The sequence below is a fragment of the Streptomyces sp. NBC_00377 genome (assembly GCF_036075115.1).
Taxonomy (GTDB): domain Bacteria; phylum Actinomycetota; class Actinomycetes; order Streptomycetales; family Streptomycetaceae; genus Streptomyces.
In genome coordinates, this window is sequence record NZ_CP107958.1 from 6,869,589 (window position 1) to 6,984,931 (window position 115,343).

General features: G+C 70.9%; 95 protein-coding genes, 1 tRNA gene and 4 pseudogenes (1 of these 100 only partly in view). 53 read left to right on the forward strand and 47 right to left on the reverse strand.

Annotation, left to right across the window (positions count from 1 at the left end; genetic code table 11):
- Positions 1–211: 211 nt before the first annotated feature.
- Together OHS71_RS30475 and OHS71_RS30480 are read left to right on the forward strand one after the other, a co-directional pair.
- Complete coding sequence (locus OHS71_RS30475; RefSeq protein WP_328482536.1) at positions 212–1,570, forward strand: pyridoxal phosphate-dependent decarboxylase family protein; 1,359 nt, start codon at positions 212–214, stop codon at positions 1,568–1,570.
- On the forward strand, positions 1,567–2,988 hold the full coding sequence (locus OHS71_RS30480; RefSeq protein WP_328482537.1) for a lysine N(6)-hydroxylase/L-ornithine N(5)-oxygenase family protein: 1,422 nt from the start codon (positions 1,567–1,569) through the stop codon (positions 2,986–2,988). The genes OHS71_RS30475 and OHS71_RS30480 overlap by 4 nt, the downstream gene beginning before the upstream one ends.
- 119 nt (positions 2,989–3,107) lie before the next feature.
- Here OHS71_RS30480 and OHS71_RS30485 read toward each other — a convergent pair whose 3' ends face one another.
- A complete protein-coding gene (locus OHS71_RS30485) occupies positions 3,108–4,919 on the reverse strand; it encodes a bifunctional metallophosphatase/5'-nucleotidase (protein ID WP_328482538.1) in 1,812 nt (603 codons plus the stop codon).
- Between the two features lie 149 nt (positions 4,920–5,068).
- Here OHS71_RS30485 and OHS71_RS30490 point away from each other — a divergent pair, with 149 nt between their 5' ends.
- Complete coding sequence (locus OHS71_RS30490) at positions 5,069–5,767, forward strand: SIMPL domain-containing protein (RefSeq protein ID WP_328482539.1); 699 nt, start codon at positions 5,069–5,071, stop codon at positions 5,765–5,767.
- Positions 5,768–5,957: 190 nt separating this feature from the next.
- Positions 5,958–7,394, forward strand: a complete 1,437-nt coding sequence (pyk, locus tag OHS71_RS30495) for a pyruvate kinase (protein WP_328482540.1) — start codon at positions 5,958–5,960, stop codon at positions 7,392–7,394.
- A gap of 10 nt (positions 7,395–7,404) precedes the next feature.
- On the opposite strand, the gene OHS71_RS30500 is transcribed toward pyk, so the two are convergent.
- A complete protein-coding gene (locus tag OHS71_RS30500; RefSeq protein WP_328482541.1) occupies positions 7,405–8,178 on the reverse strand; it encodes a transcriptional regulator in 774 nt (257 codons plus the stop codon).
- 106 nt (positions 8,179–8,284) lie between these two features.
- A tRNA-Leu gene (locus tag OHS71_RS30505) sits at positions 8,285–8,359 on the reverse strand.
- A gap of 100 nt (positions 8,360–8,459) precedes the next feature.
- On the opposite strand from OHS71_RS30505, the gene OHS71_RS30510 reads away from it, so the two are divergent.
- Positions 8,460–9,116, forward strand: coding sequence for an ANTAR domain-containing response regulator (locus tag OHS71_RS30510; RefSeq protein WP_020131824.1), 657 nt, complete (start codon positions 8,460–8,462; stop codon positions 9,114–9,116).
- 89 nt (positions 9,117–9,205) lie between these two features.
- Here OHS71_RS30510 and OHS71_RS30515 read toward each other — a convergent pair whose 3' ends face one another.
- The 9 genes from OHS71_RS30515 to OHS71_RS30555 form a co-directional block, all read right to left on the reverse strand.
- A complete protein-coding gene (locus OHS71_RS30515; RefSeq protein WP_081547254.1) occupies positions 9,206–9,922 on the reverse strand; it encodes an ABC transporter ATP-binding protein in 717 nt (238 codons plus the stop codon).
- Entirely contained in the window at positions 9,919–10,824 is a 906-nt protein-coding gene (locus tag OHS71_RS30520; protein WP_328482542.1) for an ABC transporter ATP-binding protein, read from the reverse strand. The genes OHS71_RS30515 and OHS71_RS30520 overlap by 4 nt, the downstream gene beginning before the upstream one ends.
- Positions 10,825–10,829: 5 nt before the next feature.
- The gene (locus OHS71_RS30525; RefSeq protein ID WP_328482543.1) at positions 10,830–12,656 is read right to left on the reverse strand and encodes a branched-chain amino acid ABC transporter permease; all 1,827 of its coding nucleotides are present in this window, start codon (positions 12,654–12,656) and stop codon (positions 10,830–10,832) included.
- 5 nt (positions 12,657–12,661) lie between these two features.
- Positions 12,662–13,594: a branched-chain amino acid ABC transporter permease gene (locus OHS71_RS30530; RefSeq protein ID WP_328482544.1), complete on the reverse strand. Its 933-nt coding sequence runs from the start codon at positions 13,592–13,594 to the stop codon at positions 12,662–12,664.
- Positions 13,595–13,703: 109 nt separating this feature from the next.
- Positions 13,704–14,933, reverse strand: coding sequence for a branched-chain amino acid ABC transporter substrate-binding protein (locus tag OHS71_RS30535; RefSeq protein WP_328482545.1), 1,230 nt, complete (start codon positions 14,931–14,933; stop codon positions 13,704–13,706).
- A 271-nt stretch (positions 14,934–15,204) separates the two neighbouring features.
- Positions 15,205–16,050 (reverse strand): Tat pathway signal sequence domain protein, encoded by an 846-nt coding sequence (locus tag OHS71_RS30540; protein ID WP_328482546.1) that lies wholly within the window; start codon positions 16,048–16,050, stop codon positions 15,205–15,207.
- Positions 16,047–16,502, reverse strand: a complete 456-nt coding sequence (locus OHS71_RS30545; protein WP_328482547.1) for a hypothetical protein — start codon at positions 16,500–16,502, stop codon at positions 16,047–16,049. Before OHS71_RS30545 ends, OHS71_RS30540 begins: the two co-directional genes overlap by 4 nt.
- Before the next feature lie 82 nt (positions 16,503–16,584).
- Entirely contained in the window at positions 16,585–17,073 is a 489-nt protein-coding gene (locus OHS71_RS30550; protein ID WP_328482548.1) for a hotdog fold thioesterase, read from the reverse strand.
- A gap of 83 nt (positions 17,074–17,156) precedes the next feature.
- Positions 17,157–19,436, reverse strand: a complete 2,280-nt coding sequence (locus tag OHS71_RS30555; protein WP_328482549.1) for an FdhF/YdeP family oxidoreductase — start codon at positions 19,434–19,436, stop codon at positions 17,157–17,159.
- Between the two features lie 426 nt (positions 19,437–19,862).
- Between OHS71_RS30555 and polA the strand changes: the two genes are divergently transcribed.
- On the forward strand, positions 19,863–22,589 hold the full coding sequence (gene polA, locus OHS71_RS30560; RefSeq protein WP_328482550.1) for a DNA polymerase I: 2,727 nt from the start codon (positions 19,863–19,865) through the stop codon (positions 22,587–22,589).
- 192 nt (positions 22,590–22,781) lie between these two features.
- Here the strand turns inward: polA and OHS71_RS30565 are convergent, their stop codons facing one another.
- Entirely contained in the window at positions 22,782–23,663 is an 882-nt protein-coding gene (locus tag OHS71_RS30565) for a DUF4184 family protein (protein WP_328482551.1), read from the reverse strand.
- Between the two features lie 351 nt (positions 23,664–24,014).
- Here OHS71_RS30565 and OHS71_RS30570 point away from each other — a divergent pair, with 351 nt between their 5' ends.
- The 3 genes from OHS71_RS30570 to OHS71_RS30580 all read left to right on the forward strand — a co-directional run bounded on the left by OHS71_RS30570 (position 24,015) and on the right by OHS71_RS30580 (position 27,075).
- A complete protein-coding gene (locus tag OHS71_RS30570) occupies positions 24,015–25,748 on the forward strand; it encodes a lytic transglycosylase domain-containing protein (protein ID WP_328482552.1) in 1,734 nt (577 codons plus the stop codon).
- Between the two features lie 160 nt (positions 25,749–25,908).
- Positions 25,909–26,043, forward strand: a complete 135-nt coding sequence (locus tag OHS71_RS30575) for an SPW_0924 family protein (protein WP_328482553.1) — start codon at positions 25,909–25,911, stop codon at positions 26,041–26,043.
- Positions 26,044–26,082: 39 nt separating this feature from the next.
- Positions 26,083–27,075, forward strand: a complete 993-nt coding sequence (locus OHS71_RS30580) for a DUF3068 domain-containing protein (RefSeq protein WP_328482554.1) — start codon at positions 26,083–26,085, stop codon at positions 27,073–27,075.
- Here the strand turns inward: OHS71_RS30580 and OHS71_RS30585 are convergent.
- Both OHS71_RS30585 and OHS71_RS30590 read right to left on the reverse strand, forming a co-directional pair.
- Positions 27,065–29,785, reverse strand: a complete 2,721-nt coding sequence (locus tag OHS71_RS30585; protein ID WP_328484692.1) for an ATP-dependent RNA helicase — start codon at positions 29,783–29,785, stop codon at positions 27,065–27,067. The genes OHS71_RS30580 and OHS71_RS30585 overlap by 11 nt on opposite strands.
- A 95-nt stretch (positions 29,786–29,880) precedes the next feature.
- A complete protein-coding gene (locus OHS71_RS30590) occupies positions 29,881–30,855 on the reverse strand; it encodes a class I SAM-dependent methyltransferase (protein WP_443047099.1) in 975 nt (324 codons plus the stop codon).
- A gap of 226 nt (positions 30,856–31,081) precedes the next feature.
- Here OHS71_RS30590 and rpsA point away from each other — a divergent pair, with 226 nt between their 5' ends.
- From rpsA to OHS71_RS30610, 4 genes are all read left to right on the forward strand, one after another.
- Positions 31,082–32,590, forward strand: coding sequence for a 30S ribosomal protein S1 (gene rpsA / locus OHS71_RS30595; RefSeq protein WP_328482555.1), 1,509 nt, complete (start codon positions 31,082–31,084; stop codon positions 32,588–32,590).
- A 283-nt stretch (positions 32,591–32,873) separates the two neighbouring features.
- Complete coding sequence (locus tag OHS71_RS30600; protein ID WP_328482556.1) at positions 32,874–33,812, forward strand: PAC2 family protein; 939 nt, start codon at positions 32,874–32,876, stop codon at positions 33,810–33,812.
- A gap of 105 nt (positions 33,813–33,917) precedes the next feature.
- Positions 33,918–34,538: a dephospho-CoA kinase gene (coaE, locus tag OHS71_RS30605; RefSeq protein ID WP_328482557.1), complete on the forward strand. Its 621-nt coding sequence runs from the start codon at positions 33,918–33,920 to the stop codon at positions 34,536–34,538.
- A gap of 50 nt (positions 34,539–34,588) precedes the next feature.
- Positions 34,589–34,969 carry a tetratricopeptide repeat protein gene (locus OHS71_RS30610; RefSeq protein ID WP_328482558.1) on the forward strand — a complete coding sequence of 127 codons (381 nt, stop codon included), beginning with the start codon at positions 34,589–34,591 and terminating at the stop codon, positions 34,967–34,969.
- A gap of 235 nt (positions 34,970–35,204) precedes the next feature.
- On the opposite strand, the gene OHS71_RS30615 is transcribed toward OHS71_RS30610, so the two are convergent.
- Positions 35,205–35,471 (reverse strand): DUF6343 family protein, encoded by a 267-nt coding sequence (locus OHS71_RS30615; protein ID WP_328482559.1) that lies wholly within the window; start codon positions 35,469–35,471, stop codon positions 35,205–35,207.
- 182 nt (positions 35,472–35,653) lie between these two features.
- Between OHS71_RS30615 and OHS71_RS30620 the strand changes: the two genes are divergently transcribed.
- The 3 genes and pseudogenes from OHS71_RS30620 to OHS71_RS30630 all read left to right on the forward strand — a co-directional run bounded on the left by OHS71_RS30620 (position 35,654) and on the right by OHS71_RS30630 (position 37,959).
- Complete coding sequence (locus OHS71_RS30620) at positions 35,654–36,349, forward strand: class I SAM-dependent methyltransferase (RefSeq protein WP_328482560.1); 696 nt, start codon at positions 35,654–35,656, stop codon at positions 36,347–36,349.
- 114 nt (positions 36,350–36,463) lie between these two features.
- Positions 36,464–36,916 (forward strand): DoxX family protein, encoded by a 453-nt coding sequence (locus OHS71_RS30625; RefSeq protein ID WP_328482561.1) that lies wholly within the window; start codon positions 36,464–36,466, stop codon positions 36,914–36,916.
- 384 nt (positions 36,917–37,300) lie between these two features.
- Positions 37,301–37,959: pseudogene (locus tag OHS71_RS30630) on the forward strand (uracil-DNA glycosylase).
- Positions 37,960–38,320: 361 nt separating this feature from the next.
- Here OHS71_RS30630 and OHS71_RS30635 read toward each other — a convergent pair.
- Positions 38,321–38,995, reverse strand: a complete 675-nt coding sequence (locus OHS71_RS30635) for a GntR family transcriptional regulator (RefSeq protein ID WP_328482562.1) — start codon at positions 38,993–38,995, stop codon at positions 38,321–38,323.
- Between the two features lie 154 nt (positions 38,996–39,149).
- On the opposite strand from OHS71_RS30635, the gene OHS71_RS30640 reads away from it, so the two are divergent.
- Both OHS71_RS30640 and OHS71_RS30645 read left to right on the forward strand, forming a co-directional pair.
- Complete coding sequence (locus tag OHS71_RS30640) at positions 39,150–40,628, forward strand: NCS1 family nucleobase:cation symporter-1 (protein ID WP_328482563.1); 1,479 nt, start codon at positions 39,150–39,152, stop codon at positions 40,626–40,628.
- Positions 40,629–40,642: 14 nt separating this feature from the next.
- Positions 40,643–41,359, forward strand: a complete 717-nt coding sequence (locus OHS71_RS30645; protein ID WP_328484694.1) for an aspartate/glutamate racemase family protein — start codon at positions 40,643–40,645, stop codon at positions 41,357–41,359.
- Positions 41,360–41,393: 34 nt separating this feature from the next.
- Here OHS71_RS30645 and OHS71_RS30650 read toward each other — a convergent pair whose 3' ends face one another.
- Positions 41,394–41,678: a hypothetical protein gene (locus tag OHS71_RS30650; protein WP_328482564.1), complete on the reverse strand. Its 285-nt coding sequence runs from the start codon at positions 41,676–41,678 to the stop codon at positions 41,394–41,396.
- Between the two features lie 230 nt (positions 41,679–41,908).
- Here OHS71_RS30650 and OHS71_RS30655 point away from each other — a divergent pair, with 230 nt between their 5' ends.
- The 4 genes and pseudogenes from OHS71_RS30655 (at position 41,909) to OHS71_RS30670 (ending at position 46,246) form a co-directional block, all read left to right on the forward strand.
- Positions 41,909–42,640 carry a DUF7873 family protein gene (locus OHS71_RS30655; protein ID WP_328482565.1) on the forward strand — a complete coding sequence of 244 codons (732 nt, stop codon included), beginning with the start codon at positions 41,909–41,911 and terminating at the stop codon, positions 42,638–42,640.
- 529 nt (positions 42,641–43,169) lie between these two features.
- Positions 43,170–45,206, forward strand: coding sequence for an FUSC family protein (locus OHS71_RS30660; protein WP_328482566.1), 2,037 nt, complete (start codon positions 43,170–43,172; stop codon positions 45,204–45,206).
- A 57-nt stretch (positions 45,207–45,263) separates the two neighbouring features.
- Positions 45,264–45,910, forward strand: a pseudogene (locus tag OHS71_RS30665) (DUF899 domain-containing protein).
- 159 nt (positions 45,911–46,069) lie between these two features.
- The gene (locus OHS71_RS30670; protein ID WP_328482567.1) at positions 46,070–46,246 is read left to right on the forward strand and encodes a hypothetical protein; all 177 of its coding nucleotides are present in this window, start codon (positions 46,070–46,072) and stop codon (positions 46,244–46,246) included.
- Between the two features lie 4 nt (positions 46,247–46,250).
- Here OHS71_RS30670 and OHS71_RS30675 read toward each other — a convergent pair whose 3' ends face one another.
- The 3 genes and pseudogenes from OHS71_RS30675 to OHS71_RS30685 all read right to left on the reverse strand — a co-directional run.
- Positions 46,251–48,116 carry an ABC transporter ATP-binding protein gene (locus tag OHS71_RS30675; RefSeq protein ID WP_328484695.1) on the reverse strand — a complete coding sequence of 622 codons (1,866 nt, stop codon included), beginning with the start codon at positions 48,114–48,116 and terminating at the stop codon, positions 46,251–46,253.
- A 276-nt stretch (positions 48,117–48,392) separates the two neighbouring features.
- A complete protein-coding gene (locus OHS71_RS30680) occupies positions 48,393–48,839 on the reverse strand; it encodes a hypothetical protein (RefSeq protein ID WP_328482568.1) in 447 nt (148 codons plus the stop codon).
- 251 nt (positions 48,840–49,090) lie between these two features.
- Positions 49,091–49,834 (reverse strand): annotated as a pseudogene (locus OHS71_RS30685) (ATP-binding protein); the annotation flags it as partial.
- Positions 49,835–50,068: 234 nt separating this feature from the next.
- On the opposite strand from OHS71_RS30685, the gene OHS71_RS30690 reads away from it, so the two are divergent.
- From OHS71_RS30690 to OHS71_RS30700, 3 genes and pseudogenes are all read left to right on the forward strand, one after another.
- Positions 50,069–50,929, forward strand: a complete 861-nt coding sequence (locus OHS71_RS30690; protein ID WP_328482570.1) for a helix-turn-helix domain-containing protein — start codon at positions 50,069–50,071, stop codon at positions 50,927–50,929.
- Positions 50,930–51,205, forward strand: coding sequence for a DUF397 domain-containing protein (locus tag OHS71_RS30695; RefSeq protein WP_328482571.1), 276 nt, complete (start codon positions 50,930–50,932; stop codon positions 51,203–51,205). It begins immediately after the preceding gene.
- A gap of 168 nt (positions 51,206–51,373) precedes the next feature.
- A pseudogene (locus OHS71_RS30700) lies at positions 51,374–51,550 on the forward strand (SAM-dependent methyltransferase); the annotation flags it as partial.
- Positions 51,551–51,805: 255 nt separating this feature from the next.
- Here OHS71_RS30700 and pdxR read toward each other — a convergent pair.
- From pdxR to OHS71_RS30720, 4 genes are all read right to left on the reverse strand, one after another.
- A complete protein-coding gene (gene pdxR / locus OHS71_RS30705; RefSeq protein ID WP_328482572.1) occupies positions 51,806–53,293 on the reverse strand; it encodes a MocR-like pyridoxine biosynthesis transcription factor PdxR in 1,488 nt (495 codons plus the stop codon).
- Between the two features lie 292 nt (positions 53,294–53,585).
- Positions 53,586–55,073: a glutamate synthase subunit beta gene (locus OHS71_RS30710; protein ID WP_328484696.1), complete on the reverse strand. Its 1,488-nt coding sequence runs from the start codon at positions 55,071–55,073 to the stop codon at positions 53,586–53,588.
- 224 nt (positions 55,074–55,297) lie between these two features.
- Positions 55,298–55,777 carry an anthrone oxygenase family protein gene (locus OHS71_RS30715; protein WP_328482573.1) on the reverse strand — a complete coding sequence of 160 codons (480 nt, stop codon included), beginning with the start codon at positions 55,775–55,777 and terminating at the stop codon, positions 55,298–55,300.
- A gap of 140 nt (positions 55,778–55,917) precedes the next feature.
- Positions 55,918–56,625, reverse strand: coding sequence for a DUF2293 domain-containing protein (locus OHS71_RS30720; RefSeq protein WP_328482574.1), 708 nt, complete (start codon positions 56,623–56,625; stop codon positions 55,918–55,920).
- Positions 56,626–56,773: 148 nt separating this feature from the next.
- Here OHS71_RS30720 and OHS71_RS30725 point away from each other — a divergent pair, with 148 nt between their 5' ends.
- Entirely contained in the window at positions 56,774–57,415 is a 642-nt protein-coding gene (locus OHS71_RS30725; RefSeq protein ID WP_328482575.1) for a uridine kinase, read from the forward strand.
- Between the two features lie 231 nt (positions 57,416–57,646).
- Here the strand turns inward: OHS71_RS30725 and OHS71_RS30730 are convergent, their stop codons facing one another.
- Positions 57,647–58,774 (reverse strand): magnesium and cobalt transport protein CorA, encoded by a 1,128-nt coding sequence (locus OHS71_RS30730; RefSeq protein ID WP_328482576.1) that lies wholly within the window; start codon positions 58,772–58,774, stop codon positions 57,647–57,649.
- Between the two features lie 279 nt (positions 58,775–59,053).
- Between OHS71_RS30730 and OHS71_RS30735 the strand changes: the two genes are divergently transcribed.
- Positions 59,054–59,848, forward strand: a complete 795-nt coding sequence (locus OHS71_RS30735) for a methyltransferase (protein WP_328482577.1) — start codon at positions 59,054–59,056, stop codon at positions 59,846–59,848.
- Positions 59,849–59,954: 106 nt separating this feature from the next.
- On the opposite strand, the gene OHS71_RS30740 is transcribed toward OHS71_RS30735, so the two are convergent.
- Together OHS71_RS30740 and OHS71_RS30745 are read right to left on the reverse strand one after the other, a co-directional pair.
- Positions 59,955–61,070 carry a carbohydrate kinase family protein gene (locus tag OHS71_RS30740; RefSeq protein ID WP_328484697.1) on the reverse strand — a complete coding sequence of 372 codons (1,116 nt, stop codon included), beginning with the start codon at positions 61,068–61,070 and terminating at the stop codon, positions 59,955–59,957.
- 122 nt (positions 61,071–61,192) lie between these two features.
- The gene (locus tag OHS71_RS30745; RefSeq protein ID WP_328482578.1) at positions 61,193–62,101 is read right to left on the reverse strand and encodes a pseudouridine-5'-phosphate glycosidase; all 909 of its coding nucleotides are present in this window, start codon (positions 62,099–62,101) and stop codon (positions 61,193–61,195) included.
- 98 nt (positions 62,102–62,199) lie between these two features.
- On the opposite strand from OHS71_RS30745, the gene OHS71_RS30750 reads away from it, so the two are divergent.
- The gene (locus OHS71_RS30750; RefSeq protein WP_328482579.1) at positions 62,200–62,628 is read left to right on the forward strand and encodes a VOC family protein; all 429 of its coding nucleotides are present in this window, start codon (positions 62,200–62,202) and stop codon (positions 62,626–62,628) included.
- Here OHS71_RS30750 and OHS71_RS30755 read toward each other — a convergent pair.
- The 3 genes from OHS71_RS30755 to OHS71_RS30765 all read right to left on the reverse strand — a co-directional run bounded on the left by OHS71_RS30755 (position 62,619) and on the right by OHS71_RS30765 (position 65,628).
- A complete protein-coding gene (locus OHS71_RS30755; protein WP_328482580.1) occupies positions 62,619–63,980 on the reverse strand; it encodes an MFS transporter in 1,362 nt (453 codons plus the stop codon). The genes OHS71_RS30750 and OHS71_RS30755 overlap by 10 nt on opposite strands.
- 106 nt (positions 63,981–64,086) lie before the next feature.
- Positions 64,087–64,641, reverse strand: a complete 555-nt coding sequence (locus tag OHS71_RS30760) for a methylated-DNA--[protein]-cysteine S-methyltransferase (protein WP_328482581.1) — start codon at positions 64,639–64,641, stop codon at positions 64,087–64,089.
- A gap of 96 nt (positions 64,642–64,737) precedes the next feature.
- On the reverse strand, positions 64,738–65,628 hold the full coding sequence (locus tag OHS71_RS30765) for a glycerophosphodiester phosphodiesterase (RefSeq protein ID WP_328482582.1): 891 nt from the start codon (positions 65,626–65,628) through the stop codon (positions 64,738–64,740).
- A gap of 273 nt (positions 65,629–65,901) precedes the next feature.
- Here OHS71_RS30765 and OHS71_RS30770 point away from each other — a divergent pair, with 273 nt between their 5' ends.
- From OHS71_RS30770 to OHS71_RS30800, 7 genes are all read left to right on the forward strand, one after another.
- Positions 65,902–66,765 (forward strand): MHYT domain-containing protein, encoded by an 864-nt coding sequence (locus tag OHS71_RS30770; RefSeq protein ID WP_328482583.1) that lies wholly within the window; start codon positions 65,902–65,904, stop codon positions 66,763–66,765.
- A gap of 97 nt (positions 66,766–66,862) precedes the next feature.
- On the forward strand, positions 66,863–69,007 hold the full coding sequence (gene uvrB, locus OHS71_RS30775; RefSeq protein ID WP_328482584.1) for an excinuclease ABC subunit UvrB: 2,145 nt from the start codon (positions 66,863–66,865) through the stop codon (positions 69,005–69,007).
- 159 nt (positions 69,008–69,166) lie between these two features.
- Positions 69,167–69,745, forward strand: a complete 579-nt coding sequence (locus tag OHS71_RS30780) for a TerD family protein (protein ID WP_079663041.1) — start codon at positions 69,167–69,169, stop codon at positions 69,743–69,745.
- A gap of 53 nt (positions 69,746–69,798) precedes the next feature.
- Positions 69,799–71,808, forward strand: a complete 2,010-nt coding sequence (locus OHS71_RS30785; RefSeq protein ID WP_328482585.1) for a TerD family protein — start codon at positions 69,799–69,801, stop codon at positions 71,806–71,808.
- 225 nt (positions 71,809–72,033) lie between these two features.
- Positions 72,034–73,035: a TerC family protein gene (locus tag OHS71_RS30790; protein WP_328482586.1), complete on the forward strand. Its 1,002-nt coding sequence runs from the start codon at positions 72,034–72,036 to the stop codon at positions 73,033–73,035.
- A gap of 126 nt (positions 73,036–73,161) precedes the next feature.
- Entirely contained in the window at positions 73,162–73,476 is a 315-nt protein-coding gene (locus OHS71_RS30795) for a hypothetical protein (RefSeq protein WP_328482587.1), read from the forward strand.
- Between the two features lie 144 nt (positions 73,477–73,620).
- Complete coding sequence (locus OHS71_RS30800; protein WP_328482588.1) at positions 73,621–74,721, forward strand: calcium:proton antiporter; 1,101 nt, start codon at positions 73,621–73,623, stop codon at positions 74,719–74,721.
- Here OHS71_RS30800 and OHS71_RS30805 read toward each other — a convergent pair.
- Complete coding sequence (locus OHS71_RS30805; RefSeq protein ID WP_328482589.1) at positions 74,711–76,015, reverse strand: MFS transporter; 1,305 nt, start codon at positions 76,013–76,015, stop codon at positions 74,711–74,713. The genes OHS71_RS30800 and OHS71_RS30805 overlap by 11 nt on opposite strands.
- 70 nt (positions 76,016–76,085) lie before the next feature.
- Positions 76,086–77,132 carry a S66 family peptidase gene (locus OHS71_RS30810; protein ID WP_328482590.1) on the reverse strand — a complete coding sequence of 349 codons (1,047 nt, stop codon included), beginning with the start codon at positions 77,130–77,132 and terminating at the stop codon, positions 76,086–76,088.
- A 98-nt stretch (positions 77,133–77,230) separates the two neighbouring features.
- Here OHS71_RS30810 and aroQ point away from each other — a divergent pair, with 98 nt between their 5' ends.
- Positions 77,231–77,704 carry a type II 3-dehydroquinate dehydratase gene (gene aroQ, locus OHS71_RS30815; RefSeq protein WP_328482591.1) on the forward strand — a complete coding sequence of 158 codons (474 nt, stop codon included), beginning with the start codon at positions 77,231–77,233 and terminating at the stop codon, positions 77,702–77,704.
- A gap of 38 nt (positions 77,705–77,742) precedes the next feature.
- On the opposite strand, the gene OHS71_RS30820 is transcribed toward aroQ, so the two are convergent.
- From OHS71_RS30820 to OHS71_RS30840, 5 genes are all read right to left on the reverse strand, one after another.
- A complete protein-coding gene (locus tag OHS71_RS30820; RefSeq protein WP_328482592.1) occupies positions 77,743–78,525 on the reverse strand; it encodes an amino acid ABC transporter ATP-binding protein in 783 nt (260 codons plus the stop codon).
- Positions 78,522–79,454: an amino acid ABC transporter permease gene (locus OHS71_RS30825; RefSeq protein WP_328482593.1), complete on the reverse strand. Its 933-nt coding sequence runs from the start codon at positions 79,452–79,454 to the stop codon at positions 78,522–78,524. Before OHS71_RS30825 ends, OHS71_RS30820 begins: the two co-directional genes overlap by 4 nt.
- On the reverse strand, positions 79,451–80,335 hold the full coding sequence (locus tag OHS71_RS30830; RefSeq protein WP_328482594.1) for an ABC transporter substrate-binding protein: 885 nt from the start codon (positions 80,333–80,335) through the stop codon (positions 79,451–79,453). Before OHS71_RS30830 ends, OHS71_RS30825 begins: the two co-directional genes overlap by 4 nt.
- Positions 80,336–80,652: 317 nt before the next feature.
- A complete protein-coding gene (locus OHS71_RS30835; RefSeq protein ID WP_328482595.1) occupies positions 80,653–81,309 on the reverse strand; it encodes an MBL fold metallo-hydrolase in 657 nt (218 codons plus the stop codon).
- Positions 81,310–81,318: 9 nt separating this feature from the next.
- Positions 81,319–82,005, reverse strand: a complete 687-nt coding sequence (locus tag OHS71_RS30840) for a maleylpyruvate isomerase family mycothiol-dependent enzyme (RefSeq protein ID WP_328482596.1) — start codon at positions 82,003–82,005, stop codon at positions 81,319–81,321.
- Between the two features lie 223 nt (positions 82,006–82,228).
- On the opposite strand from OHS71_RS30840, the gene uvrA reads away from it, so the two are divergent.
- Entirely contained in the window at positions 82,229–85,294 is a 3,066-nt protein-coding gene (gene uvrA / locus OHS71_RS30845) for an excinuclease ABC subunit UvrA (protein WP_328482597.1), read from the forward strand.
- 144 nt (positions 85,295–85,438) lie between these two features.
- Here uvrA and OHS71_RS30850 read toward each other — a convergent pair whose 3' ends face one another.
- Both OHS71_RS30850 and OHS71_RS30855 read right to left on the reverse strand, forming a co-directional pair.
- Positions 85,439–86,377, reverse strand: coding sequence for a carbohydrate kinase family protein (locus OHS71_RS30850; RefSeq protein WP_328482598.1), 939 nt, complete (start codon positions 86,375–86,377; stop codon positions 85,439–85,441).
- A gap of 218 nt (positions 86,378–86,595) precedes the next feature.
- The gene (locus OHS71_RS30855) at positions 86,596–87,564 is read right to left on the reverse strand and encodes a hypothetical protein (RefSeq protein ID WP_328482599.1); all 969 of its coding nucleotides are present in this window, start codon (positions 87,562–87,564) and stop codon (positions 86,596–86,598) included.
- 306 nt (positions 87,565–87,870) lie between these two features.
- Here OHS71_RS30855 and uvrC point away from each other — a divergent pair, with 306 nt between their 5' ends.
- From uvrC to OHS71_RS30915, 12 genes are all read left to right on the forward strand, one after another.
- On the forward strand, positions 87,871–89,967 hold the full coding sequence (gene uvrC, locus OHS71_RS30860) for an excinuclease ABC subunit UvrC (RefSeq protein WP_328482600.1): 2,097 nt from the start codon (positions 87,871–87,873) through the stop codon (positions 89,965–89,967).
- Positions 89,964–91,031 (forward strand): RNase adapter RapZ, encoded by a 1,068-nt coding sequence (rapZ, locus tag OHS71_RS30865; RefSeq protein ID WP_328482601.1) that lies wholly within the window; start codon positions 89,964–89,966, stop codon positions 91,029–91,031. The genes uvrC and rapZ overlap by 4 nt, the downstream gene beginning before the upstream one ends.
- Positions 91,028–92,095, forward strand: a complete 1,068-nt coding sequence (locus OHS71_RS30870) for a gluconeogenesis factor YvcK family protein (RefSeq protein WP_328482602.1) — start codon at positions 91,028–91,030, stop codon at positions 92,093–92,095. The genes rapZ and OHS71_RS30870 overlap by 4 nt, the downstream gene beginning before the upstream one ends.
- Entirely contained in the window at positions 92,086–93,075 is a 990-nt protein-coding gene (whiA, locus tag OHS71_RS30875; protein ID WP_328482603.1) for a DNA-binding protein WhiA, read from the forward strand. The genes OHS71_RS30870 and whiA overlap by 10 nt, the downstream gene beginning before the upstream one ends.
- 144 nt (positions 93,076–93,219) lie before the next feature.
- Positions 93,220–96,183, forward strand: a complete 2,964-nt coding sequence (locus OHS71_RS30880) for a M14 family metallopeptidase (protein WP_328482604.1) — start codon at positions 93,220–93,222, stop codon at positions 96,181–96,183.
- Between the two features lie 228 nt (positions 96,184–96,411).
- Positions 96,412–97,422: a type I glyceraldehyde-3-phosphate dehydrogenase gene (gap, locus tag OHS71_RS30885; protein WP_328482605.1), complete on the forward strand. Its 1,011-nt coding sequence runs from the start codon at positions 96,412–96,414 to the stop codon at positions 97,420–97,422.
- 155 nt (positions 97,423–97,577) lie between these two features.
- Entirely contained in the window at positions 97,578–98,789 is a 1,212-nt protein-coding gene (locus OHS71_RS30890) for a phosphoglycerate kinase (RefSeq protein ID WP_328482606.1), read from the forward strand.
- A gap of 6 nt (positions 98,790–98,795) precedes the next feature.
- Positions 98,796–99,572 carry a triose-phosphate isomerase gene (gene tpiA, locus OHS71_RS30895; RefSeq protein ID WP_328482607.1) on the forward strand — a complete coding sequence of 259 codons (777 nt, stop codon included), beginning with the start codon at positions 98,796–98,798 and terminating at the stop codon, positions 99,570–99,572.
- 151 nt (positions 99,573–99,723) lie between these two features.
- On the forward strand, positions 99,724–99,954 hold the full coding sequence (gene secG, locus OHS71_RS30900; protein ID WP_020131907.1) for a preprotein translocase subunit SecG: 231 nt from the start codon (positions 99,724–99,726) through the stop codon (positions 99,952–99,954).
- Positions 99,955–100,165: 211 nt separating this feature from the next.
- Positions 100,166–100,501: an RNA polymerase-binding protein RbpA gene (locus OHS71_RS30905; RefSeq protein WP_006373288.1), complete on the forward strand. Its 336-nt coding sequence runs from the start codon at positions 100,166–100,168 to the stop codon at positions 100,499–100,501.
- 336 nt (positions 100,502–100,837) lie between these two features.
- Positions 100,838–102,487 carry a glucose-6-phosphate isomerase gene (pgi, locus tag OHS71_RS30910; protein ID WP_328482608.1) on the forward strand — a complete coding sequence of 550 codons (1,650 nt, stop codon included), beginning with the start codon at positions 100,838–100,840 and terminating at the stop codon, positions 102,485–102,487.
- 107 nt (positions 102,488–102,594) lie between these two features.
- On the forward strand, positions 102,595–103,425 hold the full coding sequence (locus OHS71_RS30915; protein ID WP_328482609.1) for a hypothetical protein: 831 nt from the start codon (positions 102,595–102,597) through the stop codon (positions 103,423–103,425).
- A gap of 166 nt (positions 103,426–103,591) precedes the next feature.
- Here OHS71_RS30915 and pgl read toward each other — a convergent pair whose 3' ends face one another.
- From pgl to tkt, 5 genes are read right to left on the reverse strand one after another with little or no spacing between them, the layout of a single operon-like run.
- Positions 103,592–104,374 carry a 6-phosphogluconolactonase gene (gene pgl / locus OHS71_RS30920; RefSeq protein WP_328482610.1) on the reverse strand — a complete coding sequence of 261 codons (783 nt, stop codon included), beginning with the start codon at positions 104,372–104,374 and terminating at the stop codon, positions 103,592–103,594.
- Positions 104,371–105,504 carry a glucose-6-phosphate dehydrogenase assembly protein OpcA gene (opcA, locus tag OHS71_RS30925; protein ID WP_328482611.1) on the reverse strand — a complete coding sequence of 378 codons (1,134 nt, stop codon included), beginning with the start codon at positions 105,502–105,504 and terminating at the stop codon, positions 104,371–104,373. Before opcA ends, pgl begins: the two co-directional genes overlap by 4 nt.
- Positions 105,501–107,024 carry a glucose-6-phosphate dehydrogenase gene (gene zwf / locus OHS71_RS30930; RefSeq protein ID WP_328484698.1) on the reverse strand — a complete coding sequence of 508 codons (1,524 nt, stop codon included), beginning with the start codon at positions 107,022–107,024 and terminating at the stop codon, positions 105,501–105,503. Before zwf ends, opcA begins: the two co-directional genes overlap by 4 nt.
- Before the next feature lie 3 nt (positions 107,025–107,027).
- Positions 107,028–108,146 (reverse strand): transaldolase, encoded by a 1,119-nt coding sequence (tal, locus tag OHS71_RS30935; RefSeq protein ID WP_328482612.1) that lies wholly within the window; start codon positions 108,144–108,146, stop codon positions 107,028–107,030.
- 33 nt (positions 108,147–108,179) lie between these two features.
- On the reverse strand, positions 108,180–110,267 hold the full coding sequence (gene tkt / locus OHS71_RS30940; protein WP_328482613.1) for a transketolase: 2,088 nt from the start codon (positions 110,265–110,267) through the stop codon (positions 108,180–108,182).
- Positions 110,268–110,622: 355 nt separating this feature from the next.
- On the opposite strand from tkt, the gene OHS71_RS30945 reads away from it, so the two are divergent.
- The 4 genes from OHS71_RS30945 to OHS71_RS30960 all read left to right on the forward strand — a co-directional run bounded on the left by OHS71_RS30945 (position 110,623) and on the right by OHS71_RS30960 (position 114,082).
- Complete coding sequence (locus tag OHS71_RS30945; protein ID WP_328482614.1) at positions 110,623–111,576, forward strand: heme o synthase; 954 nt, start codon at positions 110,623–110,625, stop codon at positions 111,574–111,576.
- 148 nt (positions 111,577–111,724) lie between these two features.
- Entirely contained in the window at positions 111,725–112,081 is a 357-nt protein-coding gene (locus OHS71_RS30950; RefSeq protein ID WP_328482615.1) for a hypothetical protein, read from the forward strand.
- A 74-nt stretch (positions 112,082–112,155) separates the two neighbouring features.
- On the forward strand, positions 112,156–113,262 hold the full coding sequence (locus OHS71_RS30955) for an amidohydrolase family protein (RefSeq protein ID WP_328482616.1): 1,107 nt from the start codon (positions 112,156–112,158) through the stop codon (positions 113,260–113,262).
- 61 nt (positions 113,263–113,323) lie between these two features.
- On the forward strand, positions 113,324–114,082 hold the full coding sequence (locus OHS71_RS30960) for a nucleotidyltransferase domain-containing protein (RefSeq protein WP_328482617.1): 759 nt from the start codon (positions 113,324–113,326) through the stop codon (positions 114,080–114,082).
- A 48-nt stretch (positions 114,083–114,130) separates the two neighbouring features.
- On the opposite strand, the gene OHS71_RS30965 is transcribed toward OHS71_RS30960, so the two are convergent.
- Together OHS71_RS30965 and OHS71_RS30970 are read right to left on the reverse strand one after the other, a co-directional pair.
- Positions 114,131–115,141 (reverse strand): COX15/CtaA family protein, encoded by a 1,011-nt coding sequence (locus OHS71_RS30965; RefSeq protein ID WP_328482618.1) that lies wholly within the window; start codon positions 115,139–115,141, stop codon positions 114,131–114,133.
- Between the two features lie 65 nt (positions 115,142–115,206).
- Positions 115,207–115,343, reverse strand: the final stretch of a protein-coding gene (locus OHS71_RS30970; protein ID WP_328484699.1) for an ABC transporter permease. 580 nt of this gene lie beyond the right edge of the window; the window shows 137 of its 717 coding nt (coding positions 581–717); its start codon lies beyond the right edge, outside the window; it ends in the stop codon at positions 115,207–115,209.

Below are 115,343 nucleotides of genomic sequence, written 5' to 3' on the forward strand. Positions count from 1 at the left end.
CGAGGCCCGTCCAGGGCCGAAGCGGGGGCCCGGGGGCGCAGCCCCCAGCAGCGCCCACACCAGTCCCGGTGCCATCTCCCGCACCGGGACTGAAAACACACGTCCCCCGTAAGGGTTCCCTCACCGGATGTTCCGGACGTGACCGAGCAATCCCCGACAAGCTGACACTCCCCGCTGCGGACAACCACCCCCGCGCCCCGGAGGAGCCCCCGTGAGCATGCCGCCCCTCGCCTCAGGGCCCCAAGGCCCCCACGCCCTACGGCCCTTGCTCACGACCGTCCTCGACGCCCTCGACACCGGCGCCCGCACCCGCGGAGGACCACTGCCCGCAGGCGGACCGAAAGCGGTCGCCGCCCGCGTACGCCACGCCGTCGGAGACCTGCTCCCCGAAGTCGGCGACCCGCACGCCCTCACCACCGTCGTCCGCGCCCTCGCCGAAGGCGCCGCCGACCCCGCCCACCCCCTCTGCGCCGCCCACCTGCACTGCCCGCCCCTCGCCGTCGCCACCGCCGCCGACCTCGCCGTATCCGCCCTCAACCCCTCCCTCGACTCCTGGGACCAGGCACCGGCCGCATCCGAACTCGAAAAACTCGTGACACAGGCCCTCGCCGCCCAGGCAGGCATGGCCGACGCACTCGTCACCACCGGCGGCACCGAAGCCAACCAACTCGCCCTCCTCCTCGCCCGCGAAACCCACGGCCCCACCCTCACGCTCGTCTGCGGCGCCAACGCCCATCACTCCCTGCCCCGCGCCGCCTGGCTCCTCGGCCTCCCCGAACCCGTGATCATCGCCACCCCCACCGGCACCCTCGACCCCACCGCCCTCACCCACACCCTCAACACCCTGCCCGGCCCCCTCATCGTCGCCGCCACCGCCGGCACCACCGACGCCGGACTCATCGACCCCCTCCCCGCCATCGCCGCCCTCACCACCACCCACGGCGCCCGCCTCCACATCGACGCCGCCTACGGCGGCGGCCTCCTCTTCAGCGACCGCCACCGCCACCGACTCACCGGCCTCGACACCGCCCACACCCTCACCCTCGACCTGCACAAACTCGGCTGGCAACCCATCGCCGCCGGACTCCTCGCCGTCCGCGACCCCCAGGACCTCACCGCCCTCCACCACCACGCCGACTACCTCAACGCCGACGACGACACCGAAGCCGGCCTCCCCGACCTCCTCGGCCGCTCCCTGCGCACCACCCGCCGCCCCGACGCCCTCAAGATCGCCGTCACCCTCAAAACCCTCGGCCGCACCGGCCTCGGCGCCCTCGTCGACCAAGTCTGCGCACACGCCCACGAGTTCGCCGACCTCATCACCGCACATCCCGGCTTCGAACTCCACGCCCCACCGACCATCAGCACCGTCCTCTTCCGCACCGCACACGCCACCGACGACACCGTCGCCACCATCCGCCGCCGCCTCCTCACCCAAGGCCGCGCCGTCCTCGGCCGAGCCCGCCTCGACGGCCGCCTCTGGCTCAAAGCCACCCTCCTCAACCCCCACACCCGCCCCACCGACCTCGCCGCTCTCCTCGCACTGGCAGAAGGACACACCCCCCGATGAACACACCCCCACACCCCGCCACCGACACCCCCCGCGACCTCGTCGGCATCGGCATCGGCCCCAGCAACCTCTCCCTGGCCGCCCTCTCCCACCCCCTCGCCGAACTCGACACCGTCTTCTACGAACAACGCCCCCGATTCGACTGGCACCCCGGCCTCCTCCTCGACGGCGCCCGCATCCAAGTCCCCTTCCTCGCCGACCTCGTCACCCTCGCCGACCCCACCAGCCCCTGGACCTTCCTCAACTACCTCAAAACCCACCAACGCCTCTACCCCTTCTACTTCGCCGAGCGCTTCCACACCCAGCGCGCCGAGTACGACGCCTACTGCCGCTGGACCGCCGACCACCTCCCCGCACTCCACTTCCGCCACCAGGTCGACGCCGTCCGCTGGAACCCCGAACGCGACATCTTCGAAGTCGACCACACCCAACTCGACACCGACGGCGAAGCCGAAGCCCTCGGCCGCACCCACACCCGCAACGTCGTCCTCGGCATCGGCACCGAGCCCTACATCCCCGACGCCCTGCGCCCCCTCACCGACGCCCCCGGCGTACCCGTCATCCACGCCACCGACTACCTCACTCACCGCGACACCCTCCTCGCCGCCGGCCACATCACCGTCGTCGGCTCAGGACAATCCGGCGCCGAAGTCTTCCTCGACCTTCTCCGCCACCGCCCCACCGGCCACGAACAACTCCACTGGATCGGCCGCACCGACGCCTTCGCCCCCATGGAGTACTCCAAACTCGGCCTCGAACACTTCACCCCCGACTACACCCGCTACTTCCACGCCCTCCCCGAAAACACCCGCGACCGCCTCACCACCACCCAATGGCAACTCCACAAAGGCATCGACGCCACCACGCTCGCCGCCATCCACGACGAGCTCTACCGCCGCACCCTCCACGGCGACTGGCCCGACACCGTCCTCACCCCCGGCGTCCGCGTCCGCACCGCAGGCCGCATCGCCACCACCCAGATCGAACTCCACCTCGAACACCTCCAGCAGAACACCCGCACCCGCCTCACCACCGACGCCGTCGTCCTCGCCACCGGACACCGCGAACGCTCCCTCGACCGCATCCTCGCCGGCCTCGACCCCTACATCCGCCGCGACAACAGCGAACGCCCCCGCATCGACGAACACTTCCGCCTCGTCCTCGACCCCTCCATCACCGCCACCGGCTGCAACGTCTACGTCCAGAACGCAGAACGCCACACCCACGGCGTAGGCGCCCCCGACCTCGGCCTCGCCGCCTGGCGCAGCGCCACCATCCTCAACACCCTCACCGGCAAAGAGACCTACCCCCTCCCCACCCGCACCGCCTTCACCACCTTCGGACTCGAACAACCACAACCCCGAGTCCCCCAAGCCCGACAGGCCGCCACCCTCACCCCCCTCGCCGACCGACGCTGAGAGCCAAGGGCACAACCAGACGGACCACGCACGCGAAAAGGCGGTGCTCACCCAGTGGCCGACCAGGCCACCGCATGAAACACCGCCCCGCGCAACGCAACTACAGAACCGCCCAGCCGCTAGAAGACCGGCGTACCGTCACGCGTCAACTTCCAGTCCACCGACGCGAAGTCCTTCGGATCCAGCACACCCTTCGCCGTCACCCACTCCGAGATCCGTGTACGGATCTCCGTCGACTCCGACCACAACTCCGGCGCCGACGCCACATGCGGGAACGCCCCACCACCATTGGCCCGGTAGTTGTTCACCGCCAGCACGAACTGCTGCGCATCGTCCAACGCCACACCACCGAACGTCAGATTCTTGATCCGCGAACCCGCCGCCTGCGCGATATCGATCTCGTACGCCAGACCCGACACATAGTCGTAGTTGTAGTCCGGACGCCCCGCCGCGTTCGTCAGCTTCTCCGTGTCGACCACCGCACCCGCCGCCGTCTGCACGAAATACTGCGCCGAGTACTCCAGATACGCCCGCACCTGCGCACCCGTCAGCAACTTCGCCACCAACGTGTTGTCATACACGTACAGACTCGACAGATCCCGGATCGTCACCTGTCCGGCCGGAATCTCCGACGTACGCGAGAACGGCGACGCCTGCGCGATCACCGGCAACGAGGCATACGACGTACCCGCCAGAGCCGCCTTGACGACGTCCTCCTGCACCTTCGTGATCAGGTCGATGATCGGAGCGTCCTTGTACCGCGCCTCCACCGTCGTCAACGTCTCCGTCGCCGAACCGACCACCTGGTTGACGTACGCCACGACCTTCGCGTGCTCGTCACCCAGCAACTTCGTGATCTTCGGATCATCGGCCACGGAGTTGGAGTTCAGCACCTTCGAAGAAACCGACTCGACCGCCCACCGCCCCTTCTCGAACACCAGCTCCACATCGAACACCGACAACCGCTCCGCATACGCCAACGGCTCCGACAACACGACCGTCTTCCCGGTCTTCGCGTTGACGACCTTCAGCTCCGGGATCTCCACATGCGCGTGACCCACCAGCACCGCGTCGATGTCCGGCACCTGCTGCGCCACCAACGCCGCCGAGTTCTCCACATACGGCAACTGGTCACCGTACGACGACGTACCCGACGAACCCGAATGCGCCGACACGATCACCACATCCGCACCCAGCGACTTCAGCTTCGGCACCCACTTCGCCGCCTGCTCCTCCAGCCCCGGGAACGCCAGCTTGCCCTGCACATACGCCTTGTCCCAGATCGCGATACCCGGGTTCGTCAGCCCCAGCACCGCCACCTTCACCGGCGGCGCACCCTTCACGCAGAACGTCTTGATCACATACGGCTGGAACGCCGGCTTCAGCGTCTTCGCGTCCACCGCGTTCGCCCCGAGCAACGGGAACCGCAACTGCGACTCGAACTTCCGCAGCGTCTCGATGCCGTAGTTGAACTCGTGATTGCCCAGCGCCGCCGCGTCATACCCGATCGCGTTCATCGCCTGCGCCATCGGATGCACCGGACCACCCTTGGCGGTGATCGGATCCACCTTCGCGTAGTAGTACGTCAGCGGAGTGCCCTGGATCGTGTCACCCGCGTCCACCAGCAGCGTGTTCTCGCGCCCCTTCTCCGCACGGATCCGGTTCACCAGCGTCGAGATCCGCGCCAGACCCTGCGCGTTACCGGCCGCGTCCTTGTACTCCGCGTCCTTGAAGTAGTCCCAGTTGAAGACATGACCGTGCAGGTCCGTCGTCCCCAGCACCGTCAGCGCATACCGCTTCGGCTGCTTGACCGGCTTCCCCGGCTTCTTCGCCTCGGCGGCCTGCGCCGGCGCCACCGCGGCACCCGCGATCGCCACCCCCGCCCCGGTCACAGCGGACTTCTTCAGGAACTTCCGGCGATTCAACGGCATGTCTCATGCTCCTCGGGCAAAGGTCAACGACGCGCGTAGATTCTGACCCGGCCACGACCGACGGCAACAGGTCCAGGAGGTTTCGATCTGATGACCACCACGGTCAACTCCCGCCAAGGGCCAGGGAAAGCCATGACAAGGTAGGACGTATGACCTCCCCGCAGAATCCCCCGTACGGCACACCCGAAGCCCCCCTCCTCACCGTCCGCGGCGAGGCCGAACTCGAAGTCGACCCCGAGATCGCCCGCATCGGCATCACCCTCACCGCCCGCGGCCGCGACCGCCGCACCACCCTCGACGACCTCACCCGCCGCAACACCACCACCCTCGACCTGATCAAGTCCTACGGCGACGCCGTCGAAAACCTCTCCACCGGCAGCATCTCCCTCACCCCCGAACTCACCCACCGCGGCCGAGGCGAACGCGTCCGCACCTACCACGGCACCATCCGCCTCACCGCCGAACTCACCGACTTCACCGCCCTCGGCGAACTCACCACCCGCCTCGCCGACCTCGACCTCACCAGAATCGACGGCCCCACCTGGGAACTCCGCCCCACCTCACCCGTCCACCGCCGAGCCCGGCAGCAGGCGGTACGCGAAGCCGTCCAACGGGCCGACGAGTACGCCGAAGCACTCGGCACCACCGTCGCCGCCCTCCTCGAACTCGCCGACACCGGCACGAACGGCCGACCCCGCGCCGCCTTCGACCGCCGCGCCGTCCGCTTCTCCATGGCCGCCACCGACACGGAAGCCGCCGCACCCGAACCCCTCGACCTCGAACCACAACGCATCCAGGTCCACGCCGAGGTCAGCGCCCAGTTCACGATGAATCCAGCGAGCCGCTGAATTCACCCATTCGGGGAAGGCGCAGTAAGAGCCGCAGTAAGAGTCTGGGTAAAACCGAAAAGTGCTCATCAGAGCAGCGGCCCGCACAATTTATTAGTTGACGGCGACGACAACAAGCCTTCACCCAAAGGTTGTTGGACGGCCATACCCTCCGAATTCCCTACCCGCCGGTAAGACATAGGCTCGAAACATGCGCCGAGCAAAAATCGTCTGCACCCTGGGCCCCGCCACCGACACATACGACCAGATCAAAGCCCTGGTCGACGCCGGAATGGACGTAGCCCGCCTCAACCTCAGCCACGGCGGCCACACCGAGCACGAGGAGCGCTACCAGCGCGTCCGCAAGGCCTCCGACGAAACCGGCCGCAGCGTCGGCCTCCTCGCCGACCTTCAAGGCCCGAAGATCCGCCTCGGCACCTTCACCGAAGGCCCCGTACTCCTTGAACGCGACGACACCTTCACCATCACCGTCGAAGAAGGCGTACAAGGCGACCGCCACCGGTGCGGCACGACCCACGCCGGCCTCGCAGACGACGTCACCCCCGGCGAACGCATCCTCGTCGACGACGGCAAGGTCTGCCTGGAGGTCACCGACGTCGACGGACCACACGTCCACACCCGCGTCATCGAAGGCGGCGTGATCTCCGACCACAAAGGCCTCAACCTCCCCGGCGTCGCCGTCTCCGTCCCCGCCCTCTCCAAGAAGGACGAAGACGACCTCCGCTGGGCCCTCCGCACCGGCTTCGACGCCATCGCCCTCTCCTTCGTCCGCAGCGGCCGCGACATCACCGACGTCCACCGCATCATGGACGACGAAGGCCGCCGCCTCCCCGTCATCGCCAAGGTCGAAAAACCCCAGGCCGTCGAGAACATCGACGACATCGTCGCCGCCTTCGACGGCATCATGGTGGCCCGCGGCGACCTCGGCGTCGAGATGCCCCTCGAACAGGTCCCCCTCGTCCAAAAACGCGCCATCAAACTGGCGAAACGCAACGCCAAGCCCGTCATCGTCGCCACCCAAATGCTCGACTCCATGATCGAGAACTCCCGCCCCACCCGCGCCGAAGCCAGCGACGTCGCCAACGCCGTCATCGACGGCACCGACGCCGTGATGCTCTCCGGCGAGACCAGCGTCGGCAAATACGCCATCCAGACCGTCCGCACCATGGCCAAGATCGTCGAAGCAGCCGAAGAGGACATCCTCGCCAAGGGCCTGCCCGACCTCACCACCAACAACAAACCCCGCACCCAGGGCGGCGCCGTCGCCCGAGCCGCCGCAGAGATCGGCGACTTCCTCGACGCCAAGTTCCTCGTCGCCTTCACCCAGACCGGCGACACCGTCCGCCGCCTCTCCCGCTACCGCTCCCCGATCCCCCTCCTCGCCTTCACCCCCGAACCGGCGACCCGCTCCCAGCTCAGCCTGACCTGGGGCGTCGAAACCTTCCTCGGCCCGCACGCGGACTCCACGGACGCGATGGTCGACCAGGTCGACGAACTGCTGCTCCGATACGGGCGCTGCCAGAAGGGTGACGTGGTGGTGATCACGGCGGGTTCGCTCACCGGGGTCTCCGGCTCGACGAACCTGGTCCGCGTCCACCACGTCGGAGAGGACGACAGCCCGAAGTAGCGGGATCGGGTCAGTACTTGGGGCCTACGTGGGTGTCGAGTAGGGCGACGGAGGCTTTGCGGGCGATGGAGATGTTGAACGGGTCGCTGCCACGAGCCAGGGTTGTCCACTCGACGCTGACCTTGTCGAGGGTGTCCGTGAAGAGCTTCCGGATGCCGTCGGACTTGTTGGCGAAGAAGTAGCGGGGGTATTCGTAGCGCTTCCGCTCCCCGCCGACGGTCTTCTCGGTCCAGTTGGTGATGCGGCACCCATCGGAGTGGATGAGGCCTCGGATGAACTCCCAGGGGTGAGCGTCGACGATCGTCTGCTGCCAGGGTTCGAGGACGATCCGGCGGTTGTGCTTCTTGCCAGGGCCGTGCTGGGGGAAGAGGCAGGGCCAATGCTTGCTCGTGCTGGTCACCGCAACGCAGCCCTGCTTCTTGACGCGGCATACGCTGTTTTGGGGACGGACCTTGCGAATTGCCTCCTCGCAAGCGTCGATGACCCCGGGCCATGCGTTGTCGCACACGATCCGCATGGCGTACACGTCTCTTCGGCCGGCGCTGATGCAGCCGTCGCCGAGATAGAAGCCCAACAGGTATGCGTACGCCGCTGGGTCCTCAGGGTGACCTGGCAGGTCTCGGCATCGGGGGCATGGCCGACCGGTACGTCGGCGAGGTTCAATGCGTGCATGCCAGGAGCGGATCGCCGCGCGGGAGATACCGGTTTCCTTGCTGACGGAGTTCAGGCTGCGCCCCTGGGTGACCAGAGAGATTGCTCGCTTGCGTGTGCTGACGTCGTACATGTGCCCACTCTGTGAGAGTGATCGTGACGACACGCAGCAAAAAGCGGATGTTCACGAGAACGGGAACATCCGCTTTGGTTCATAGGCCTTGGATTCGAAGGAAAAGTGCCCCAGGTGGGATTCGAACCCACACTGTCCGCTGTTTGAGAGCGGCCTCTCTGACCGATTGGAGTACTGGGGCCTTAGAAAGGAAGGAGAAGTGCAACCCCTCGCGCACTCACCTTACCGCAGCTAGGTAGGCTCTTGTCAGCAGTACCCCTGCCCCTGAACGAGGAGCCCCCGTGACCGCCCCCGAGTCGCCCCAGCCCGTGGACGCGCCCGACGACGACAAGTCGCACGTACCTCCGCTGACGACCCGTGTCGTCATCGCCGAGGACGAGGCCCTGATCCGCCTCGACCTCAAAGAGATGCTGGAGGAGGAGGGCTACAGCGTCGTGGGCGAGGCCGGCGACGGTGAGCAGGCGATCGAGCTGGCCCGCGAGCACAAGCCGGACCTGGTCATCCTCGATGTGAAGATGCCCAAGATGGACGGCATCTCGGCGGCCGAGAAGATCGCCGAGGAGCGCATCGCGCCGGTGCTGATGCTGACCGCGTTCTCGCAGCGCGACCTCGTCGAGCGGGCGCGTGACGCGGGTGCGATGGCGTACCTGGTGAAGCCGTTCAGCAAGAGTGACGTCGTGCCGGCGATCGAGATGGCCGTCTCGCGGTTCACGGAGCTGCGGGAGCTGGAGAACGAGGTCGCGGACCTCACCCTTCGCCTGGAGACGCGCAAGCTGGTGGACCGGGCGAAGTCGATTCTCCAGACGGAGTACGGGCTGACGGAGCCGGCGGCGTTCCGGTGGATCCAGAAGACGTCGATGGATCGCCGTATGTCGATGCAGCAGGTGGCGGAGGCGGTCATTCAGGACGCGGACGAGAAGAAGTCGTCCAAGGGCTGATCTGCCCAGCCGCATACGAGACGACGAGGCCCGCGCCCGGAGAAGGGGCGCGGGCCTCGTCGTGTGCGAGTGGTGTTGCGGGGTGGTGCTCAGTCCTCGCCGAGGTATGCCTTGCGGACGGACTCGTCGTGGAGGAGGTCCTGGCCGGTGCCGGAGAGGACGATCTTGCCGATCTCCATGACGTGGCCGTGGTCGGCGAGCGAGAGGGCGGCCTGGGCGTTCTGCTCGATGAGCAGGATGGTCATGCCCTGGGCCTTGAGCTCGACGATGGTGGCCATGATCTTCTGCATCATGATGGGGGAGAGGCCCATGGAGGGCTCGTCCAGCATGAGCAGTTTGGGCTGGGACATGAGGGCGCGGCCCATGGCGAGCATCTGCTGTTCGCCGCCGGAGAGGGTGCCGGCGGCCTGCTTGCGGCGCTCTCCCAGGATGGGGAAGAGGTCGTAGGCGCGCTGGATGTCCTTTTCGATGCCGGGTTTGTCGCTGCGGAGGAAGGCGCCGAGGCGGAGGTTGTCCTCGATCGTCATGCGCGGGAAGATGTGCCGCCCCTCGGGGGAGTGGGCGAGTCCGAGCGAGACGATGTCGTGGGCGGGGATCTTCTTGAGCGATTTGCCGTTGAATTTGATCTGGCCGCCGACGGGCTTGAGGAGTCCTGAGAGGGTGCGCAGGGTGGTGGTCTTGCCGGCGCCGTTGGTGCCGATCAGGGTGACGACCTCGCCGGCCTCGACCTTGAACGAGATGCCTTTGACGGCTTCGATCTTGCCGTAGGCGACCCGGAGGTCCTCGACTTCGAGCAGTGCGGTCATCGGTCGTTCTCCTTGCCGGGCACGGCGTCCGTCGGGGTTGCGGCGCTGTCGGCGTTGGCTTCGGCGGCCTCGACTTCGGCTATCTCTTCGTCGCCGGGGGCGTTTTCGAAGGGTTCGCCGAGGTAGGCGGCGACCACTCGTTCGTCGCCCTGGACGGTGGCGCTGTCGCCTTCGACGAGTTTTTCGCCTTGGACGAGGACGGCGACGCGGTCGCAGAGGTTGAAGATGAAGCGCATGTCGTGCTCGATGACGAGGACGGCGATGCCCTTGTCGCGGATGGCGAAGACGAGCTCCTCCGTCGCGCGGGTTTCCTGGGGGTTCATGCCGGCGGTGGGCTCGTCGAGGAGGAGGAGGCCGGGCTCGCTGGCGAGTGCGCGGGCGATTTCGAGCTTGCGCTGTTCGCCGTAGGGCAGGTTGCGTGCGAGGTGGTCGGCTTTTTTCTCCAGGCCGATGAACTCCAGGAGTTCCATGGCGCGTGCGCGGCTGGCGGCTTCGGCGCGGTGGAAGCCGGGGAGGCGCAGGACGGCTGACCAGAAGCCTTCTTTGGTGCGGGTGTGGCGGCCGACGAGGACGTTTTCCAGGACCGTCATGTTGGCGAACAGGCGGATGTTCTGGAAGGTGCGGGCGATGCCGGCGGCGGTGACTTTGAAGGATTTGGGCGGGAGGACTTTGTCCTTGTAGCGGACTTCGCCCTCGGTGGGGATGTAGAGGCCGGTGAGGCAGTTGAAGAAGGTGGTCTTGCCGGCTCCGTTGGGGCCGATGAGGCCGACGATCTCTCCGGCGTTGACGTGGAGGTCGACGTCGCGGACGGCGGTGAGGCCGCCGAAGCGCATGGTGACGCCGCGGGCGTCGAGGACCCTTTCGCCGGTGGGGGCGACCGTGGTGGTGGTGTCGGTGGTCATGGTGGTCAGGCCCCTGCCTTCGTCAGGACGGTGGGAGCTTCCGCGTCCTCGTGGAACTCGAGCTGACGTCGCCGGTTGGGGATGAGGCCTTCCGGGCGGAAGCGCATCAGCAGGATGAGGGCGAGGCCGAAGGCGAAGAGCTGGTAGTCGCCGAGGAACTGGAGTTTGTTGGGGATGAGGAAGAGGAGTGCGGCGCCGATGAGGGGGCCGCTGATGGTGCCCATGCCGCCGAGGACGACGGCGGCGAGGAGGAAGGCGGAGTTGGGGGGGATGGGGCCGGCGAAGAGGTACTGCTCGGGGGTGACGGTGTAGGTGACGTGGGCCTGGACGGTGCCGGCGAGGCCGGCGAGGGAGGCGCCGACGGCGAAGGCGATGAGTTTGACGCGGAAGCCGTTGATGCCCATGGCGAGGGCGGCGGTCTCGTCTTCGCGGATGGCGACCCAGGCGCGGCCGATGCGGGAGTCGCCGCTGCGTCGGAAGACGAGGACGACGATGGCCGTGATGATGAGCATCAGGAAGAAGTAGTTGGCGAAGCGGCCGATGGTGAATCCGGCGATGGCGTGTTCGGCTCCGAAGTCGAACCCGAGGATGTTGAGGTTCGGGATGGAGGAGATGCCGTTGGAGCCGTTGGTGATGTCGGGGCCGGAGGTGCCGTCGAGGTTGTTGGCGGTGATGCGGAAGATCTCTCCGAAGCCGAGGGTGACGATGGCGAGGTAGTCGCCGCGCAGCCTCAGGGTGGGGGCGCCGATGAGGACGCCGAAGATCAGGGAGGCTGCGGCGCCCACGAGGACCGCAGCCCAGAAGGGGAAGTGGACGTGGAAGGGGGAGCTGGGGGATCCGGAGACCATGGCCGCGGCGTAGGCGCCGACGCCGAGGAAGGCGACGTAGCCGAGGTCGAGGAGTCCGGCGAGGCCGACGACGATGTTGAGGCCGAGGGCGACGGTGCCGAAGATCAGGATGTAGACGCCGACGGTGGCGTACTGGTCGTCGGTCTGGGTGAAGGGGAACATCGCGGCGGCGACGAAGGCGCCGCAGATGGTGATGTTCTGGTGGCGTGCGGTGATCTGGGAGGCCTGGTTGACGAGGCCGGACTTGTTGAGTGCGGCGAAGCCGAAGCCGGCGGTGATGAGGAAGCCGATGAACAGTTCGTCGTACTCGGTGCCGATGCCGTAGGTGAAGACGGTGAGGCCGAGGCCGAGGATGGCGACGATGACGAGGATCTCGGCGTAGGAGGGCAGGGTGCCGACGGGGCGGGCGGTGCCGCCGGAGAAGGCTGCCTTGGTGATGTCGCGGCCGCTGCGCAGGCGGTGGCGGACGAGGTCCCAGCCGGTGTCGTCGGGGTCGTGGGGCTCGGGTTCGGGCCGTTCGAAGGGGAGGGCGAGGGCGCCGAGGAAGGCGGCCAGGGTGGCGAGGGCTGCGATGAAGCCGCCGGGCTCCAGGTTCACGACGCCGCCGAGGTCGACGGTGATCGCGATGATCGTGTACCAGACGGTGGCGAAGGCGGCGAGGGCGGCGAACTTGAGTGCGCCGTCGGCGCCGGCGGGGGTGAGCCAGCGCAGGCCCTTGATGCCGTAGGAGGACAGGCCGAAGAGGGTGGTGAGGGCGCCGCCGATGAGGGCGAGGACCTGGAGGCCGCCGGGGTAGCCGTAGACGGTGAGGTCGCCGGGGAAGGCGGAGGTCCAGGTCCAGGCGAGGAAGGTGGAGACGACGGTGAGGGCGCCGCCGCCGGTGGCGAGGGCGCGGCCGGCCTGGGCCGGGATGCCGATGAGACCGGTGGTCGCCCCGGTGGTGGGGGTGCTGGGGGTCTCGGCTGTGGTGGTCTGTGTGGTCATCGGTGTCACGCCCTGTCCGCGACGCGCTCGCCGAGCAGGCCTTGTGGCCTGAACAGCAGTACGAGGATGAGAAGTACGAAGGCCCAGACGTCTGCCCAGGACTGGCTGCCGAATTTGTCCATGCCGGGGATGTCGGCGATGTAGGCGGTGGCGAGGGTTTCGGCGATGCCGAGGACGACGCCGCCGATCATGGCTCCGTAGATGTTGCCGATGCCGCCGAGGACGGCTGCGGTGAACGCCTTGAGGCCGAGGATGAAGCCCATGCGGTAGTCGATCTGGCCGTACTTCAGGCCGTAGGCGACGCCGCCGACGGCGGCGAAGACGGCGCCGAGGGCGAAGGCGATCACGATGATGCGGTCGGTGTTGACGCCCATGAGCTTGGCGGTGTCGGGGTCCTGTGCCGTGGCTTGCATGCCGCGTCCGGTGCGGGTCTTCATGACGAAGTAGGCGAGGACGGCCATGCTGATGGGGGCGGCGGCGAGGAGGAAGATGTCACCGGTCTGGATGGTGACGTCGCCGATGTGGAAGGGGCCGCCGTCGATCTGGGGGAAGGTGCGGGCCGACTTCGCCTCGGGGTACCAGGCCCAGACGGCCTGCTGGAGGGCGAGGGAGAGGCCGATGGCGGTGATGAGGGGGGCGAGTCGGGGTGCGCCGCGCAGGGGGCGGTAGGCGAACCGTTCCGCTCCGATGGCGACGAGGACGGCGACCAGGACGGCGCCGATGAGCATGAGCGGCAGGGCTATCCACATGGTCGTGCCGTTGGGCAGTACCCAGAGGTAGACGGAGAGAGCCCCGAAGGCGCCCGTCATGAAGATCTCGCCGTGGGCGAAGTTGATGAGCTGGACGATGCCGTAGACCATTGTGTAGCCAATGGCGACGAGCCCGTACATGGATCCCAGTAGCAGGCCGTTGACCAGCTGCTGCGGCAGTTCGTTCACCGCATGTCCTCCGAGACGTTCGGATGATTTCGACGTATGTGTCCGGATGTGAGTTCGCGCGGGGCGCCAGTGGAACAGCGCCCCGCGCGGCTCGTGTGATGCGGGTGGGTCAGCCGGAGTAGGTACCGGACTTGACCGGCTTCCAGGCGCCGTTCTCGACGGCGTACACGGTGAGCTGCTTGTTGGTGGCGTCACCGAACTCGTCGAAGGAGACCTTGCCGGTCACACCGTCGAAGGAGACGTTCTGCATGGCGGCGGTGACCTTGGCGCGGGCGTCGTCCGGGAGCTTGCCGCCGTTGTCGTCGACGACCTTCTTCACGGCCTCGATGATCGCCCAGGCCGAGTCGTAGGAGTAGCCGCCGTACGCCTCGTAGGCCTCCTTGTAGCCGCCGTTCTTGTAGTTGGCGACGAACTCCTTGGCGGAGGGGAGCTGCTCGACGGGGGCGCCGACCGAGGTGGCCAGGTCGCCGGTGGCGGTGGCGCCGGCCAGCTTGATGAAGTCGGCGCTGTAGATGCCGTCGCCGCCGACCACGGGGATCTTGGCGCCTGCGGCCTTGATCTGCTTGCTCAGGGGGCCGGCCTGCGGGTACTCGCCGCCGTAGTAGACGACGTCGGCGCCGGAGTTCTTGACCTTGGTGGCGATGGCCGAGAAGTCCTTGCTGTCCGGGTTGATGTGCTCGGTGCCCGCCACCGCGCCGCCGAGCTTCTTGAACTCCGCGGTGAAGGTTCCGGCCAGGCCGGCGCCGTAGGTCTTCTTGTCGTCGATGACGAAGACCTTCTTCTTCTTGGCGTCGTTGATCAGGTACTGCGCGGCGAACGGGCCCTGGATGGCGTCCGTGGTCGCGGTGCGGAAGTACGACTTGTAGACGCGCTTCTTGGAGGTCGCCCAGTCGGTGCCCTGGGTGAGCGCCGGGTTGGTGTTGGCGGGGGAGACCTCGACGAGCTTGGCGTCGTCGAAGACCTTCTGCATCGACTCGGCGACGGAGGAGTTCAGCGGGCCGACCACGCCGAGGACGGACTTGTCGGCGACGAGCTTGGTGGCGTTCTGCTGGCCCGAGGACGGCTGGGCCTGGTCGTCGAGCGCCTGGATCTTGAAGGTGACGCCGTCGACGACCTTCTGCTTGTTGGCCGTTTTGGCGGCGAGGTCGACGGAGTTCTTGATGCCGAGGCCCAGCGCGGACAGGTCGCCGGTCAGCGGGGCGTCGACGCCGATGGTGACGACGGTGCCGTCGCCGGAGTCGGAGCCCTTGTCGTCGCTGTCACGCGAGCCGCAAGCGGTGAGGGTGAGAGCTCCCGCGGACAGCGCGGCGGTAATGGCGATGAGCGAACGTTGACGCACGTTCCAGTCCTTTCCCTGGGCGGCCCTCCCCCCTGGAAGAGGCCGAGTCGAGCGCTGAACCGAAGGGGTATTCCAGCTGCGCGGTGACTGGGCGTGACTCTAGGCGGGTGAAGCTGACGGGGAGGAGGGTCTGACCCATGCTGTGACGCTCTTGTTATGACACGAGGTAATGCAGAGCGGTACTTGGTGGGTGGAAGGGCTGAATTCAGGCCGATTCGCCCTGTCCGCATGTTGAGAACGTGCAGGACGGGCCCGGGCCGTTTCAGGCGTCTCAGGCGTTTTGGTAATGACCGGAATCGTTGCTGCAGGCGACTTGTAGGGCCTCGGACAGGTCGTGCGCATAGCGCGTGCCCAGGATGAAACTGTGAACCTGTATTGCGCGCGCATTACGTAGAGTTACGTCTATGAAAGGCAGTCCGGCGTCCTTCGGCGCTTTTCCGCATTCCGTTACGCGCAAGGTGATGACGACCTTGTGGGCGGACCCGGCTTTCGTCCGGAACGGAGCCCGCGGGGCCGAGGTCAGGGAAATCCCGGCATAGGGCTGGGTCACGCGTGTGACGGTGACAGGCGGGCCGGACTCGACGCCGAGCAGCACCTCGAAGGCGAAGGTGCGAGGGCGGGTGCCGGGCGGTACGAGGACCTCGCCGAGGTAGCTGACGTCCACCACCTGGGACGGGAACGGCGGTGCGGGCGACGCCTGTTCGGGAGGGCGCGGCCGGGTCGCGTACAGGTATCCGCCGCCCGCGAGGAGCAGCGCGGCGCAGAGGGCGGCGAGGGCGGCCCGGCGGTGGGCGGCGTAGAGGCGGTCGGGGCGACGGAGCAGACGTCGGAGGGGACTTGGGGCGCTCGCGCCGAGGAATCCGAGGAATCCGCCCGGGCCGGGGAAGCCGTCGGGGCGCCGGGAACCGGGGAACTGCCGTGAGCCGGGGGAGCGGTGGGTCGCCGGGGTGCCGAGGGCGGCGGGGGTGCGCTCGCGCCCGGCGGTGCCGGCGCTGCGAGTCGGCCCGGGGACTTCGCCGGGGGCCGGGGCGTCGTGCGGATCGGAGGTGTCGTGCGGGTCGGAGGTGTCCCACGCGTGCGTGCCCTCGCCGGGCTCCACCGGGCCTACGCCGCTCACTGCCAGGGCCCTGCGGTCGGGGCGCCGGAGCGGTAGCGGTCGGCACAGCCCTCGCCTGCCTCGCGGTCGATCAACTCGTCGGCCGCCGCGGCGCCTCGGGTCTTCTTCGCGGCCCGCGCGCCGTCGACGACGGTCCGCAGGATCTCGTACTGCCCGTCGGACAGTCCCATCGACTGGTAGTCGCCGTAGGCGGTGCTGTCCAGCACCGCGCGGGACCAGTGGGCGACGAGGCGGGTGCACAGTTCCTGCGGCGAGGTCGTGGACGGGGTCCCGGACGGCGCGGGGCGCGGGGTGGCGGGCGGGGGTGGTGAGGCGGTTCCGCTCGCAACGGCGCTCCCGGAGCTTCCGCAGCCGGTGGCCAGCAGGCCGGCCAGTAAGGCCGGTCCGAGCAGCCGTGCCGCCGCCCCCGCCCGTGCCGCCGCCCCCGCCCGTGGGCCTCCTCCGGTGGTCATGCCCTGACGCTAGGCCGCAGCGGTGCCGGGGAGCAACGGGCGCGTGCCCGTCACCCTCCGCGGCGCCGTCGGCGGCCGGTCGTCAGCCGGCGGGGCGTGCCTGCGGGCCGTCGCCGGGCCGTACGTCGCGCAGCAGGCAGGTGAGGCGCGCGGTGCACACGCGCCGCCCCTCCTGGTCGCTGATCACGATCTCGTACGTCGCCGTCGAGCGCCCCTGGTGCACGGGTGTGGCGACGCCGGTGACGAGGCCGGAGCGGGCGCCTCGGTGGTGGGTGCAGTTCAGGTCGACGCCGACGGCGATCTTCGAGCTGCCGCCGTGCAGCATGGCGCCGACCGATCCGAGAGTCTCGGCGAGGACCGCGGAGGCGCCGCCGTGCAGCAGTCCGTAGGGCTGGGTGTTGCCCTCGACGGGCATGGTGCCGACCACCCGGTCGGCGGAGGCCTCGAGGATGTCCACGCCCATGCGGGTGCCGAGGTGGCCGGCGGAGAACAGGGCCAGGATGTCGATGCCGAGGGCCGTGTACTCGTCGATGACCTCTTGCGGGAACTTCACGTGCTGCTGCTCGCCCATGGGGCCCGGCTCCGTTCGTCGATCACAGTCCGGCGTGGATCACAGTCCAGCCGGATCACAGTTCAGCATGGCTGAGCAAACGCTCAGTCGGTAGCCGATTGTTCCAGACGGACGACGACGGACTTGCTGGCCGGGGTGTTGCTGGTGTCGGCGGTCGCGTCCAGCGGGACCAGGACGTTGGTCTCCGGGTAGTACGCGGCGGCGCAGCCCCGCGTGGTCGGGTAGAACACGACCCGGAAGCCGGGCGCCCGCCGTTCCACGCCGTCGCGCCACTCGCTCACCAGATCCACGTAGGACCCCTCGGCGACCTTCAGCGCGCGTGCGTCCTCGGCGTTGACGAGGACGACGCGGCGGCCGTTTTTGATGCCCCGGTAGCGGTCGTCGAGGCCGTAGATGGTGGTGTTGTACTGGTCGTGCGAGCGCAGCGTCTGCAACAGCAGACGGCCCTCGGGCAGCCGCGGGTACTCGACGGGGGCGGCGGTGAAGTTGGCCTTGCCGGTCGCGGTGGGGAAGCGGCGCTCGTCGCGCGGGGCGTGCGGGAGGGTGAACCCTTCGGGGCGGGCCACGCGCGTGTTGAAGTTCTCGAAGCCGGGGATCACGCGCGCTATGCGGTCACGGATCGTCGCGTAGTCCTGCTCGAACTCCTCCCACGGCACCTTGCTGCTCTCGCCGAGCACACGGCGCGCGAGGCGGCAGACGATGGCCGGCTCGGACAGCAGGTGCCCGCTCGCGGGGGCGAGGCGGCCGCGCGAGGCGTGCACCATGCCCATGGAGTCCTCGACGGTCACGAACTGCTCGCCGCCGCCCTGGAGGTCGCGCTCCGTGCGGCCCAGTGTGGGCAGGATCAGGGCCCGCGCGCCCGTCACGACGTGCGAGCGGTTGAGCTTCGTCGACACGTGCACCGTCAGCCGGGCGCGCCGCATGGCCGCCTCGGTGACGTCGGTGTCCGGGGAGGCGGAGACGAAGTTGCCGCCCATCGCGAAGAACAGCTTCGCCTCACCGTCGCGCAGCGCGCGGATGGCGCGGACGACGTCGAAGCCGTGTTCGCGCGGGGGTGCGAAGCCGAACTCCTTCTCCAGGGCGTCCAGGAAGGCCGGCGCGGGCCGTTCGAAGATGCCCATGGTGCGGTCGCCCTGCACGTTCGAGTGGCCGCGCACCGGGCACACGCCCGCGCCCGGACGGCCGATGTTGCCGCGCAGCAGGAGGAAGTTGACGACCTCGCGGATCGTCGGCACGGAGTGCTTGTGCTGGGTGAGACCCATGGCCCAGCAGACGATGGTGCGCTCGGAGGCGAGCACCATCCGCAGGGTCTCCTCGATGTCCGCGCGCGTGAGGCCGGTCGCGGTGAGCGTCTCGTCCCAGTCGGCGGCGCGCGCCGTCTCGGCGAACTCCTCGAAGCCGTGGGTGTGTTCGCCGATGAACGCCTCGTCGAGTGCGCCGTCCGTCTCCAGGATCAGCTTGTTGAGGAGGCGGAACAGGGCCTGGTCGCCGCCGATGCGGATCTGGAGGAAGAGGTCGGTGAGCGCGGCGCCGGAGGTGAGGCCCTTGGGGGTCTGCGGGTTCTTGAAGCGCCCGAGGCCCGCCTCCGGCAGCGGGTTGATGCTGATGATCTTCGCGCCCCCCGCCTTGGCCTGCTCCAGTGCGGAGAGCATGCGCGGGTGGTTGGTGCCCGGGTTCTGCCCGGCGACGATGATCAGGTCGGCCCGGTAGAGGTCCTCGAGCAGGACGCTGCCCTTGCCGATGCCGATGGTCTCCGACAGGGCCGAGCCGGACGACTCGTGGCACATGTTGGAGCAGTCCGGCAGGTTGTTGGTGCCGAGTTCGCGGGCGAACAGCTGGTAGAGGAACGCGGCCTCGTTGCTGGTGCGGCCCGAGGTGTAGAAGACGGCCTCGTCGGGGGATGCGAGGGCGGCCGCCTCCTCGGCGATGATGTCGAAGGCGCGCTCCCAGGTGACCGGCTCGTAGCGCTCTCCCCCCTCGGGGAGGTACATGGGGTGGGTGAGGCGTCCCTGCTGGCCCAGCCAGTAGCCGCTGCGGCCCGCGAGGTCGGCGACCGGGTGCGCGGCGAAGAACTCGGGGGTGACCCGGCGCAGGGTCGCCTCCTCGGCGACCGCCTTCGCGCCGTTCTCACAGAACTCCGCGGTGTGCCGGTGCTCGGGTTCGGGCCAGGCGCAGCCCGGGCAGTCGAAGCCGTCCTTCTGGTTGACGCGCAGCAGCGTCAGCGCGGTGCGCTTCACACCCATCTGCTGCCTGGCGATCCGCAGGGAGTGCCCGACGGCCGGCAGTCCGGCCGCCACGTGTTTCGGTTCGGCGACCTGGGGAGCGTCCTGGACCGGATCGTCCTTGGGCGGCTTCGTTGCCATCGCGCGCTCTCCTTCGCTCGCCTGTGCCACACGGCTGCACGATCCTCGCACGAGGCGCCGACACCGTTCACGTGCCGGTCGGCGAAAGGCGGCGAAGCCTGCGCGGTCGGCGGTCGGCGGTCGGCGGTCGGCGGTCGGCGGTCGGCGGGCCGTGGCCGGCGGGCCGTGGCCGGTGGACGGCGGGTACGGGCGTCGTCGGACCGGGCGGTGGGCGGTGGACGGCGCACGGGCGGCGAATGGAAGGCGGCTGGACGGCGGTCGGTCGGATCACGCAGGTCGGATCACGCAGGTCGGATCACGCAGGTCGGGTCGCGCCGGCCGGGTGCGGGCGGACGGCCGGCTGGCGGTGGGCGGTGGGCGGTGCGCGATCCGGTCGGTCGTGGCGGCCGGGGCCGAGTGTCAGTGGGGCGTGGCAGGATCGGGGGCGTGGCAGAGACAGCATCGAAGAAGACCGACACCCCCTCCGGCGAGAGCCGCCCGCGCCTGATGCTCATGGACGGGCACTCGCTGGCCTACCGCGCGTTCTTCGCGCTGCCCGCGGAGAACTTCACCACCGCGACGGGCCAGCCGACGAACGCGATCTACGGTTTCGCGTCGATGCTGGCCAACACCCTGCGTGACGAGGCGCCGACGCACTTCGCGGTCGCCTTCGACGTGTCCCGCAAGACCTGGCGCTCCGAGGAGTTCACCGAGTACAAGGCGAACCGCTCCAAGACACCGGACGAGTTCAAGGGCCAGGTCGAGCTGATCGGCGAACTCCTCGACGCGATGCACGTGTCGCGGTTCGCGGTGGACGGCTTCGAGGCGGACGACGTGATCGCCACGCTCGCCACCCAGGCCGAGGCCGAGGGCTTCGAGGTCCTGATCGTCACCGGCGACCGCGACTCCTTCCAGCTGGTCAGTGAGCACACCACGGTGCTGTATCCGACGAAGGGCGTCTCGGAGCTGACCCGGTTCACCCCGGAGAAGGTCTTCGAGAAGTACGGGCTGACCCCGGCCCAGTACCCCGACTTCGCGGCGCTGCGCGGCGACCCGTCCGACAACCTGCCGGGCATCCCCGGTGTCGGTGAGAAGACGGCCGCGAAGTGGATCAACCAGTTCGGTTCGTTCGCGGAGCTCGTCGAGCGCGTCGAGGAGGTCAAGGGCAAGGCCGGGCAGAACCTGCGCGACCACCTGGAGGCCGTCAAGCTCAACCGCCGTCTCACCGAGATGGTCACCACCGTCGAACTGCCGAAGACGGTCGTCGACCTGGAGCGCGCCCCGTACGACCGCACGGCCGTCGCGATGATCCTGGACACCCTGGAGATCAGGAACCCGTCGCTGCGCGAGCGGCTGCTCGCCGTGGACCCGGCCGGCGCCGAGGCAGAGGCGACCATGGTGATCACCGCCGGGGTCGAGCTGGACGGCACGGTGCTGGGCACCGGCGAGCTGGTCGGCTGGCTCGCGGAGCACGGCGCCGAGACCCTGGGCGTGGCCACCGTCGACACCTGGGGGCTGGGTGCCGGCTCCGTCGCCGAGGTCGCGCTCGCCGCGGCCGGGGGACCCGCCGCCTGGTTCGACCCGGCGGAGCTGGACGAGGCCGACGAGAACGCCTGGGCGGCCTGGATCGCCGCCGAGGACCGGCCCAAGGTCCTGCACAACGCCAAGGGCGCCATGCGCGTCTTCGCCGAGCACGGCTGGTCCGTCGCCGGCGTCCGGATGGACACGGCGCTCGCCGCCTACCTGGTCAAGCCGGGCCGCCGCTCCTTCGACCTGGACGCGCTGTCCCTGGAGTACCTGGGCCGTGAGCTGGCGCCCGCCGCGGCCGCCGACGGCCAGCTCGCCTTCGGCGCGGAGGACAGTGCCGAGGCCGAGGCCCTCATGGTGCAGGCCCGCACGATCGTCGACCTGGGCGAGGCGTTCCGCGGCCGTCTGGAGGAGGTCGGCGCGGCCGACCTGCTGGGCGACATGGAGCTGCCCACCTCCGCCCTCCTGGCCCGTATGGAGCGGCACGGCATCGCCGCCGACCGCGCCCACCTGGAGGCCATGGAGCAGATGTTCGCCGGCGCCGTCCAGCAGGCCGTGAAGGAGGCGCACGAGGCGGCCGGGCACGAGTTCAACCTGGGCTCGCCCAAGCAGCTCCAGGAGGTCCTCTTCGGTGAACTGGGCCTGCCGAAGACGAAGAAGACCAAGACCGGCTACACGACCGACGCCGACGCCCTGGCCTGGCTCGCCGGTCAGACGGACAACGAGCTGCCGGTCATCATGCTCCGCCACCGCGAGCAGGCGAAGCTGCGGGTCACCGTCGAGGGTCTGATCAAGACGATCGCCGCGGACGGCCGTATCCACACCACGTTCAACCAGACGGTCGCCGCCACCGGCCGGCTGTCGTCCACGGACCCGAACCTCCAGAACATCCCCGTCCGTACCGACGAGGGCCGGGCGATCCGCCGGGGCTTCGTCGTCGGTGAGGGCTTCGAGTCGCTGATGACCGCCGACTACAGCCAGATCGAGCTGCGCGTGATGGCCCACCTGTCGGAGGACGCGGGCCTCATCGAGGCGTTCACCTCCGGTGAGGACCTGCACACCACGGCCGCCTCCCAGGTGTTCGCCGTCGAGCCCGGCGCGGTGGACGCGGAGATGCGGCGCAAGATCAAGGCGATGTCCTACGGCCTGGCGTACGGTTTGTCGGCGTTCGGCCTGTCCCAGCAGCTGAACATCGAAGCGGGTGAGGCCCGCGGCCTGATGGACGCCTACTTCGAGCGCTTCGGCGGCGTACAGGACTACCTGCGCCGCGCGGTCGACGAGGCGCGGGCGACCGGCTACACGGCGACGCTCTTCGGCCGCCGCCGCTACCTGCCCGACCTGAACAGCGACAACCGGCAGCGCCGTGAGGCGGCCGAGCGCATGGCCCTCAACGCGCCGATCCAGGGCACGGCGGCGGACATCGTCAAGATCGCCATGCTGAAGGTGGACGCGGCACTGGGCGCGGCGGACCTCAAGTCCCGCATGCTGCTCCAGGTCCACGACGAAATCGTCCTGGAGATCGCCCCGGGCGAGCGCGCGGCGGTCGAGGAACTGGTCCGTCGCGAGATGGCCGGCGCCGTCCACCTGAGGGCCCCGCTGGACGTGTCGGTCGGCTCGGGCACGGACTGGGAGTCGGCAGCGCACTAGCCTCCGGCGGCGGGACGGGGGACCGGCGAGGCCTGCTCCGGCCTCGGCGTCTCCCGGTCTGTCCCTGGCTCGGTCCGACCCGTGGACGAGGGGCCCGGCGAGGCATCGGCGCATCGGGCGGGCCACGGTGTTCGCGTGCGCCGAGGTGGTGCGGACCGCCGTGTCCCCTCGTCGTCGCGGCGACGAAACCGCTCAGCGGACGCCCGGACGGCTCCGCCGCGCGCTGACCTCCTCCGGTTCCGGCCGCCCCGCGCGGGGGTCTTGTGCTGCCGGGCCGGCCGGACGCCGCAGTCGCACGACGACCGCGTACAGCAGCAGCCCCGGCACCAGCCCCGCGCCCGCCCCGAAGCACACGGTCGGGACGAGCTCCCACGGCTTCGCCCCGCGCGTTCCCCAGTACTCCCACCACCGCATCATCCGCAGGACCGCCGCGACCAGCGCACACCCGCCGATGACGGCGCCCGCCCACCACCGGTCCCGCGCCGACAGCAGGGCGACCCCCACCGGCTCGACGGCCGGCGCCCGGCGCAGCGCGTGCGTCACGAACACGGTGATCACCACCGCGGCCACGGCCGAACCGCCGTACTGGAGATACCAGTACAGAGGTGAGCCGGCGACGGTCTCACCGAGGACGGGGAACAGCCGCATGCCCCAGCGGTCGAGGTGCGTGAACGCGTCCCACACCACGTGGGTGAGCGCGCCGAGCACCGCGGAGACGTACCACCACAGGGCCGTGGCCGGCCGTGCCCGCGCGCGTGGCGTTCCGCAGCGGGTCAGCGCCGCCGTCCGGCCCTGCCGGGACCGGGGCAGCAGCGCCACCAGCGGTTCGCGCACCAGCAGCCAGAAGCCCACCAGCCCCCAGGCGATGAGCACGTCGACGGTGAACACGCCGGCGAGGGAGTGCGTGACGTCGCCGAACTCCATGGCCGAGTCCAGGACACTCGCCGCGTAGTAGGTCATGTCGGGAGCGAAGGAACCCGCCACGAGGACCGCCGGGACGAGTCGGCCGCGGCCGGTGCCGTCGGCGCGCACGGCGGGCAGCACGGCCGCTGCGTGACTCAGGGTGAACGGCAACGGGGCTCCCCGGGGCGGACGTTGACGGACCGGTCGGCCCGGTGATCGACGACGTCCAGTATGCGGGGGACGGTTCCCGGGCAACGGCACATGACCGGCGGGTGAAAACGACGCCCGAACGGGTGCCGGTGCAAAAGAAGTTGTCGTAGGGTCGCCTGGGTCGGCGTGCCCGAAGGGGCGTCGAACAGCAGGGCAGAGCAGGGCAAACCCCCCGCGGGTGCAACCCTCGGGGCGGGTTGACCGTCACAACAGTGACGGCGGAAGCAACGGCTGCGGCAGCGGCAACAGCCGTGACGGCAGGATGCAGGCGAAGAGATCGGGCGTACGGCGTCCACGGGAGGGTTTCACTTCATGTCGGCGCATTTCGGCACGAGGCTGCGCAAGGGAGCGGTCAACACGACCGTGGCCGCACTGGCCGTAGCGGCTCTGGCCGCGTCCCAGGCACCGGACGTCACGGCCGACGGCCACGGCAGACAGACCGCCGCCGACACCCCGTCGTCCGCCGACACCGGCACCGAGAGCGGCGCCACCGGCAACTCGCCGTACTACACGGACCTCCCCCCGCTGAAGAGCCCGAACCCCGCGCCGAGCCAGAGCTCCTCCGGCGCCCCGGCCGCCACCGGCGCCACGGAGGGCGGCATCCCGGCGACCGTCCTGGACGCCTACAAGAAGGCCGAGGCGGAGCTCGCGCAGTCCAAGCCGGGCTGCAACCTGCCCTGGCAGCTCCTCGCCGCGATCGGCAAGGTCGAGTCGGGACAGGCGCGCGGCGGCAACGTGTACGCCGACGGAACGACCATCTCGCCGATCCTCGGCCCGGTCCTCAACGGCGTCGGCTTCGCGAACATCAGCGACACCGACAACGGCGCCTACGACGGTGACAGCACCTACGACCGCGCCGTGGGTCCCATGCAGTTCATCCCGTCCACGTGGGCCTGGGCGGGCCGTGACGGCAACGCCGACGGCAAGAAGGACCCCAACAACATCTACGACGCCGCGCTCGCGGCCGGCCACTACCTGTGCCGTTACGACTGGGACATGTCGGGCACGTCCGGGATGCGCAGCGCGATCCTCAGCTACAACAACTCGACGGACTACCTCAACACGGTCCTGTCGTGGCTCGAGTACTACCGCAAGGGCTCCCACGAGATCCCCGACGGCACCGGCACCGTGCCGGCCAACCGCAGCGACGACGACACCGGCTACACGCCCCCCTCGCCGTCCACCCCCGTGACGCCCGGCGCACCGAGCACACCCGGCACGCCGCCGAAGCCCACCACGCCGACCACGCCGCCGAAGCCCACCCCGCCGGCGACGCCCACGAAACCCACCACGCCGCCGACACCCACCGAGACGGTCGACCACCTCGAGGACGCGGGCACGGCGGACCTCGGCGCCATGGCGGGCAACACGTTCACCGACCGCATCAGCGCCCGCGCGGAGACGGCGGCCGGCAAGGCCGTCGCCAAGGTCAGGATCCGCTTCACCGTCGTCGGCGACACCGACACCACGTTCACGGGCGGCGAGAGCGTCGCCACGGTCGTCACCGACAGCAAGGGCGTCGCTCTCGCCCCGGCCCTCCGGGCGGGCGAGAAGACCGGCGCCTTCACCGTCCGCGCCACGGTCCTCGGCCGTACGCTCTCCGCCCTCGACTACACGGCCACCGTCACCGCCCGCGCCGCGGACACCCTCGCCCGCACCGGCAGCGCCACCCTGACCTGCACCGCGGGCGGCGAGTTCGCCGACCGGGTCGAGGTGAAGGCCACCTACAAGGGCGCCGTGGCGGACAAGGTCGCGGCCACCGCCACCCTGATCAGGTCGGCCGACGACACGACCGTGAACGACAAGGGCCCCTACTTCAAGGACGCCGCCGGCAACCCCGTCCGCACCCTGGACCTCCAGACGGACGCCGACGGCCTGCTGGCCCTGCCCGCGCTCTACGCGGACGACACCGCCGGCGCCTACCTGCTCCGCATCACCACCACGGGCGGCGCGACCCTGACCCTCGAACTCACCGTCACGGCCGCCGAGGCCTCGACGCCGAGCCCGACGCCCGGCGAGTCGGAGTCGACGACCCCGGCCCCGTGACCGTCCTTCCCCGCTACGACGGCGGCGCCCCTCTCCTCAGAGGGGCGCCGCCGTCGTGTGCGACGTGTTCTCATCTCGGCCTCGCGTTGCTACCGTGCCCGACCTGACGATCCATCAGTTCCGTTGACGGTTCCCTTGGCTGCTCCACCGGGAGGCCCGTATGCGCGCCCTGATCGCCGCCGCGACCGGTCTCGCCGTCGCGCTCGCCCTGATCCTCACCCTCACCGCGGTGGGCACACCGGCCGGCAAGACCTCCCCGAAGCCACTGCTGACGACCGTCCCCGCACACCCCTGACCGCCCCGACCGCCGGCTCCGCCCGCGAAGGAGGCCGAGATGCGCCGCAAGGCCAGCCTGGTCCTGCTCGCCCTCGCCGTGTTCTTCGCGGCGCTGTCCCCCCTGCTGCGCTGGTACGCCTTCCCGCGCCTGGCCAAGATCCCGGCGAACGAGTACCAGACCATGGTCCTGGAGGCGAAGAACGCCACCCTCCTCGACTACAACCACCTGACCGCCCGCACGGTCCCCAAGGTGACCATCGTGCAGACCCTCAAGGGTGATGTGGAGGCCTCCGAGAAGATCGAGAAGACGGCCGGCCGGGACGTCGTGGTCTGGGACGGTCTGTCCTACGTCCAGGGCCCCGACGGCAAGATGGTCTCCGAGGTCCCCGAGCGGTACATCTTCGACGCGCACACCCAGGAACCCGTGCACGCCACCGGCGAGATGGTCGACGGCGACCCGGTACGCCGGGAGGGCATCGAGTTCAAGTGGCCGTTCCTGACGGAGAAGCGGGACTACCAGTACTTCGACGCCCAGACCCGCACCACGGCCCCCATCCACTACAAGGGCACCCAGACCTTCCGCGGCCTGAAGGTCTACTACTTCGAGCAGACCGTCCCCTGGACCAAGGTCCCCATGCCCAAGACGATGCCGGTCAAGGGCATCACCCCCGAGGACATCGCCAAGACCGGCACCACCCGCTGGTACACCACGGTCCGTAAGTTCTGGGTGGAACCGGTCACCGGCGCGCCCGTCAACGGCGAGGAGATCCACCAGGAGGAACTGCGCGGCGGCAGTCTGCTCACCGGCCGGGCGAAGGTCACCGCGTTCGCCGGACACGTGAAGATGCGCGAGGACTACATCGAGCACACCGTCGCCCTCGTCAAGTCCAACCGCACCCTGGTCCTGCTCCTGACCGCCTACCTGCCCTGGGGCTTCCTCCTCCTCGGCGTCCTGCTGATGTCCCTCTCCCTCTACGTCGAGGCCCGCTCCCGCCGCCCGGGCGAACCCACCGCCGCCGCGCCCGCCGCACCGCAGCCGGTCACCGCCTGAGCCGCGCGTTGGTGTACCGGGTCGGCTCGGCGCCCGCCGGATTCTCGGGCCACGGATGCTTCGGGTAGCGGCCCCGCAGCTCCGCCCGTACCGCCTTGTACCCGTCCTTCCAGAAGGAGGCCAGGTCGGCGGTGACGGCCGCGGGCCGGCCGGCGGGCGACAGCAGGTGCACGAGCAACGGCACCCCCGCCACCCGCGGCGACTCCTGAAGCCCGAACATCTCCTGCAACTTCACTGCGAGGACCGGCCGTTCCGGGTCGCCGTAGTCGATCCTGACCCTGGATCCGCTCGGAACGGCGATCCGCTCCGGCGCCAGCTCCTCCAGCCGCACCGCCTCACCGGACGCCCAGGGCAACAGCCGTCCGAGTGCCTCCCCGGCGTCGATCCGCCCCAGGTCGCTCCGCCGCCGGGCCCGGCTCAGCTCGGGCTCCAGCCAGTCGTCCACGCGCGCGTACAGCGACGCGTCCGAGACGTCCGGCCACGGATCCCCCAGATGCCTGCGCACGAACGCCAGCCGCTGCCGCAGCACGCCCGCCTCGGGCGACCAGCGCAGCAGCCTCAGCCCCTCCCTCTCCAGCCCCTCGACCAGCGCACCGCGCACCAGCCCGGGATCGGCATCCCGCAGCGGACGCGACGCCAGCTCCACGGCCCCCAACCGCTCCACCCGCCGCGCCACGACATCGCCGTCGGCCCAGTGCACCTCGTCCCGCTCGTCGAGCAGCGCGCCGGCCGCGAGGCGGGCGACCTCCTCGTCCACGACCGCCGCGAGTTGCACACGCGCGTGCCCCTTGCCGACAGGCCGGTCGGCGACGGCCACGGCGAGCCAGGAGGCGCCACGCAGACCGGTGCCCTCCCGGACCTCGGCCCGCGTCCCGGACACCATGAGAAAGGAACCCCCGTCGGCCTTGGCGAGCCGCTCGGGAAAGGCGAGGGCGACAACCAGACCGGCGACGGCATCGGAACCCGCCCCCGCGACAGTCCCGGCGCCCGCGACAGCGCCGCCGCCTGCCACAGCCCCGCCGCCTGCGACAGTCCCGGCCTCCGCGACAGCTCCCGCTCCGGGCGCCGTGCCGGTTCCGGGCGAGGTGGCGGACGCGGCGCCCGCACCGGCTCCCCCTTCTGTCCGGCGGGTGCGCCCCGTCCCCGCCGGGGCATCCGTGTCCGGCTCCGGCAGGAGGGCGTCACGGGCAGGGGCGGGGGACAGGCCCGTGGTGGCCACGGCCCTCAGCCGGCGCACCTCGGCCCGCCAGCGCCCGCTGTAGGCGTCGCCTCCACGCCGGACGCCGCGCAGAGCGGCGGCCAGATCGTCGCCGTACTCCCGCGGGGCCTCCTCGCTCAGCAGCGCGACCACCTCGACGGCGCGGTCCACACCCACCGACGCGGCCCCGTCCAGCAGCGCCCGGCCCAACCGGGGGTGCAGTCCCAGCCCGGCCAGCCGCGATCCCCGCCCGGTGGCCCGGCCGGTGGAGTCCACCGCCCCGATCGCCGTGAGCAAGGACCTCGCAGCCGCCATCGCCCCGGCCGGCGGCGGATCGAGCAACGCCAGCCCGGAGGCCTCGGGATCCCCCCAGCAGGCCGCCTGGAGGGCGAACGCCGTCAGATCGGCCACCCTGATCTCCGGAGCCGGGAACGACGGCAGACGGGCATCCTCCGCCTCCGCCCAGCACCGGTACACCGCACCCGGCGCCTCCCGCCCGGCCCGCCCCGCCCGCTGCCGGCCCGCAGCCCGCGAGGCCCGTACGGTCGCGAGCGCGCTCAGCCCGCGCGCGTGGTCCACCCGAGGCTCCCGCGCCAGCCCGGAGTCCACGACCACCCGCACCCCGGGCACCGTCAGCGAGGACTCCGCCACCGAGGTCGCCAGAACCACCCGGCGCCGCCTCCCGGGAGCCAGCACCGCGTCCTGCACCGCCGCCGGAGCCCGCCCGTGGACCTGGAGCACATCGACGCCGCCCAGTTCACCGAGGAGCCCCGCGACCCGCGCGATCTCTCCGACGCCCGGCAGGAAGCACAGCACGTCACCCGACCGCTCGGCCAGCGCCCGCCGCACCACCGACGCCACGTGCGCCAGCAGCGCGGGATCGACCCGCATACCGTGCGGCGGCCGCACCGGACGGGCCGGAGGCGCCCACACGACCTCGACGTCGAAGAGGGACCCGTGGGCCTCCACCACGGGCGCCCCGCCCAGCAGCCGGGCCCACCCCGCCGTGTCCGTCGTCGCCGAGGCCGCCACCAGCCGAAGCCCGGGGCGCAGCGTCTCGCGCACGTCCCACAGGAAGGCGGCCGACGTATCCGCGTCGAGATGCCGCTCGTGGCACTCGTCCAGCACCACCACGTCGACGCCCGACAGCTCCTGGTCACGCTGAAGGCGTTGCAGCAGCACGCCCGTCGTCACGACCTCCACACGCGTGTGCCGCCCGACGACCCGTTCCCCGCGCACGGTGTGGCCCACGCTCTCCCCGGGCCGCTCGCCCAGCAGCCACGCCATCCGCCGGGCCGCCGCCCGCGCAGCGATCCGCCGCGGCTCGGCCACGACCACCCGGCGCGCCGGCCCCTCGCCCAGCAGCCCGGCCAGGGCGAGCGGCACCAGCGTCGTCTTGCCGGTGCCGGGCGGCGCGGCGAGGACGGCGGTTCCGTGCCCGTCCAGGGCCGCGTTCAGAGCGGGCAGGGCCGCCCGCACGGGCAGCGCTTCCAGGGCGTCGTCACGAGGGATCACGCCCCCAGTGTCGTACGCCCCCGAGAACGCGTCCGCTCCCGCACACGCGCGTACGGGAGCGGAGGAGGGGGTAGCGGAGGGGAGGGAGGCCGCTAGTCCCGTTCGCAGACGAAGACGGCCGTCCCCGGGATGAGGTTTCCGCGCAGCGGCGACCAGCCGCCCCACTCCGAGGAGTTCCAGGCCGGCCACTCCGGCTCGACCAGGTCCACCAGCCGGAAGCCGCCCGCCACGATGTCGCGGACCCGGTCGCCCAGCGTGCGGTGGTGCTCCACGTACACCGCGCGGCCCTCGTCGTCCTGCTCCACATAGGGAGTGCGGTCGAAGTACGAGGAGGACACCGACAGACCCTCCGGGCCCGGCTCGTCCGGGAACGCCCAGCGGATGGGGTGGGTCACGGAGAACACGAAACGGCCGCCCGGCCGCAGCACCCGCCGTACTTCCTTCAGGACGAGCACCGGATCGGCGACGAAGGGCAGCGCCCCGTATGCCGAGCAGGCCAGGTCGAAGGAGGCGTCCGCGAAGGGCAGCGCGCCCGCGTCGGCGCACACCAGCGGGAACGACCCGCCGATGCGCAGCGCGTGCTGGAGCTGGCGGTGGGAGAGGTCCAGGGCGACCGGTCGCGCGCCCTGTGCGGTCAGCCAGCGCGAGCACTGGGCCGCGCCGGCGCCGATCTCCAGGACCGATCTGCCCTTCAGGTCCTCCGGCGGGCCGAGCAGTTCGGCCTCCACCTCGTCCAGGCCCTCGGGCCCCCACACGAAGCGGTCGTCGCCGAGGAAGGTGCCGTGGTCGATCTGGTATTCGTCCGCGTTGCGGTCCCACCAGCCCCGGTTGGCCCGGGAACTCTCGGCGACGTCGGCGTCACGTCGGGTGGCTTCCGGCTCGATGGCCGGCTCGGACGATGCGGGCTCTTGGATGATCGGCTCCCTCGTCGTACTCTTCCGTGCAACCTGCCCTTCGGTGTCACCCGAGGTGTCACCGAAGAGGCTTCCTGCGGCCTGCGTGACCTCAGGAGAAAGGTTGTGTGCCGGGTTTGCGGTGATCCGCCCCGGGTGTGCGCCTTCGCGCATTGACCCGGCCCGGCTGCCCCCGTATGCTACAAGTTGCGCTGTGGGCCTGCGCACCTCAGACATAGCAGGCTGCGCCGCATCTGTTGTATGTCCCCTCGGTTGTCGAGGCGTCATCACCATGTCCTGGTGAGGCGTTTCCTGAGCTGTCCGGTCTTCATCAGAGCGACACGGGTTCCCGGCGTAGCAGTACCTACGACTCACTGTCCGTACCGGAGCCCTTTCCCACATGACGAGCAGCACCGAGACCACCGCCACCACCCCGCAGGTTGCGGTCAACGACATCGGTGACGAGGAAGCATTCCTCGCCGCTATCGACGAGACGATCAAGTACTTCAACGATGGCGACATCGTCGACGGCGTCATCGTCAAGGTTGACCGGGACGAGGTTCTCCTCGACATCGGTTACAAGACCGAAGGTGTCATCCCGAGCCGCGAGCTCTCGATCAAGCACGACGTCGACCCCAATGAGGTCGTCGCCGTCGGTGACGAGATCGAAGCCCTTGTTCTCCAGAAGGAGGACAAGGAAGGCCGCCTGATCCTCTCGAAGAAGCGCGCCCAGTACGAGCGCGCCTGGGGCACCATCGAGAAGATCAAGGAAGAGGACGGCATCGTCACCGGTACCGTCATCGAGGTCGTCAAGGGTGGTCTCATCCTCGACATCGGCCTCCGTGGCTTCCTGCCGGCCTCCCTCGTCGAGATGCGCCGCGTCCGCGACCTCCAGCCTTACGTGGGCAAGGAGCTCGAGGCGAAGATCATCGAGCTGGACAAGAACCGCAACAACGTGGTCCTGTCCCGCCGCGCCTGGCTGGAGCAGACCCAGTCCGAGGTCCGCCAGACGTTCCTCACGACCCTCCAGAAGGGTCAGGTCCGCTCCGGCGTCGTCTCCTCGATCGTCAACTTCGGTGCCTTCGTGGACCTGGGTGGCGTCGACGGTCTGGTCCACGTCTCCGAGCTGTCCTGGAAGCACATCGACCACCCCTCCGAGGTTGTCGAGGTCGGCCAGGAAGTCACCGTCGAGGTCCTCGACGTGGACATGGACCGCGAGCGTGTCTCCCTGTCGCTGAAGGCGACCCAGGAAGACCCGTGGCAGCAGTTCGCCCGCACCCACCAGATCGGCCAGGTCGTGCCCGGCAAGGTCACGAAGCTGGTTCCGTTCGGTGCGTTCGTCCGCGTGGACGAGGGCATCGAGGGTCTGGTCCACATCTCCGAGCTGGCCGAGCGCCACGTGGAGATCCCGGAGCAGGTCGTCCAGGTCAACGACGAGATCTTCGTCAAGGTCATCGACATCGACCTCGAGCGTCGCCGGATCTCGCTGTCGCTGAAGCAGGCCAACGAGTCCTTCGGTTCCGACCCGGCCTCGGTCGAGTTCGACCCGACGCTCTACGGCATGGCCGCGTCGTACGACGACCAGGGCAACTACATCTACCCCGAGGGCTTCGACCCCGAGACCAACGACTGGCTCGAGGGCTTCGAGTCGCAGCGTGAGGTCTGGGAGAACCAGTACGCCGAGGCGCAGACGCGCTTCGAGCAGCACCAGGCTCAGGTCATCAAGTCCCGCGAGGCGGACGAGAAGGCCGCTGCCGAGGGCGGCGACGCCGCGGGTGCGGCTCCGGCCGCGTCCGGTGGCGGCGGCGGTGGTTCGTACTCCTCCGAGGGCGCGGACACCTCCGGTGCGCTGGCGTCTGACGAGGCGCTTGCCGCGCTGCGCGAGAAGCTGGCCGGCGGCCAGAGCTGATCGCCCGGCCGTCAAGGCTGAGCTGACTGTTTGACCGAGGGCCCGCACCTTTCGAGGTGCGGGCCCTCAGTGCTGCCCGACGGCGATTCGGTGAGATCGGCCGCGTGGGCAAGTTCCCCCGAGCCTCGGGGTAGTTATTTCCCGAGCGGCTCCGTGCGACCCCGTGGCCCGCCACCCGGTCCCTTGAGCGGGCCGGCAGGAGTCACCTGATCAAGGGCGTGGTCCGGGAATACCCACCGTCCGGCGCACGTTGGACAGTACGAACACGAGGGGAGCGGTCCAAGTGCTTGATCCGCAGGGTTTGTACGCATGGGAGCCGAAGGGCCTGGCAGTCGTCGACGTGGCGCTGGCCCAGGAGTCGGCCGGACTTGTCATGCTCTACCACTTCGACGGATACATCGACGCGGGTGAAACCGGCGACCAGATCGTCGACCGGCTCCTCGACTCGCTGCCCCACCAGCTCGTCGCGCGCTTCGACCACGACCGGCTGGTCGACTACCGGGCCCGCCGCCCGCTGCTGACCTTCAAGCGCGACCGGTGGACCGAGTACGAGGAGCCGGCCATCGAGGTACGGCTCGTGCAGGACACCACCGGTGCACCGTTCCTGCTGCTGTCCGGCCCCGAGCCGGACGTGGAATGGGAGCGCTTCGCCGTCGCCGTCCAGCAGATCGTGGAGCGGCTCGGCGTCCGCCTCGCGGTGAACTTCCACGGCATCCCCATGGGCGTCCCGCACACCCGGCCCGTGGGCCTCACCCCGCACGGCAACCGCACGGACCTCATGCCGGGCCACCGCAGCCCCTTCGACGAGGCGCAGGTCCCCGGCAGCGCCGAAGCGCTCGTCGAGTACCGGCTCATGGAAGCGGGCCACGACATCCTGGGCGTGGCGGCACACGTCCCGCACTACATCGCCCGCTCGGCGTACCCCGACGCGGCCCTGACCGTCCTGGAGGCGATCACGGCGGCCACCGGCCTTGTCCTGCCGGGCATCGCGCACGCCCTGCGCACGGACGCCCACCGTACGCAGACCGAGATCGACCGCCAGATCCAGGAGGGCGACGAGGAGCTCACCTCCCTCGTGCAGGGCCTGGAGCACCAGTACGACGCCGCCTCCGGTGCCGAAACCCGCGGCAACATGCTGGCCGAACCGGTCGACATCCCGTCCGCGGACGAGATCGGGCAGGAGTTCGAGCGGTTCCTCGCGGAGCGCGAAGGCGAGAGCTGAGCAGCCCGGTCGCGCGCACGCCGGCAGCAAGCCGGCAGCCGGGCGATGAGCAGCGCACAGGGCCTGCCGGGTGCATCGTCACCGGCAGGCCCTAAGCTTCCTGTCATGCTGAAAGTGGGCCTGACCGGCGGCATCGGCGCCGGCAAGAGCGAGGTGTCGCGGCTGCTCGTCGAGTGCGGGGCCGTGCTGATCGACGCCGACCGCATCGCACGTGAGGTCGTCGCGCCCGGCACCCCGGGGCTCGCGGCCGTCACCGAAGCCTTCGGCGAGGACGTACTCGCCCCCGACGGCAGCCTCGACCGCCCCCGCCTGGGCTCGATCGTCTTCTCCGACCCCGGGAAACTCGCGGTCCTCAACTCGATCGTGCACCCCCTGGTCGGCGTACGCTCCCGCGAGCTGGAGACGGCCGCCCCCGAGGACGCCGTCGTCGTCCACGACGTCCCCCTCCTCACCGAGAACGCCCTCGCCCCGCTGTACGACGTGGTGGTCGTCGTCGACGCGGCTCCCGAGACCCAGCTCGACCGGCTCGTCCGGCTCCGCGGGATGACGCTCGACGACGCACACGCGCGTATGGCCGCCCAGGCGACACGCGAGCAACGCCGGGAGATCGCGGACATCGTGATCGACAACGACGTACCGCTCGCGGACCTCCGGCGGCGCGTGAAGGACGTATGGGCCGACCTCGCGCACAGGGCGCACGCGCCGCACGGGACCTCTCCGGAATAGCGGCCCTCGCTCCGCGCGTTGAACCCAGCGAGCAAGGGAAGGATTTTTCCGTGCCCGATACCAGCGGTTCGACCGGACGAACTCCGGAGACGCACGTCATCGACTTCCGTGCCGCGGAGCATCTGCTCGCCGCACGGGACCCGCGGGGCGCGGTGAAGTTGCTCGACAAAGTGATCGCCGCACACCCCGAGAACACCGCCGCCCGGCTGCTGCGCGCGCGAGCCTTCTTCGCCGCCGCCCAACTACGGCCAGCCGAGCTGGAGTTCACCGTCGTTCTGGAGCGCGAGCCGGACAACGCCTTCGCGCACTTCGCGCTCGGCCGCACCTACGAGCGGCAAGGCCGCGGCGACCAGGCCAAGCGCCACTTCCGGCTGGCCGCGGCCCTGGACCCGAACCCGCAGTACCTCGAAGCGGCGCGTTTCGAAGCCTGAGAACGGCCGGTATCCAGCGGCACCGGTGACCGGTGACCGGTGACCGGTGAACGCTGATGTCTCGCGTCTTCCGCCGGTTCGTTCCCACCCGGCTTCGCCGGTGCCCAGCGGTTCTCCATTCTGAATCGGGCTTCGGGACGATCTCGGCGGCGGGAGCAGCCTCAGCGGCGTTCCTCGTGACAGGTGACAGGTGACAGGTGACAGGTGACAGGTGACAGGTCGGAGGTCACTGCTCTCAAGGGTGACGGTGCTCGGGCGGCAGGTACGGGGGGATGTCGCGACCCGGCTGGTAGTGGGGACCCTGCCGCCGATGCCTGAGGATCATCGCCAGATCGACCGTGATCACCAGCCACAGCACCCCACACGCGGCCGCCCATCCCGGACGCCCCGCGAGGGCGAACGCGGCCGTACCGAAGATCGCCCAGGCCAGACCCCACAGAGTCAGCCACAGACGCATCCTCAGCGCACTGCGCGCTGTCGTCGGCTCACTGCCCGTACGCATTCCGATCACCGCTCCTCCCTGCAACGTACTCTTCCGTCCGGACGTTCTCCAGGGGGGTCGGCAGCCCGGAGGGCCCGCCCGGATCTCGCCTCCACCGTGCCTCGAACAAGAGGATCATCCCTCGAACGAGTGAACTGGCGGACAGCGGGAACGGCCGTACGCAGATGGGCCGTTGAACGGGCATGAGGCTGAAGAAGCGAGACGGATACGAGGGAACAGGCCCCGGCGCGATCACCCCGGACGGCTGCGCGGTCGAGCTCTACTCACGCCTGCCGGTGGGGAACGAGCCGGACGTCATCGCCGCGGCGGTACCGCCGGGTGCGCACATCCTGGAGCTGGGCAGCGGGGTCGGCCGGGTGACCCACGCCCTGCTGGAGCGCGGATTCACCGTCACCGCGGTCGACGAGTCCGCCGAGATGCTGGAGCGCGTCCACGGGGCACGCACGATATGCAGCTCTATCGAGGATCTCGCCCTGGGGGAGACGTTCGACGTGGTCATGCTTGCCTCGTTCCTCGTGCACACCGGGGATGTCGAGGTACGGCGAAGGATGCTGCGTGCCTGCGCACGGCACGTCGCGGACGGCGGATGCGTGCTGATTCAACGCGAAGGGGAGGACTACCACTCCACCGTGCCGCGCAAGCGCGTCGACCCCAGCGGTTTCACGATCGGGATCGTCTCGTCCGAGCCCGTGGGTGACGGCGTCCACTGCGTGCGCGCGGAGTACGAGTTCCCGGACGCGGTGTGGACCCAGACCTTCCGGGCCCGCCCCCTGACGAAGGAACAGTTCGAGGAGGCGTTGGCTGAGGCGGGCCTGAAGGTGGACCGCTATCTGACGGAGGACCGGATCTGGGTGAGGGTGATGCCGCTGACGCGGTAGCGGCCGCCAGGGGCGGTGGCGTGAGAAAGGCCGGTGGGGCTGCGATGAGTTCGCTGCGGGAGGTCGGTCTACCTCCCTGACAGCAAAACGGACCGCTCACCGCAGGAGACCCTCATGTCCGAGACCACGGCTCCCCTCACCGTCACCGGCTCCGCCCCCGCTTCGGCATCCGCTACTGCCCGGGGTCGACGCGCCCGGATCGCGCTGCGGGGCTTGCAGGTGCTCCTCGCGCTCTTCTACGGGATCGCCAGCGCCCTGCCGAAACTGATCGCACACCCGTCGGCCGCCGAGTCCTTCGACAAGATGGGCTGGGGCAGCGGGGGCATGTACGCCATCGGCGCCCTGGAACTCGCCGGAGCGGTCGCCCTGCTCATCCCGGTGCTCCAGTCCGTGGCGGCGACGGCGCTCGGAGCGCTGATGGTGGGTGCGTTCGTCGTCCAGGTGGTCGTCTTCGACGGCCAGAACGCGGCCACGCCGCTGATCCTGCTCGTACCGCTTGCGCTCATCGCCTGGAAACGACGGGAGTCGAACACGGAGCTGCTGCGCCTGGCCCGACGGGGAGCTTGACGGGAGGGGAGGGGAGGGGACGGGGGGAGGGGGGAGGGGGCCCCGGATGGCTTGGACCCAACCCGATGGTTCCACCCGGCGTCGTCTTACGGTGGAGACATGGACGCCTCCCAGGCCCCCACCCACTCCGCCTCGTCGGACTCCGCCGCATCGAGATCGACCTCGCCGGACTCCGCCCTCTCGCACTCCGCCTCGAGCTGCGCCCCCTCGGACTCGGTTCTCTCCGAGTCAGCAGCCTCCCCCTCGGACTTCACAGTCTCCCCTTCCGAGTCCCCTCGCTCCGTCCTCGTTCCCTCCAGCCCCGTTTCCTCCGGCTCCGTTTCCTCCGGCTCCGCCCTCGTCGAGCTCGATCGGCGGGTCGCGGAGTGCCGGGCGTGTCCCCGCCTGGTGACCTGGCGTGAGGAGGTCGCCCGTACCAAGCGGGCGGCTTTCGCCGACTGGACGTACTGGGGCCGGCCCGTTCCGGGGTTCGGTCCGTCCGACGCCCCGCTGCTGATCGTCGGACTGGCCCCGGCCGCGCACGGTGGCAACCGGACGGGCCGGATGTTCACCGGCGACCGTTCCGGTGACGTGCTGTATCAGGCGTTGTACGACGTGGGGCTCGCCTCGCAGCCCACCGCCGTCTCCGCCGACGACGGGCTGGAGCTGTACGGCGTGCGGGTCACCTCGCCCGTGCACTGTGCGCCGCCCGCCAACAAGCCCACCCCGGGGGAGCGGGACACCTGCCGGCCGTGGCTCGTGCAGGAGCTGCGGCTGCTGCGGCCGACGCTGCGCGCCGTCGTCGTCCTCGGCGCCTTCGGCTGGCAGGCCGCGCTGCCCGCGTTCGGCCCGCGTTCGGCGAGGCGGGCTGGACCGTGCCACGGCCCCGGCCCGCCTTCGCGCACGGGGCGCGGGTGCCGCTGGACAGGCCGGACGGCGGCGACGGCCTCGAAGTCTTCGGTTGCTTCCACGTCAGCCAGCGCAACACCTTCACCGGCCGTCTCACCCCCGAGATGCTGCGGGAGGTACTGCGCACGGCGGCGGGAGCCGCGGGGATGGTGTGAGCGCCGGTCTTCGGCGTGGTCCCGGCGGAGACGGGCCGGTGGTGGGGCCGGCGCTGAGTCGGAGTCGGTGGATGAGGCCGGAGCCGAATCGGGTCGGTGGACGACGCGGGGTCGGGTCGGGTCGGTGGATGAGGCGGGACCGACGCAGTAGTGCCGTGCGTGGTCGGACGGGCGGGCCGGTGGTGGCCGTCGACGGTATGCCGTTGCTCCCGTGGCCGCCGCGCCTTGTGAGCCTGGCGGGGCACTTCACGAAGTCCAGAGTGTTCGGGGTGTCCGGGGTCTCCGGAGCGTTCGGGGCGGCAAGGGTGTCCGAGACGTTCGGAGCCTGCGTCGCTCATGTCGCTCACGTGGCTTACACGGCCTACGTGGCTTGCGGCGCATCCGGGAGGTCAGGGTCGCCGAAGAGGTGGCGGACCGTGGAGCGGTAGTTGGCCTGCACGTGGTTCAGGGCGTGGGCACGGGCGCGGATGGGGTCGCCGGAGGCGATGGCGTCGTAGAGGTCCTGGTGTTCGGTGAGGAGTTGGGGCCATTCCTCGTTGCGTCGGGTGAGCCATTGCAGGCGGCCGGCGACCGGTTCCATGACCGAGATCAGCAGGGTGTTGCCGGCCATGGCGAGGAGGCGGTCGTGGAAGCGGGTGTTGATGTCGGTGATCGCCTCCGCGTCCCCGGCGTCGGTGGCGCCGGCCGCGCTCGTCAGCAGGTCCCGAAGTTCCGCGAGGTCTGCCGGGGTCGCCCGGGTGGCGGCCAGTCCGGCCGCGTACACCTCCAACGCCTCGCGCAGTTCGAAGAGTTCCTTCACGTCCGTGGGACTCAGTGGCCGTACGACCGTACGGCGCGGTGTCTCGAACAGGACGAAGCCCTCGGCGACCAGCGCCCGGATGGCTTCCCGGACGGGGACTCTGGAGACGCCGAACCGGTCGGCGAGCTCGCGCTCCACGAGCCGGTCCCCGGGACGCAGGCTGCCGGCGATGATCTCCTGCCGCAGGGCCCCCAGGACGCGCTCGCGCACCGCTCCCAGAGGTTCGATCTTCGTCATGGGGCCCATCTTCGCCGATGCGAGGGGGCTTTTACGGAGCCGTAACGGGACGGACATCGGTCAGAAGGCTTGACGGCGAGACCATGGCGGCAGTTTGGTATACCAAACGGTCCGGTCAGTAGTCCTCCTCCTTCCCCTCGCCCATGGAGGTCCCGTGTCCCTCGCCGACAGAGCCGAAGTCACCGGAGCACCCGCGTTCGTCCCCGATCCCCGGCTCACCAACGAAGACCTCGCGCCCGCCGGGAAGCGGAACTGGAAGGTCTTCGACCTCTTCGCGATGTGGATGTCGGACGTCCACAACCTCGGCAACTACACCTTCGCCGCAGGGCTGCTGGTCCTCGGCATGAACGTGTGGCAGATCTTCACCTCCCTCCTCGTCGGCTTCGTGCTCATCTACATCGGCATGAACTGGATGGGCAGGATCGGCCAGCGGCACGGTGTGCCCTTCCCGGTCATCAGCCGCATCAGCTTCGGCGTCTGGGGCGCGAACATCCCGGCCCTGATCCGGGCCGTGATCGCCATCATGTGGTACGGCATCCAGACGTACCTCGCTTCCGTCGCCGTCAACGTGATGCTGCTGGCGGCGTGGCCGGGCCTGGAGTCCTGGACGCACAGTTCCTTCCTGGGCCTCGACGCGCTGGGCTGGCTCTCCTTCGTGTCCCTCTGGCTGATCCAGGCGATGATCATCAGCCAGGGCATGGAGTCCGTCCGCAAGTTCCAGGACTTCTGCGGCCCGGCGATCTGGCTGGTCATGATCGCGCTGGCGGTATGGGTGCTGTCCAAGGCCGGCTGGACCATCTCGCTGACGTCCACCCCGCACCCGGTCTCCGTGGGCGAGCAGTGGCGGCAGTGGTTCGGCGCGATCGGCCTGATCCTCGCCACGTACGGCACGCTGATGCTGAACTTCTGTGACTTCTCCCGCTTCGCGCCCGACTACAGGACGGTCCGCCGCGGCAACTTCTGGGGACTGCCCCTCAACTCGACGGCGTTCGTGGTGGTGTCCGTGATCGTGACCGCCGGCTCGCTCGAGGTGTTCGGCGAGGCCATCACCGACCCGGCGGAACTGGTCGCGAAGGTCGGCAACACCTGGGTGCTCGTCCTCGGCGCACTCACCTTCGCTATCGCCACCATGGGCGTCAACATCGTCGCCAACTTCGTGTCTCCGGCGTACGACCTGGCCAACGTCTGGCCGCAGAAGATCACCTTCAAGGTCGGCGGCATGATCAGCACGGTCGCGGCGCTGGTGGTCACCCCGTGGAACCTGTTCTCCAATCCCACGGTCGTCAACTACTTCCTGGGTGGTCTCGGCGCCTTCCTCGGGCCGCTGTTCGGCGTGATCATGGTGGACTACTACTGGGTCAAGCGTGGCCGCGTGGACGTCGACGAGCTGTTCGACGCCACCCCCGGCTCCCGCTACTACTACCGCAAGGGCGTCAACCCGAAGGCGCTGTGGGCGTTCCTCCCCTCCGCGGCGGTCGCGGCGGTGCTCGCGCTGGTGAAGACCTTCAGCGATGTGGCTCCGTACTCCTGGTTCATCGGGACGGCGCTCGGCGCCGGCCTGTACGTGCTGCTGTGCCGCAGTGAGCGGACGGCCGGTTCCGTGGCCGCCGTCGGGAAGCCCGCGGAGGTCTGAGAAGCGTGCGGAACGTGCGGATCGTCGTCACCAACTGCAACACCACGCAGGAGATGACCGGGGAGATCGTGCGAGGTGCCCGGGCCGCGGCAGGCCGGGGCACCACCGTGACCGGACTGACCCCGGCGTGGGGGCCCGAGTCGGCGGAGGGCTGGCTCGACAGCTACCTCTCCGCCGCGGCGGTCATGGACGCGCTGCGGACCTACGACGGCGGGCCCTACGACGCCGTCGTCATGGCAGGTTTCGGTGAGCACGGACGTGAGGGCGTCAGGGAACTGGTGGACGTACCCGTCGTCGACATCACCGAGGCCGCGGCGCATCTGGCGTGTCTGCTGGGGCGCCGGTACGGGGTCGTGACCACGCTGGAGCGGTCCTGCGGCCAGATCGAGGACAGCCTGGAGCTGGCCGGGGTGGGCCGCAACTGCGCCGCCGTGGTCGGCACCGGGCTCGGCGTCCTCGATCTGGGCGACCGCGCCCGTACCGAGGCGGCCTTTCTGGCGGCCGCCGGACGGGCCCGGGCGGCGGGGGCCGAGGTGCTGGTCCTGGGCTGTGCCGGCATGACGGGACTGGAGCGGATGGTGGGGGACGAACTGGGCCTTCCGGTTGTCGACGGGGTGAGCGCGGCGGTGAAGCTGGCCGAGGGCCTGGTCGGACTCGGGCTGACCACCAGCCGGGCAGGGAGCTTCGCGAAGCCGGTGCCGAAGCGGAGGGCGTGGCGGGCCGAGCCGTAGGAGACGCACCCGGGCGGCGGTGAGGCACACCGGGTCAAGGGGACCCCTCATCTCCGGGGGCCTGTGGAGCGGGGTTCTGCAAAGGCTCCTGGCGTCCGGCATGCGGTGGGGTCTGCTGGTGCGGGAACTCCTCGGTGCGCTCGGCCGCTTCGACGCGCTCGCCGCGGTAGAGGCGCAACTGCGGGGCGGCCCGCGCGCGGGGGTCGATGCTGAGCCGGTCCGGCGGCCCCAGCAGCCGGTGGACCAGCGGGCCCGTCCATCCTCGCAGCCGCAGGCCCGCCAGTGACACGTACCGCCGTCCGTCCTCCGTGTACCTCACCGAGACCAGCCCCCGTCGCACTCCCGATCGTCACGCTCTGTGACTGCACCTCTCATTCAAGCGCGCACCACTGACAATCGCCTCCCGGCGGGCGACCGTCGGACCGTGCGGCGCCGCGCGGCACCACTGCCCGCGCGCGCGGAGCCGGCCCCGGGGAGAGGCCCGGTTCGGCGGCTGCTCGGTCAATAACCCGTTGGGGTCGCGCCGTTGATGCCGCTACCGTCTGCGTCGTGGCGAAACTCAATCAGATCATCGCAGTCGAGAAGGGCGTCAAGTCCAAGGCCCACCAGGACCTGACCGCGGCTCAGCACGGACTCCAGAAGCCCGCCCTGCTGGCCGGTATCTCGCGGACCTACCAGCCCAAGGACGAGGAGGGCGAGCAGCTGCCGCCCGAGTCGACCCGGGTGCAGGTGAAGGCCGAGGACGTGCTGCGGGAGACCGCGGCGACCCTGACCCGGCTGTTCGACGTGACCGCCACGAAGGACTGGGCCAACTGCGACGCCCGCGCCGACGTGAAGGTCGACGGCCGCGTCCTCGTCGCCGAAGTGCCGGTGTCCTACCTGCTGTTCCTGGAGAAGCAGCTCGTCGACCTCACCGCCCTCGTGCGCCGGCTGCCCGTGCTCGACGCCTCCGAGTCCTGGGCGCAGGACCCCTCCACCGACGCGTGGAAGACCGAGCCGGTACGGACGCTGCGCACCAAGAAGGTGCCGCGCAACCATGTGAAGGCGGAGGCGACCGACAAGCACCCGGCTCAGGTCGAGGTGTACTACGAGGACGTGCCGGTCGGTTACTGGACGACCGTGAAGTTCTCGGGTGCCCTTCCCGCACGCCGGATCAACGAGCTCCTGGGGCGGCTGGAGAAGGTGCAGCAGGCGGTGAAGTTCGCCCGGGAGGAGGCGAACGGCACCGAGGTCGTCGACCAGCGGGTCGGTGACGCCGTGTTCGGCTATCTGTTCGGGTAGCCTTCGAGACCCCCCGGTCCGTCGAGGCCGGGGTGCGCGAGGAGCGCAAGCTGAAGCTGAAGCTTGTCGTGACGAGCGAACCGTACCCGCCGAGCACGTCAGGGACGGATCGCGATGAATCTCAGACTCTCGCTCCAGACTCAGCATTCGCCGCCGATCGCCGGAGCGACCGGGCCCAGGCCCCCGGACGTCGAAGTGCCGGTTCAAGTCCGGCCCGCGCAGCTCGATGCGCGGTGGTCCAAAGGCAGGACGCGACGACATCACGACTGACCTGGGTCCTCAAGTGCGCCGGCGTGCGACATGGGTGGCTCTACAGGGGCCGGGGGCAGGCTACGCCCCCGGTCCCGCTCCCGTTCCCGGCCTTGCGTTCATAAAGAACGCGGGATCCGGGCCGGCCGTCACCTCGTTGAAACGTAATCGTCCCAGCCTCTCCAGGACCGCCCCGTACCGTGGACACCACAGCTCACAGCTGACCGCCCCGGCCACCGTCGCCCGAAGGCAGACCCCGCCCTCGCCCGACAGGAGCTCCGTGTCACCGCGCCCGCACGTTCCCGCCCGCGCATTCACCTACCCCGGCGCACTTCCGCCCTGGCTCGCCCACGCCCTGCGCGCCCAGCGCGGGCCCGTGCCCTGGAGCGCGGTCACGCGGGGGGCGCTGGCCGCCGGGCCGTTGCTCCTCGCGGCCGTTCTCGCCGGCCGGGCCTCCCTCGGCGTGGTCGCCGCCATCGCCGCGATGCTCGCCGGGATCAACGACCGGCCCGGCAGCAGGCGGACCGCCGTGAAGCGGCTCGGGGCGCCCGCGCTGGCGGGCGCCGGGGGACTGCTCGTCGGGACGTACGCCGGGGACCATGTCGGGGCACTCGCGCTGACAGCCTTCCTCACCGGACTCGGGTTGCTCGCCGGCGGGACGAGCGCCGTCGGGCCGGTCGCCTCCGCGGCCGGGACACAGCTGCTCGTCGCCTCGGCGATCGGGGCCGGCATGCCCGTCCCGGAGGCCGGGTGGGCGCGCGCCCTCGCCTTCCTCGCCGGAGCCGGATGGCTGACAGCGCTGCGTCTCGTCCTGCCCACGCCCGGCGCGATGACCGGCGACTTCCGCTTCGACGGCGAACGGGACGCGGTGGCCCGCGTGTACGACGCCGTCGCGGAGCTGCTCGACGCCACGGGGGCCGAGCACGCCACCGCCCGCCGCGCCGCGCTCACCGCGGCCCTCGACCACGCCCAGGACGCTCTGGCCGGCCCCCGGCTGCGGCGCTGTGCCGGCTCCGCGGCCGAACGGCGGCTGCACGCCCAGTACGCCGCCGCGCTGCCCCTGGCCGAGGCGGCGACCGCACTCGCCTGGGCCGCGGAGCCCCTCTGCGACCGGGCTTCGGCGGGACCCCGGCGGCTGGCCGCCGCCGTACGCGAGAACACCCACACCGGGCCGCTGCCCGCGCCCTCCCGTTCGGCCCCCGCGCTGCGCGCGCTGGACGACGCGCTGCTGCACGCCGCCGACGCCTTCGACCAGGGCGGCGGCGAGCTGCACACCCGTCGCAGTGCCGCGCGCGACCTGCTGCGCGCCGGGTTCGGGGCGGGCGGCCGCGAGTACGGGCTGCGGGTCGGCCTCTCCTTCGGGGCCGCCGTCGCCGTCGCCCAGGTGCTCCACCACTCCCGGTGGTACGGCTCGCACACGCACTGGTACTGGCTGCCCGCCACCGCCGTCTTCCTGGTCAAGCCCGACCTCGGGCCCCTGCTGTCCCGGGTGCTGTGCCGGGCCGCGGGAACCGTGCTGGGGGCGCTGGTCTTCGCCGGTCTCGCCGCTGTGCTGCCCCGGCCGGAGGGCCTCGTCGCTATGGTCGCGCTGTGCGGGGCGCTGATCCCCGTGTCCACCCGGCACTTCGCCGCCCAGACCGCCGTCGTCACCGTGCTGGTGCTGTCCCTGGTGATGGTCGGCGGGGAACCCCAGGCCTCCGTCAGCCGGATCGGGGAGACCTTGTTGGCCTGCGCGATCGTGCTGATCGTCGGACATCTGCCGGTCCCGGGGAAGGGCGGCGGCCAGGTGCACGCGCGGCTCGCCGCCGCCGCGAGCGCCGCGCACGCCTACCTCACCCATGTCCTCGACGCCTCCGACGACCGGGCCGCGCGCTGGGCCCTGCGCCGCGAGGCCTACCGTGCCCTCGCCGAGGCCCGCACCGCCATCGCCCTGGCCGCCCACGAACTGCCCGCGCTGGCCCGGCACTCGGAGGGCACCGACGAGGTCGCCGCCGTCCTCGAACGGCTCGTCGACACGACCACGGCCTGCGCCGTCCACCTCGACGACACGGGAGGGCTCGGTGCCCGGCACCGGGAGCGGCTCGCCGCACTCCTCGGCGAACTCGCCGCGGGGCGGGAACGGGTGGGGCTGCGGGTGTCCGTGCCGGACCTGCCGGTCGCCGGACGGTTCCGCCCGTCGGACTCGGGACGGGACGCGCGCCACGGCTCTCACGAGGACACGGGCCGTCGTACGTCGACGCGATCGCGCTTCCTCCGACGCCCTCCTCTGCGGCGCCCTCCGCCGAGCCCGGCGCAGTACGTTCCGCGAGGGCGATGAGTTCCGCTCGTCCGTGAGTCATCCTCCGCGACGGACCGTTGCACAGGAGGGGCAGCCATGGCGCAGCCGGAGCTTCCGGAGATCGTCTCGCGCGAGGAGTGGCGCACCGCGCGCGAGGACTGCTGGAGAAGGAAGAGGCGATGACACGCGCGCGTGAGGCGCTCACCGCCGACCGGCGCGCCCTGCCCATGGTCGAGGTCGGCAAGGAGTACGTCTTCGAGGGCGGCAGCGGCAGGGCCGGACTCCTCGACCTCTTCGACGGCCGTCAGCAGCTCGTCGTCCACCACTTCATGTTCGCCCCCGAACGGCAGGCCGGGTGTCGCTGCTGCGCGGCCTTCCTCGACCAGGTCGGCCACCTCGCGCACCTGCACGCGCGCGGTACCTCGTTCGCCGCCGTGTCCCGGGCGCCGTTCACGAGGATCCTGCCGTTCAAGGCACGCATGGGCTGGACGGTGCCCTGGTACTCCTCCTACGAGGACGACTTCAACGCCGACTTCGAGGCGACGGTGCTCCGGGACGGGGGCTTCGCCGAGCGGCCGGGGGTCAGCTGCTTCCTCCGCGAGGCCGACCGCGTCTTCCCCACCTACTCGCTGTTCGGGCGGGAGCTGGACCGGCTCGGCCCGGCGGCCGGCTTCCTGGATCTGACGGCGATTGCGCCACCGGGCGGCGTCCGCGTCCTCTACCACGACGAGTACGACTTCTGACACGGAGAGTGCCCGAGATGTTCGTAAGGTGACCGGACTCTCACACTCCGCGTTGAACCCGTGTCAACTACGTCTCAGTCCCGCAACTGCCCGAGCCGTTCGACCTCCCAAGAGCGTTAACTCCTACAAGCGTGATGTTCAACGGAGGTAGGTGGCGTGATGGTGAACGGGCGAACAGTGCTCGAACGCTTTCCCGCGGGCGGGCCGCGCGGCTCCTGGCCGGCGGAGGAGTTCGCGCATGCCCGGCGCATGGAGGGGCTGGCCGCCGAGGTCGTCATGGACCTCGCCTCGGACACCTTCCTCGTGGTCGTCCGCGGCGGCGACAGCCCTCGGTGAGCCGTCAGCCCGCCTGTGACCGGGCGGGCACCTGCCCTGTGAACTGCTCGGCCTGAAGCGTGTACAGCTCGGCGTAGACACCGCCCCCCGCCAACAGCTCGTCCGGCGTCCCGGACTCCACCAGTCGGCCCTGGTCCAGGACGTGCACCAGGTCCGCGTGCCGGACCGACGCCAGCCGGTGGGTGATCAGCACGACCGTCTGGCCGCTGCCGGCCAGCGCGCGGATCTTCTCGAACACCTCCAGCTCGGCCCTGGCGTCCAGGGCCGCCGTCGGCTCGTCCACGATCAGGACGCGCCCACGCCGGTAGGCCGCCCGGGCGATGCCCAGGCGCTGCCACTGGCCGCCGGACAGCTCGTGACCGCCGCTGAAGTGCCGGGCCAGCAGGGTGTCCAGACCGCGGGGCAGGTCCGCGACCACCTCCTGGGCGCCCGCCTCGGCGATCGACGTCGCGAGCCTTTCCTCGGTGAGCTGCGCGGCGGAGCGGCCGATCGCGACGTTGACCCGGGCTGTGAACGGCCACCGCTTGAAGTCCTGGGCCACCATCGCGATGCGCTCGGCCAGCCGGTGCCGGTCCGCGTCCGCGGCGTCCACGTCGTCCCACATGATCCGCCCCCGGTCCGGCTTGTACAGGCCCGCCAGCAGCTTCACCAGGGTCGTCTTGCCGGAGCCGTTCTCGCCGACGAGCGCGATGATCCGGCCCAGGGGGAGCGAGAGGGTGACGTCGTCGAGAGCCGGGCGCGTCGACTCGCCCGGATAGCCGAAGGTGACGTTCTCGAAGCGGATCTCCCGTGGCTCCTCCGGCAGAGCCGCGCCGCCCACCGGGATCGCCCGTTCGGCGGCTTCGGTATAGAGGCGTTGCAGGTCGCCCACGAACAGGGCCTCCTCGTGCAGCTGGTTGACCTCCAGGACGAGGGTGTTCAGGCTCGCCGAGCCCCCGCGGATCGCGATGACGGCCGTGCCCGCCACCGCCAGCGCCATCGTCCCGGTGAGCAGCAGTCCGCCCAGCGTGGCGTACGTCGCCAGCGTCGCAAGGCCCGTCCAGGTCGCTGCGAACAGTCCCGTGCGGGCCGCGAGCCGGGCCAGCCGCGCCTGCTCCGCCTCCGCGGTCTCCGACATCGCCCGGAAGTGCCGCAGCAGGAAGGGACCCACGCCATGGACGCGGATCTCGGGCGCGGCCGCCGGCTCGGTGAGGAGACCGGCGATCAGATGCCCCGCGCGCGCGTGCTGCACCCAGGTGTGGAAGGACTCGTAGCGGCGGCGGGCATTGGTCAGGGCGCTCCAGGCGCTGGGCAGCGTCATCGTCACCAGCAGCGGCAGCAGGAGCGGGTGGAGCACGGTGAGGACGCCCGCCGACGCGGCCAGCGAGATCATCGCGTTCACCACGCGCGTGCCGTGGCTGATCATGTAGCGGCTGGAGCGGGCCCCGTACTGCGCGGTGTCCAGCAGCTTGTGGAAGGCGTGGTCCTCGATCGCGGCGAGTTCGACCGCGGCCGCCCGCTCCAGATACAGCTCGGTCGCCACCCGCTCCACCTTGGGCTCGAGCCGCCCGGTGGCATACGTCGACGTGGCCCGCAGCAGCGTCCCGGCCAGCAGGACGACGGTCATGACGACCAGGGCGGGAGCGGCCGCGCGCAGCCGGTCCTCGATCGGGCCGCCGGCGATCAGCCGGCCCAGGACGGCGTTCATCGCGAGCAGGCCGACCGCCTGCGCCGCACCCCGGGCGATCTCGGCGGACAGCACGATCCGGGCGGCTCTCGGATCGGCCTGCCGGGCCAGGCGGAGGCTGGCGCGCAGCAGGGACGGCAGCCGGGTCACCATGGAGCGGACGTTCAGTTCCAGGAAGGCGTGGCCGTGCTGGTTCCAGCCCATGTCGTAGCGGAGCGGGCCGCCGAAGAGGAGCCGCTCCGACTCGGACACGTCACGCTCGTCGGGGCCCTGCGGCCTGCGCGCCTTCCCCGTCTTCCGGGCCGTCCCCGCCTCGGCTTCCCGAGTCTCTGCCACCGCCGGCCTCCCCGATCGCGATCGTCGACGAACGGCCACTATCGCGGGATGTGCGGAGTGAGGGCAGGGCGCGGGAGGGGAGAGCCGGGACGCGCGGGCGTGCGCCCGGACGGCGCCGGGGCCGTCCTGCCGAGCGGCGGTCGGCTACGCGCTGATCGCCCGTGACCAGGTGGGCGTCGTGCCCGTGAGGCGGCACAGGGCCAGGTACAGGGGGATCGGCGGGGTGTACGGAAGCGTGCCGTCCGGTCGGTGCACCAGGCCGGGAAGCCGCGGCGAGTCCGCGAGCAGCGCACCCGTGGCGTAGTGCGCGGGCGCTGGCCATTCCAGGGCGTAGTCGGAGTCGGCGGGGACCAGCCACCACCAGCGCGTCTCGTCGGCGTAGACGCAGCCCACACGTGGCAGACGCGGCATGAGCAGCGGGCCGAGACGGGCGGGTACGGACACGGCGTCGCAGCCCAGCGGGGCCGTCATGCCGTCGGGCACGGTCAGCCGGCGGGGTGGCTCGGGGGCCGGGGCGCAGCCCGGCCCGCGGCGCAGCCGGACCAGGGTGTCGAGGGTGAGCAGCGGAGACCGGCCGGAGGCGGCGCTCATATCCTTCCCCGCTCGCGCCCGTGCGGGAGGGCGCCGGCGGGGAGGCCGCCGGTCCATCCGTCGCGACCGCCCTCGAGCCCAGCGGGGGTGCGGTTCCATTGCGGTGCGACGCGGAGGGACCGACCGTCGGGTGCGGGTGCGGGTGCGGGTTTGGCGGAGGCCGCGGGGACGGGTGCGCCCGGCGGCACGGGATGCGGTCGTCTCACCGTCGGCCGGGGCAGTGCCCGGTGCCACTGCTCGGCCTGCTCGCCCTCGTCGCCCTGCCCGTCGGACGGCTCCGGCTTCGGGCGCGAGCCCCAACCCAGGTCGTTGCGGGGCCCGGCCGGGTCGGTGTGCGGCTCGGAGGAGGTGTCGTGGACATCGTCCAGGCTGTCGAGGAGCTCACCGAGGTCGGCGTGGTACTGCTCGGCCGGGTCGAGGCCGAGGCCGTGGCAGGGTTCCGCGGGGTCGCGGGACAGGTCGGCCCAGACCAGCAGGCCGGGCCCGTGCTCCTGGGCGCCCCAGGCGTGACAGAGGGCCTCGACGAGGAGCAGTCCCCGCCCGTGCTCCTCCTCGGGCCGCTGCGGGGAGGGATGAGGCTCTCCCGGCGCGCACCCCTCGTCCCGCACGACTATGCGCACCAGGTCGTCGCCGTCGTGCAGCTCGCAGACGACGACGTCGCTCGCGGTGTGCACGATCGCGTTGGTGACCAGCTCGGATATGACGAGGGCGGCGGTGTCGCAGGTGTCCTCGCACACCGCCCAGCCGTTCAACCGGGCCCTCGTCAGGCGTCTGGCCTGGGCGGGGGAACCCGGATGGGCGGCCAGCTCGAATCGAAACCGGCGCTCGACGACGGTCTGGTCCGGGCCTGCCGCCTCCCCCGTTCTCGAATGCGCTCGAGCGGGGATACCCCCATCGGCGCCGAGACCCTGGGGGCGGCCTGCGGCGGCGTCTGTTCCTAAGGGCGCGGGCGGAATCACGCTTGCCACTATCTCCCCGCCGTGCACACTTGGCAAGTGTCACTCTGAAAAATGCAGAGTGCTGTGTGACGCGGTGAGGGGCCGTGGCACACTGCACGCAACAGCACGTTGAACGGCGCCAGTTGGGATCGCCGAAGATCCGTACGGCTCGTACAGATTTTCGAACAGGTCATCGAGTGGCGCCGTAGGGCTGTCGGGAATCTTTCCGTGACCGGCCGGCCGGGGCCTGTGGGCCCCCGTGGCCGGCCGGGCTCTTCGTGGAGGTGGAGCGTGAGCGAACCGCGGTCCGCGCCGACGGTCGGACAGGTCGTCCTCGGTCGGCGTCTGCTGGACCTGCGGGAACGCGCCGGGCTCAAGCGCGAGGAAGCCGCCCGCATCCTGCGCGTCGCGCCCGCCACGGTCCGCCGCATGGAGATGGCCGAGGTCAGCCTCAAGATCCCGTACCTCCAGCTGCTGCTGAAGGCATACGGGGTCACCGACGAGGAGGCCGAGGGCTTCGTCCAGCTCGCCGAGGACGCGAACAAGCCGGGCTGGTGGCAGCGGTTCCACGACGTCCTGCCCGGCTGGTTCTCGATGCACGTCAGCCTCGAGGGCGCCGCCGCCCTGATCCGCCAGTACGAGCCCCACTTCGTGCCCGGCCTGCTCCAGACCGAGGACTACGCGCGTGGTGTCCTGAAGTCCGGCGCCATCGGGCAGACCCGCCCGGAGGACATCGAGCGCCTCGTCGACCTGCGCATGCAACGCCAGGATCTGCTCACCCGTCAGGATGCGCCCCGGATGTGGGTCGTGATGGACGAGACGGTGCTGCGTCGCCCCGTCGGTGGTCCGGAGGTGATGCGCGCGCAGATCGACAAACTGCTCGACGCCGCGAAGCTGCCCCACGTGACGCTGCAGATCGCCCCGTTCGTCAACGGGCCGCATCCGGGCACGTACGGGCCCTTCGTGCTGTTCCGATTCGCCATGCCGGAGCTTCCGGACATGGTCTACAGCGAGTACCTGACCGGCGCCGTCTATCTCGACGCCCGCAGCGAGGTGGCGACCCACCTCGAGGTCCTGGACCGCATGGCGGCGCAGGCCGCTACAGCACATCGCACGAAGGAGATCCTCCGGGATCTCCGCAAGGAGTTGTGAATGAACCGCATCAAGACCCAGTCCAGGCCGCGGATCCGCGCTCAGCGGATCTACAACGGCATGCCCGCCCGGGAACTGGGCAGCGAGGGCTGGCAGAAGCCGTGGAGCGGCGGCAACGGAGGCAACTGCCTGGAAGCGATGAAGCTCGCCGACGGCCGGATCGCCGTCCGGCAGTCCACCGACCCCGACGGGCCGGCGCTGATCTACACCCCCGACGAGATGACGGCCTTCATCGAGGGAGCCAAGGCGGGGGAGGCGGACTTCCTGCTGTCCTGAACAGACCTGTCTGACACTTTTTCAGCGCACCTTCGCCCGCCTCCGACTGTCTTCGCCCCACCACAACCGTCCGCACCTCCACTGACGACTTTCCCTGTTCGACACTCAACTCTTTAAATCTGGTACTGACTTGAACACTTTCCGCATCTCATGCTTACGGAGTGCCTCATGACCGGGCAGGACCCGCTCGGCGCCGTCGAGATCGACACCAGCAAGCCCCACCCCGCCCGGATGTACGACTGGTACCTCGGGGGCAAGGACAACTACCCCGTCGACGAGGCGATGGGGCGGCAGATGCTAGCCCTCGACCCGCGAGTGCCGGTGATGGCACGAGTCAACCGGGCACGCCGAACTCGGTGAACCGGTGCCGGGCCAGGACGACGGCGTGATCCCCGGGTACGGGGCGGTGGGCCGCAAGGCCTGAGGCCATGCCGTGGGGGCGTCCGCCGGGCGCCCCCACGGTGTTCCGCCATGGCCGGCGGCGGTGGACGGCCTCACGCGGCTGAGCCGAGTGGCCGAGCAGCGCGGCAGAGCGGGGCGGCGGGCGGTCGGGGCGGTCGCTGGTCCCCGCCCCGTACCCACGGGGCAGCACGGCCTGCCTCACACGGCGATGCCACGCTCCGTGTCCGGCAGACGTGTGTCCGCCGGGAGGATCCGGCACAGCGCGTCCAGCGCCGCCCCGTAGGCGTGCTCCGGCGGGGTCGCGTAGCCGACGACCAGCCCGTCCTGCGGTGCCATGTCGCTCTCCGGGTGCCGGAAGGCGGCCAGGCCGTCCAGGGCGACTCCCTGCGAGGCGGCCGCCTCGAGCGCGGACCGCTCGCTGCCGGGCGGCAGCCGCAGCACCGCGTGGAGCCCGGCCGCGACCCCGGTGATCCCGACGTGCGGCGCCCGCGCGACGAGCGCCTCGACCAGCCGGTCCCGGCGACCGCGGTAACGCTGCCGCATGCGCCGTACATGACGGTCGTACGCCCCGGACGCGATGAGGTCGGCGAGGCTCAGCTGGTCCAGCACGCTCGCCCACGCCTCCCGTTCCCCCTTGGCCGCGAGGACACCGTCCACGTACCGCTCGGGCAGCACCATCCAGCCCAGGCGCAGCGCGGGTGACAGGCTCTTGCTCACCGAGCCGACGTAGATCACGCGCTCGGGATCGAGCCCCTGGAGGGCGCCGACGGGCTTGCGGTCGTAGCGGAACTCGCCGTCGTAGTCGTCCTCCAGAATCACGCCGTCACGCGCGCGTGCCCAGTCGATCACCGCGCTCCGGCGGCTCGCGTGCAGGGGGCCGCCGGTCGGGAACTGGTGCGCGGGGGTGAGCAGGACCGCCCGCTCGCGCGCCAACCGCTCCACACGTGCCCCGTCCGCGTCCAGCGGCAGCGCCGTCGTGCGTACGCCCGCCGAAGCCAGCAGCCCCCGATGGAAGGCCAGGCCGTACGCCTCCACGGCCAGCGGACCGCGCAGGACCCCGCCACCCGGGGTGAACAGCAGACGCAGCGCATGGGCGAAGCCCGAGCAGATCACGATGCGTCCGGGCTCGGTGCGCACGCCACGCGCGCGTGCCAAGTACCCGGTGAGGGCCTCCCGCAGTTCCCGGCGGCCGGCGGGATCACCGGGCCCGAACACCTCGTTGGGCGCCTGCTGGAGGGCCCGCCGGTAGGAGGCCAGCCAGGCCGCGCGCGGGAACGAGGAGGCGTCAGGGGTGCCCTGCCGCAGGTCGTGCCGAGGACCACGCGCGCGTAGCGGTGCCCTCTCGGGCGGATGTCCGGCCGGTCCCGAGGACTCGGCGCTCGGCCGCTGCCCCGAGAGCGTGGACGACGCCCCCACGGCGACCCGCGTGCCTGATCCCTGCCGGGCGGTCAGCCAGCCCTCCGCGACGAGCTCCGCGTACGCGTCGGCCACCGTGTTGCGGGCGACGCCCAGGTCGGCGGCGAGGGAACGGTACGGCGGCAGCCGGGTGCCGGGAGGCAGGCGTCCGCCGCGCACCGCCTCCCGCAACGCCCGGATCAGAGCGGCCCGTCGACCGCCGGGACCCGTCAGCTCCAGGTGCAGGTCGGCGCCGATCCGCTCCGCGGCATCGACCCACGAATCCGCCATGGAATCGAACCCTACCGGCAGTCTCTGCCGCCCGTGGGAGGAGGAGCAGCAAGGGTGCGCCGACGCCCGGGCCAGGGCCTGTCGTGTGGATCAAGTCGCGCGTCGCGGGGTGTGGCACGCACATCTGCGACGTTGTCGTCGGTCGCCGCCCCCCACTCTCGGCTTCGCTCGACCGGGGGGACCCCCATCGCGTCGGCTCTCTCCTCCGCCTTGCAGATGCACGCACCACACCCCGCTCGGGCCGGCCTGCAAGGCACCGTGAGTCGGGCCGGCCTGATCCGAACGACAGGTCCTAGACGCTCATCGGCCGGTCGTACGGCCCGATCGGCATCGGCAGCCGCGAGCTCCCCGTCAGATGGCGGTCGACGGCCGACGCCACCGCCCGCCCCTCCGCGATGGCCCACACGATCAGCGACTGCCCGCGCGCCGCGTCCCCCGCGGCGAACACACCGGGGACGTTCGTGGCGAAGGCGCCGTCCCGCGCGATCGTGCCGCGCGGCGCCAGCGTCACCCCGAGCTGCTCGACGAGACCGTCCTCCCGGTCGGGCCCGGAGAAGCCGAGGGCGAGCAGGACGAGGTCGGCGGGGAGCGCCCGCCCGGTGCCCTCCACCGGCCTGCGCCGCTCGTCGACCTCGACGAGATGCAGCGACCGTACGTGTCCGGTCTCGTCGCCGGTGAAGCGGAGCGTGGACGCCGCGAACAGCCGCGCGTCCGCGTCGGCCGCCGGCGCGGACTCCAGGTCGCGCGCCTCCTCGTGCGCCGCCGAGAGCCGGTAGACCTTGGGATACGTCGGCCAGGGGTCGGTGTCCTCGTCGCGCTCCGCGCCGGGCTGCGCGTAGATGTCCAGCTGGGTCACCGAAGCGGCTCCCTCACGCACCGCCGTGCCCAGACAGTCGGCGCCCGTGTCGCCGCCGCCGACGATGACGACGTGCTTTCCCGCGGCGGACATCGGGGACGCCTTCAGGTCCCCCTCATTGACCCGGTTGGCCAGCGGCAGATACTCCATCGCCTGCTGGATGCCGGTCAGTTCCCGGCCGGGGACGTGCAGTTCACGCCACTCGGTCGCGCCGGTGGCGATCACCACGGCGTCGTAGCGGACCCGTAGATCCGCGGCCATGACGTCCCGCCCTATGGTGGTCGAGGTGCGGAACTTCGTGCCCTCGGCCCGCATCTGCTCGATCCGCCGCTCCAGGTGGTGCTTCTCCAGTTTGAAGGCCGGGATCCCGTACCGCATCAGTCCGCCGATCCGGTCGTCCTTCTCGTACACGGCGACCGTGTGCCCTGCGCGCGTCAACTGCTGTGCCGCGGCGAGCCCGGTGGGACCGGAGCCGATCACCGCGACCGTCTTGCCGGACAGCCGGTCCGGTGGCCGCGGTGGTGTGAGGCCGTCGGCCCAGGCCCGGTCGGCGATGGCGACCTCGACGTTCTTGATGGTGACGGCCGGCTGGTTGATGGCGAGAACGCACCCCGCCTCACATGGTGCCGGGCACAACCGGCCCGTGAACTCGGGGAAGTTGTTCGTCGCGTGCAGCCGGTCGCCCGCCGCCCGCCAGTCCTCCCGGGACACCAGGTCGTTCCACTCGGGGATCAGATTCCCGAGCGGACAGGCGTCGTGGCAGAACGGAATGCCGCAGTCCATGCACCGGTCGGCCTGCCGGCTGACGATGGGCAGCAGCGCCCCGGGGACGTACACCTCGTCCCAGTCCCGGACCCGTTCCTCGACCGGTCGGCGTGGCCAGTCCTCACGGGGGGTGGTCATGAATCCCTTGGGATCGGCCATGGGCGTCTTCCTCGCGTACGCGTACGACAGGCCGAGCGTCATCGGGCGGCACTCTTTCGGCCACGATACGTCCGGTCGGGCCTCCACGCAGAGTGGGCGACAGCGCTTTCTCCACTGGGCGTACGGGCGTAGGGGCGTCCAGGCGTCCGGGGCCGGCGACCGGGTCCGGTGTCCGGGGCCGGGGCCCGAGCGCAAGTCCGTGCCGGGTCCGGGTCCGGGTCCGGTCAGACGAGGGCCAGGACGTACACGAGCGCCGAGGCGGCGGAGGCGACCGCGCGCACGTGGTTCCACCGTGTCCACTGGCGCAGGTAGGCCGGCCAGTAGGTGACGGCCTCCGGCGTGCCGGGTTCCAGCTTCGCCAGCGCCTCGTTGCGCGGCACGTTGGCCATCACGGTCACCCCGAACGCACCGCACAGATACAGCGCGCTGCCCAGCAGCAGGTGAACCGCCCCGTCGTCCGGCCACAGCACGAACGTCACCACTACGATCACCGCGCACAGCGCCGCAGCACCGAGGAAGAGGACCATGAAGGCCGGTGTCGTCGCCGAGGAGTTGATCGCGTTCATCGCCGCGACACCCTGCGCGGGCGGCAGGGCGGCGAGCCCTCGCATCACCAGGACCGAGAAGGCGCAGAAGACCCCGGCCATCAGTCCCGTGACCAGAGCGCCCAGCACCGCGAGCACCAGATACGGTCCATCGATCATGACAACGTCAACTCCCACCCGTCGAGTCGGGATCCTGCCCCGTACCGCCCTTCACCTCAAGTGAAATCCCGCTCATGATCGACGGCCATGGCCGGGACGCGCGACGGCATGCGCGGACGTCCACGGGACCGGCCTCCGCGCTACGCGACCGCCGCGTCCGTCCCCTCCCCACGCCACGCCCGCATCCGGGCCTCCACGTCCGCTGCGATCCGCCGACGGGCCTCGTGCCGCGGCACGCCGCTCATCAGCAGCCGGTCGTACGGCGTGTCCAGATGGCGTACGGACGCCACGACCGCGCAGACGACAGCTCCTTCGGACAACGCCCGTCCGGCGGCACTGCGTCCCACCCGGCCACTGCCCCGCAGGGAGGCGTGTGCCGCTATCCCGCGTGCCCGGTCCTCCGGGCAGCCGGGGAGCAGGCGCAGGATCTCCGCCGCGAACGCCTCCGTGAAGCGCGCGTCCTGCGCCGCCCGGCGCCGCGCGTCCCGTGTGCGGCGCCGCCGCCGCGCCTCGTCGTCCGCCAGGCACCGCTCCTCGGCCCGCGCGAGCGCCGCCTCCTCGACCAGGACGCCCTGACGCTCGTAACGCCCCTTGCGGCGGTTGAACCGGACCACCACCGCCGACAGCCGGCTCTCCTCCCGCGATCTGCGGGTCAGCGCCGTGTCACCGCGAGGCACGAACACCAGGTGCCCCAGATCGGCACAGTCGAGACAGCGTGGCGCGGCCTCCTCCAGAACCAGCATCGACAGCGGCCCGCGACGGCATCCGGCGCAGTACTTCCGCCGAAGCGGCTGGACGACGAGAAGTCCGGTAGGGGACGCGGAGGTGGTGAGGGCTGCGGCTGCCATAGCGGCTTCATTCCCCTTCCCGGACGCGGCAGCACCTGGTCACGGGCCTACTCGTCCGGGGCATCCGGCATCCACGCATCCGGCATCCACGTATCCGGGCATCCACGCATCCGGGCATCGAGGCGGCCGGACCGGTGCCTGACGCATCATGGGCCGTGTGCGACTCGAAGCGATCACCTGGGAACGGCTCGGCGACGCCCTCGCCGAGCGGCTGCTCGACCTGAAACCGGCCGACGGCGGCGCCTGGCCGCGCATCGCCTTCGACGGCGCCCCGGCGGCCCGACCCGCAGACCTCGCCGAGCGTGTCGCCGAGGCGCTGCGCGTCCGCGGCCGCCCTTCGTATGCCGTGGACACGCACGGTTTCCTGCGCGCGGCCTCCCTCCGCCTGGAGTACGGCCGTCACGACGTCGAGGCCTACTACGACGGCTGGTTCGACACCGGCGCCCTGTGGCGCGAGGTGTTCGGTCCCCTCGAACCGGGCGGCGACGGGCGGATCCTGCCGGATCTCCGGGACCCCGTCACCGACCGTGCGACCCGCAGCCCGCACGTCCGGCTCCCGGCCGGCGGCTTCCTTCTCCTGCACGGCCCCCTTCTTCTGCGGCACTGGTTCCCCTTCGACCTGACGATCCACGTCCTCCTCTCCCCGGCGGCCCTGCGCCGACGCACCCCCGAAGCCGATCACTGGACGCTGCCCGCCTTCGAGCGCTACGCCCAGGAGACCGATCCCGCCGCCGTGGCCGACGTCGTCGTCCGCGCGGACGACCCCCGCCACCCGGCCTGGGGTGGCTGACCCGCACTGCCGGACCGCAGGACGGCAGCGGCCGCCACCGGGCCGGACACACGGAGGGACACCCGATGGTCATGATCGGCCGAGCCGGTCATGTGTCCCGCCCCGCCCGAGTCGCCGCCCGCCTCCCCGCACCGGGAGCGTCTGCTCCAGTCCGCCCCGGCCCGCCCGCCGCTGTCAGGGGCGGCCGCCGGCCGGACGGGCGCGGCCGCCGGCCGGACGGGGCGGGGTCGCTCAGAGCCAGCCGTTGCGCCTGAAGCCGCGGTACAGGACCCAGCAGGCGACGGATATCACGCCGATGACCACGGGGTAGCCGAACCTCCAGTGCAGCTCCGGCATGTTGTCGAAGTTCATGCCGTACACGCCGCAGACCATCGTCGGTACGGCGATCACCGCGGCCCAGGCGGTGATCTTCCGCATGTCCTCGTTCTGGGCGACGGTGACCTGTGCCAGGTGCGCCTGAAGGATCGAGTTGAGCAGTTCGTCGAAGGCGGCGATCTGCTCAGTGGCGCGCAGCAGATGGTCGGAGACGTCCCGGAAGTACGCCTGTATCTCCGGGTCGACCACCCGGACCGGCCGGTCGGCGAGGTCCAGGAGCGGACGGGAGAGCGGCACCACCGCGCGCTTCAGCTGGAGGAGTTCACGCTTGAGCTGGTAGATGCGCCCCGGGTCCGCGCGTGCGCCGTTCGCCGCGAAGACGTCGGTCTCGACCTGGTCGATGTCCATCTGCACCGCGTCGATGACGTTGAGGTAGTCGTCCACCACATGGTCCGCGATCGCGTGCAGCACCGCCGACGGTCCCTTGGCCAGCTGCGCCGCGTCGGATTCCAGCTCCTCCCGCAGCGGGCCCAGCGAGCCGTGCCGTCCGTGGCGCACCGTGATCACGAAGTCCCGGCCGACGAACACCATGATCTCGCCGGTGTCGACCACTTCGCTGGTCGCCGTGAGCTCCTCGTGCTCGACGTAGCAGACCGTCTTGAACACCGCGAACAGCGTCTCCCCGTACCGCTCGACCTTCGGCCGCTGATGGGCCTCGACGGCGTCCTCGGCCGCCAGGGGATGCAGGTCGAAGAGTTCGGCGATGCCCGCGAACTCGTCGTTCGTCGGCTCGTGCAGACCGAGCCACACGAAGCCGTGACCGCTCTTGCGCACCCGCTGCACCGTGTCCACCAGGTCGCCGCCGTGCGGGGCACGGACCCCCTCCCGGTACGTCACGCAGTTCACGACCGAGGAACCGAGCGGGGATCGCGCGGGATGGCTCAGGTCGACCCGCGGGCGTCGCCGGGCCAGCCGCGCCACCCTGCGCAGGCCACCGACCCTCCCGAGTCCGGTGACCTTCCGCAGATTCCCTGCCATGGTCATCTGGGTCTCCTTGCGTGAATCTCCGTGTCGCGTTCCTGCGCCCTGGCGAGCCAGTCTGCCAGGCCCGCGCAGACCGCAGGTAAGCCTGTGGAAAGGGCAGGTTCCGCTTTGTTCCCGCCTGTGGACGGCCCGTACCCCGCTCGGTCCGCGAGACCGGAGGCAGCCCTTCCCGGTCCGGCCACCCGCGTCGCCGCCGTACCGGAGCCCGGCTGTCCCCGCACTCCGATCCCGGCCGCGTCGACAGCGCCGGGCAAGCGGGACAACTGGGATGATCGACACATGACGCGATCCGACGGGTACCTGCTCGACAACCGGCAGTCCGAGGCGGGGGAGCGCTTCGACGCCTTCGCCGCCCTCTTCGACGCCACGACGTTCCGCCACCTCGACGGGTTCGGGATCGGAGCCGGCTGGCGCTGCTGGGAGGCCGGCGCCGGGGGCACCTCCGTGGTGTCCTGGCTGGCCAAGAAGGTCGGGCCGACGGGCAAAGTCCTGGCGACCGACATCGACACCTCCCGGCTGACGTCGGCCGCCCGCCCGCCGGTCGAGGTACGCGTGCACGACCTCGGTGTCGAGGAACCGCCGATGGAGGGCTTCGACCTGGTGCACGCCCGGCTCGTCCTGGTCCATGTTCCCGACCGGGAGCGGGCGTTGCGATCCATGGCCAAGGCCCTGCGACCAGGAGGACGGCTCCTGATCGAGGACGCGGACCCAGCTCTGCAACCTCTGCTCTGCCCCGACGAGCACGGTCCCGAACAGCAGTTGGCGAACCGTTTGCGGCACGGCTTCCGCAAGCTGCTCGCCGGTCGCGGCGCCGACCTCTCCTACGGTCGCAAGCTTCCGCGCCTGCTGCGTGAGGCCGGGTTGACCAGGGTCGAGGCCGACGCCTACTTTCCCGTCACCTCGCCCGCCTGCGCGGCCCTGGAGTCCGCGACGGTCCGCGAGATCCGCGGCGAGCTCGTCGAAGCGGGACTCGCGACGGACGAAGACATCGACCGGCATCTGGCGAACGTCGCCGCCGGTGGCATGGACCTGGCCACGGCTCCGATGATCTCGGCCTGGGGACGCAAGGGCTGAGACGCGGGCGCTGAGGCATCGGGCGCGAAGTGGCGGGGCCGGTCGGTGGCCCCTTCCCGACACGGTGACCTCAGGCGGTGCCTATGGGGTGCCTCATGCGGTGACCTCAGCGGATGTCGACCCTGCCGCGCGTCGGCGCCGTCTCGTCATCCGGCGTGGGTGGTCTGCCGCCCACGCGTTCCACCGCCTGAGCCCCCGCCCGGCACCCCTCGGACACCGCGGCCTCCGGGTCGGCGCCCGTGAGCAGCGCCGCCAGGAACGCTCCCGTGAAGGCGTCACCGGCGCCCGTGGTGTCCGAAGGCGCCGCCGGAGCGGCGGGAACGCGGGCGAGGACGGTGCCGTCGCGGGCGACCAGCGCACCGTCGGCACCCTGTTTGGAGACCACCAACGGGACGAGTCGACTCAGTGCGGCCGCCGCGCCCACCGCGTCGGGCACCCCGGTCAGCAGACAGGCCTCGTCACGGCTCGGCAGCAGGACGTCCACGTCCTCCACCAGCGACAGGAAACGGTCGACGCCCAGCTCCACCAGGAAGCCGGCCGACGCCGGGTCGAGACTCACCGGCACTCCACGCGCGCGTGCCGACGCCGACGCCGTACGGACCAGCGCCCGCCCGGACTCGGAGAAGAGGAGGTAGCCCGACAGGTGCACTCGGCCGACCCCGTCGAGAAGCACGTCCGACCAGTCGCCGGGGCCGAGCCGCAGGGACGCGCCGCTGTCGGTGAGGAAGGTCCGCTCGGCCGCCGCGCCGGTGTCCACCAGGCAGATCACCGTCCCGGTGGCCGCCTGCGGGTCGACGACCAGCCGGGGCCGTACCCCGCAGGCGGTCAGCTCCCGTTCGTGCCAGGCCGCCGCGTCCGCGCCCACCCGGCCGAGCAGCCGCACATCGGTGCACCCCCAGTGGGCCGCCCAGCACGCCACGTTGGCGCCCGCGCCGCCCGGCAGGGTCCTGATCACGGAGGCCGTGTCCGTCCCCGATGCCAGCGGCCCCCGATGCCGGGCGACGATGTCCGTCACGACGTCCCCCACCACCAGCAGCGCCCCGCTTACCGGACGCCCGGCGGCGAACACCCCGGCCGCCCCCGTTGCACCCGAGCCCGAGCCCGATCGGGACCGGGACCCGGTACCCGAGCCGTGCCCCGGTTCGGGGCCGGACTCCGCTCCAGGCCTTGAGCCGTGCAGCGTCCCCGGCCCGGACTCCGCTCCCGAGCCTGAGCCGCGCATCGCCGCCCAGCCGGACCCCGCTCCGGACCCCGCCCCCGATCTGGACCCCGCGCCCGCGCCCGCATCCCGGGTCACGGCATCCTGGTCGTCGTGACCGTCGGACGTCCCGTCCGGTGGGGCGGTCATGCCTCGGCCCACGCCGTCGCGATCCGGGCCGCCAGCCGCACGTTGCCGCGCACCGCGGCAAGATTGGCGCTCAGGGACGCGCCGTCGGTGTGCCGGACCAGGTAGTCGAGCAGGAACGGTGTGACGCCCTGGCCCGTGACGCCGGCCTCCTCGCACGCGTGCAGCGCGTCGGCCAGCACCCGCGCGTGCAGTCCGGGATCGAGCTGCTCCTCCTCGGGAACCGGGTTGGCGACGATCAGTGCCGACTCCGGCATGGCGAGCGCGTCCTGAGCCCGCATCACCTCGGCGACCTGCCGCGGGTCGGACACCGTCCAGTCCACGGGGTGTCCCGAGTCGGACAGGTAGAACCCGGGGAAGCGGTCGGTGCCGTACCCGGCGACGGCGACGCCCAGCGTCTCCAGCCGCTGCAAGGTCGCCGGCACGTCCAGGATCGACTTCACCCCCGCGCACACCACCGTGATCCGGGTGCTCGCCAGCAGCCCCAGGTCGGCCGACTCGTCCTGGGTGACCGTCCACTGCCGGTGCACCCCGCCGAGCCCGCCGGTCGCGAACACCCGTACACCCGCGCGCGCCGCCAGCAGGGCCGTCGCCGACACGGTGGTCGCCCCGCTCGCCCCCGAGGCCACGGCGAGCGGCAGGTCCCGATGACCCAGCTTGCGGAATCCGTCCTCGTTGGCGACCCGCTCCAGCTGTTCCTTGTCGAGGCCCACATGGGGTCGCCCGTCCAGCACGGCGATCGTCGCCGGCACGGCGCCCCCCGCGCGTACGACCGCCTCCAGCTCCAGCGCCACCTGGAGGTTGCGCGGGCGGGGCAGCCCGTGCGAGATGATCGTGGACTCCAGGGCCACCACGGGTTGACGCGCGTCGACCGCGTCCCGCACCTCTTCCGACACCACCAGCACCACGCGCCCGCCTCCTGTCGTCGGTCTCCCCTCATCTCTGGCGGGCGGCGCGCCCGGCCAAACCCTTGCGGCCTGTGGGGCAGGACACCAGCCTGGGAGGTATGACGGACAACACGACACGTCTCGACCACGTCGTCCTCTGGGTGCGTGATCCGGTGGCAGCCGCCGAGTTCTACGCGAAGGCCGTCGGCCTGGAGCCCGTCCGGCTCCAGGAGTTCGCCGCCGGCGAGGAACCGTTTCCCTCCGTTCGCGTCAGCGAGGAGGCGCTCCTCGATCTCATGCCGTTGTCGATGGCGGAGCGGATGACGATGCTTCCCGGCGCCGCCGAGAGCTCCGGGCACCCCGTGAACCATGTGTGCCTCGCCCTGCCGAAGACCGGGTTCGACGCTCTCCGCGACCGCCTGGAGGAGCACGCCGTCCCGGTCTCGGACGTCTCGCACGGCTCCTTCGGAGCACGCGGCGACGCCACCCGCAGCTTCTACTTCCGCGACCCGGACGGCAACGTCGTCGAGGCGCGGCACTACGACTGACGCATGTCCGGCGGGCTGCCCGCGGCGGTCCTGCCCGTGCCTCCGTCCGCGTTCCTGTCCGGGTTCTCGTCCGGGTTCTCGTCCGGGGCCCTGAGCGCGCCGCGGGTGAACAGCACCAGGGCGGCCGGCGGCAGGAGCAGAATCGCCGCGGAGGCGTTGAGCCAGGCGTAGCTCGCCTGCGCGACCACGAGCCCGGCGATCGCTCCGCCGACCCCCGCCGAGGTGTTCATGGCGAGGTCCGAGAGCCCCTGGGCGGCGGCCCGCGCGGACGGGGGCACCGAGTCGGTCAGCAGCGCGGAACCCGACACGAGCCCGGCCGACCAGCCCAGCCCGAGCACGAACAGCCCCGCGGCGGTCTGCCCGTGGCTGTCGCCCGCCGTGCCGGCCAGGAACAGCGCGACGGCCAGGAGCCCTGCCGCGAGCCCCGCCACCGAGAGCCGCCCCACCCGGTCCGCCAGCCGTCCCATCAACGGCGCGAACGCGTACATGCCCGCGATGTGCCCGCTGATGACCAGCCCGATCAGATCGATGCCCGCGCCGTGGTGGGCGAGGTCGAGCGGGGTCATCGACATGACCGAGACCATCGCGGTGTGCGACACGGCCACCGTCACGAGTGCGAGCCGCGCGCGGGGCGAGGCCGCGACGGCCGTCAGACCGGCCCGCAGGGAACGGGCTCGTGGGGACCGCTCCTCCTCCGGCGCGAGCGCGCGGGCCGTCAGCAGCGGGTCGGGGCGCAGAAGCACGGCCACCAGGACCGCCGCCACGACGAAGATCCCCGCCGCCCACAGGAAGGGACCCGCCGCCGCGGGTATCCCGAGTCCGGCGGCACTGCGGCCGGCCGGCGCGGCGATGTTCGGGCCGAGCACCGCGCCGATGGTGGTCGCCCACACCACGTTCGAGATGGCTCGGGCCCGACGGTGAGGCTCTGCCAGGTCGGCGGCGGCGAACCGGGCCTGGAGGTTCGCCGAGGAGGCCGCGCCGAAGGCAGCCATGCCGCACAGCAGCAGCGGGAAGTCGCCGGCCCTCGCGGCCGCCACGACGACACCCGCGCCGAGGGCTCCGAGAAGATAGGCCAGCACCAGTCCCGGCCGGCGCCCGCGCCTGCTCATCAGCGCGGCCATCGGCATCGACAGCACGGCCGTACCGGCGACGGTGGCGGTGGGCGCCAGCCCGGACAGCGCCTCGGTGCCGCTGACCTGCCGGGCCAGGACGGTGGCCAGTGCGATGCCGGTGGCGACGCCGAGACCGCCGAGGATCTGGCTCACGATCAGCACCGCGCTCGTGCGGCGCCGCAGAGCGGGCAGGGACGCGGCGTCGACGGGCGAAGGGGCGGCGCGCTCGACGGCCGTCAAGGACCGCTCCTCACCGTCGCACGGCCGTACCCACGACCTGGGGATGTGATCACCGGCGCAGTCTCCTCCCCTGAACAGCGGCTCCGGTAGTACGCCTGCGGCGGTCTCAGAACAGCGGCTCGGGCAGTACGCCTTCGAGTGCGAGCAGCTTCCGCTTGGTCTCCAGACCGCCTCCGAACCCGCCGAGGCCGCCGTTGCTCTCGACGACCCGGTGACAGGGCACGACCACCGGCAGCGGATTGGCGCCCATCGCCACCCCCACGGCCTGCGCCGCCGTCGGTTGCCCCACCCGCTTGGCGAGGTCGCCGTAGCCCACGACCGCCCCGTACGGGACGCCGGACGCGAGTTCGCGCAGCACCTGGCGGTTGAAACCCGAGATCAGCGACCAGTCCAACGGCAGCTCGAAGGCCCGTCGCTCGCCGGCGAAGTACGCCTCGACCTGGCGTATCGCCTCGGCCAGCAGGGGGGAGCCGGGCGCCTCGACGGGCTCCGTGCCCAGTCGGGCCGCCAGCCGGCCGAGCGCCTTGTCCCGCACCGCGTCGGTCGCGTGGAACACGACGTTGAGCAGGCCCTCGCCGGTCGCGGCCAGCAACAGCGGACCGATGTCGGTACCGATGACGGTCCACACGACCTGCTGCTCAAACTGCCCCTGGCTGTCCATGCGCCCACCGTACGACCCGCCACTGACAATGCCCGGGGGGCGGAGCGGCCGGCCCGCTCCGCCCCCCCGCCCCGACGCCCGGGGACCGGCCGGACGTCAGTACCGGTAAAGGGCCCGCCGCACCACGTCGGGCTTGTTGGTGATGACCCCGTCGACGTGGTACCCGGCGGCGGCACGGGCGGTCGCGGCGTCGTCGACGGTCCAGGCGAACACCTTCACCGGTGTGCCGTGCGGTCCGGTGAGCGTGTGCACGGCGGCGACGTACGCCGGCGAGAGGGAGGCGAACGACGGGTTGACCAGATCCGCGAAGGCCGCGAACCGGGACAGGTCCGCGACGGCCGGTGTACCCAGCAGGCCGGTCCTCACCGCGGGCTTCAGCTCGTGCACGGTGCGCAGGCTGTCGGCGCTGAAGCTCTGCACGATCAGCCGGTTGGTGAGGTGCCGCCGGTCCAGCCAGCCCTCGTTGCTCAGCAGCTTGAGGGTCTGCTGCTCGATCCCGGGATAGAGCTCCGGGTTCTTGACCTCCAGAAGGAGCTTCTGATGGTGGTGCTCGACCCGGTCGAGGTACTCCGCGAGCGTCGGCACGCGCGTGCCCGCGTACGCGGAACCGAACCAGCTCCCCGCGTCGAGGCGGGCGATCTCGGCCGCGGTGAAGTCCCGCACCTTCCACGGAGCGCGTCCGGGGAAGACCTCCTCGACGTCGGTCGTACGGCGGAGGCTGTCGTCGTGGATCACCACGAGTTCGCCGTCCTTGGTGCGCTGGACGTCGTTCTCCACCCAGCCGATGCCCAGCGCGGCCGCCTCGTCGACGGCGGCCAGAGTGTTCTCGGGAGCGTAGGCGGAGGCGCCCCGGTGGGCGATCACCGACGGCCGGAGGGCGATGCCCGCCCGTGCGTCGTGAACGGGAAGCAGGAGGGCGACGGTGCCCAGGAGGGCGACGGTGCCGAGAACCGCGGCGGTCGTGGCGGCAACTGCGCGCGCGTGCATGCGTACTCCTCGCGTCAAACCATCACATACAGCTCAACAGTGACAGCAGTGGGTCATCGACGGAGCCGTACAGGACGATCACAGAGCGAAAGAAGACGGCCGGTGCCGCTCACGGGTGCCGCACATGTGCGATAGGGACGTGTTTCTTTGCCGGAAAATCGTTCGACCATTCCGGTGGGGGTCATACTCTCTCTCAGCCTTGACCGCGCTCAGCGGTCCTGAGAGGGGCGCGTTTTCAGGCAGATCCAGCAACAGGGCGAAGGGCAACCGCGCATGCAAGGCACGGTCGACGGTTTCAGCTACGGACTCGTCACCCCGCTGGTGGCCTATCTCATGGCCTGCCTCGGCGGTGCTCTCGGCCTGCGCTGCACCACCAGAGCCCTGCTCGTGGCCCAGTCCTGGCGCCCGGGCTGGCTGGCCCTCGGCTCGGCGGCGATCGGCTCCGGTATCTGGACCATGCACTTCATCGCGATGATCGGCTTCACGGTCGAAGGCGCCCCGATCCACTACGACAAACCGATGACCTACGCGAGCCTGGGCGTCGCCATCGTCATGGTGGGCGTAGGGATCTTCATCGTCGGCTACCGGGGCGCGACCGGGACCGCGCTGTTCACCGGGGGCACCATCACCGGACTGGGCATCGCGTCGATGCACTACCTGGGCATGGCCGGAATGAGCTTCAACGGCACCTTGCGGTACAACACGCTCACCGTGGCCGTCTCCGTCGCCATCGCCATGGCCGCCGCCACCGCCGCCCTGTGGGCCGCGGGACAGGTCAGGGGTTTCCTGTGGAGCGTGGGTGCCAGCGCGGTGATGGGGCTGGCCGTGACCGGCATGCACTACACCGGGATGGCCGCCCTGAGCGTCCATCTGCATCCGGGGACCCCGACCGCGGGCGACTCTCCCGCGGCCCTCCTCGCCCCGATGCTGATCGGCCCCCTCGCCTTCCTCTGCCTCGCGGGTGCCGTCGTGATGTTCGACCCGCTGATGGTCATGGGCAGGCCCGACTGGACCCCCACCGAGCACAAGCCCGGCGTCCCCGCGCACCCGCCCGCCCCGCACCCGTCGGGCCGCTCCCAGCTCCACAGTCGCCGGAAGGTCACGCACCGCGAGTCCCGCACCCCGCAGAACCGCTGACTCCCGGAGCCGGCGCACTCCGGGCGGACCCGGACGGAACCTGGGCGGAACCCCTGATCGGACCCCGTTGTCAGTGGGTGGTCGTACGGTGGATGACATGCGGCCCGTTTCCCACATCGAACGCACGGTGGCGCCTTTCGAGGTCGTCAGCCCCTACCAGCCCAGCGGCGACCAGCCGGCGGCCATCGCCGAGCTGGCCAAGCGCGTCGAGGCAGGTGAGAAGGACGTCGTCCTGCTCGGCGCGACCGGCACCGGAAAGTCCGCGACCACCGCGTGGATGATCGAGAAGCTCCAGCGCCCCACCCTGGTGATGGCGCCGAACAAGACCCTGGCCGCCCAGCTGGCGAACGAGTTCCGCGAACTGCTGCCGAACAACGCGGTCGAATACTTCGTCTCGTACTACGACTACTACCAGCCCGAGGCGTACGTCCCGCAGTCGGACACCTACATCGAGAAGGACTCCTCGATCAACGAGGAGGTCGAGCGCCTGCGCCACTCCGCGACCAACTCGCTGCTCACCCGCCGCGACGTCGTCGTGGTCGCCTCGGTCTCCTGCATCTACGGCCTCGGCACCCCGCAGGAGTACGTGGACCGGATGGTCCCGCTCCGCGTCGGCGACGAGGTCGACCGGGACCAGTTGCTCCGCCGCTTCGTCGACATCCAGTACACGCGCAATGACCTGGCGTTCAGCCGCGGGACCTTCCGGGTGCGCGGCGACACCATCGAGATCTTCCCGGTCTACGAGGAGCTCGCCGTCCGGATCGAGATGTTCGGCGACGAGATCGAGGCCCTGTCGACGCTGCACCCGCTCACCGGCGAGATCATCAGCGACGACCAGCAGCTGTACATCTTCCCGGCCACCCACTACGTGGCGGGACCCGAGCGCCTGGAGCGGGCCGCCAACGACATCGAGAAGGAGCTGGGCGAGCGCCTGGCCGACCTGGAGAAGCAGGGCAAACTCCTGGAGGCCCAGCGTCTGCGGATGCGCACCACCTACGACCTGGAGATGCTCCGCCAGATCGGCTCCTGCTCCGGTGTCGAGAACTACTCGATGCACTTCGACGGCCGGTTGCCCGGCTCCCCGCCGAACACCCTGCTCGACTACTTCCCGGACGACTTCCTGCTCGTCATCGACGAGTCCCATGTCACCGTCCCGCAGATCGGCGCCATGTACGAGGGCGACGCCTCCCGTAAGCGCACCCTCGTCGACCACGGCTTCAGGCTGCCCTCGGCGCTCGACAACCGCCCGCTGAAGTGGGAGGAGTTCCAGGAGCGCATCGGGCAGACCGTGTACCTGTCGGCGACACCCGGCAAGTACGAGCTCTCGCGCGGGGACGGCGTCGTCGAGCAGATCATCCGCCCCACCGGTCTGATCGACCCCGAAGTCGTCGTCAAGCCCACCGAGGGCCAGATCGACGACCTGGTGCACGAGATCCGCACCCGGGTGGAGAAGGACGAGCGCGTCCTGGTCACCACGCTGACCAAGAAGATGGCCGAGGACCTCACGGGCTACTTCCTGGAACTCGGCATCCAGGTGCGCTATCTGCACAGCGACGTCGACACGCTGCGCCGTATCGAGCTGCTGCGCGAGCTGCGCGCCGGCGAGTTCGACGTCCTGGTCGGCATCAACCTCCTGCGGGAGGGCCTCGACCTGCCCGAGGTGTCCCTGGTGGCGATCCTCGACGCCGACAAGGAGGGCTTCCTGCGCTCCGGCACCTCGCTGATCCAGACCATCGGCCGCGCGGCGCGCAACGTCTCCGGTCAGGTCCACATGTACGCGGACAAGATCACCCCGGGCATGGAAAGGGCCATCGACGAGACCAACCGCCGCCGGGAGAAGCAGGTCGCCTACAACACGGCGAACGGCATCGACCCGCAGCCGCTCCGCAAGAAGATCAACGACATCGTCGCCCAGATCGCCCGCGAGGAGGTCGACACCGAGCAGCTGCTCGGCACCGGCTACCGGGCGAAGAAGGACGGGCGGGGCACCAAGGCCCCGGTGCCCTCCCTCGGTGACAAGGCGGCCAAGGGCGCCAAGTCCAAGTCGGCCGGGGGCAAGGCCAAGGAGACGGTGCCGACGGACCGTCCCGCGGCCGAACTCGCCGGGCAGATCGAGGAGATGACGGAGCGTATGCGGGCCGCCGCCGCCGATCTCCAGTTCGAGGTGGCCGCACGGATCCGCGACGAGGTCTCGGAGATGAAGAAGGAGCTGCGGCAGATGAGGGAGGCGGGTCTGGCCTGACGGGCCCCTGCGGTGGCTGTGCCCTAGCCCGCACGCACTGTGTTGCAAGAACGACACAAAGTCCGGGCCTGGGTACGGCACTGTCAGTGCCTTTGCGTAGGGTTTCCGTCAACCGCGGGATCGCGGCAACAGGGGACAGTCCGAGAGGGGAATCAGCGCGTGACCGTCAACATGACCAAGGGTCAGGCCATCAGTCTTCAGAAGAACGACGGGGGCAGCCTGACCGCGGTGCGCATGGGTCTCGGCTGGCAGGCGGCCCCGCGGCGCGGCCTGTTCGGTTCCCGGACCCGGGAGATCGACCTCGACGCCTCGGCCGTTCTGTTCGCCGACAAGCAGCCGGTCGACGTCGTCTTCTTCCGCCACCTGGTGAGCGACGACGGCTCCGTCCGTCACACCGGTGACAACCTCGTCGGCGGTGTCGGCCAGGGCGGGGACGACGAGGCGATCCTCGTCGACCTCGCGCGCGTGCCGGTCCACATCGACCAGATCATCTTCACGGTGAACTCCTTCACCGGCCAGACGTTCCAGGAAGTGCAGAACGCCTTCTGCCGTCTGGTCGACGAGACCAACGGCCAGGAGCTCGCGCGCTACACGCTGGCGGGCGGCGGCGCCTACACGGCCCAGATCATGGCGAAGGTGCACCGGGTGGGCGGGGGCTGGAACATGACGGCCCTCGGCACGCCGGCCAACGGCCGCACCTTCCAGGACCTGATGCCCGCGATCCTGCCCGCGCTGTAGGGCGCGAAGCGGCACACGACGACACCGGACGCGACGCAGGGGGACGACAGGCGATGACGGCCGAGCTGGTGCGGGGACAGAATCATCCGCTCTCCCAGGTCCGCCTCGAGATCCGGGTCTCGGCAGGCAGGCCGGTCATGGCGGTCGCCGCGCTCGGCGACGAGAGCGGCCAGGTCCCCGGCGTCGAGTGGGTGGCGCACCCGGGTGTGCCCACCCTGCCCGGCCTGGAGGTCTCCCGGCAGGCGGCCGCCGACCACCGCCTCGCGGTGGATCTGGACGCCGTGTCGGCGACCGTGCACCGGGTCAGCGTCCTGCTGGCGCTGCCCACGGGCGTCGGCGGACCGGTGAGCTTCGGCTCGGTCGCCGCCCCCTTCGTCGCGGTCACCGGCCTCGACGGCAGTGAGGTCGCCACCTACACGATCACCGGTCTGGACGCGGAGTCGGCGGTCGTCGCGCTGGAGCTGTACCGGCGCCAGGGCGCGTGGAAGGTGCGTGCCGTCGGCCAGGGCTACGCGGGCGGTCTGGCCGAACTCCTCACCGACCATGGCCTGCCGCAGGCGCATCAGCTCGCGGCGGGCATCAACGACGCCGTGGTCCAGGGCCTGGCCCGCTCGGTGCCTGCCCCTCCACCGCGTACGGCCGAAGGCGACCGCTCCCGGCAGGCGGCCGCGTCCACGCTCGGACCGGACCAGAACGGCTCGCCGTACGGTGCGCAAGGCACCCAGGGCGGCGCCGGCCCGTACGGGGCGACCCCGCAGGGCCCCTCGGGGGTGGGCTACCCGGCGGGCGCCACGCCGACGGACCCCGAGGCCACCCAGCAGACGCCGGCGGCAGCCACCAGTGGTGGCCCGATCGACTACAGCCACCCGCGCCGGCAGAACGCCGCTCCGCCCCCGCCCCCGCCCACCGCGCCCCCGGTCGAGCCCGGGCAGCCCGCCCGGCCCGTCGCGGGTGACGCGACCGGGTGGTCCATGGAGGAGCGGCTCTACAACCAGGTCTGGGGCATGTTCGAGGATCTGGCGCGCAGCACGGCCGCCTACCGCAGCGCGGTCGACTTCGCCGAGGCGCGGATGGAGAAGGAGCTGGACCAGGTCCTGTCCGACCCGCGCAGCAGGCTGGGCGGCCAGGGCGACGCCGCCCGGGAAGCGGCCCAGTCGAGGCACATTCAGCTCGTCGACCAGGCCAGGGAGGCGCTGGACCGGGACCTGGTCCAGCTGGGCGCCGAGGCGGATGTCGTGGAACCGGCGCTGCCCGCGGCGTACGCGCGCTGGGACAACCCCGTCTGGCACGCCTACCGGGTGCCGATGGAGATGCCGATGGCCGTGCGGCTGGGGGATCTCCACCTTCCCGAGAGCGATCCGCTGCGTATCCCGATGCTGGTCAGGCTCCCGCTCGAACGGGGCCTGTGGATCGACAGCGGGCGGTCCGGCTCGTCCGACGGGTCGTTCGCCGACTCCCACGAACTGCGGCGCCTCGCGATGGAGTCGGCCGTGGCGCACATGGCCCGGCTGCTGGCGGTGCATCCGGCGGACGAGTTCACGGTGCACGTCATCGATCCGGCCGGTTCGGGCGCCCGGGAACTCGCGCCGCTGGTGCACAGCGGGGTGCTCGCGGCCCCGCCCGCGGTCGGCGCGGCAGGTGTCGCGGCGGTCCTGGGGCGGCTCACCGAGCGCGTCGACCTGGTGCAGATGGCGGTGCGTGGCGGTATGGCCGACTCGCTGCCGCCCGGCTTCGACACGGCCCAGCAGCTTCTGGTCGTCAACGACTTCCCGCACGGTTTCGACGACCGTGCCGTGACCCAGCTGCGTTACCTCGCCGACGAGGGTCCCGGCGTCGGCGTCCACCTGATGATGGTGGCCGACCGGGAGGACGCCGACAGTTACGGTCCGTTGCTGGACCCGCTGTGGCGCGGGCTGCTGCGCCTGACACCCGTGGCCGACGATCACCTCGCCGACCCCTGGGTGGGGCACGCCTGGACGTACGAGCCGAGCGTCGTGCCGTCCGGCAGCCAGGTGCTCCAGCAGGTGCTCGCGCAGGTCGCGGAGGCGCGCACCAAGTACTAGTAAAGGCTCCTGACCAGCACGCTTGGTCTTTCTTTTGCCAATCGCTTTACCTTTTCTTGGTGGTTGGGGTACTGTTTTCCTCACGGAGGGGAGTACTCCCGCTGCGACGTACCCGTCAATACGGATCAGGCCTGATCCCGGGGCGTCGGCCCGGTTCCGGGTGGAAGAGACCTCCGGCAGCGCGACGACGCTGATCACCTGCCGTTACGTACTGCCGGAGGCGCAGTGGATGTTTCCCTGGCCCTATGGGTCCTGACCATCGTGGGCCTTGCCGCCCTCATCGCGGTCGATTTCTTCATCGGCCGCAAGCCGCACGACGTGTCGATCAAGGAAGCCGGGATCTGGACGGTCGTCTGGATCGCCCTTGCCGGACTCTTCGGAGCCGGGCTGCTCGTTTTCGGCGGAGGTGAACCGGCCGGCGAGTTCTTCGCGGGCTTCATCACCGAGAAGTCGCTCAGTGTCGACAACCTCTTCGTCTTCGTCCTGATCATGGCGAAGTTCTCGGTCCCGTCGCAGTACCAGCAGCGGGTCCTGCTCGTGGGCGTCCTCATAGCCCTGGTCCTGCGGGCGATCTTCATCGCCGCGGGCGCCGCGATCCTCGCCAGCTTCGCGTGGGTGTTCTACCTCTTCGGCGCCTTCCTCATCTGGACCGCCTGGAAGCTCATCCAGGAGGCCCGGGCCGACGAGGAGGACGAGGAGTTCGAGGAGAACAAGCTGCTCAAGGCCGTCGAGAAGCGCTTCGGCGTGGCCGACCGCTATCACGGCACGAAGCTGTGGATCGAGCAGAACGGCAAGCGGGTCATGACCCCGATGCTGGTCGTGATGCTCGCCATCGGCACGACCGACGTGCTCTTCGCCCTCGACTCGATCCCGGCGATCTTCGGTCTGACGCAGGACCCGTACATCGTCTTCACGGCCAACGCGTTCGCCCTGATGGGTCTGCGTCAGCTGTACTTCCTCATCGGCGGTCTGCTGAGGAAGCTGGTCCACCTGAGCTACGGCCTGTCGGTCATCCTCGGCTTCATCGGCGTGAAGCTGGTGCTGCACGCCCTGCACGAGTCCGGGGTCCACGTCCCCGAGATCAGCATCCCGGTCTCCCTCGGCGTGATCTGCTCCGTCCTGATCGTCACCACGATCACCAGCCTGCGGGCATCGCGCAAGCAGGCGGCGGACGAGGCGGCGCAGACCGGGAGCGAAGGCGCTCCGAAGGACAGCATCGAGGCCTGACCACGGAGTACGTAGGAACAACCACCCCCGGGAGCGGTGCGCGGCCAATTGCCGAGCGCCGTTCCCGGTGCTTCGTTGAGAGCTGGGCGTTTCCGTGCGGGAGCGCCGGATCCGGGTGGAGGCACCATGGGCACATCGCAGAGGTTCGTCCAGATCGTCGAGTTCGAGACCGACCGCATCGACGAGATGCGGGCGCTCGCCGAGGAAGGGGATCAGCGCATCACCGGGCGAGCCGACGGCCCGACGCGCCGCCTGGTCCTGAAGGACCGGAACCAGCCGAACCGCTACCTCGTGGTCGTCGAGTTCGACTCCTACGAAGAAGCCATGCGCAACAGCGACGACCCCGAGACGGCCAAGTTCGCGGAGCGGATGGGCGCGCTCTGCACCAGCCCGCCGTCCTTCACCGACTGCGACGTCGAGGACACCACCGAGTTCCGCTGACGGCGTCCGCGCACGGGCCCTCCTGTACCGGCCCGGCAAGCACAGGCGCCGGCCGGTACGGACCGCGGGGCCGGCACGGAGTACGGGTCGCGCGAGCCGTACGGCTGGCATGCGCAGCCCCTGCGCCTCTGCGACCATCGCAGCATGATCGCTCGGCTCGGATCGGTCACGGCCCGGTGGACATCCCTGGTGCCCGCGCTGGCGGTGGTCCTGCTGGCCCTGACCTGGGGGCGTGACCTGCCTGGCGCGGTCGTCGCGGTGGTCACCCTGGTCCTCGCCGGAGCGGTCCTCACCGCCGTGCACCACGCGGAGGTCGTCGCCCACCGGGTCGGTGAACCCTTCGGATCCCTCGTCCTCGCGGTCGCCGTGACCATCATCGAGGTCGCCCTGATCGTCACCCTGATGGCGGACGGCGGCGACAAGAGCTCGACCCTGGCCAGGGACACGGTCTTCGCGGCCGTGATGATCACCTGCAACGGCATCGTCGGCCTGTGCCTCCTGGTCGCCTCGCTGCGCCACGGCACGGCGATCTTCAACCCGGAGGGCACCGGCGCGGCGCTGGCGACCGTCGCGACCCTGGCCACGCTCAGCCTGGTCCTGCCGACCTTCACCACCAGCAAACCGGGCCCGGAGTTCTCCACCGTCCAGCTCACCTTCGCCGCACTGTCCTCACTGGTCCTGTACGGCCTGTTCGTGGCGACCCAGACCATCCGGCACCGCGACTACTTCCTGCCGATCACCCGGCAGGGAGACGTGATCACCGCCGACGACCACGCCGGCGCCCCCACATCCCGGACCGCCTGGACCAGCCTCGGGCTGCTCGGCCTGGCGTTGATCGGCGTGGTGGGCCTCGCCAAGGGCGTCTCGCCCACGATCGAGTCCGGAGTGGACGCCGCCGGACTGCCCCAAGCGGTCGTCGGTGTGATCATCGCGCTGCTCGTGCTGCTCCCCGAGACGATCGCTGCGCTGCGCTCCGCCCGCCGCGACCGGGTGCAGACCAGCCTCAACCTCGCCCTAGGCTCCGCGATGGCCAGCATCGGTCTCACGGTCCCGGCGGTCGCCCTGGCCTCCGTCTGGCTCTCAGGGCCGCTCGTCCTCGGCCTCGGCCCCACCCATATGGTGCTGCTCGCGCTGACCGTCGTCGTCAGCTCGCTGACGGTGGTACCGGGACGGGCCACGCCGTTGCAGGGCGGCGTCCATCTCGTGCTGTTCGCGGCCTACCTGGAGTTGGCGATCAATCCGTAGCCGGTCGCACGGCGGCCACCCGCACCGGCCGGGTCTCCGGCAACAGCGCGAAGCAGCCCAGGCTGAGCAGCGCGATCCCCGTCAGATAGGCGCCCACACCCCACGGGACACGCCCCGAGTGCTCGGCGAGGGCGGTCGCCACGATCGGCGTGAGCGCGCCCCCGAGGACACCGCCCAGGTTGTAGCCGACCGCCGCACCGGTGCAGCGCACGCGCGGCGCGTAGAGCTCCGGCAGATACGCCGAGATCACCGCGAACATCGTGACGAAGGCGAGCAGCGCCCCCAGGAAGCCGAGGAACATCGGCAGCGGCTGGCCGGTCGAGAGCAGCGCGACCAGCGGGAACATCCACAGCGCCGCCGCCGCGCAGCCCACGAGGCACAACGGCCGGCGGCCGAAGCGGTCGCCGAGCATCGCCATCACGGGCGTCAGCGCACCCTTCACCACCACGGCGGCCATGATGCAGACCAGCATGACCGTGCGGCTGACCCCCAGCCGTTCCGTCGCGTACGCCAGGGACCAGGTCGTCACCGTGTAGAAGATCGCGTACCCGACGGCGAGCGCGCCGGCGGTCAGCAGGACGAGCCGCCAGTGGTCGCGCACGACCTCGGCGAGCGGCATACGCGCGTGGTCGTCGATCTCCAGGAACCGGGGGCTCTCGGGCAGCGACGACCGGAGCCACAGTCCGAGCACGGCCAGCGCCCCGGCCGCCCAGAAGGGCACCCGCCACCCCCACTGCGTGAACTGCGCCTCCGCCAGCGTCACCGAGAGGACCAGCACCACCCCGTTGGCGAGCACGAAGCCCACCGCGGGGCCGACCTGCGGAAAGCTCGACCACAGCCCACGCCGCTCGGCGGGCGCGTGTTCCGCGGTCAGCAGCACCGCACCGCCCCACTCCCCGCCGAGGCCCAGCCCCTGGAGGAAACGCAGGACGAGCAGCAGCAGGGGAGCGGCCACCCCGATCGTGTCGTACGTCGGCACACAGCCCACCGCGACCGTCGAGGCACCGGTCAGCAGCAGCGAGACGACGAGGACCGGCCGCCGCCCGCGCCGGTCCCCGATGTGCCCGAACAGCACCGCTCCCAGCGGCCGCGCCACGAACCCCACGCCGAACGTCGCGAACGCGGCCAGCGTCCCGGCCGCCGGCGAGAACGTCGGGAAGAAGAGCGGCCCCAGGATCAGCGCGGCCGCGGTCCCGTAGGCGAAGAAGTCGTAGAACTCGATGGCCGTCCCGGCGAGCGAGGCGGCCGCGAGCCGTGGCATGGAGGGCGCCGTCACGGTGCGTACGTCGTGCATGCCGCCTCAACTACCCACAGTGATCGCGGGTTACGGGGGCGCACGGGGGTGCGGCCCGCCGCGAGGGGGCTCAGTAGGTCACGATGATGCGCCGTGCGGGACCGTCGACGCGGACCGTGCCGTCGTAGGGGATGACGAACTGCGGGTCGGTGTGGCCGAAGTCCACGTCGAAGACGGCCAGGGTGTCGGGCGCGTACGCCCGCAGCGCGAGCTCCACAGCCGCGCGCTGTCCGGCGGCGTAACGAGCGGCCTCCTCCGCGCTGTTGGGGTGCTCGAAGGACCAGCTCTTGGCGCGGCCCATCAGCAGCGCGGGGAAGTGCCGCAGCAGTCCGCGCTCACCCATGCTGCGCAGGACACGGGAGACCTCCGCGGCGCTCGGCAACTCCTCCGAGGTCTCCAGGATCAGCACCCCGCCGTCGTACACCGACAGGTCGCGTGAGATCTCACGGTCGGCCATCAGCAGCATGGAGAGGGTCTCCAGGTTGCCGCCCCAACTGCGGCCCTCCACCACACGGTCGGCGTTGACCCAGCCCCAGCCGGCGCCGGGCCGGTCGGCCGGCTCCGCCTCGAAGGTCGCAGGGTCGGCCCAGTCCCTGTCGACGTCGTTCCAGCGCTCGGCGGGCCGCAGCTCATAGGGGCCCGAGGTGAACAACGCGGCGCGCTGCGAGTCGGCGGTCCACGGGTGCATGGCTCCCGGACGCCCGAGCTCGCACATGACGCTCGCGCCGTGGTAGCCGACGATGCCGGTGTTGTGCAGGTACGCCAACAGGTTGGTGTTGTCGCTCCACCCGAAGAACGGCTTCGGGTGGGCGCGCAGCAACTCCCGGTCGAGCAGGGGCAGGACGGTGATCTGGTCATCGCCCCCGATCGACGCGACGACCGCCTTCACCTCCGGGTCGGCGAACGCGGCGTGGAGGTCGTCGGCGCGTTCCTGCGGCGTCGCCCCCATCCTGCGGGTCGTCGGGTACTCGACGGGCTCGAGGCCGAACACCTCGCGCAGCCGCGCCAGGCCCAGTTCGTACGGCCGGGGGAAGAGTCCCGGCAGGCCCGAGGAGGGCGAGACGACGGCTATGCGGTCGCCGGGCGAAGGCTTGGGAGGATAGGAGGGAGCGAACATGCCGAGAGGGTACGGCCCGCTTCCCCGCGGTTTCACCGTGATAGACCGGTGCGACGCGGCGGTTCCCGACGGACCGCTCACGACGGACCGGAGGAACCGTGCCCCGCAGCCTGGCCAACGCCCCGATCATGATCCTCAACGGCCCCAACCTGAACCTGCTGGGGCAGCGCCAGCCGGAGATCTACGGTTCGGACACGCTCGCCGACGTCGAGACGCTCTGCGTCAAGGCGGCTGCTGCGCACGGCGGCACCGTGGACTTCCGGCAGTCCAACCACGAAGGGCAGCTGGTCGACTGGATCCACGAGGCGCGGCTGAACCACTGCGGCATCGTGATCAACCCGGGGGCCTACTCGCACACATCGGTGGCGATCCTGGACGCCCTCAACACCTGTGACGGTCTGGCGGTCCTGGAGGTCCACATCTCCAACATCCACCAGCGGGAGTCCTTCCGGCACCACTCGTACGTCTCGCTGCGCGCCGACGGGGTCATCGCGGGCTGCGGGGTGCAGGGATACGTGTTCGGCGTGGAGCGCGTCGCGGCGCTGGCGGGCGCGGGCAAGGCCGACGCGTAAGCATCGTTCTCAAGGCGCGCACCCCTTACCGCGTGCCCTCAGAGGCGACCCGCGTCCACGATGCGCCGCAGGAAGCGCCGCGTGCGTTCCTGCTGCGGGTCGCCGAAGATCCGCCCGGCTGTGCCCCGCTCCAGCACGACGCCTCCGTCCAGAAAACAGACCTGGTCGGCGACCTCGCGCGCGAACCCCATCTCATGGGTGGCGAGCACCATGGTCATGCCGTCGGCCTTCAGATCGCGGACCACGTTCAGGACCTCGCCCACCAGCTCCGGGTCGAGGGCCGCGGTGATCTCGTCGAGCAGCAGCAGCCGGGGACGCACGGCCAGGGCACGGACGATCGCCACACGCTGCTGCTGACCGCCGCTGAGCCGGTCGGGGTACTCGCCCGCCTTGCCGGCCAGCCCGAGCCGCTCCAGGAGCGCCCTGGCGTCTTCCTCGGCCTGTGCGCGGGCGACGCCGTGCACGCGGCGCGGGGCGAGCGTGATGTTCTCCAGCACCGTCATGTGCGGGAACAGGTTGTACGCCTGGAAGACCACGCCGATACGGCGCCGTACCGCGTCCTGGTCGGCGCGCGGGTCGGTGATTTCCTCACCGTCCAGCCAGATCGCGCCGTCGTCGATGTCCTCGAGCAGGTTGGCGCAGCGCAGCAGCGTGGACTTGCCGGAACCGGAGGCGCCGATCAGGGCCGTCACCGTGTGCGGGGCGACCTCCAGGTCGACGTCCCGCAGGACGACGGAGCCGCCGAAGGTCTTGCGGACGGACTCCATCCGCAGCACCGGAGCGGGCAGTGCCGCGGCCCCCTGCACTCCGGAGTCGCTCATGTCGTTCCTCCCTGGGCCCGCTGACGGTCCATCCGGGCCGTCACCCAGTCGGTGAGGCGGGTCATCGGGATGGTCAGGGCCACGAAGACCAGTCCCGCGACGATGTACGGCGTGTAGTTCAGGCTGCGCCCCACGATGATGTCCGCGGCGCGCACGGCGTCGATCGCGCCGCCGATGGAGACGAGACCGGTGTCCTTCTGCAGGGACACCAGGTCGTTCAGCAGCGGCGGCACCTGGCGGCGCACGGCCTGGGGGAGCACCACGAAGCGCAGCGCCTGCCGGTTGGTCAGACCCAGCGAGCGGGCCGCGGCGCGCTGGGAGGGGTGCACGGACTCGATGCCGGCGCGGAACACCTCGGCGACGTACGCCGAGTACGTCAGCGTCAGCGCCGTACCGCCCAGCAGCACCGGATCGACGGTGACGCCCTGGAGCCGCAGCGCCGGGACGCCGAGCACCACGATCATCAGGTTGATGATCAGCGGGAGACCGCGGAAGAAGTCCGTGTACGCCGCCGCCAGCACGCGCAGCGGGAAGAACACGGGCCCGCGCAGCGTGCGGGCCACGGCGATGAGCATGCCGAGGACGAGCACGGCGGCGCCGCAGACCAGCAGCAGCCTGACGTTCAGCCAGAGCCCTTCGAGGACCTTGGGGAGCGCCTCGCGCGCGTACTGCCCGTCGAAGAAGGTCTCCTTGGTGCGCGACCAGCCCGGCGCGCTGACGACGACCAGGTAGAGGACGGCGGCCGTGACCAGGGTCGACAGTGCGGCGATCGCCGTGGCGCGGCGGGCACGCGCGCGTTTGTGGCGCTCGCGCTCCAGCCGCCTCGGCGAGGGGACGTAGCCGTCACCGGGGGCGTCCCGGTCGCCCCCGGGGATGTCGCCCTCACCGTCCGCACCTTCCCGGCCGGACTCGTCCTTCGTGACCGTCACTTGAGCACCGGGGCGTCGACGGCGTCGGAGAGCCACTGCTGCTCGATCTTCGCCAGGGCGCCGTTCCCGCGCAGCGCGTCCACGGCCGCGGTCACGCAGGAGGTGAGCGCGCTGCCCTTGTCGAGCACGAGCCCGAACTGCTCCGGCGTGCCGCCCCGGTTCTCGAACTGGCCGACGATCTCGGCGTCCGTGACCTCGGCGGCCGTGATGTAGAAGGCGGTCGGCAGGTCGGTGACGACGGCGTCGACCTGGCCGTTCTTCAGCGCGGACTTGGCCTGGTCGTTCTTGGCGTAGACAGCCGCTTCCCCGGTCGGCTTCACCACGTCGTTGATGTAGTTCAGGCTGGTCGTGCCGACCTGGGCGCCCAGTTTGAGGCCCTTGAGGTCCGCGATGCTCGTCGCCTTGGCGGCCTTGGTGCCCTTCAGCGCGATGACGGCCTGGCGCACGTCGTAGTAGCCGGACGAGAAGTCCACGGCCTTCTTGCGCTCGTCACTGATCGACACCTGGTTGATGTCGAAGTCGAAGGTCTTCTCGCCCGGCGCGAAGGCCTTGTTGAACGGCACGCTCTGCCAGACGACGGCGCTCCTGTCGTAACCGAGCTGCTGCGCCACGGCGTACGCCACCGCGGACTCGAACCCCTTCCCGTTGGACGGCTTGTCGTCCTCGAACCACGGCTCGTACGCGGGCTCGTCGGTCGCGATCGTCAGCTTGCCGGAGGTCTCGGTGGCCAGCTTGCCCTTGGCGCAGGTGTCCGCGCTCGAACCGGAAGGCGCGGAAGCCGCCTTCTCCTCCGGCTGCGGGGCGCAGCCGACGGCGGTCGCGAGGAGGGCTACGGTGGCGCCGGCCACGGCGCGGCGCAGAACACGGGGGGCGATGTGCATGGCGGGAGAGTGGCAGCGAAACCCCTGTTTGTCGAGGTCACCCCAGCGATTGTCCGCATGGTGGGAACGGGTGTTGCGTTCTCGTGAACAGGCTCGACGCCTCCCCTGGGCCGCCGGTCGAGGGCGGGGATCGTGGACCGGCGGCCCGATCCGCGCCGGAGCCGTCATCCCGCGCGGAACTGCTGACCAGTTGACCGCGCAACCACACGTGCGGAAAGCGCGTGCGCCGGGTCGACGCGTGCACGCGATTCACACGGGGCGCGCGTTCGGTGGCGCGCGCCCCGGGAGCGGAACCTCAGGGGAAACCTACGGCCGGTTCACCACCCGCGCGCGTGCCACTCCGGAAGGTGCGGCCGCTCCGCGCCCAGCGTGGTGTCGTTGCCGTGGCCCGGATAGACCCAGGTCTCGTCCGGCAGCACATCGAAGATCTTCGTCTCGACGTCGTGGATGAGGTCGGCGAACGCCGCCGGGTCCTTGCGGGTGTTACCCACTCCGCCCGGGAAGAGGCAGTCGCCGGTGAACACGTGGGGGTGGCCGTGCGGGTCGTCGTAGACCAGGGCGATCGAACCGGGCGTGTGACCGACCAGGTGGCGCGCCGTGAGCTCCACGTGGCCCACCCGGATGACGTCGCCGTCGTCGACCAGGACGTCGGTCGGCACGGGGATGCCCTCGGCGTCCTCCCGGCCGGCGTGGGTACGCGCGCCTGTGGCCGCCACGACCTCGGCCAGCGCCTGCCAGTGGTCGCCGTGCTGATGGGTGGTGACGACGGACGCGATGCCGTCGTCGCCGATCGTGCCGAGCAGGGCCCGCGCGTCGTTCGCCGCGTCGATCAGCAACTGCTCGTCCGTGGCCCGGCAGCGCAGCAGATAGGCGTTGTTGTTCATCGGGCCGACCGCGATCTTGGTGATCATCAGGTCCTTGAGCTCGTGCACGTCCGCCGGGCCGCCGACCGTCACCTCTCCGCTGTACGTCATGGCGGCAGCCTATAGCGGCGGAAGGGCGGGCAGCGGTCCGCCGTCGGCCGTCAGGGCCGAGCCGTCGCGGCGCCCCGCGAGCCAGCCCAGCAGGTCCGCCGGCGGGCCGGTGACGCTCACCTCGCATCCGTCGGCCTCGCGGCCCGTCCGCCACACGCGTGTGCCGTCCGTCAGCCGGGTCGGCGGCACGTCGGGGTGCCCGGTGAACCGCTCCGCGAGGAACTCGGTCTCCCGTGCGGTGAACTCCTGCGGGAGGTCCTCCAGCTCGTAGCCGATGCCGAGGTCCACCGCGTGCAGCTCCACCTCCACCCATCTGCGGAAGGGCACGCGGGCCGCCGAGTCGACGACGCCGTTGCGCAGCTCGACCGTGCGGGACCAGTCGGCGGGCGCGGCGCCTGTCGCCTGGAAGCGGGCCGCGCTCTCCCGTACGTCCGTGAGCTGGACGTCCAGCGGGCGGCGGGCGTCCCGTTCGATGTCGGCGTCACGGGTGTGCGCGTCGGCGTACATGGGCCGGCCCTCGAGGACGTTCACCAGGGCGTCCGCGTTGCGGGCGAGGTGAGCGAGGACATGTGCGCGGCTCCAGCCGGGCAGACGTGACGGCGCGGCCGCGGACGCGTTGTCCAGCTTGGCGACTGCGGTGAGGAGCCGCTCGGTCGCGTCACGTACAGACTCCAGGTCACGAGCGTGATCAATCATGGTGCTGACCCTAGCTCCGCCACCCCTTCGGGTGAAGGTGGCCGACCGAGCCCGCAAATCGAATGCGCGTGCTATATGGTCGATGGTGGCGTCGGGCATGCTGGAAGGCCGGGGATTGTTGTCATCCGGTGAATCCCGACCGGCGTTGTCAGTGGCTCCCCCTAGTCTGAGAAAGACGGGGGCCCCGCCCCTGTCACTTCTCTCAAGAAAGGTGCGGACCGGCGTGGCCGACCGTCTCATCGTCCGTGGCGCGCGCGAGCACAACCTCAAGAATGTCTCGCTCGACCTGCCTCGCGACTCGCTCATCGTCTTCACGGGCCTGTCGGGGTCGGGCAAGTCCTCGCTGGCCTTCGACACCATCTTCGCCGAGGGCCAGCGGCGCTACGTCGAGTCCCTCTCCTCGTACGCCCGCCAGTTCCTCGGCCAGATGGACAAGCCGGACGTCGACTTCATCGAGGGCCTCTCCCCGGCCGTCTCCATCGACCAGAAGTCGACCTCGCGCAACCCGCGCTCCACGGTCGGCACGATCACCGAGGTCTACGACTACCTGCGCCTGCTCTTCGCGCGTATCGGCAAGCCGCACTGCCCCGAGTGCGGCCGACCCATCACCCGCCAGTCGCCGCAGGCCATCGTCGACAAGGTCCTGGAGCTGCCCGAGGGCAGCCGCTTCCAGGTGCTGTCGCCGCTGGTGCGTGAGCGCAAGGGCGAGTTCGTCGACCTGTTCGCCGACCTCCAGACCAAGGGCTACTCCCGCGCGCGGGTCGACGGCGAGACGATCCAGCTGTCCAACCCGCCCACCCTGAAGAAGCAGGAGAAGCACACCATCGAGGTGGTCATCGACCGCCTCACGGTGAAGGAGTCCGCCAAGCGCCGGCTCACCGACTCGGTGGAGACCGCCCTCGGCCTCGCCGGCGGCATGGTCGTGCTCGACTTCGTCGACCTGCCCGAGGACGACCCCGAGCGCGAGCGCATGTACTCGGAGCACCTGTACTGCCCGTACGACGACCTGTCCTTCGAGGAGCTGGAGCCCCGCTCCTTCTCGTTCAACTCGCCCTTCGGCGCCTGCCCCGAGTGCTCCGGCATCGGCACGCGTATGGAGGTCGACCCCGAGCTGATCGTCCCGGACGAGGACAAGTCCCTCGACGAGGGCGCCATCCACCCCTGGTCGCACGGCCACACCAAGGACTACTTCGGCCGCCTCATCGGTGCGCTCGCCGACGCGCTCGGCTTCCGCACGGACATCCCCTTCGCGGGGCTGCCGCTGCGCGCCAGGAAGGCCCTGCTGCACGGCCACAAGACGCAGATCGAGGTCCGCTACCGCAACCGGTACGGGCGCGAGCGCGTCTACACGACCCCCTTCGAGGGTGCCCTGCCGTTCGTGAAGCGCCGGCACGGCGAGGCCGAGAGCGACGCCAGCCGTGAGCGCTTCGAGGGCTACATGCGCGAGGTGCCCTGCCCCACCTGCAACGGCACGCGCCTGAAGCCGCTCGTCCTCGCGGTCACGGTCATGGAGAAGTCCATCGCCGAGGTCTCCGGGATGTCCATCAGCGACTGCGCGGACTTCCTGGGCGAACTGCGGCTCAACGCCCGCGACAAGAAGATCGCCGAGCGGGTCCTGAAGGAGGTCAACGAGCGGCTGCGGTTCCTCGTCGACGTCGGTCTGGACTACCTCTCGCTCAACCGCGCGGCCGGCACGCTCTCCGGCGGCGAGGCCCAGCGCATCCGCTTGGCCACCCAGATCGGCTCCGGCCTCGTCGGTGTCCTGTACGTCCTCGACGAGCCGTCCATCGGTCTGCACCAGCGCGACAACCACCGGCTGATCGAGACCCTGGTCCGGCTGCGGGACATGGGCAACACGCTGATCGTCGTCGAGCACGACGAGGACACCATCAAGGTCGCCGACTGGATCGTCGACATCGGTCCCGGCGCCGGGGAGCACGGCGGCAAGGTCGTGCACAGCGGCGGTCTGAAGGAACTCCTCGCCAACGACGAGTCGCAGACCGGGCAGTACCTGTCCGGCAAGAAGGCGATCCCGGTGCCGGACATCCGGCGCCCGCAGGACCCGTCCCGACGGCTCACCGTCCACGGGGCCCGCGAGAACAACCTCCAGGACATCGACGTCTCCTTCCCGCTGGGCGTGTTCACCGCGGTCACCGGTGTGTCCGGCTCCGGCAAGTCGACGCTGGTCAACGACATCCTGTACACGCACCTGGCCCGTGAGCTGAACGGCGCGAGGAGCGTGCCGGGGCGTCACACGCGCGTGGACGGCGACGACCTCGTCGACAAGGTCGTGCACGTCGACCAGTCGCCCATCGGCCGCACCCCGCGATCGAACCCGGCCACGTACACCGGTGTCTTCGACCACGTGCGCAAGCTGTTCGCGGAGACCACCGAGGCGAAGGTCCGCGGCTATCTGCCCGGTCGCTTCTCCTTCAACGTCAAGGGCGGCCGCTGCGAGAACTGCGCGGGCGACGGCACGATCAAGATCGAGATGAACTTCCTCCCGGACGTCTACGTCCCGTGCGAGGTCTGCCACGGCGCCCGGTACAACCGGGAGACCCTGGAGGTCCACTACAAGGGCAAGTCCATCGCCGACGTCCTGAACATGCCGATCGAGGAGGCCACGCAGTTCTTCGAGGCCGTCCCCGCGATCGCCCGCCACCTCAACACCCTGAAGGACGTCGGCCTCGGCTACGTCCGGCTCGGTCAGGCCGCGACCACCCTGTCGGGCGGCGAGGCCCAGCGGGTGAAGCTCGCCAGCGAGCTCCAGAAGCGCTCCACCGGCCGCACGGTCTACGTCCTGGACGAGCCGACCACGGGCCTGCACTTCGAGGACATCAGCAAGCTCCTGAAGGTGCTCGGCGGCCTGGTGGACAAGGGCAACACGGTCATCGTCATCGAGCACAACCTCGACGTGATCAAGACGGCCGACTGGGTCGTCGACATGGGCCCCGAGGGCGGCGCGGGCGGTGGCCTCGTCATCGCCGAGGGCACGCCGGAGGAGGTGGCCGGGGTGTCGACCAGCCACACCGGCAAGTTCCTGCGGGAGGTGCTCGGCGCCGACCGGATCAGCGACGCGGCTCCGGTGAAGGCCCCGCGCAGGGCGGCCGCGAAGAAGACGGTCGCGGCGAAGACCACGGCACGCAAGACCACGACCGCCAAGGCCACCGCCGCCAAGCCGGCCGCCACCAGGAAGGCCGCCGCCGACACCACGGCCGCGGACGGGAAGGCCGCAGGAGCGTCGAAGGCGACGCCTGCGAAGAAGACCACGCGGGCCCGCAAGGCATAGGAGACACGGCTCCCAGGACCTGGAGAGCCCACGGGTCACGAGGCCCGAAGCGGACACCGGCCACCCGGCCGGGTGATCCGCGCGGAGTGGTGCGGCGCCCCGCGGGAAACTTCCCGCGGGGCGCAATCCGTCGTCGCACGCGTCCTAGTCGGGAATCGACGGAGACAGGATCGGGAACCCGCCCAGTTCGGCGGCGTACGGGGGTTCCGCGCCGGCCCGTGAGCAGGTGACCGCCGCCGCGCGGGCGGCGAACCGCAGCAGCCGCTCCCAGTCCTCGGCGCCCAGATCCGCGAGTCCCGCCGGGGACAGGGCGCCCTGGACCCGCAGGCCGTGCAGCAGAGCCGCGTTCACCGTGTCCCCGGCACCGATGGTGTCCACCACGTCCACCGGTTCGCCCGGCACCGCGTACACGGATCCGTCCCGGGTGAAGGCGGTCAGCCCGTCGCCGCCCTGGGTGATCACGACGGCCGACGGACCGGCGGACAGCCACTCGCTCGGCGTGCCGCCCAGCCACGAGGCGTCCTCCTCGGACAGCTTGAGCAGGGACACCGAGGGCAGCCAGCTCCTGAAACGGGCCCGGTAGGCGTCCGCGTCGGGGATCAGCCCGGCCCGGATGTTCGGGTCGAGCGCCGTGAACAGCCCTCGCGCGGCGGCGGCCCGCATCAGCTCCTCGTACGCGCTCGCCCCCGGTTCCAGGACGAGCGAGCAGGTGCCGAAGGACACCGCGCGCGTGCCCGTGGGCAGGGTGGCCGGGGCCGTGAACAGCCGGTCGGCGGTGCCGTCGACGTAGAAGGAGTAGGCGGCCGAGCCGGCCGCGTCGAGGGTGGCCACCGCGAGGGTGGTCGGCTCAGGACCGCGCTGCACCGCGGACACGTCCACGCCCGAGCCCCGCAGCCCGGCGAGCAGCGCCTCACCGAAGGCGTCCCGTGAGGTGCGGGAGCAGAAGGCCGTGGGAGAGCCAAGGCGGCCGAGGGCGACGGCCGTGTTGTAGGGGCCGCCGCCCGGTGCCGGCTGAAGTGCCGCGAGGGCGCCCGCGCCCTGCGGTACCAGGTCGATCAGGGCCTCACCGGCGACGACGATCACGGGGGTCGTTCCTCTCTGTGGCTGTCGGGGACTGCTCGGGCCATTGTCCGCGGGGCAGCCGCACGACGTGCGGGGAACAGCGGAGCCCGCCACCCCGGGCGGGCGCCACGGCGTTCGAGGAGTACCCGACCGACCGGCGGGCCGTCCCGGCCGTCCCGACCGACGGGCCGTCCCGGCCGTCCCGGCCGTCCCGACCGGCCGACCACCCCGACCGCCGTTCAGTCCCAGTCCCACCCGATGCCGACCATGCCCGACCGCACCCGTGGCTCGACGAGATGGACGGAGCGGTGGCGGCCGCTGAGCGGCAGCTCCTGGCGGCCGCCGCGCGGGGCCGCCGCCGAGTGCTGGGTGAACCGGTGGCAGCGCACCGGCACGGCGTTCTCGTCGAAGCGGACCTGAAGGGCGTACTGGCCGCCCGCGGCGCCGAAACCGCGGACGTACTCGCGGGACACGCCCGCGGTGCCGTCCTCGACGCCGTAGCGGAAGAGAAAGGTGTCGCCGGCCCGCAGACGGGTGTCGAAGAGGAGTTCGGCCACCAGCACACCGGTGGCGTGGTGGCGCCGGACCCGTCCGGCCCGGCAGTTCTCCAGGGCGTGCACCGTCATCCGTTCCGGCGCGCAGCCGGGGTCGCCGTGGTGGACGGCCACGAAGCGGTCCACGCCGTCGCGGTGGGCGCGCACGATGTGCTGCGACTCGCGGCCCAGGAGTTCCCGCCGCGATCCGATACGAACCCGCTCGTGGTGCCCCAGGGTGTGCAGCCCGCCGTCGATGGGGCACTCCAGTTCGCCGAGCAGCTGTTCGAGGATGCCGGAGGCCTCCAGCAGGGAGCGGTAGGAGCGGCCCGCGGACTGCCCGGTCACCGCGCTGCCCTCGCCGCCGTCGGGCTCGGCGAGCAGCCGGATCAGGGACTCGTCCGGCAGGTGGAGGATCTCCTCCAGGGCGCGTACGGCGCGCAGCGACTCGGGGCGCTGCGGACGGCGGGCGCCCTGCTGCCAGTAACTCAGACTCGTCACGCCCACCTTCACCCCGTACCGCGACAGATGGTGCTGGACGCGTTGCAGGGGCAGGCCGCGGGCGGCGATCGCGGCCCGCAGCGCCACGTGGAAAGGACCGCCCCGCAGGGCCGTGTCCAGTTCCGCGGAGGCGGCGTCGACGACGGCGTCCGCGTGCTGTGTGGCGTGCGGCATGCAGGGGCCTCTCTGTGAATGCTCACGACGGCTGGTCGGACCGTACGCGTGGGTGGTCGGGGCCCGGCCGGCGGCGCCGGAGCTCCTTCACATCCGTAGGGCGGCCCTCAGCCGCCCGAGTTCCCCCGCATTGAAGCGTGTTGACCTGGTCCCGACAACACCTGATGCCCGAGTGGCACGTGCGTGTGGCCGAGTCGGTGCCTTCGGGTCCCGCCCCCGGTGACCGCTCGTCCACGGCACCGGTGGTCACCCGGCCGTCGTCCGGAGCCCGCCGGAGTGTCACCGCGCGCCAGTAGGGTGTGAGACATGGCCGACCCCTCCAGCTACCGCCCTAAGCCGGGACAGATCCCGGACTCTCCCGGGGTGTACCGATTCCGCGACGAGCACCGCCGGGTGATCTACGTCGGAAAGGCGAAAAGCCTGCGCCAGCGCCTGGCGAGCTACTTCCAGGACCTGGCCGGCCTCCACCCGCGCACCCGCACGATGGTCACCACTGCCGCGTCGGTGGAGTGGACGGTGGTGTCCACCGAGGTCGAGGCGCTCCAGCTGGAGTACTCCTGGATCAAGGAGTACGACCCCCGGTTCAACGTGAAGTACCGCGACGACAAGAGTTACCCCTACCTCGCGGTCACGATGAACGAGGAGTTCCCGCGCGTCCAGGTGATGCGCGGTCACAAGAAGAAGGGCGTCAGGTATTTCGGGCCGTACGCGCACGCGTGGGCGATCCGGGACACGGTCGACCTGCTCCTGCGTGTCTTCCCCGTGCGCACCTGCTCCGCCGGTGTCTTCAAGAACGCCGCCCGCACCGGCCGGCCCTGTCTGCTCGGCTACATCGGCAAGTGCTCCGCGCCGTGCGTGGGCCGGATCTCCGCCGAGGAGCACCGCGACCTGGCCGAGGACTTCTGCGACTTCATGGCCGGCCGGACCGGCACCTACCTCCGCCGTCTGGAGAAGCAGATGATGGAGGCGGCCGAGGAGATGGAGTACGAGCGGGCCGCCCGCCTGCGCGACGACATCGAGGCCCTGAAGAAGGCCATGGAGAAGAACGCGGTCGTGCTCGCGGACGCGACCGACGCCGACCTGATCGCGGTCGCCGAGGACGAGCTGGAGGCGGCCGTCCAGATCTTCCACGTCCGTGGCGGACGCGTACGCGGTCAGCGCGGCTGGGTGACCGACAAGGTCGAGGACGTCACGACCGGCGCCCTCGTCGAGCACGCCCTCCAGCAGCTGTACGGCGAGGAGCGGGGCGACTCCGTCCCCAAGGAGGTCCTGGTCCCGGCCCTTCCCGAGCCCGCCGAACCCGTCCAGGAGTGGCTCGCCGAGCGCCGCGGGTCCGGCGTGTCCCTGCGCATCCCGCAGCGCGGCGACAAGAAGGCCCTGATGGAGACCGTCGCACGCAACGCTCAGCAGGCGCTCGTCCTGCACAAGACCAGGCGCGCCTCCGACCTGACCACGCGTTCGCGTGCCCTGGAGGAGATCGCCGACGCCCTCGAGCTGGACAGCGCGCCGCTGCGCATCGAGTGCTACGACATCTCGCATCTCCAGGGCGACGACGTGGTGGCCTCCATGGTCGTCTTCGAGGACGGACTCCAGCGCAAGAGCGAGTACCGGCGTTTCCAGATCAAGGGCTTCGAGGGCCAGGACGACGTCCGCTCCATGCACGAGGTGATCACCCGCCGTTTCAGGCGCTACATCTCCGAGAAGGAGCGGACGGGGGAGTGGACCGACGGCGAGGACGCCCTCTCCGACGCCACCGGGACCGCCCTCGCCGACGCCTCCGAAGCGCCCCTCACCAGCAGCCTCAAGGACGACGACGGCCGCCCCAGGCGCTTCGCCTACCCGCCCCAGCTGGTCGTCGTCGACGGCGGACAGCCGCAGGTCGCGGCGGCCAAGCGGGCGCTGGACGAACTCGGCATCGACGACATCGCCGTCTGCGGGCTCGCCAAGCGCCTGGAGGAGGTCTGGCTGCCGGACGACGACGACCCGGTCGTCCTGCCCCGCAGCAGCGAGGGGCTCTATCTGCTCCAGCGCGTCCGCGACGAGGCCCACCGCTTCGCGATCACCTACCAGCGCACCAAGCGGGCCAAGCGTTTCCGCGCCGGCCCGCTGGACGAGGTGCCCGGTCTCGGCGAGGCGCGCAAGCAGGCACTGATCAAGCACTTCGGCTCGGTGAAGAGGCTGCGCGCCGCGACCGTCGAGCAGATCTGCGAGGTCCCGGGGATAGGCCGCAAGACGGCCGAGACCATCGCCGTGGCCCTCGCCCGGGCGGCAGCGCCCGCCCCCGCCGTGAACACGGCCACGGGAGAGATCATTGATGATGAGGAACCCGATACGACGGCGGGATTCCCCGGAGATCCCGTGACGACGGGCGCCCCGGAAGAACAACGGGGGCAGGAGACATGACAGAGCACGAAGCACACCCCACGGCAGAGCAGGAACAGGCGCCCACCCCGGTGCCCGCGGCCGCGCCCCGGCAGGGCCCCGGGACACCCGGCGGGGATTCCACCGCGCGTCCCGCGGCCCCCGACACCCCTCAGCAAGAAGTACGTCAGGAAGACGGAGCACAGGTGAGTACGGACGTCACGCCGCCCGGGATCCCCGAGGCGGCCATCCCCGAGCTGGTGATCATCTCCGGCATGTCCGGGGCCGGTCGTTCCACGGCGGCCAAGTGTCTGGAGGACCTCGGCTGGTTCGTCGTCGACAACCTCCCGCCCGCCCTGATCCCCACCATGGTGGAGCTGGGCGCCCGCTCCCAGGGCAACGTGGCGCGGATCGCGGTCGTCGTCGACGTCCGGGGCCGGCGCTTCTTCGACAACCTCCGCGAGTCCCTCGCCGACCTCGAGTCGAAGGGCGTCACCCGGCGGATCGTCTTCCTGGAGTCCTCCGACGACGCGCTCGTGCGCCGCTTCGAGTCCGTGCGCCGCCCGCACCCGCTCCAGGGCGACGGCCGCATCGTCGACGGCATCGACGCCGAGCGCGAGCTGCTGCGCGAGCTGCGCGGCGACGCCGACCTGGTGATCGACACCTCCAGCCTCAACGTGCACGAACTGCGCGCCAAGATGGACGCCCAGTTCGCCGGCGACGAGGAGCCCGAGCTGCGGGCCACCGTGATGTCCTTCGGCTTCAAGTACGGCCTCCCGGTCGACGCCGACCTGGTCGTGGACATGCGCTTCCTGCCCAACCCGCACTGGGTCCCGGAGCTGCGCCCCTACACCGGCCTCAACGAGGAGGTCTCGGCGTACGTCCTGAACCAGCCGGGCGCCAAGGAGTTCCTCGACCGGTACGCCGAGCTCCTCCAGCTGGTGGCCGCGGGCTACCGCCGGGAGGGCAAGCGCTATGTGACCATCGCGGTCGGCTGCACGGGCGGCAAGCACCGCTCGGTGGCCATGTCGGAGAAGCTCGCCGCGCGTCTGGCGGCCGAGGGCGTGGAGACGGTGGTCGTACACCGGGACATGGGACGGGAATGACAGGACGTTCTCCACGGCTCGGCCGGCTGCGCAGGGTCGCCCCCGACGGGCGCGTGAGCCGTCCGGTCGAGGCCCGCGGCGGCAAACCGCGCCGCCGGGGCACCCAGCCCAAGGTCGTCGCCCTCGGCGGCGGCATGGGACTGTCCGCCTCGCTCACCGCGCTGCGCCGGATCACCGGTGACCTCACCGGCGTCGTCACGGTGGCCGACGACGGTGGTTCCAGCGGGCGTCTGCGGGAGGAGCTGGGCGTGCTGCCGCCCGGGGACCTGCGCAAGGCGCTGGCCGCGCTGTGCGGTGACGACGACTGGGGCCAGACCTGGGCCCGGGTCATCCAGCACCGTTTCCAGTCGCAGGGCGAGATCAACGGCCACGCGGTGGGCAACCTGCTGATCGTGGCCCTGTGGGAGCAGCTCGGCGACCACGTCCAGGCGCTTGACCTGGTCGGCAGGCTGCTGGGCGCGCAGGGCCGGGTGCTGCCCATGTCCGCGGTGCCGCTGGAGCTCCAGGCGCTGGTCAAGGGGCACGATCCGGATCGGCCCGACGACGTCGACACCGTCCGGGGACAGGCGACCGTGGCGTTGACGCCCGGCGAGGTGCAGTCCGTGCACCTGGTGCCGAACGACCCGCCGGCCGTCCCGGAGGCGGTCGAAGCCGTCCTGGACGCCGACTGGGTGGTGCTGGGGCCGGGTTCCTGGTTCTCCTCGGTGATGCCGCACCTGCTGGTGCCCGATCTGCTGGACGCCCTCGTGGAGACGAAGGCGCGCCGGGTGCTCTCGCTGAACCTCGCCCCGCAGCCCGGAGAAACCGACGGCTTCTCCCCGCAGCGTCATTTGGAGGTTTTGGGACGACACGCCCCTAAACTCGCCCTGGACGTGGTGCTGGCCGACGTGGCCGCCGTGCCCGACCGCGACTCGCTGACCGACGCCGCCAAAAGGTTCGGGGCCGCGGTCGAGCTGGCGCCGGTGGCCCGGCCCGACGGAACCCCGAGGCATGACCCGGAGCTGTTGGCCGCCGCGTACGACCGTATTTTTCGGATGCATGGAAGGATCGGCCCATGGCGATGACGGCAGCGGTGAAGGATGAGATCTCCCGGCTCCCCGTCACCCGGACCTGCTGTAGAAAGGCGGAGGTCTCCGCCATTCTGCGGTTCGCCGGCGGCCTCCACCTGGTGAGCGGGCGCATCGTGATCGAGGCGGAGCTGGACACCGCGATGGCGGCCCGTCGGCTCAAGCGGGACATTCTGGAGATCTTCGGCCACAGCTCGGAGCTGATCGTGATGGCCCCGGGCGGTCTGCGCCGCGGCTCGCGCTATGTCGTGCGGGTGGTCGCCGGAGGTGACCAGCTGGCCCGGCAGACGGGCCTCGTCGACGGCCGCGGCCGTCCGATCCGGGGTCTGCCCCCGCAGGTGGTCTCCGGTGCGACCTGCGATGCGGAGGCGGCCTGGCGCGGGGCGTTCCTGGCGCACGGCTCGCTCACCGAGCCGGGCCGTTCGTCCTCCCTGGAGGTGACCTGCCCGGGCCCGGAGGCCGCGCTCGCGCTGGTCGGCGCCGCCCGCCGGCTGTCGATCGCCGCGAAGGCCCGCGAGGTGCGCGGGGTCGACCGGGTCGTGGTCCGGGACGGCGACGCGATCGGTGCGCTGCTGACCAGGCTGGGCGCGCACGAGTCGGTGCTGGCCTGGGAGGAGCGCCGGATGCGCCGCGAGGTGCGGGCCACGGCGAACCGGCTCGCGAACTTCGACGACGCCAACCTGCGCCGCTCGGCGCGCGCCGCCGTCGCCGCGGGGGCCCGTGTCCAGCGCGCTCTGGAGATCCTCGCGGACGAGGTGCCCGAGCACCTGGCGGCGGCCGGCCGGCTGCGCATGGACCACAAGCAGGCGTCCCTGGAGGAGCTCGGCGCGCTCGCCGACCCGCCGCTGACCAAGGACGCGGTCGCCGGACGGATCCGGCGGCTGCTGGCGATGGCCGACAAGCGTGCCTCGGACCTCGGTATCCCGGGTACGGACGCGGGGCTCAGCGACGAACTCGCCGGCGACCTGGTCGGCTGACTGTCCTTCAGAACGCCGGTGGCGTCGCCCATTTGGGTGACGCCACCGGCGTTTTCGTGGCGATGAGGCGCTCTTGACTGGATCATGAACTGTCATGAGCCTGGCAGGGTTCGCTGCTGGGGCGGACTCAGGCAAGGGGGGTTCATGAGACGAAGAGCGAGATCGATCCTCGCTGTCGGCGCGTTGCTGCTCGGCGGAGCGGCACTCGCACCCATCGCCCAGGCACAGCCCGGCAACACGCCGAAACCCGACGCGGACGAGGTCAAGGTCTTCCGCGCCGACGTCACCCGGCAGCAGGTACCCCTGCTGCTGGCGACAGGCCAGGACGGTCAGGAACTCAGCGAGCAGGTACCCGCGAAGGGCACCGCGACGGTCGAGGTCTACCTCACCGACAAGCAGGCGAAGAAGCTCGGCAAGCAGGGCGTCGGGCTCACCGAGCACACCCTTTCGGCCAGGGCGGAAAACCGCCTCGACGCGGCCGCCGAGGGAGTGTTCCGCCCCTACAGCGGCAGCGGCGGCCTGAAGGAGGAGATCCTCCGCACCGGCCAGGAGAACCCTGGCCTCACCAAGGTCGTCTCCCTCGGCAAGACCGTGGGCGGCCAGGACATCCTCGCCCTCAAACTGACCAAGAACGCGAAGAAGTCCGCGGACGGCTCCAAGCCCTCGGTCCTGTACATGTCCAACCAGCACGCGCGTGAGTGGATCACCCCGGAGATGACCCGGCGGCTGATGCACTACTACCTGGACAACTACGGGACCGACAAGCGCGTCAAGAAGATCGTCGACTCCAGCGAACTGTGGTTCGTCCTGTCGGCCAACCCCGACGGCTACGACTACACCTTCCAGAACACCGACAACCGGCTCTGGCGCAAGAACCTGCGGGACGTCAACGGCGACGGCGTGATCTCCACCGGCGACGGCGTCGACCTCAACCGCAACTTCGCCTACAAGTGGGGTTACGACAACGAGGGTTCGTCCCCCAACCCCACCAGCGAGACCTACCGCGGCGCGAGCCCCGGATCCGAGCCCGAGACCAAGGCGCTCGACGCCTTCGAGAAGCGGATCGGGTTCACGTACGGCATCAACTACCACTCCGCCGCCCAGCTGCTCCTCTACGGGGTCGGCTGGCAGGTCGCGACCGACACACCGGACGACGTCGTCTACAAGGCGCTCGCCGGCACCCCCGACAACTCCGCGGTCCCGGGCTACCACCCGCAGGTCTCCTCGGAGCTGTACACGACCAACGGCGAGGCCGACGGACACGCGGCGAACGTCAACGGCATGGGGATGTTCACCCCCGAGATGTCGACCTGCCAGACCGCCTCGGGTCTCGACCCGAACGACCAGTGGAACGCCTCCGACTGCCAGTCGGTCTTCAACTTCCCGGACGACGAGAAGCTGATCCAGGACGAGTTCGCCAAGAACGTCCCCTTCGCGCTCTCGGTCGCCGAGACCGCCGCGCACCCCGACACGCCGTCGTCCTCGGTCGGCCTGAGCGCCGCCGACTTCACCCCGGCGCCGTTCACCACCTCGTACTCGCGCGGCGCCGACCAGGAGGTCTCCGTCGTCGTACGCAAGGCGGTCCGCGACAAGAAACTCCAGTACCGCGTCAACGGCGGCCGTACCAAGGACCGGAAACTCAAGGCCTGGAACGGCGGCGAGACCTACGGCGGCGAGGACAACCTCCGCTTCGACGAGTACCGGGCCGAGGTGCGGGACGGCAGGCCGGGCGACAAGGTCGAGGTGTGGTTCACGGGTGAGACCGGCGCGACCAAGCACGGCAGGACGGTCTCCAGCGCGCACTTCACCTACACGGTCGCCGAGCGGCCCAAGGCCGACACCCTCGTCGTCGCCGAGGAGGGCACGGCCGCCACACAGGCGCAGACCTACGTCGACGCGCTGAAGGCCAACGGCCGCAAGGCGATCGTCTGGGACGTCGCCACCCAGGGCGCGCCCGACGCGCTCGGCGTGCTGAGCCACTTCGACACGGTCGTCCACTACACGGGCGCGAGCGCCCCCGGCAATCCGACCCAGCTCGAACTGCGCGCCTACCTCAACGAGGGCGGCAAGCTGATCGAGGCGGGCGAGCTGGCCGGCGGCAGCGTCGCCCTCGCCGACGGCACCCCGTCGAACGACTTCAGCCAGTACTACCTGGGCGCCTACTCCCGCACGTCGACCCCCGGCGCCACCGGCTTCACCGGCTCCGGCAAGCTCGGCGGCCTCAGCGCGACCCTCGGCCCGGCGACCGGCAACCCGCTCGACAGGGCGGGCACCTACGGCGTCACCTCGGACGAGCTGCCCGCAGCCGCGTACCCGCAGTTCGCGAGCGCCGGCGCCGGCCGCTTCGCCGGGACGGTCAACCCGTACGGGCCGTACACGGGCTCGTACATGGCCGCCGCCGTGCACACCGACGACGGCTACAAGCGCCTCACCCGCACCGTCGACCTCAGCAGTGTCGGCGCGGCGGGCAAGCCGGCCCTGCGCACCCGGCTGCTGTGGGACACCGAGCCCGGGTACGACAACGCGATCGTCGAGATCCACACGGTCGGCGCCGACGACTGGACGACGCTTCCTGAGGCGGGCGGCGCCACCAGCACCGCCGTGCCCGCGGAGTGCGGCGCAGGCTTCTACGTCGGCGAACACCCGTGGCTGGGGCACTACCTCACCCTCGGTTCCGGCGACTGCGCCGCCACCGGCACCACCGGCTCCTGGAACGCCCTGACCGGCGCCTCCAGCGGCTGGCAGCAGGTGGACTTCGACCTCAGCGGCTACGCGGGCAAGAAGGTCGAGATCTCGATCGCCTACGTCACCGACCCCGGCAGCGGCGGCCACGGAGTCCTCGCGGACGACGCCTCGCTGGTCGTCGGTGGCGCGACCGCCGAGACGGAGGGCTTCGAGACGTCGCTCGGAGCCTGGCGGGTCACGGGTCCGCCCCCGGGCAGCCCCGCCGTCCTGAAGGACTGGGCGCGCACCGGCGCCCTGTTCCAGACCTACGGAGCGGTCACCACCGACGACACCGTGCTGCTGGGCTTCGGTCTGGAACACGTCACCTCGGCGGCCGACCGCAAGGCGCTCATCGGGAAGGCGCTCGACTCACTTGAGAGCTGAAAAGCGCCGGTCAACATGGCGTGACGGTTCGTAACCGGATCGAGCGATCGGGCCTCCGGCCCGGGCGGTCCGTACCCCTACTGGCGGGTACGGACCGCCCTGCCGTGTATGGGCGGAGTCGATGTCACCCCGGCGGCCTCGGAGAGGTAGGGTCGGTGTTGGTCGGGGACATCCCAAATACAGCTCGCCGGCACCGCATAGCCGGCGTACCAACGAGGAGATCGGTTCGTGACGATCCGCGTAGGCATCAACGGCTTTGGCCGCATCGGTCGTAACTACTTCCGCGCGCTGCTGGAGCAGGGTGCTGACATCGAGATCGTGGCTGTCAACGACCTGGGTGACACCGCGACCACCGCTCATCTGCTGAAGTACGACACCATCCTGGGCCGCCTCAAGGCCGAGGTGTCGCACACCGCCGACACGATCACCGTCGACGGCCACACGATCAAGGTGCTGTCCGAGCGCAACCCGGCGGACATCCCGTGGGGCGACCTGGGCGTCGACATCGTGATCGAGTCCACCGGCATCTTCACCAAGAAGGCCGACGCCGAGAAGCACATCGCAGGCGGCGCCAAGAAGGTCCTGATCTCGGCTCCGGCCAAGGACGAGGACATCACCATCGTGATGGGCGTCAACCAGGACAAGTACGTGGCGGCCGACCACCACGTCATCTCCAACGCCTCCTGCACCACCAACTGTGTGGCGCCGATGGCCAAGGTCCTCGACGAGAACTTCGGCATCGTCAAGGGTCTGATGACGACGGTCCACGCGTACACCAACGACCAGCGCATCCTGGACTTCCCGCACTCGGACCTGCGTCGCGCCCGCGCCGCCGCCGAGAACATCATCCCGACCACCACGGGCGCCGCCAAGGCCACCGCGCTGGTCCTCCCGCAGCTCAAGGGCAAGCTCGACGGCATCGCCATGCGCGTGCCGGTCCCGACGGGCTCGGCCACCGACCTGGTCGTGACGCTCCAGCGCGAGGTCACCAAGGACGAGGTCAACGCCGCGTTCAAGAAGGCCTCCGAGGACGGCGACCTCAAGGGTTACCTGACGTACACCGAGGACCCGATCGTCTCCTCGGACATCGTCGGCGACCCGGCCTCCTGCACCTTCGACTCCTCCCTGACCATGGTCCAGGAGGGCAACTCGGTGAAGATCCTCGGCTGGTACGACAACGAGTGGGGCTACTCCAACCGCCTCGTCGACCTCACGGTCTTCGTCGGCAACCAGCTCTGATCGTCGGATCAGGCACCTCGATGTGAGTGCAGGGCTCGGGCGGCGCAGGGACGCGCCGCCCGAGCCCTGACGCACGTACGGATCAGCCTTCTCACGGTCGCCGGCGATCACGCGTGATCCCCGGCACCACGAGCCCTCCTCAGGAGCCCCCCGTAATGAAGACGATCGACGAACTTCTCGCCGAAGGCGTCGCAGGCAAGCGGGTCTTCGTCCGCGCCGACCTCAACGTGCCGCTCGACGGCGCCGCCATCACCGACGACGGCCGTATCCGCGCCGTCCTGCCGACCGTCAAGGCCCTCGCGGACGCGGGCGCCAAGGTGGTCGTCGCCTCGCACCTGGGCCGCCCCAAGGGCGCTCCGGACCCGGCCTTCTCCCTCGCCCCCGCCGCCGCCCGGCTCGGCGAACTCCTCGGCTCCGCCGTGGCCTTCGCCACCGACACGGTCGGGGAGTCCGCGCGTTCCACGGTCGCGGGCCTCGCCGACGGCCAGGTCGCCGTCCTCGAGAACCTGCGCTTCAACGCGGGCGAGACCAGCAAGGACGACACCGAGCGCGGCGCCTTCGCCGACCAGCTCGCCGAACTCGCCGACCTCTACGTCGGCGACGGGTTCGGGGCGGTGCACCGCAAGCACGCCTCCGTCTACGACCTCCCGGCCCGCCTGCCGCACGCCGCCGGCTACCTCATCGCCACCGAGGTCGGCGTCCTGAAGAAGCTCACCGAGGACGTCGAGCGGCCCTACGTCGTCGCCCTCGGCGGCTCCAAGGTCTCCGACAAGCTCGCCGTGATCGACCAGCTGCTGGGCAAGGCGGACCGCCTCCTCATCGGCGGCGGCATGCTGTTCACCTTCCTGAAGGCCAAGGGGTACGAGGTAGGCGCCTCCCTCCTTCAGGAGGACCAGCTGCCGGTCGTCCGGGAGTACATCGAGCGGGCGGAGAAGAACGGCGTCGAGCTGGTCCTCCCCGTCGACGTGCTGACCTCCACCGAGTTCCCGGACCTGAAGACCAAGGCGCCGGCGCACCCGAACACCGTCGCCGCGGACGCCATCCCCGCCGACCAGCTGGGCCTGGACATCGGTCCCGAGACCCGCAAGCTGTACGCCTCGAAGCTCGCCGACGCCGGCACCGTCTTCTGGAACGGTCCGATGGGCGTCTTCGAACACCCCGACTACGCCGAGGGCACCAGGGCGGTCGCCCAGGCCCTCATCGACTCCCCGGCCTTCACGGTCGTCGGCGGTGGCGACTCCGCCGCGGCCGTCCGCCTGCTGGGCTTCGACGAGAACGCATTCGGCCACATCTCGACCGGTGGCGGCGCCTCCCTCGAATACCTCGAGGGCAAGACGCTCCCCGGCCTCGCCGCACTGGAGGGCTGACCCCGCATGACCACTCGCATGCCGCTGATGGCGGGCAACTGGAAGATGAACCTCAACCACCTCGAGGCCATCGCCCACGTCCAGAAGCTCGCCTTCGCCCTCGCCGACAAGGACTACGAGGCCGTCGAGGTCGCCGTCCTGCCGCCCTTCACCGACCTGCGCTCCGTGCAGACCCTGGTCGACGGCGACAAGCTGAAGATCAAGTACGGCGCCCAGGACATCTCGGCGCACGACTCGGGCGCCTACACCGGCGAGATCTCCGGCTCGATGCTCGCCAAGCTGAAGTGCACGTTCGTGGCGGTCGGCCACTCCGAGCGCCGCCAGTACCACAACGAGACCGACGAGCTCGTGAACGCCAAGGTCAAGGCCGCCTACAGGCACGGTCTGACCCCGATCCTGTGCGTCGGCGAGGAACTGGACGTCCGCGAGGCGGGCAACCACGTCTCCCACACCCTCGCCCAGGTCGAGGGCGGTCTGAAGGACCTGCCGGCCGAGCAGGCCGAGTCCGTCGTGATCGCCTACGAGCCCGTGTGGGCCATCGGCACCGGCAAGGTCTGCGGCGCCGAGGACGCGCAGGAGGTCTGCGCCGCCATCCGCGCCAAGCTCGCCGAGCTCTACGGCCAGGAGCTGGCCGACCAGGTCCGCATCCAGTACGGCGGCTCCGTGAAGTCCGGCAACGTCGCCGAGATCATGGCGCAGGCCGACATCGACGGCGCGCTGGTCGGAGGCGCCTCGCTGGATGCCGACGAGTTCGTCAAGATCGTGCGCTTCCGCGATCAGTGATCCGAACCGTGAGTAGGCGGTAGCGACGATCCGTCGTACTCTTGCGGGGGCATGGCGCCACGCGGCGCAGCCGCACGTCACAACGACGCCATGCCCCCGTTGTTCGTCCCAGTCGTCATCCGAATCCTAGGAAGTTGGTCCAGCCGTGGTTTTGGGGTTCTCGATCGCCCTGATCGTCTTCAGCCTGCTGCTGATGCTGCTGGTGCTGATGCACAAGGGGAAGGGCGGCGGCCTCTCCGACATGTTCGGTGGCGGCATGCAGTCCTCCGTCGGCGGCTCCTCGGTCGCCGAGCGCAACCTGGACCGCATCACCGTCGTCATCGGTCTGCTGTGGTTCGCCTGCATCATCGTGCTCGGCATCGTGATGAAGACGAACAGCTGATCAGCTTCGCACAGGCACGCACATTCCGGTACGTAACGCCCCATGTTCGGTACGCGCAGCTGAGCGCGGCCTATCATGGGGCTTGCGTCCGGGTGTGGAAGCTGTAACTCCAAGCACTGGACGCGCGTTGGGCCTTACGTAGACTGAGGCGCTCGCAGCGAAGCGAAACGCCGACTCGCTTTGCGGCACCATCACGCAGGGAGTTACGACCGTGGCAAGTGGCAACGCGATCCGAGGAAGCCGGGTCGGGGCGGGGCCGATGGGCGAGGCCGAGCGGGGCGAGTCCGCGCCGCGTCTGCGCATCTCCTTCTGGTGCTCCAACGGACACGAGACGGTGCCCAGCTTCGCCAGCGACGCGCAGGTTCCCGACACCTGGGACTGTCCGCGCTGCGGCTTTCCCGCCGGGCAGGACCGGGACAACCCTCCGGCCCCGCCGCGCACCGAGCCCTACAAGACGCACCTCGCCTATGTACGGGAGCGGCGCAGCGACGCGGACGGCGAGGCGATCCTCGCCGAGGCGCTCGCCAAACTGCGGGGCGAGATCTAGCGACCGAGACCGGCCGGGTACCCGAGGGTGCCTGGCCGGACCTGTTTCCCGCACGTGCGGCGTCCACCCGCGCCGTGCCCCTCGGTCATGGCTCCGCCCTCGCCGCCCGCCGTCCCGCCGACACCCCTTCAGCCTTCTTCGGGCTGCGTCTCCACGGGCCGTTGCCCGCACTCGCCGTCGCCGCGTTGATACCCGCGGGCCAGGCGGACGTACCTGTGGGTGTCCCCGCACGGCAGTGGCACGTCCGCTCATGTGCCGCGCTGATCAACTAGGTTGGGTCCGGCGGGGCAAGCGTGCACAGCACGGACAGTCGAGGAAAGAGGGCTGAAGTCCGACATGAACGCAGACGGCCGTACGAGGCTCAACCAGACGCCCGAGTGGACCGCTCTGGCCAAACACCGCGAGGAACTCGGCGAGGTGCGGCTGCGGGAGCTGTTCGCCGCCGATCCCGGGCGGGGCGCCGGATACACGCTCCAGGTCGGTGACCTGCACATCGACTACTCCAAGCACCTCGTCACCGACGAGACTCTGCGGCACCTGCGCGAGCTGGCCGCCGCCGCCGACGTGTTCGGCCTGCGGGACGCCATGTTCCGCGGCGAGAAGATCAACACCACCGAGGACCGTGCCGTACTGCACACGGCCCTGCGCGCCCCGCGCGACGCGGTGATCGAGGTCGACGGGGAGAACGTCGTCCCGGCGGTGCACGCCGTGCTCGACAAGATGGCCGGCTTCGCCGAACGCGTCCGCACCGGCGCCTGGACCGGCCACACCGGCCGACGTATCCGCAACGTGGTCAACATCGGCATCGGCGGCTCCGATTTGGGCCCGGCGATGGCCTACGAGGTGCTGCGCGGCTACACCGACCGCGACCTCACGGTCCGGTTCGTGTCGAACGTGGACGGCGCCGACCTGCACGAGGCCACCCGCGACCTGGACCCGGCCGAGACGCTGTTCATCATCGCCTCGAAGACGTTCACCACCATCGAGACCATCACCAACGCGACCTCGGCCCGCACCTGGCTGCTGAACGCCCTCGGTGACCAGGCGGCCGTCGCCAAGCACTTCGTCGCGCTGTCGACGAACGCGTCCAAGGTCGCCGACTTCGGCATCGACACGGCCAACATGTTCGAGTTCTGGGACTGGGTCGGCGGCCGCTACTCCTACGACTCGGCGATCGGCCTGTCCCTGATGATCGCCATCGGGCCGGACCGCTTCCGCGAGATGCTCGACGGCTTCCACCTCGTCGACGAGCACTTCAGGACCGCGCCCGCCGAGTCCAACGTGCCCCTGCTGCTCGGCCTGTTGGGTATCTGGTACGGCAACTTCCACGACGCCCAGTCGCACGCCGTGCTGCCCTACAGCCACTACCTCTCGAAGTTCGCCGCCTACCTCCAGCAGCTGGACATGGAGTCCAACGGCAAGTCCACGGACCGGGACGGCAGGGCGGTCGAGTGGCAGACCGGCCCGGTCGTCTGGGGTACGCCGGGCACCAACGGGCAGCACGCCTACTACCAGCTCATCCACCAGGGCACGAAGCTCATCCCGGCGGACTTCATCGGCTTCGCCGAACCGGCCGACGAGCTGAGCGCGGAACTCAAGGCGCAGCACGACCTGCTCATGGCCAACTTCTTCGCCCAGACCCAGGCGCTGGCCTTCGGCAAGACGCCCGAGGAGGTGCGCGCGGAGGGGGTGCCGGAGGAGCTGGTGGCCCACAAGACGTTCAAGGGCAACCACCCCACGACCACGATCCTCGCGCGTGAGCTGACCCCCTCGGTCCTCGGCCAGCTCGTCGCGCTCTACGAGCACAAGGTGTTCGTGCAGGGAGCGGTGTGGAACATCGACTCCTTCGACCAGTGGGGCGTGGAGCTCGGCAAGGTGCTCGCCAAGCGCGTCGAACCCGCCCTCACCGAGGGCGCCGAGGTCCCCGGGCTGGACGCCTCCACCGAGGCGCTGGTCGCCAAGTACCGGGAGCTGCGCGGCCGTTAGCGGTCGCCGCAGGGACGAGAGGCGGTCGGGAGGCGGGCGGCGCGTGGCCGTCCGCGTCCCGTAGACTCCCCGGCGATCATGAGGCCGATCTCCCGGGGGAGACCAACGTGACGAGTGCGCGCAGGAGTTGGACCGACGGCTCGCTGACCGTCGGCTCCTTCCTGAAGCCCTATCGGGTGGCTTCGGCGGTGTTCCATCCGGTGTGGATACCGGACGCGCTCGATCCGACGGTGGAGCGGCTCAAGCGTGGCCGGGTCATCGCCGGGATGGTCGCCGCCGTCGGTGTCTACACCTACGTCCATGGCGGGTTCGCCTTCGAGGAGATGCTGGAGAACACGGCGATCGCCTCCGCGGTGATCTTCTTCCTCACCCCTCTCACGGTCGGCGTGATGCTCTTCGCCTGGCGGCGCACCGGCACCGTCCGGCAGCTGAGGATGCCGCTCGTCGACTCGCTCAAGCTGCTGCTGCTCTTCGCCGGCGGTCTCCTCACGACCGTGGGGATCTTCCGGGCGAGCGACATGTTCGGGCTGGTGCCGACGCTGCTGCTCACGCTCGTGGGCCTGTGGATGGTCGTCTTCATGGTGGCCGGTGCCATTCGGCTGTCGGGCAACTTCTTCGGCTCCGCGGCGGTGCACCGCTGTCTGCCGCCGCTGCTCGCCACGGTGACGACCTGGCTGATGGCCGTCCCCGACCTCGTGACCGGTGATCTGCACGGCCTCGGCCTCACCCTGGGCATCGTCTTCATCCTGGGCGCGCCCGTGACGGTCACCGGGCTCGCGCTGCTGGAGATGCGCCGCCTCAAGCGGCGGTACGGCATCCGGCTGGGCGCCCACCCGGCCACCCTGGCGCCGACGCCCGCGGGAACGCCGCCCCAGCTGCCGCCGCAGGGCAACCCGTACGGACAGCCGCCGCACGCACCGGCCCCTGCACAGCCGTAGGCACCGGCCCCCGGGCAGCCGTGCCCTCAGGGGAACCCGTACCAGCAGGGTGCGCCCTCTCCGTACGCCCCGTCGCCCCGTCATCCGTACGGTTCCTACGGGGCCCCACAACGGACAGAACCCGTACGGCGGTTGACCGTACGGGTTCTGCACAGCGGTGATCTCGTCAGGCGGATGCCGGCGGGTACAGCGACCTCGGCAGCTGTGAGGCCGCCGCCGCGTCCAGGAGCCACAGGGTGCGGGACCGGCCACGGGCGCCCGCCGCCGGAGCCTGGATCTCGCCCGCGCCGGACAGGGCGATCGCCACGGCCCGCGCCTTGTCCTCGCCGGCCGCGAGCAGCCACACCTCACGGGCCGCCCGGATCGCCGGAAGGGTGAGGGTGACCCGGGTCGGCGGGGGCTTGGGCGCGCCCCGGACGCCGACCACCGTCCGCTCGGTCTCCCGTACGGCCGGCAGCTCCGGGAAGAGCGAGGCCACATGGGTGTCCGGACCGACGCCCAGCATCAGGACGTCGAAGGCGGGCACGCCGCCGTGGTTCTCCGGTCCTGCCGCGCGGGCCAGCTCTGCGGCGTAGGCGGCCGCTGCCGCCTCCACGTCGGCGCCGTGGGGCCCGTCGGACGCGGGCATGGGGTGCACACGCTCGGGGTCCACGGGGACGGAGTCCAGCAGGGCCTCACGGGCCTGCGTCACGTTGCGCTCCGGGTCGCCCTCGGGCAGGAAGCGCTCGTCGCCCCACCACAGGTCGAGCCGGGACCAGTCGACGGCGTCACGCGCGGGGGCCGCGGCCAGCGCGGCCAGCAGACCGTTGCCGTTGCGGCCGCCGGTGAGGACCACGGACGCCTGGCCCCGGGAGGCCTGGGCGTCCACGATCTTCGTGATGAGGCGGGCCGCCGCGGCCTGCGCCATCAGCTCCTTGTCGCGGTGCACGACCAACTGGGGCGTGCTCACTGCGGCTCCGCCTTCCTGACCGGCGGCATGTGCGCCGGAGTGGGCCGGTCGGCGTCGCCCTGGCCCGACGGGGCGGCGGCCGGCAGAGCCGGCGCGGAGTCGCGGACCGCGGGCGCCGGGTCCGGCACCGAGCGGACCGGGAGGGACGGCGTGGGCTGGGAGGCGGCCTCGGCCCGCTCCGCCTCCCGCTCCGCGGCCGACTGGATCCCGCCGAGCCGGTCCACGCCGAACCGCAGGGCGGACGCGTACGTGTCGTCGGGGTCGAGCCTGCGCAGCTCCTCCGCGAGCAGCTCGGACGTCTCGCGTCGCTTGAGCGCCACCGCGCGGTCCGGCTGGCCCGGCAGCGCCAGGGTGGCCATCGCTCCGTCCGACCGGTGCAGAGTGATCGGGCCGCCGGTCGTCTCCATCCGGACCTGCGTCAGACCCGGGCCGGCCGAGACCGCGCGCCGGACGTGCACATGGAGCCGGTCGGCGAGCCACATGGCGAGCAACTCGACGCTGGGGTTGGACTCCTCGCCCGCCACTTCGGCGGAGACGATCTCGCAGCTGACCTGGTCGAGCGCGGCGGCCAGCATCGAGCGCCACGGAGTGATCCGGGCCCAGGCCAGGTCCGTGTCGCCCGGCTCGTAGCTCTCGCCACGGGCCCGCAGCTCGTTGATGGGCTTCTCGGCCGCGAAGCTGTCGGTGACCCGGCGCTGGCCCAGGGCGCCCAGCGGGTCGCCCGCCGGGTCGCGCGGAGCGTCCACCGACCACCAGACCACCACCGGGGCGTCCGGCAGCAGCAGCGGCAGCACGACGGACTGGGCGTGGTCGGAGACCTCGCCGTACAGCCGGAGGATCACCGTCTCGCCGCTGCCCGCGTCCGCGCCCAGCCGTACCTCGGCGTCCAGGCGTGACGTGGTGCGGCCCCGGGGGGAGCGCGAGACGCGCTTGATGACGACGAGCGTGCGCGAGGGGTGCTCGCGCGAGGCGTCGTTGGCGGCCTTCAGGGCGTCGTAGGCGTTCTCCTCGTCCGTGACGACGACGAGGGTGAGCACCATGCCGACGGCGGGTGTGCCTATCGCACGCCTGCCCTGCACCAATGCCTTGTTGATCTTGCTGGCGGTGGTGTCCGTGAGGTCTGTCTTCATGGCCGGCGCCAGCTCCGTCCGTCTCGCTCGAGCATCTGGTCGGCCTCGATCGGCCCCCACGTGCCCGAGGGGTACTGCGCGGGCTTGCCGTTCTTGTCCCAGTACCGTTCGATCGGGTCGAGGATCTTCCAGGACAGCTCCACCTCTTCCGTGCGGGGGAAGAGGTTCGAGTCGCCCAGCAGCACGTCGAGGATGAGGCGTTCGTACGCCTCGGGGCTGGACTCCGTGAAGGACTCGCCGTAGGCGAAGTCCATCGACACGTCCCGGATCTCCATGGAGGTGCCGGGCACCTTGGAGCCGAAGCGGACCGTGATGCCCTCGTCCGGCTGGACGCGGATGACGATCGCGTTGGCGCCGAGCTCCTCGGTCGCGGTGGAGTCGAAGGGGGAGTGCGGTGCCCGCTGGAAGACCACCGCGATCTCGGTGACCCGGCGGCCGAGGCGCTTGCCGGTGCGCAGGTAGAAGGGCACGCCCGCCCAGCGGCGGTTGTCGACCTCCAGCTTCACCGCCGCGTAGGTGTCGGTCTTCGAGTTGGGGTCGATGCCGTCCTCTTCGAGATAGCCGACGGCCTTCTCGCCGCCCTGCCACCCGGCCGCGTACTGACCGCGGACGGTGGCCCGGCCCAGGTCCTTCGGCAGCCGCACGGCGCCGAGCACCTTGGTCTTCTCGGCGGCCAGCGCGTCGGCGTCGAAGGAGGCGGGTTCCTCCATGGCGGTGAGGGCCATGAGCTGGAGCAGGTGGTTCTGGATGACGTCGCGGGCGGCGCCGATGCCGTCGTAGTAGCCGGCCCGGCCGCCGATGCCGATGTCCTCGGCCATGGTGATCTGCACGTGGTCGACGAAGGACCGGTTCCAGATCGGTTCGAACATGGTGTTGGCGAAGCGGAGCGCCAGGATGTTCTGGACGGTCTCCTTGCCGAGGTAGTGGTCGATTCGGAAGACCTGGTCCGAGCCGAAGACCTCGTGGACGACCTTGTTGAGCTCCTCGGCCGAGGCGAGGTCGTGACCGAAGGGCTTCTCGATGACCGCGCGCCGCCAGGAGCCGTTCTTCTGGTCGGCCAGCCCGTGCTTCTTCAGCTGCTGGATGACGACCGGGAAGGAGCGCGGCGGCACGGACAGGTAGAAGGCGAAGTTGCCGCCCGTGCCCTGCGCCTTGTCGAGCTCCTCGATCGTGCCGCGCAGCCGCTCGAAGGCCTCGTCGTCGTCGAAGGTGCCCTGCACGAAGCGCATGCCCTGGACGAGCTGCTGCCAGACCTCCTCGCGGAAGGGCGTGCGGGCGTGCTCCTTGACGGCGTCGTGGACCTCCTGCGCGAAGTCCTCGTGCTCCCACTCGCGGCGGGCGAAGCCGACCAGCGAGAAGCCCGGCGGCAGCAGACCCCGGTTGGCGAGGTCGTACACGGCGGGCATGAGCTTCTTCCGCGACAAATCGCCCGTGACGCCGAAGATGACCAGACCCGACGGCCCCGCGATACGCGGGAGCCGTCGGTCGGCGGGGTCACGCAGCGGGTTGCTGCTCGACAGAGTTCAGCCCTCCGAGGGGGCGAGGCGCTGGAGCTCCGCCTCGGTCGACTTGAGCAGGTCGTTCCAGGACGCCTCGAACTTGTCGACGCCCTCGTCCTCGAGGAGCTGGACCACCTCGTCGTAGGAGATGCCGAGCTTCTCGACGGCGTCGATGTCGGCACGGGCCTGCTCGTAGGTGCCGGCGATGGTGTTGCCGGTGATCGAGCCGTGGTCCTCAGCGGCGAACAGGGTCGCCTCCGGCATGGTGTTCACCGTGTTCGGCGCCACCAGCTCGTCCACGTACAGGGTGTCCTTGTAGGCGGGGTCCTTCACACCGGTGGAGGCCCACAGCGGACGCTGCTTGTTGGCGCCCGCCTTCTCCAGCGCGGCCCAGCGCTCACCGGCGAAGACCTCCTCGTACGCCTGGTAGGCGAGCCGGGCGTTGGCGAGACCGGCCTTGCCGCGGGCGGCCTTGGCCTCGTCGGTGCCGAGCGCGTCGAGCCGCTTGTCGATCTCGGTGTCCACGCGGGACACGAAGAAGGACGCCACCGAGTGGATCTTCGACAGGTCCAGGCCGCGCTCCTTGGCCTGCTCGAGGCCGGACAGGTAGGCGTCCATGACCTGGCGGTAGCGCTCGAGCGAGAAGATCAGCGTGACGTTGACGCTGATGCCGAGGCCGATGACCTCGGAGATGGCCGGCAGGCCGCCCATCGTGGCCGGGATCTTGATCAGCGTGTTGGGGCGGTCGACCAGCCACGCGAGCTGCTTGGCCTCGGCGACCGTCGGCTTGGTGTGGTGCGCCAGGCGCGGGTCCACCTCGATGGACACCCGGCCGTCCTGGCCGCCGGTGGCGTCGAAGACCGGACGCAGGATGTCGGCGGCGTCACGGACGTCCGCCGTCGTGATCATGCGGACGGCCTCTTCGACGGTGACCTTGCGGGCCGCGAGGTCCGACAGCTGCTGGTCGTAGCCGTCGCCCTGCGAGATCGCCTTCTGGAAGATCGACGGATTGGTGGTGACGCCCACGACGTGCTGCTGGTCGATCAGTTCGGCGAGGTTGCCGGACGTGATCCGCTTGCGCGACAGGTCGTCCAGCCAGATCGCGACGCCTTCTTCGGAGAGGCGCTTGAGTGCGTCTGTCATGGAATTACATCTCCTACGGGTCGTGTGTGAGCGTCAGCGCTGGGCGGCGGCGATGGATTCCCGGGCCTTCGCGGCCACGTTCTCGGCAGTGAAGCCGTACTCCTGGAAGAGGACCTTGCCGTCGGCGGAAGCACCGAAGTGCTCCAGGGAAACGATGCGGCCGGCGTCCCCGACGTACTTGTGCCAGGTGAGACCGATACCCGCCTCGACCGAGACCCGGGCCTTCACGGACGGGGGCAGGACGCTGTCCCGGTACCCCTGGTCCTGCTCCTCGAACCACTCCACGGAGGGCATGGACACCACACGCGTGGGCACACCGTCGGCTTCGAGCCGCTCGCGCGCCTCGACGGCGACGTGCACCTCGGAGCCGGTCGCGAGGAGGATCACCTCGGGCGTCCCCGTGGAGGCCTCGAACAGGACGTAGCCGCCCTTGGCCGCGTTCTCGTCCGGCTCGTAGGTCGGCACGCCCTGTCGGGTGAGGACCAGTCCGTGCGGGGCGCCCTTGCCGAAGACCTTCGTCCAGCGCTTGAGGATCTCGCGCCAGGCGATCGCCGTCTCGTTGGCGTCGGCCGGGCGGACGATGTTCAGACCCGGGATCGCGCGCAGCGACGCGAGGTGCTCGACCGGCTGGTGCGTCGGTCCGTCCTCGCCGAGGCCGATCGAGTCGTGCGTCCAGACGTACGTCACCGGCACGTGCATCAGGGCGGACAGACGGACGGCGTTGCGCATGTAGTCGGAGAACACGAGGAACGTGCCGCCGTAGACGCGCGTGTTGCCGTGCAGGGCGATGCCGTTCATCTCCGCGGCCATGGAGTGCTCGCGGATGCCGAAGTGCACGGTGCGGCCGTAAGGGCTCGCCTCGGGCAGCGGGTTGCCCTCGGGGAGGAACGACGACGTCTTGTCGATCGTCGTGTTGTTCGAGCCGGCGAGGTCGGCGGAGCCGCCCCACAGCTCGGGGATGACGGCGCCGAGCGCCTGGAGCACCTTGCCGGACGCGGCGCGGGTGGCGACGCCCTTGCCGGGCTCGAAGACCGGGAGCTTCTCCTCCCAGCCGGTGGGCAGCTCGCCCGCGGCGACGCGGTCGTACTCGGCGGCGCGGTCGGTGTTGTTGTCCCGCCACTGCTGGAAGGACTTCTCCCACACGGCGCGGGCGGCCTGGCCGCGCTCCAGGGCCCCGCGGGTGTGGGCGATGACCTCGTCCGCGACCTCGAAGGACTTCTCCGGGTCGAAGCCGAGGACCCGCTTGGTGGCCGCGACCTCGTCGTCGCCGAGCGCCGAGCCGTGCGCGGCCTCGGTGTTCTGCGCGTTCGGGGCGGGCCAGGCGATGATCGAACGCATCGCGATGAAGGACGGCTTGTCCGTCACCAGCTTCGCGGCCTCGATCGCGTCGTACAGGGCGTGCGGGTCCAGGTCGCCGTCCGGCTTGGGGGTGACGCGCTGGACGTGCCAGCCGTACGCCTCGTAGCGCAGAACGGTGTCCTCGGAGACGGCCGTCTCGGTGTCGCCCTCGATCGAGATGTGGTTGTCGTCCCACAGCAGGATCAGGTTGCCGAGCTTCTGGTGGCCGGCCAGCGAGGACGCCTCCGCGGAGATGCCCTCCTGGAGGCAGCCGTCACCGGCGATCGCGTAGACGAAGTGGTCGAACGGCGACTCGCCGACCGGGGCCTCGGGGTCGAACAGGCCGCGCTCGTAGCGGGCGGCCATCGCCATGCCGACGGCGTTCGCGACACCCTGGCCCAGCGGGCCGGTCGTCGTCTCGACGCCCGTGGTGTGGCCGTACTCCGGGTGACCCGGCGTCTTCGAGCCGAAGGTGCGGAACGACTTCAGGTCGTCCAGCTCCAGGCCGAAGCCGGCCAGGTACAGCTGGGTGTAGAGGGTCAGGGACGAGTGGCCCGCGGACAGCACGAAGCGGTCGCGGCCCACCCAGTCGGCGTCCGCCGGGTCGTGCCGCATCACCTTCTGGAAGAGGGTGTAGGCGGCAGGCGCCAGGCTCATCGCCGTACCGGGATGGCCGTTGCCGACCTTCTGTACGGCGTCGGCGGCCAGGACGCGGGCGGTGTCCACCGCCCGCTGGTCCAGCTCGGTCCACTCGAGGTCTGTGGTGGTCGGCTTGGTGCTCACCCTGGGTCAGGGCTCCTCTCCACATGTCACGCATGTCGAATGCCGGTGCACGCGGCGCCCACCGGCCGTTGTCGAGCCTACCCCCGACAGAACGCGCATTTTTTCGAGTCGTTCCAGAGTGCCGGGAGTCGTCGCGATCCGCCTCCCGACTGGTGTGTTCCCTGTTCGGCAAGTGAATACGGAGCCGCTCGTACGAGTGCTCAACAGAGTGCCTTCCGGCTCTTGCGCGCCCGCCGTCCAACACGACCCCACCCCCGCGAATGCCCGGGTATGGGCAACGTCTACAGTGGCGTGGTACGCGCGAGCCTTTACCCCGCATTCACATGGGGAGGCTTGCTGGGAGTCTCTGTCAGGGGTGTGCGTGACGGCCGTTGAATCCCGTCCAGTAGGGATTGTCGGGGCGAGTCAGAGCCCGAGCCGGCGGCCGTTCGGGGCCCGGGTCAAGGCGTTCGTGGCGCTGACCAAGCCGCGGATCATCGAACTGCTGCTGATCACCACCGTCCCGGTGATGTTCCTGGCACAGCAGGGCGTTCCGGACCTCGGCCTGGTGGTCCTCACCTGCCTCGGCGGCTATCTGTCCGCGGGCGGCGCGAACGCGCTCAACATGTACATCGACCGCGACATCGACGCCCTGATGGACCGCACCTCGCAGCGTCCGCTGGTCACCGGGATGGTCAGCCCGCGTGAATGCCTCGCCTTCGGCATCACCCTCGCGGTGGTCTCCACACTCCTGTTCGGTCTGACCGTCAACTGGCTGTCCGCCTGGCTCGCCCTCGGCGCGCTCCTCTTCTACGTCGTCGTCTACACGATGATCCTCAAGCGGCGTACCTCGCAGAACATCGTGTGGGGCGGCATCGCCGGCTGCATGCCGGTCCTGATCGGCTGGTCGGCCGTGACGGACTCGGTGTCCTGGGCGCCGGTCGTCCTCTTCCTCGTCATGTTCTTCTGGACGCCGCCGCACTACTGGCCGCTGTCGATGAAGGTCAAGGACGACTACGCGCGCGTGGGCGTGCCGATGCTGCCGGTCGTCGCCTCCAACAAGACCGTCGCCAAGCAGATCGTCCTGTACAGCTGGGTGATGGTCGCCGTCTCGCTGCTGCTGACCCCGCTGGGCTACACCGGGTGGTTCTACACCTCGGTCGCGCTGGTGGCCGGCGGCTGGTGGCTGTGGGAGGCGCACGCGTTGCAGAACCGCGCGAAGGCCGAGGCCACGGGCGGGAAGCTGAAGGAGATGCGGCTGTTCCACTGGTCGATCACCTATGTCTCGCTGCTGTTCGTGGCGGTCGCGGTGGACCCCTTCCTGCGCTGAGGCCCGTCCCGCCGGTTCCCCCGTGCCCGCCGGGTCCCCTCGGGGCGGCCCGGTACGCCTCGTCGCGGCATGACGGCCGGGGTTGCGTGGTCAAGGCCACGCACCCCGGCCGTCGCCGTTCGATCTACCCGTCGGTAGCATCCTGGCCATGGCAGACACCAAGCAGGTTGACGAGACCGCCGACGCCAAGCGGGCCGCGAAGGCCGAGCGCAGGGCGGCCCGGCTGGCCAAGCAGATCAGCGCCTTCGCCAAGGAGCACGGCGGCGCCGAGGGCCAGGTCGCGTACCTCGGCGAGCGCGGCGCCCGTATCGTCCTCGTCGGCGAGGACGGCGGCTGGGGCGACCTGGTGGCCCCGTCGGTCGCCATCGCCGAGAGCGCCGTCGGGAAGGCGGGCATCACCGTCCACGCGGCCTTCGACGGCGAGTTCGCCGCGAAGGTGAGGACGGGCCCGTACGAGTGGACGCGGATGGCCGGGATCCAGGTCGGCGGACCGAAGAACGACTGAGCAGCAACAACCTGACACCCCGGTGACCCGTTAGGACCCGTGAACACGACGTGGTCCATCTCCCGGGAGTCCGGATGATCGAAACGCCGTCCTTGGTGGACCAGTACTGCCACGGCGTCCTGAGAACGGAGCTGGGTCTCGGCACGTTCGAGGCCCAGCTGGCCCGTACCGAGGGCCCGCCCGCCCCGGGCACGACGCTCTTCGACACCCAGACGGGGTTCGCGGTACGCCGCTGGTGCCCTCCGCTGCTCGGTCTCGAACCGCATGCGCCCCCCGCCCGTTATCTCGCCCGGCGTCGTGAACTGGGCGTACTGGAATCGGGCCGCCGGCTGCTGCGCGGCAGCGGTATCACCACGTACCTGGTCGACACGGGCCTGCCGGGCGACCTCACGGGACCGGACGAGCTCGCCTCGGCCGGCGCCGCCGAGGCGCGGGAGATCGTGCGCCTGGAACTCCTGGCCGAACAGGTCGCCGACACCTCCGGCACCGTCGAGTCCTTCCTGGCCAACCTCGCCGAGTCGGTTCACGGAGCCGCCGCCGACGCGGTGGCGTTCACCTCCGTCGCGGGGGTACGGCACGGTCTCGCCCTCGCGCCCGAGCCGCCCGGGCCGGGTGAGGTGCGCGGCGCGGCGAGCCGCTGGCTGGCCGCGCGCAGGGTCGGCGGCGAACTGTTCGACCCGGTGCTGCTGCGGCACCTGCTGTGGATCGCCGTCGCCTCGGGGCTGCCGCTGCAACTGCACGCGGGCCTCGGCGAGCCGGGGGCGCGCATCGACCGCACCGATCCGGTGCTGCTGACGGACTTCGTGCGGGCCACGGCCGGCCTCGGCACCGACCTCGTCCTGCTGCACGGCTACCCCTACCACCGCCATGCCGCCCACCTCGCGGGCGTCTTCCCGCACGTGTACGCCGATTCGGGCGCCGCGCTCGTGCGGACCGGCGCCCGGGCGGCGACGATCCTCGCGGAGATCCTGGAGCTGGCCCCCTTCGGCAAGATCCTGTTCTCCAGCGGCGCCCGGGGCCTGCCCGAACTGCACGTCGTCGGGGCCCGGCTGTTCCGTGAGGCCCTGGCCCGGGTGCTCGGCGCCTGGGTCGCGGACGGCGCGTGGTCGCCCGGCGACGCGCAGCGGGTGGCCGGACTGATCGCGGCGGGCAACGCGCGCCGGGTGTACGGGCTGGGCTGAGGTGGAGAGACCGGACGCGTGCGGGGTGTACGGGCCGGGCCGGGATCGCGAGACTGGGGGCATGACCAGCCGCACGGAACACTTACTGGACCGTTTCGTCACCGGGCTCGCGGCTCTGGAGCCGGTCGCCGTCTGGGCCCACGGCTCGCTCGCCGGGGGCGACTACCAGGAGGGCCGCAGCGACCTGGACCTCATCGCGGTCCTGACGGGGCCGGTCACGCCAGGACCGTTGTGGGCCCTGGCCCGGCTGCACGCCCGGCTGCGGGGCGAGCCGCTCGCGCCCCTGCTGCACTGCTCCTACCTCACCCCCGACACGGCGGCCGACCCGGAGCGCCGGCACCTGACCTGGGCGCACGGTCAGTTGTTCCGGCGCACGGTCACCCCGGTGACCCGTCGGGAGCTGCTGGACTTCGGGCGGGTGCTGTACGGGAAGGCGCCCCGCGCTCTCCTTCCGCCCGTGCCGGACCGCGAGCTCGGCGACTTCGTCGTCCGCGACCAGCGGGACTTCTGGCGGCCGGCGGTCGACAAGGCCCCTCTGTGGCGTCAGGACGTCTGGGTCGACCTGGGGCTGCTGACCTTCGCCCGGGCGACGGTGACCGTGCGCGACGGCCGTCTCATCTCCAAGCGCCAGGCCCTCGACGAGCTGTCCGTGCTGGGGGCGCCGCAGGAGGTCGTGGCGGACATCGCGCGGCGCCGGTACGAGGGGCACGCGGGCGAGGACGGCGTGACGACGGGCGCGGACTGGCCGGCCCGCCGTGCCGGGCTGACCCGGGACTATCTGGGACCGGCGATCGACGGACTGGTCACCGCGCACGCGTGACGCACGGGCGCGAAGTCGCCCCCTGCCCGTGGCACGCGCGCCGGTGCCTCACGCGCGCGTGCCGACCGTCGCCTCCGCCGTGGGGCCCGGCAGGTCGATCGTCGTTCCGGAGCGCTCATGCAGTGCCAGCAGCACGCGCAGCACGGCGATCCAGACCAGACAGGAGCCGAGCATGTGCAGGCCGACGAGGGCCTCGGGAAGGTCCGTGAAGTACTGGACGTAGCCGATGACGCCCTGTCCGAGCAGCACCAGGAACAGGTCGCGGGTACGGTCCAGCGGGTCCCTCGGCGCGTCCACCGCCTTGAGGATGAACCACAGGGCGAAGGTCAGCGTCACCACGATCCAGGCGAGCACGGCGTGCAGCTTGGCGACCGTCTCCCAGTCCAGCGGCATCCGCTCGACCTTGCTGGAGTCACCCGCGTGCGGGCCCGCGCCGGTCACCACCGTGCCGACGGCGATCAGCAGCGTCGAGGCGGCGACCAGGAACCACACCAGCTGCTGTACGGGCTTGCCGACCAGCGGACGGGGCTCCCCGTCGCCCTCCCCGGCGCGCTGCCACATCACCGCGGCGACCGCGATCAGCGCCGAGGCGGCCAGGAAGTGCGCCGCGACCGTGTACGGGTTGAGGCCGACGAGCACCACGATCCCGCCGAGCACCGCGTTGCTCATCACCAGCCAGAACTGCGCCCAGCCCAGCCGGGTCAGGCTCCGCCGGTACGGCTTCTCGGCGCGCGCGGCGATGATCGCCCAGCCGATGGCCGCGCACAGCACGTACGTCAGCATGCGGTTGCCGAACTCGATGGCCCCGTGGAAGCCCATCGCGCCGGTCGTGGTGAGCGAGTCGTCGGTGCACTTGGGCCAGGTCGGGCAGCCCAGACCGGAGCCCGTGAGCCGCACGGCGCCGCCGGTGACCACGATCACCACCGCCATCACGAGTGCGGACAGGGCCGCCCGCCGGACCGTCCGGCGGGTGGGGGTCCAGCGTGCGGCGATGAAGGCGAGGGGGTTGCGCACGGCGGCTACGACGTCGGCGCGAGTCACGTTTGGCACGCCTCCCATCGTAGGCGCCCGCTTGTGCACGCGTTCACGAGGGGCCCGTGTCCGTGCGGTCCGGTGCTGCCGGGTCACTCCCAGCGGAAGAACCGGCCGGCTGCCGCGAGCCCCACGACCGCCCAGACGGCCAGGATCCCCAGGTCGCCCCAGGGCATGCCCGCGCCGTGCTGGAGCACGTCCCGCAGGCCGTCCGAGAGGGCCGAGACGG

Coding starts and splice junctions, on each gene's coding strand:
- OHS71_RS30480 (WP_328482537.1), top strand. CDS start 1,567: ATGAACACACCCCCACACCCCGCCACCGACACCCCCCGCGACCTCGTC.
- OHS71_RS30485 (WP_328482538.1), bottom strand. CDS start 4,919: ATGCCGTTGAATCGCCGGAAGTTCCTGAAGAAGTCCGCTGTGACCGGG.
- OHS71_RS30490 (WP_328482539.1), top strand. CDS start 5,069: ATGACCTCCCCGCAGAATCCCCCGTACGGCACACCCGAAGCCCCCCTC.
- pyk (WP_328482540.1), top strand. CDS start 5,958: ATGCGCCGAGCAAAAATCGTCTGCACCCTGGGCCCCGCCACCGACACA.
- OHS71_RS30500 (WP_328482541.1), bottom strand. CDS start 8,178: ATGTACGACGTCAGCACACGCAAGCGAGCAATCTCTCTGGTCACCCAG.
- OHS71_RS30515 (WP_081547254.1), bottom strand. CDS start 9,922: ATGACCGCACTGCTCGAAGTCGAGGACCTCCGGGTCGCCTACGGCAAG.
- OHS71_RS30520 (WP_328482542.1), bottom strand. CDS start 10,824: ATGACCACCGACACCACCACCACGGTCGCCCCCACCGGCGAAAGGGTC.
- OHS71_RS30525 (WP_328482543.1), bottom strand. CDS start 12,656: ATGACCACACAGACCACCACAGCCGAGACCCCCAGCACCCCCACCACC.
- OHS71_RS30545 (WP_328482547.1), bottom strand. CDS start 16,502: ATGACCACCGGAGGAGGCCCACGGGCGGGGGCGGCGGCACGGGCGGGG.
- OHS71_RS30550 (WP_328482548.1), bottom strand. CDS start 17,073: ATGGGCGAGCAGCAGCACGTGAAGTTCCCGCAAGAGGTCATCGACGAG.
- OHS71_RS30555 (WP_328482549.1), bottom strand. CDS start 19,436: ATGGCAACGAAGCCGCCCAAGGACGATCCGGTCCAGGACGCTCCCCAG.
- OHS71_RS30570 (WP_328482552.1), top strand. CDS start 24,015: ATGTCGGCGCATTTCGGCACGAGGCTGCGCAAGGGAGCGGTCAACACG.
- OHS71_RS30575 (WP_328482553.1), top strand. CDS start 25,909: ATGCGCGCCCTGATCGCCGCCGCGACCGGTCTCGCCGTCGCGCTCGCC.
- OHS71_RS30580 (WP_328482554.1), top strand. CDS start 26,083: ATGCGCCGCAAGGCCAGCCTGGTCCTGCTCGCCCTCGCCGTGTTCTTC.
- OHS71_RS30590 (WP_443047099.1), bottom strand. CDS start 30,855: ATGCGCGAAGGCGCACACCCGGGGCGGATCACCGCAAACCCGGCACAC.
- rpsA (WP_328482555.1), top strand. CDS start 31,082: ATGACGAGCAGCACCGAGACCACCGCCACCACCCCGCAGGTTGCGGTC.
- coaE (WP_328482557.1), top strand. CDS start 33,918: ATGCTGAAAGTGGGCCTGACCGGCGGCATCGGCGCCGGCAAGAGCGAG.
- OHS71_RS30615 (WP_328482559.1), bottom strand. CDS start 35,471: ATGCGTACGGGCAGTGAGCCGACGACAGCGCGCAGTGCGCTGAGGATG.
- OHS71_RS30620 (WP_328482560.1), top strand. CDS start 35,654: ATGAGGCTGAAGAAGCGAGACGGATACGAGGGAACAGGCCCCGGCGCG.
- OHS71_RS30625 (WP_328482561.1), top strand. CDS start 36,464: ATGTCCGAGACCACGGCTCCCCTCACCGTCACCGGCTCCGCCCCCGCT.
- OHS71_RS30635 (WP_328482562.1), bottom strand. CDS start 38,995: ATGACGAAGATCGAACCTCTGGGAGCGGTGCGCGAGCGCGTCCTGGGG.
- OHS71_RS30670 (WP_328482567.1), top strand. CDS start 46,070: ATGGTGAACGGGCGAACAGTGCTCGAACGCTTTCCCGCGGGCGGGCCG.
- OHS71_RS30675 (WP_328484695.1), bottom strand. CDS start 48,116: ATGGGCTGGAACCAGCACGGCCACGCCTTCCTGGAACTGAACGTCCGC.
- OHS71_RS30680 (WP_328482568.1), bottom strand. CDS start 48,839: ATGAGCGCCGCCTCCGGCCGGTCTCCGCTGCTCACCCTCGACACCCTG.
- OHS71_RS30695 (WP_328482571.1), top strand. CDS start 50,930: ATGAACCGCATCAAGACCCAGTCCAGGCCGCGGATCCGCGCTCAGCGG.
- pdxR (WP_328482572.1), bottom strand. CDS start 53,293: ATGGCGGATTCGTGGGTCGATGCCGCGGAGCGGATCGGCGCCGACCTG.
- OHS71_RS30710 (WP_328484696.1), bottom strand. CDS start 55,073: ATGGCCGATCCCAAGGGATTCATGACCACCCCCCGTGAGGACTGGCCA.
- OHS71_RS30715 (WP_328482573.1), bottom strand. CDS start 55,777: ATGATCGATGGACCGTATCTGGTGCTCGCGGTGCTGGGCGCTCTGGTC.
- OHS71_RS30720 (WP_328482574.1), bottom strand. CDS start 56,625: ATGGCAGCCGCAGCCCTCACCACCTCCGCGTCCCCTACCGGACTTCTC.
- OHS71_RS30725 (WP_328482575.1), top strand. CDS start 56,774: ATGGGCCGTGTGCGACTCGAAGCGATCACCTGGGAACGGCTCGGCGAC.
- OHS71_RS30730 (WP_328482576.1), bottom strand. CDS start 58,774: ATGACCATGGCAGGGAATCTGCGGAAGGTCACCGGACTCGGGAGGGTC.
- OHS71_RS30735 (WP_328482577.1), top strand. CDS start 59,054: ATGACGCGATCCGACGGGTACCTGCTCGACAACCGGCAGTCCGAGGCG.
- OHS71_RS30740 (WP_328484697.1), bottom strand. CDS start 61,070: ATGCGCGGCTCAGGCTCGGGAGCGGAGTCCGGGCCGGGGACGCTGCAC.
- OHS71_RS30750 (WP_328482579.1), top strand. CDS start 62,200: ATGACGGACAACACGACACGTCTCGACCACGTCGTCCTCTGGGTGCGT.
- OHS71_RS30760 (WP_328482581.1), bottom strand. CDS start 64,641: ATGGACAGCCAGGGGCAGTTTGAGCAGCAGGTCGTGTGGACCGTCATC.
- OHS71_RS30765 (WP_328482582.1), bottom strand. CDS start 65,628: ATGCACGCGCGCGCAGTTGCCGCCACGACCGCCGCGGTTCTCGGCACC.
- OHS71_RS30770 (WP_328482583.1), top strand. CDS start 65,902: ATGCAAGGCACGGTCGACGGTTTCAGCTACGGACTCGTCACCCCGCTG.
- uvrB (WP_328482584.1), top strand. CDS start 66,863: ATGCGGCCCGTTTCCCACATCGAACGCACGGTGGCGCCTTTCGAGGTC.
- OHS71_RS30785 (WP_328482585.1), top strand. CDS start 69,799: ATGACGGCCGAGCTGGTGCGGGGACAGAATCATCCGCTCTCCCAGGTC.
- OHS71_RS30795 (WP_328482587.1), top strand. CDS start 73,162: ATGGGCACATCGCAGAGGTTCGTCCAGATCGTCGAGTTCGAGACCGAC.
- OHS71_RS30800 (WP_328482588.1), top strand. CDS start 73,621: ATGATCGCTCGGCTCGGATCGGTCACGGCCCGGTGGACATCCCTGGTG.
- OHS71_RS30805 (WP_328482589.1), bottom strand. CDS start 76,015: ATGCACGACGTACGCACCGTGACGGCGCCCTCCATGCCACGGCTCGCG.
- OHS71_RS30810 (WP_328482590.1), bottom strand. CDS start 77,132: ATGTTCGCTCCCTCCTATCCTCCCAAGCCTTCGCCCGGCGACCGCATA.
- OHS71_RS30820 (WP_328482592.1), bottom strand. CDS start 78,525: ATGAGCGACTCCGGAGTGCAGGGGGCCGCGGCACTGCCCGCTCCGGTG.
- OHS71_RS30830 (WP_328482594.1), bottom strand. CDS start 80,335: ATGCACATCGCCCCCCGTGTTCTGCGCCGCGCCGTGGCCGGCGCCACC.
- OHS71_RS30835 (WP_328482595.1), bottom strand. CDS start 81,309: ATGACGTACAGCGGAGAGGTGACGGTCGGCGGCCCGGCGGACGTGCAC.
- OHS71_RS30840 (WP_328482596.1), bottom strand. CDS start 82,005: ATGATTGATCACGCTCGTGACCTGGAGTCTGTACGTGACGCGACCGAG.
- OHS71_RS30855 (WP_328482599.1), bottom strand. CDS start 87,564: ATGCCGCACGCCACACAGCACGCGGACGCCGTCGTCGACGCCGCCTCC.
- uvrC (WP_328482600.1), top strand. CDS start 87,871: ATGGCCGACCCCTCCAGCTACCGCCCTAAGCCGGGACAGATCCCGGAC.
- rapZ (WP_328482601.1), top strand. CDS start 89,964: ATGACAGAGCACGAAGCACACCCCACGGCAGAGCAGGAACAGGCGCCC.
- OHS71_RS30870 (WP_328482602.1), top strand. CDS start 91,028: ATGACAGGACGTTCTCCACGGCTCGGCCGGCTGCGCAGGGTCGCCCCC.
- whiA (WP_328482603.1), top strand. CDS start 92,086: ATGGCGATGACGGCAGCGGTGAAGGATGAGATCTCCCGGCTCCCCGTC.
- OHS71_RS30880 (WP_328482604.1), top strand. CDS start 93,220: ATGAGACGAAGAGCGAGATCGATCCTCGCTGTCGGCGCGTTGCTGCTC.
- OHS71_RS30890 (WP_328482606.1), top strand. CDS start 97,578: ATGAAGACGATCGACGAACTTCTCGCCGAAGGCGTCGCAGGCAAGCGG.
- tpiA (WP_328482607.1), top strand. CDS start 98,796: ATGACCACTCGCATGCCGCTGATGGCGGGCAACTGGAAGATGAACCTC.
- pgi (WP_328482608.1), top strand. CDS start 100,838: ATGAACGCAGACGGCCGTACGAGGCTCAACCAGACGCCCGAGTGGACC.
- opcA (WP_328482611.1), bottom strand. CDS start 105,504: ATGAAGACAGACCTCACGGACACCACCGCCAGCAAGATCAACAAGGCA.
- tal (WP_328482612.1), bottom strand. CDS start 108,146: ATGACAGACGCACTCAAGCGCCTCTCCGAAGAAGGCGTCGCGATCTGG.
- OHS71_RS30950 (WP_328482615.1), top strand. CDS start 111,725: ATGGCAGACACCAAGCAGGTTGACGAGACCGCCGACGCCAAGCGGGCC.
- OHS71_RS30955 (WP_328482616.1), top strand. CDS start 112,156: ATGATCGAAACGCCGTCCTTGGTGGACCAGTACTGCCACGGCGTCCTG.
- OHS71_RS30960 (WP_328482617.1), top strand. CDS start 113,324: ATGACCAGCCGCACGGAACACTTACTGGACCGTTTCGTCACCGGGCTC.
- OHS71_RS30965 (WP_328482618.1), bottom strand. CDS start 115,141: ATGGGAGGCGTGCCAAACGTGACTCGCGCCGACGTCGTAGCCGCCGTG.